Raw genomic sequence first — 83,582 nt, 5'->3', positions numbered from 1 at the left:
CGGCTCCGGAATCCACGTGTCGATCGCGTCGTACAGCTCTTCGAGCTTGGCCACCCACTCCGGCTCGCCAGCAATCGCCTTGGTCGCCGAACCGCGGATCACCGGCGTGTTGTCACCGTCAAATCCGTACTTGTTCAGCAAATCCCGGACTTCCATCTCGACCAGGTCCAGCAGCTCCGCGTCTTCCACCAGGTCGCACTTGTTCAGCCACACCACAATCTTCGGCACGTTCACCTGCTTGGCCAGCAGCACGTGCTCGCGCGTCTGCGGCATCGGCCCGTCCACCGCCGACACCACCAGAATCGCACCGTCCATCTGCGCCGCACCCGTGATCATGTTCTTCACGAAGTCCGCGTGCCCAGGACAGTCCACGTGCGCGTAGTGACGGTTCGCCGTCTCGTACTCCACGTGCGAGGTCGCAATCGTCAGAATCTTCGTCGCGTCACGACGACCCTGCGACTCCGACGCCTTCGCCACCTGATCGTACGGCACGTACGTCCCACCGTACTTGTCTGCCGACACCTTCGTCAGCGCCGCCGTCGTCGTCGTCTTGCCGTGATCCACGTGTCCAATCGTCCCCACGTTCACGTGCGGCTTCTTGCGCTCAAACTTTTCCTTAGACATGTTTACGGCTCCAATCTTCTTGGGTCACGTGGCCTGAACAATGGTGCCCACGATCGGAATCGAACCGATGACCTCACCCTTACCAAGGGTGTGCTCTACCGACTGAGCTACGTGGGCCTCAACGAACCGCCTCACCATCAACGTCTGGAGCGGGTGAAGGGAATCGAACCCTCGTCGTAAGCTTGGAAGGCTTCTGCTCTACCATTGAGCTACACCCGCTTCACGCCGCAACAGCAATACCACATTCGACGGCGCGAGCAAGGAAAACGGCCTTGAGCCCCGTCACGAGTCCAGCGGACCTGCGGCGAGCCTCGACCTCGTCCGCGATGCCGCCGAACCCGCCCTCTCGGCAGCCGCGGATCACGCACCGCCACACCGCCCGAGAACACCCTTACGATCTCGCTACCGCACTTCAATGACTGGTGGAGGGAGGTGGATTCGAACCACCGTAGGCGTAAAGCCAGCAGATTTACAGTCTGCCCTCGTTGGCCACTTGAGTATCCCTCCGCCGGGCCTGCCGAGGCGCGTACGCCCCGAAAGGGCCGCGTATTGTGGTCGGGTCCACCGGGGGCGTCAAGACAAACCTGCTCGGCGGCATCAGCCGCTGCGGGGCTTGGCGCGCCGGGTCGGCACGGCGGCGAGCGGATCCTCCGGCCACGGATGCTTGGGATAGCGGCCACGCAGATCCTTGCGCACGTCCGCATAGCCGCACCGCCAGAATCCGGCGAGATCCTGCGTGACCGCCACCGGCCGCTGCGCCGGCGACAGCAGATGCAGCACCACCGGCATGCGCCTCTCGTTCACCGTCGGTGTCTGCGCACAGCCGAACATCTCCTGCAGCTTGACGGCGAGCACCGGCGGCTCGGGCGGCCGGTAGTCCAGGCGGATGCGCGAGCCGGTGGGCACCGCGAGGTGCGTCGGCGCCAGCCGGTCGAGCCGCTGCTGCTGCCCGTCATCGAGTTGCTGGCGCAGGATCGTCGCCAGATCGAGCCGCGACAGATGATCGCGCCGGGTGATGCCGTCCAGATGCGGCAACAGCCATTCGTCGAGCCGCGCCAGCAGGGCGTCGTCGCCCAGATCGGGCCAGTCCTCGTCGGCCCGCCAGGCGCGCAGTGACATCACCCGCGCCTGTATCTGGCGCGCCGCCTCGGTCCACGGCAGCGCATCGAGGCCGAGCGAGCGTACGCCCTCACACATCGCCGCGGCGACCGCCGCGCCGGCAGGCGCCGCCAGCGGCTTGCGCTCCACGATCAGCGCGCCGAGCCGTGACTGCCGTTCGGCGACGACGGCCTGGGCGCGCGCATCCCAGTGCACACGTGGTTCGATCCGCGGCGGGTGATCGTCCAGGAGCTGGGCGACGTCCGGCACCGCCGCAAAGCGGATGCGGCGCGCCGATGTGCCGCCATCGACGCTCCAGTGCGCGATCGCCAGCCACTCGCTGGCCGCCAGCGCATCGGACGGCGCCAGCGTGGCCTCGCCGCCGTCCGCGCACTGATAGGCCAGCTCGCCGTGCCCGCGCACGCCGGGTCGGCGCCGCGCGATGCGTTCCGGATACGCCCAGGCGACGATGCGCGCGACCTCGGCCGCCGACAGGCGATCGGCCGATACCGCGGCGATCGCATCGATGCCGAGCAGCCGCTGCATCTGCCGCACCGCCTCGCGCACACGCCGCAGCGCCGCCGGCTCGCCGCGCTCGCGCAGATGCTGCTCGACGGCATCGGCCAGATCGAGGCTGCCGGCCTCACGTTCGTCGAGCACTGCGGCGACCCAGCAGGCCAGCGCGCCGAGGCCGTGCGCGTGCGCGCCGAGCAGCATCTGCGCACGCCGCGGCAGCGCCGGCAGCCGCAAGAGTGCGCGGCCGTGTGCGGTGATGCGGGCCTCGCCGTCGATGGCGCCGAGTTCGCGCAGCAACTCGCACGCATAACGCCAGGACGTCTGCGGCGGCGCATCGAGCAGGGCGAGCGTCGCCGGATCGCGCACGCCCCAGGCCGCGAGTTCGAGCGCAAAGCGGGTCAGGTCGGCAACGAGAATCTCCGGGGTGTCATGCGCGGGCAACCGCGCCTGCTGCTCGCGGCTCCACAGCCGGTAGCAGACGCCGGGGCCCAGACGCCCGGCGCGGCCGGCGCGCTGATCGGCGGACGCGCGCGAGACCCGTTCGGTATCGAGGCGGTTGGCACCCGCGCCCAGATCGAAGCGCGCGACGCGCACCAGGCCGCCGTCGACCACGGTGCGCACCCCGTCGACGGTCAGACTGGTCTGCGCGATGTTGGTCGCCAGAATCACCTTGCGCCGGCCGTGGGGGTCGGCGGCGAGCGCCGCGTCCTGCTCGCGCGGGCCGAGTTCGCCGTACAGCGGATACAGACCGATGCGATCGGTGAGTTTCTCGCTCAATAGACGCTGCGCGCCGCGAATCTCGCGGGCACCCGGCAGAAAGGCGAGCACGTCGCCCGTCGTCTCGTGCAAGGCCGTGTACACCGCCTGCGCCACCGCGCCGGCGTGATCGAGATCCGCCCGCGGCGGCGCGTAGCGCAGCTCGACCTCGAACGGGCGCCCGCCGCTCTCGACTACCGGCGCGTCACCGAGCAACCCTGAAACGCGGGCAACGTCCAGCGTCGCCGACATCACCAAGATGCGCAGCTCCGGCCGCAGGTTCGCGCGCACATCCAGCGCCAGCGCCAGCGCAAGATCAGCGTCCAGCGAGCGCTCGTGGAACTCGTCGAAGATCAGCAGGCCAACGCCCGGCAGCTCCGGATCGGCCTGCAGGCGCCGCGCGAGCAGGCCCTCGGTCACGACCTCGATGCGCGTGCGCGCCGACACCTTGCGCTCGAAGCGCACCTGATAGCCGACGGTTTCGCCCACCGCCTCGCCGCAGAGGCTCGCCATGCGCGCGGCGGCCGCGCGCGCCGCGACGCGCCGCGGCTCGAGCATGACGATGCGCTGCCCGGCCAGCCAAGCTTCATCGAGCAGTGCCAGCGGGATCACCGTGGTCTTGCCCGAACCCGGCGGCGCGGACAGCACGGCACAGCCCTGCGCCAGCGCCGTGCGCAGGCGCGGCACCGCTTCAACAACAGGCAGGTCGGGGAGTCGGCGGTTCATGGCTTGCGCGGTCGCGGGTGTAGGCGAGCGCGACCTGCCGGGCATGCGACAAGAACCTGCGGCGATATCCGCGTCGCCGATCGCAGCTTCGGTGGCGCGCCGTCAGAAGCCCGAAGCAGGCACTTCGGTCGAAATGATACGCGGCTGATCGACGCTGACGGCGTTCATCGTCACCGTTGCCGAACCGATCCGGATGCCGAGTGCCTGCAGCAGCGGGTCGATGATGGCATCGGCGATGCCGCCGACGCCGTTGAGCAGCGTACCGAGCAGGGTGACGACCGGGTTGAGTACGACATCGAGGATGGAGTCGACCGGGATCGACAGCGTGCAGTTGCCAAGCACGCGCAGCAGGCAGATGCTGCTGCCGCTCGCGTGGCCGGGCGCCGTCGCCGTGATCTGCAGAGAACTGAACAACGTTGACAGCGTTCCGGACAGCAGGCCGGTCGTGCCAACTGTCTGCGGGTTCAGCGCAGTTTCGGGCGCGGTGTCGGCGATCCAGTAGGGACGCTCCCCTGCAGGCTGATCAGCCTTGGTGAACGCATCGATGGTCTGGAGTGGGACCGGCGTCTGGCTCCCTGCCATCGTCTCGACCGGAGACTGCAGGAACAGATTCACGTTGATCTCGGCGAGCAAGCCGCCAAGAATCCTGATCGTCACCCCCAACAATTGCGACACGCCATCGCTGATGGACGGCGCGTTTGCCGCCGCACCGTCAAAGGTGCCGAGCTTGATTGTCGCCACCGCAGCTCTGGCGCTGAGGTCTGCTTTCAGCGACGGGTCGGCAAAGCGTGGACACTGGATACGGTCGAGCCAGGCGCTGGCCTCGGCCACATTGACGTCGACGCCGAGTTTGATCGGCGGCGCGATGACCTGCCCCAGCAAGCCCCCCAGCGTCAGCAGGTTGAGTGCTTGGGTGATCGAGTTCAGCGCATCGACCTGCAGCCTGACGAGCAGGCGGATCTGTGCCGTGTGCGCCTCGGCAACGCCGGCGCGCTGCATGCCACTGAACTGTGGCGGCTTCAGTATCTGCACGAAGGTGTGCACAGAGGCCAGACCCGGCAGGCTCAGCGCGAGCGGCAGGGCAATCGGCGCGACCGCGCCGCTGTCATCCGCGTTCGCCGCGGCGCCGAGCGCGATCAAAAGGTCGAGCAGATTGACGAAGGGTGCCGTCGCCGCGGTGTCGTCGACTGCGCCGAGCAAGGATGCCAGCGGCACCGGCAGATCGTTGCCGCCGGCGGCGATCGCAGCGAGATCGCCGAGCAAGCCGGTCACCGCGCCGCTCGCGGTGCCCGACAGCGCGCCGGCTAGGCCGTCGATCATGTCGGACAGCAGGGGCGTCTGCGCGCCAAGCGTCACCGGATCGGACAAGTCCTTGGCTTCGAGGCCCAACGCGGTCGCGATGTGCTCAAGGCTTACAGCCACTCCGAGTAAGCCTTCGTAGGTCACCGCGTCAATAGAGACGGTACCGCCGAGCAGTTCACTGAGCAGCGAATTCAGTAGTGCGGACTGCGAGGTATTGATGCGCAACAAACCGCTGCCCAGATAGAAGCTCCCTACCGCCGACTGCTGCGCGGTGGCCGAGGCGACCATGAGTTGGCCGTCGTTGGCTGCGAACAGCGGCAAGATCGGGGTCGGAAACGGCCGCTGTAACGTCACCCGCACCGCATCGGGCGGCTGGTCCATGGCATTGATGAGATGGCGTCGGCCTTGCGCGTCGGTCTGGATCACGCCCACATCGATGCCCCGCGGCGTGCCTTCGGCATCGACGCGCCGGCCGACGGTGCCGCTGACACCGGCCTCGGCGAGGATCTGGTCGACCAGGGTTTCGACCTCGCCCCTGAGCGCCACCGGATCGTTGTTGACCGGCGTATCGGCGTCGATCGAGCAGCCGCTGACCAGGCGCGAAGCATCGAGCGCGGCCAGCACCGCCTGCTTCTGCAGTTCGCGCTTGGCGACGTACATGCGGCCGACGTCGATCGCCAGCATGGTGGCGGTGAGCATCGCGACGAGCGCGATCGCGGCGAACACGGCGACGGCGCCGCGTTGCCGGTGCAATCCCTTGCCGAGTCTGCGCTGCGCCATGGTCTTTGCCTGCTCCAACCTGCAGGAAGCTTCGCAGGCGGCCCAACCGGGCGTAACGTGCGCCCGCCCAGCGGCGCGCGGCGTCCGACGGACTGCCGGCGCCCGACCGCTCGTCGCCGATCAGCGGTCTTCGGCGAGTACGCGCAGGCCTTCGAGCACCAGATCGGGGCGGTGTTCCCAGTCGCCGGACAGGTGCGGCAGCAGCACGCCGGCGTCGCCGCCGGTGATGAGTTGCCGCGCCGGGGCGTCCACGGCCGCGACGGCGCGGTCGATGGCGCCAAGACAGGCGAGCATGGCGCCTTGGCTGACACAGGATTCGGTGTCGCTGCCCAATCCGGCGTGATACGCCGCACCGCGCGCGCGCGTCGCAAAGCGCGTCTGGTCGAGCAGCGCGCGCTGCTGGGTCGACAGGCCGGCGGCGATGATGCCGCCCAGATGGCGGCCGTCGCCGTCGAAGGCGTCGACGGTCAGTGCGGTGCCGGCGTCGACGATGCAGGTCGCGGTGCGCTGCTCGCTCCAGGCGGCGAGCATCACCAGCCAGCGATCGACGCCCAGGCGCGCGGGGTCTTTGTAGCCGTTGCGCAGGCCGCGCCATCGATCACGGCTGCGCGCAAAGTGCGGATCGCAGCCGTAGCGCGCGCGCACCACGGCGGCCAGACGCGCCTCGTGTTCGGCGCCGGTGACGTGGGCGATCCAGACCTCATGCGGCGGCAGCAACGGGCAGCCCGGCAGCGCCGCCGCCGGATCGCCCGCGTGCGCGATGGCCCCGCGCTCGCCGAGGTCGCCGCCGGCCTGCCAGGCCCATTTCAGGCGCGAGTTGCCGATGTCCAGCAGCAGCCGACGCGCGCTCATCGCGCCAGTCTCAGGCTGACTTCGCCGGAATGCAGGCGATGGCGCGTGCCGGCGGCATCGACCAGCAGCGCGCCGTCGTCGTCGACGCCGCGGGCGATACCGTCGATCCGCCGCTCGCCGAGCTGGACCTGCACCGGGCGCTCGTAGCTCACGTCCAGTGCCGGCCAGTGCGCGGCGTGCCCGGCGAAGCCGGTGCGCGGATAGGCGGCGAGCGTGGTCGTCAGGGCATCGAGCAGATCGGCCGCGAGTGCGTTGCGCGCGACCGGCGCCGCGAGCAGCTCGGTGAGGTTGATCCACGGCTGCGTCACCTCGCTGGCGTGTTCCGGGCGCAGTCCGAGATTGAGGCCGACGCCGACGATCACGCGGCAGCCGCCGCCCTCGCCGCGGTGTTCGATGAGGATGCCGGCGAGCTTGCGCCCGTCGGCCACCAGGTCGTTGGGCCACTTGACGCGTACCGCGGCGGCGCCGAGCGCGTGCAGACGGCGCGCGAGCACCACGCCGACCGCCAGCGGCAGGGCGCTGAGCTGCGCCGGGACCGCATCGAAAGACCATGCCACGGAGAACGCGAGCTGGGCCGCGAACGGCGTGACCCAGCCGCGCCCGCGCCGTCCGCGGCCGGCGGTCTGGTACTCCGCGAACAGCGCCTGCGGATCGTCGTTGGCATCGGCCGCGAGCAACTGCGCGTTGGTCGAGTCGGTGACGGCGACGACGCGCACGCGCAGGCGCTCGCCCAGCGCCGCCTGCAGCCGCGCCGCGTCGAGGCGCTCGATCGGCGCGGCCAGCCGATAGCCGAGGCCATGGCGCGCCTCGACCGCGAGCTGCCAGTCCTTGAGCCGCTCGATGCGCTTGGCCAGTGCCGCGCGGCTGATGCCGCAAGCGGCGGCGAGCCGTTCGCCGGAATGCCAGTCGCCGTCGGCGAGCCGGTCCACCAGCGCGAGCAACTCGGCCTCGCTCAGCGATTGCGCCATCGCCGCAGCACCATGGCCTTCTCGAAGCGGTGCTCGCGGCCGGCGGCGAGGCGCTTGAGGTTGTCGCGATGCGTCCAGACGATCAGCACCACCATCGCCAGCGTGAACGCGCCGGCATCGGAGAACAGACCCGGGGCGCTCAGGCAGGTGACGTAGAACAGCGCGAGCAGCGCCGCCACCATCGTCGCCAGACTGACGTAGCCGGTGAGCATCACCACCAGCGCGAAGCCGGCGAGCATCCACGGCAGTGCCGCACCCATCAGCGCCCCGAACGCGCCGGCCAGCGTCGCCACGCCCTTGCCGCCGCGAAAGCCCGCGGTCGGCGGGTAGCAATGTCCCAGGGCCACGGCGACCCCGCACAGGTAGGCCTGCTGCGCGCGCGCCAGCAGCGGCTCGCCCAGCGTCGGCAAGGCCGGGATCAGCACACAGGCGACGACGCCCTTGATCACGTCGATCGCGAGCACCGCGAGCGCAAAGCCCGCGCCCTGCGTGCGCAGCGCATTGGTCGCGCCGAGGTTGCCGCTGCCCTGCGTGCGCAGATCGACGCCGCCGCGCAGGCGGCCGACGATCTGTCCGCCCATGACGGAACCGACGAGGTAGGCCAACAGCGTCTGCAGCAGCGTGTCGATCATGCGCCGATCCAGGCGAGGCGCCGTGCCCGCGTCGCGGCATCGGCATCGGTGAGGCTCAAGGTCCAGGTGTCCAGCGGCGGCGGCGACGGCGTCAGCGTCAGCGCGATCAACAGCTCGTCGCGGAACACGTGCAGGGCATACGGCACATCGGGCTCGCAGCCGGCCAGCAGTTCGTGCCAGCGGGCGGCGCTCACGCGCTGACCATCCAGGGCGACGAGCTGGTCCCCCGGGTGTACACCGGCGCGTGCCGCCGGGCTGCCGCTGAGCACGTGGGCCACGCGCGCTTCGCCGGCGCGCAGGGTCAGTCCGGCCCAGGCACGCACCGCACTGCCGCTCGCGCGGCCACCGCCGTCGTGGGCTCCGTAGGCGGCGCGGCGCTCGGCCTTGACGCCGAAATCGGCGAGCAGCTCGGCCAGCGGCAGCGGCTCGGTCGAACGCAGCGCTAGGTCGAAGAAGTGCCCGAGGTCCGCCGCCGAGAGTTCCTGCGCCAGCGCTTCGAGTCCGCCCTCGGGCACCGGCACGCCGTCGCGACCCCAACGCTGCCAAGCCGCGCGCATCAGCGCGTCGAGGCTGCTGCCGCCGTCGCGGCGTAGCAGCAGGTCCAGGCACAGCGCGACCAGGGCGCCCTTGGCGTAGTAGCTGACCGTCGCGTTGGGCGTGTTCTCGTCGGGCTGGTAGTACTTGATCCAGGCTTCGAAGCTGGCGTCGGCCAGCGTCTGCACGCGCGCGCCGGGTGCGCGCTCGACGCGGGTCGCGTTCTCGGCGACGAGGTCGAGCCAGGTCGAGGCATCGATGATGCCGGCGCGCAGCAGCAGCAGATCGTCGTAGTAGGAGGTGATACCCTCGTAGTGCCACAGATCGCGGGTGTAGGCCTCGGCGCCCAGATCGGACTCGGCGAGACGCTGCGCGCGGATGCGCTTGACGTTCCACAGATGGAAGTACTCGTGGCTGCACAGGCCGAGAAAGCCGCGGTAGTCCTTGCTCGGCTTTTCATCGCCGACCCGTGGCAGATCCTTGCGCGAGCAGATCAAGGCGGTGGAGCTGCGATGCTCCAGTCCGCCGTAACCGTTGCCGACCACATTGGTCAGGAACAGGTAGCGCTCCAGCGGCGGTTCGCCGCCGAACAGCGCGCGCGCCGCCGTGCAGATGCGCGTCAGATCGTGTGCCAGGCGCGCATGGTCGGGATCGCAGCGACCGGCGAGCACCAGCGCGTGCGGGATGCCGTCGACCTCGAAATCGATCCGGCGAAACTCGCCCAACTCGACCGGATGGTCGATCAGCGCCTCGTAGTCGTCGGCGCGGTAGCGGCCGAAGCCGTCGGCGTCGACCTGCACCGTGGGGAGCGTCGTCGCCACGCGCCAGTTGCGGCAGGCGGGGTCTTCGGGCCGCAACAGGTCGACCTCGAACGCGGTGTTTTCGCAACCGGCCGGGCAGTAGAACAGCGAACTGCCGTTGAAGAAGCCGCGCGACAGATCGAGCCAGGCCTTGCGCACCGAAGCGTCGAAGGCAAACACGCGGTAGCGCAGTTCGAGCGCGCCCGCCACCGGCGCGCAGCGCAGGCTGCGCTTGTCGAGGCGCTCGAGCGCCACCGGGGCACCGCCACTGATCGCCGACACGTCGACGACGTGCTTGGCGAAATCGCGCACCAGGTAGCTGCCGCGCAGCCACGACGGCAGGCGGAAGATCTGCCCCTGCGGATCCGGGCGTTCGACGCAACAGACGACCTCGAACAGATGCTCGCGCGGCTGCGCGATGCGCACGGTGTAGCGCACGGGGCACTCGGGCGCGCGGCTGTGGGCGCTCATCGGGCTCAGGACCGGGACGGGGCGCGCATTATGCCGGGGACCGCCGGATTCAGATCGAGCCGAACACCTGGCGCATCCGTTCGGTGCCGCGCGCGCGGGCATCGCGGCGGATGCGGGCCTCCTCGGCCGCCATCAGAAAGAACACGCCGTCGATGGTCTTCTGTGTGATGTAGGCGTCGAGGTCGAGGTGGCGCAGTCCCGAGTCGCGCAGCAGCACACCGTAGTCCGCGAGCAGATCCTTGTAGCGCTGGGTCACGCCGATGCGCGTGGTCGTCGCCTGCACGTAGGGCAAGAGCCGCGCGGTCAGTGCCGCCGCACTGCGCTCGCGCAGCAGCCGGGTCGCCGCGTCGCCACCGCCGTCGAGGACCGCGCGCGCATCGTCCAGCGTCAGCTCGCGGATCGCGCCGATGAACAGCTCGGCGGCGTAGGGCACCGATTGCTCCGCGGCGGTATTCAGCGCGCGGTGGAACGCATCGACCTTCGCGCCCATGCCGAGCTTGCGCATCGCCTCGGCCGGCCGCGCCAGCGCCTCCGGCACCGGCACGCGCACCGCGGCATTGCTCCAGAAGCCGTTGACCCGGCCGAGCTGGCCGACGGCGAGGCTGGCGCCTTGGATCAACGCATCGCGCACCGCCTCGTCGACCGCACCCGGCGGCAGCGGCGCCGGTACCGGGGTTTGCGCAGGTGGCACGACGGCACAGCCCGCCGCCGCCAAACTGAGCACCACCGCCACCACGATTCGGATCATCGCGCGCACTCCGCAGCGAAACCGGCAACGCCCGTCCTGGCCTTCAGGGGGACGCCAGGAAGATGGGGTTGCCCAGCGTGGTCCGCGAGGCCTCGTCGCCGGTCTCGATGCGCCACATGGTACCGAGCCGGCCTTCGCTGCGCAGGTGGCGGGCGATGTCGCGCACCTCGGTGTACGGGTCGGCGTCGATCACGCTCGTCGCCACCAGGCTGCCGTTGCGATACCAGTACAGGCGCTGCCCCTGCGCGCCGCGCACGACGACCTCGGCACGCGCAACGGCGTTCTCGCCGACGCGCAGGGTGTCGCCGAAGATCGCGTGCTGGCCGTCGTCCGTGCGCGCGCGGAATTCGAGTTCCGGGCTGGCGGCGACGCCGCGCGTGCGCACATAGGCGTGGCCGGCGCGGATCGCCGCCGTCAGCGCCGGCCGCGACAGCGCCTGGGCATAGACCGCGGTCACCGACGAGCCGTAACCGCGGCGGCGGCGCTCGGCGTCGTCGGGCTCCGTGCCCTTGGAATCGGAGCCGGAAACCCCGGTGATGCGATGCCCCTGCGCGAGCTTCTCCTCCCACAGGCGGATCGCGGTACGCATGAAAGGATTCTCGATGCGCACGCCGGGGATCGGGATGCCCAGATCGCCCGCTGTCGCCAGCACCGGGCCGTTGAGGATCTCGATCGTGTCGACCCGATCCCAGTCGATGTCGTCACCGAGCGTGAACGCGCAGCCGCGGCAGAAGTTCTCGAACAGCAGGCCCGGAAAGCTGGTCGGGTGATTGACTTGGAACAGTGCGCCGTCGGCTGCCGCCACGCGCTGGATCTCGCCCAGATGTACGTCCTCGAAGCCGTGCCGGTATTCGATGGTCGACGGTGTTTCGCCGTGGGTGTTGGCGTGGCCGAAGTAGGTGATGATCTCGCGCCCGGGCCAGATGACGAGATCCGGGTTCGCGCGCTGCAGCGCGCCGAGCCTGCGCCAGTGCTCGCCGGTGACGTACTCGGTGACCATCACGAAGTCGAGCCGAGCGGCGCGCGCCTGCTCGATGAACTCGGCCCAGTCCGGCGCGTTCGCGTTGGAGTGGTAGGCGTGCATGTGGAAGTCGCCGTGATACCAGCCGGGCTGGTCACGCGCGACGTGGCGCGGATCGACCGGATCGTTTGCGGGCGCCGCGCCCGACGCCGCCTTGCAGTCGATCCACAGCTCCCAGTCGGCGCCCTGCGGCGACACCGCGGCGATGCCCAGCTCGGCATGCCAGACGCCCGGTTCGATCGCGCCCGGCACGTAGCCGCGCTCGGCCTGTGCCGCCTCGACGAACACCGGCGCCTGATCCAGGTCGATGCGACCCTGGCGCGATCCCGACCAGCCGCGGAAGCCCGCCGGCGTGCGGTAACCGTCGGCGTCCCACAAGCCCAGATCGAGCGTCGTCGCCGTCAGCGGCGTGGCGGGCAGGCCGCCCGACTCCGACCAGCCGTAGGCCAGCTCGATGCGGCCGGTGCCGGGCGCGACGCCGAACGGCTGCAGCCGGTAGGTCTTGGCATCGGCGGCGGTGACGCGGCCGCTCAAGCGCAGCGGCTCGGCGTCGGGCGCACACAGCGGCACGCCGTCCGGCAGCGGCGCCGTCGAATCGCTGCCACAGGCGGCCACACCGAGAACCAGCAGGGGGATGAGCCAGCGCATACGGGCAGTGTAGGCCAGCCTGCCGCCGCGCGGATGACAGCCGCAGCGCCGGCTTGGGTATGCTTGGCCGATGAACCACCCGCCGCCACGCCTGTCGCTACGCGCGCACCTGTTCCGCTGGGCCGCGCGTCATCTGATCGCGCCTGCGCTCGATACGCGGCGCCCGGTCGCCGTCCGGCGCGCCGCGCTGGAGCGCGCTGCGCGCTGGTCGCGCCTGCCGCTGCCGCCATGCACGCGCATCGAGCCGGCGACCTTTCGCGGCGTACCCGGCGACTGGGTGCGCAATACGCGCCAGAGCCCGCGGCGCACGCTGCTGTACCTGCACGGCGGCGGCTATCAGGTGGGTTCGCCGCGCATCTACCGCGAGTTCGCGGCCCAGCTCGCGCGCCGCTGGCAGGCGCAGGTCGCGCTGATCGACTACCGGCTCGCGCCTGAGCACCCCTTCCCCGCCGCCACCGACGATGCCTTCGCCGCCTACCGGTCGCTGCTCGAACAGGGTGTCGATCCGAAAACCCTCATCATCGCCGGCGACTCCGCCGGCGGCGGCCTGACCATGGCCTGCGCGCTCGCCGCGCGCGACGCCGGCCTGCCGCTGCCGGCGGCGCTGGTGGTGTTCTCGCCGTGGGTCGACCTGACCGTGAGCGGTGAAACCGCGCAGACGCGCGAACGCGACGACATGCTCGTCACCGAATTCATCCGCGCCGCCGCTGCGGACTATCTGGCCGGCGCATCGCCGCGCACGCCGCTGGCCTCGCCGCTGCATGCCGACCTGCACGGCCTGCCGCCGACGCTGATCCAGGCGACCGACAACGAGATCCTGTGCGACGACGCACGCCGGCTCGCCGACGCCCTGCGCGCATCCGGCGTCGACGCGCAGTTGCAGCTCGCACCGCGGCTGTTCCACGTCTGGCAGTTGTTCTGCGGCAAGCTGCCCGAGGCCGATGCGGCGATCGCGCAGGCGGCGCGCTTCATCGACGCACACGTACCGGCGTGAATCCGCGCACGCCATGAGCTTCAGCCGCTGGCGCGACACCGGCGCGCACTTTCACTTCAACGGCCACGACATCTTCTACCAGCGCCACGGCGCGGGCGAGACGGCGCTCTTGCTGATCCACGGCTTTCCGACCGCGTCCTGGGACTTCGAGCCGGTGTGGAACGGGCTGTGCGAACGCTTCGAGCACGTGCTCGCCCCGGACCTGCTCGGCTTCGGCTTCTCGGCCAAGCCCAAACGGCATCGCTACTCGCTGCTCGAACAGGCCGACCTGTGCGAGCAGCTCCTCGCCCGCTACGAGGTGCGGCGCGTGCACGTGCTCGCCCACGACTACGGCGTGAGCGTGGCGCAGGAGCTGCTCGCGCGCCAGCTCGAACGGCCCGAGCGCGAGGCCACGATCCTGTCGACCGTGCTGCTCAACGGCGGCCTGTTCCCGGAAACGCATCGCCCGACCGGCGCACAGAAGCTCTTGAAAAGCCCGCTCGGTCCGCTGCTCGCCGCGCTGATGAACGAGCGCGCCTTCGGCCGCGCCTTCAGCCGGGTCTTCGGGCCGCGGACACGGCCGACGCCGATCGAGCTGCACGACTTTTGGCGACTGATCACCTTCAACGACGGCCAGCGCGTGATCCCGCGACTGCTGCGCTACATCGACGAGCGCCGCGCGCAGCGCAGCCGCTGGGTCGGCGCGCTGACCCACACGACCGTGCCGTTGCGCCTGATCAACGGCGCCGAGGACCCGGTTTCCGGCGCACACATGGCGCGGCGCTATGCCGAGCTGGTGCCGGACGCCGACATCGTCTCGCTCGAGGGCATCGGCCACTACCCGCAGTTCGAGGCGCCGGACCGCGTGCTGCGGGCCGTGCTCGATTTCCACCGGCGCCGTGTGACATCGGCCCCGAGCGGCGCCTGAGCACACCGGCAGGCGCACTGCCACGGGCGTTGCCGATGGTCGATACCATGTTCAGCCGGGGCTAAGGGCGTCATCCTAGGCTGACGCCATTACCGATCCGGTGGATTCCGACATGCGTCACCAAACGATCCAGCACCCCTTGCGCCGCGCGCTCGCCATCGCCGCCCTCGCCGCGGGGCTTGGCGCCTGCGCGCCGGACGCGGCGCAGGACGCCGCGGCCGAGCCCTCGCCCGAGGCCACCGCGAGCCCGAGCGCCGAGCCCACACCCACGCCCACCCCGCTGCCGACGCAGGCGGCCGCGCCCAAGCCGCGTCCGGCAACACCGCCGCCGCGCCCGACGGTCTGTGCCGACTGCGGTACCGTGGTCGCGATCACGCCGGTCAAGATCAAGGGCGAAGGCAGCGGCGCCGGTGCGGTCGCCGGCGCGGTGGCCGGCGGCGTCGCCGGACACCAGTTCGGCAGCGGCCGCGGCAACGACGCGGCGACTGCGGCCGGTGCGATCCTCGGCGCCATCGCCGGTCACGAGATCGAGAAGCGCGCGCGCTCGACCACCGTCTACGACGTGACCGTGGGCATGGAAACCGGCGGCCAGCGCGTGGTGCGCGTGATGGACGCCTCTAGCCTGAGCATCGGCACGCCGGTGATCGTCGAAGGCAACAACCTGCGCCTGCGCTGAAGGCCAGTCTGTGGCCGCAGCCGACCCCGCGCCCACCGGGCGCGGGGTTTTTCGTTGATGACGCACTACACTAGCGCCCCTTTTTCTCTACGGAGCGCCCCATGTCGCACGCGATCAAGGTCCTGGTCATCGGCGCCGGCGGCCGCGAGCATGCGCTGGCGTGGAAGCTGGCGCAGTCGCCGCGCGTGGCCGAGGTGCTGGTCGCACCGGGCAATGCCGGCACTGCGCGCGAGGCGCGCTGCCGCAACGTCGCGGTGCAGGCCGAGGACATCGACGGCCTGGTCGCGCTGGCCCGGCGCGAGCAGATCGGTTTCACCGTCGTCGGTCCCGAGGCGCCGCTGGCGCTCGGCGTCGTCGATGCCTTCGAGGCCGCCGGTCTGCGTATCTTCGGGCCGCGCCGCGCGGCCGCGCAGCTCGAAGCCTCGAAGGCCTTCACCAAGGCCTTTCTCGAACGCCACCGCATCCCCACCGCGCAATACCGCGTGTTCAACGAGCTCGACCCGGCCCTGGACTACATCGCCGAGCGCGGCGCGCCGATCGTGGTCAAGGCCGACGGTCTTGCCGCCGGCAAGGGCGTGGTCGTGGCGCAGACCGTCGACGAGGCGCAGACCGCGGTGCGCGATATGCTCGGCGGCACCATGCTCGGCCAGGCCGGTGCGCGCGTCGTCGTCGAGGACTTCCTGGAGGGCGAGGAAGCCAGCTTCATCGTCGTCGCCAGCGGCGCCGGCGCCAAACCGCAGTACGTGGCGCTGGCCACCAGCCAGGATCACAAGCGCATCGGCGACGGCGACACCGGGCCGAACACCGGCGGCATGGGCGCCTATTCGCCGGCGCCGGTGGTCACGCCCGAGATTCACGCCCGCATCTGCCGCGAGGTGATCGAGCCGACGCTCAGGGGCATGGCCGCCGAAGGCGCGCCCTTCACCGGCTTTCTCTACGCCGGCCTGATGATCGACGCCCGCGGCGAGCCGCGCGTGCTCGAATTCAACGTGCGCATGGGTGATCCGGAAACCCAGCCGATCCTGTTCCGCCTCGACTCGGACCTGCTCGAGCTGCTCGAAGCCGCGGTCGACGGCCGCCTCGACGCCGTGCAGCCACGCTGGTCGCAGCAGCCCGCGCTCGGCGTGGTCATGGCCGCCGGCGGCTATCCGGGCACGCCGCGCAAGGGCGATGCGATCCGCGGCCTCGACGCCGACCTGGGCGCCGCCAAGGTATTTCACGCCGGCACCGCCGAGCGCGACGGCCAGATCGTCACCAGCGGCGGCCGCGTGCTGTGCGTGGTCGCGCGCGGCGACACCGTGCGCGCGGCGCAGCAGGCCGCCTATGCGGCGGTCCGGCGGATCCGCTGGGACGGTGTGCAGTACCGCAGCGACATCGGCCACCGCGCGATCGCGCGCGAGGATTGACGCTACGCCCCTTGCGGCAAGCGCTTGCCGTGCTTGGCGAGCCAGTGCGCGGTGATGTTCGGCGCCTGCTCGAACGGCGTGACGATCTCGTAGATGCGCTCGTAGGTCGCGCGCTGGATCAGCCAGCGGCCGCCCTGCTTGACGTAGGTGTCGCGGTACAGCGCCGAGCCGTCGGTGACGATCTTGCGCCGCAGGTCGCAGAACCAGTCCTTTAGATACCAGATGCCGGTCGCCTCAAGGGGCGAGGTCACGCTGATCTCCGGGTGGTTCACGTGATGCAACGCGATCGCCTCGGCATGGAAGGCGTATTCGAGCGCCCGCAGGATCTCGTCGCGACCCTGCGCCTCGAACAGATAGCTGCCGCCCTGGTAGCGAACGCTCGCGTCCTCGGTGAACAGCTCGCGCAGCTCTGCGATGTTGGCCGTGTCGATGCAGCGGCAGTAGCGGTACTTGAGCTGGCGGATCAGCTCGATGTCTTCGAGTGGCAGGCTCATTTGCGCGTCCCTTAGATGCCAAATCCACCGGACACGTTGATCTTTTGTCCGGTCACGTAGCCATTGGTGGCGAGGAACACCGCCGCGGCGCCGATCTCCTCGGGCTTGCCCCAGCGCTTGATGCACAGCAGCTTCTGCGTCTCCTCGGTCCACTTCTGGTCGAAGACGCCGCGCTTGAGCAGCTCCAGGAACATGCCGGCCTCGATGACGCCGACCAGCACCGAGTTCGCGCGGATGTTGAAGCGCCCCTCTTCCTTGGCGATGCCCTGAACCAGCGCCTCGTTGGCCGCCTTGGGCACGACCGACAGCCCGTCCTTGGCCGGCCAGAAGACATGGCCCGCGGAGCCGAGGTGCACGTAGGACCCGCCGCCTTTCTCGCGCAGGTGCGGCAGCGTCGCCTGCACCGCGTTGAAAAAGCCGTGGACCTCGATGTCGATGGACTTCTTCCACAACTCGGCCGAGGTCTCGGCAATGTGCACCTGCTCGACCACCGGGCCCGCCGCCCAGACCACGGTATGGATGCGCCCGTGCGCGGCGATCGCGTCGTTGACGGCGGCTTGGACCTGCGCCGCCTCGCGCACGTCGGCGGCATGGATCGTCGCCTTGCGGCCGCCCTCGCCGATCGCGGCCGCGACCTTTTGCGCGACGTCCTGCTTGGAGCGATAGACGATCGCCACGTCCGAGCCGGCCGCGCCGAAGCTCTTGGCCACCTCCTGGCCGATGCCGCCGCTGCCGCCGAACACCAGCGCCGCACCTGCGGGGAATGCCGGCTGGGTCATCTGCTCGCTCTCCTCGGACCGTGTCGTCCGACCGATGATGCGCGCACATCACCCGTCTAACGTCGTCCTTTCGTGTGAGACGGGTCCAAGGTGCCGGTACCGCGGTGGACCACGAGCCGGCTCCGCAGGGGGATGGGCTCGGTCGAGCACGGCGGCATATGCGAGCCCGCGCGCGGCCCCGGTCGTTCATAGCCAGATGACCGCGCTGCGCTCCCAGCACCAGTAGGCGGCGGCGCTGCCGATGACGTAGGCCGTCAGCGGCCGCGCCGCCATCCACACCCCCGGCCGTACACGGGCGCGGCGCAGGACCGCCACCGCGCCCAGCACGAGGGCGACGACCGCGAGTTGCCCGACTTCGATGCCGAGATTGAACGCGACCAGCGCCTGCGGAATCTCATCGAGCGGCAGACCCGTCTGCGCCAGCGCTCCGGCGAAGCCGAGTCCGTGCAACAGACCGAACAGAACCGCCATGATCCACGGCCTGCGCGCCGGCGCCTGCCCCCGGCGCAGGATCGCCGTCGCCAGCCACAGGATGCTCGCGGCGATCGCCAGCTCGGTCAGCACCGGGCTCGCACGCACCAGCCCGAGCGCCGCGAGGCTCAGGGTGATGCTGTGACCGAGCGTGAACGCGGTGAGGGTCCAGACCTGTGCACGCAGGCCGCGCACCAGCAGCATCAGCCCGAGCACGAACAGCAGATGATCCGGACCGAGCAAGAGATGCTCGACGCCGAGCGCGAGATAATGCGTGAACACCGGCGTCGCCGCGCCGCTCGGCGCGATCACGTAGGCGCTGCGAGCGGCGTCGAGCAGCACCTGCTGGGCGGCGCCGTGCAGCGGCTGGATGCGCAGAATCACGTTGATGCCGGCGCGTGCGAGTCCGTCGACGCCGATGCGCCGTCCCTCGATGCCAGCGGGACAGTGCAGCGCCCAGTGCTCGACCCAGGCGGCATCGTCATCGATCGCCGATGCCTCGCGCCGCTCGGCGGCGCAGCCGGTCGGCCATTGCGGTGCGAGGGCGGCGCCGGGCGTGCGCACCAGCGAGCTGCGCCACAGCACCTCGAACCGATCCGGCGCGGTCTGGTGCAGCGACAGCAGTGCCGGCGCCAGCGGGTGTGCACCGGCACCGCCGACCACGAGCACGGCCAGCATCAGCAGCAGCGCGCGCATCAGCCCGGCGCTCCGTCGTGCGCGAACTGCGCCAGCTCGATGCGGTAGCGCGCGCGCAGTGCCTGCAGCGCCGCGTGCCGGCGCGCCGCGCGCTGCTCGACCGCCCAGGCGGCCGCGGCGCGACCGCGCACCGCGTCGAAGTCCGGCGGCTGCGCCGCGCTGCGCTGCTCGACGAACACGAAATGGGTGCCGTAGACGGAGGCCAGCGGCCCGGTCCAGCGCTCCAGTGGCGCCGATTCCACCGCCTGAGCGAATGCCGTGCCAAAGCGCTGCGCGATCTGCTCCGTCGTCGCCGGCGGCTGTCGCGCGCCGAGCAGGAAGGCGTCGCCGGAGTGCGCCGGCACCTCGCCGCGCGCGAGCGCCGCCCGCACCTCGGCGATGCGCGCATCATCGGCACGCGCGAACCAGATCTGGCGAAAGCCGTGGCGCGCCGGCCGTGCGTAACGCGCCGCATTGGCCTGCACGTAAGCGCGCAGCGTCGCCTCGTCGGGCAGTGCCGGCGCTTGCAAGCGCCGCTCCATCACCTGCAGCAGCCGGCGTCGCACGACCGGATCGCTGCGCGGCATGCCCAGCGCGCGCGCCTCGAACAGCAGCGCGTCCTCGCTGGCGCGCCGGCCGGCAAAGGCGAAGCGCATGTTCATCAACAGGCGTTGGCGCGCGACCGGATCGAGCACGTCGAGTTCGAGCCGCAGCGCCTCGGCGAGCAGCAGCTCGGCGTCGATCGCGCGCGCGAGCTGCGCCTGCCATTCGGCGTCGCTGGGCTCGCGTCCGAGTGCCGCGCGCCATTCGGCGCGCAGGCGCGCCTGCGCCGCGGCGTCGAGCTGTACGACCGGCTGGCCTTCCGGCGTGGTGTCTACGCGCCAGCCCTGCTGCACGGCGAACAGCAAGCCACCGATGGCGAGAAAGTGCAGCAACGGCTGACGGATCAGGCCGCGCATGCTCACCGTGGCGCGTACCAGATCGGCGAGGTCCAGGCGCGTTCCTGCACGGTCTTGGGATATCTCGCATCGCAGCAGTCCGCCCACTCCTCGGGCACGGCCTCGGCATCGCTGCAGTCGATGCCCGCGGCCACGCACTGGCGGGTCGCCCAGCGGCAGCTCGGGTTGTCGATCACGCGCGCGTACCAGAACGCCGATTGCGCAGGATCGAAGTCCGGGTCCTCCCAGACCGCGCACAGGCTGGCAAAGCCGGGCCCGTGGGTCTGACAGGTCGCGAGATCGACGCCGGCGCCGTTGGCGGGATCGCCGGCGACCTCGTAGACGCGCTCGTGCGTGCCGCTGTCGTCGACCCAGCCCTTGACGATCTGGATGCGCTGCAGGGGTTCGGCGGGATCGCCGGGCGCGCCCGGATCGCGCAGCGCCGACACCGCGAAGCGCGGCCGTGCAGCCGTCGCGGGCGGCAGGTCGCCCCCCATCGGCACGCCCAGCGCGTAGCCGGTTTCGACGAAGTCGCCGCGGCCGCACAGATCCGCCGGCAGCTCCCAGCCGCCGAAGAAGCGCACCACCGGCCGCTGACCGCTGGTGGCATAGGCCTCGCGCCGGCGCATCGCGTCGAACAGCGCCTCGCGCGTGTTTTCCTCGGCCCAGAGCACCGCGAGACCCCCGGGGCTGTTCTCGATCAGATCGGGCAGTCCCGGCGGGACTTCGTCGCGCGCGCCGCCGCCGGCGCCGCCGTGGCCGGGATAGGCGACTTCCGCCGTCAGTCCCGGCGTGCCCAGATGCGTGTCCGAGCTGGCGACGAAGCCGTATTTGAACGGGTTGGCGCCGAGTTCGCGCTCCAAGCGCAGGCCTTGTGCGAGCGCGTTACGCAGAAAGTCCCGTTCCAGCGGCGCGCCGCTCGCCGCCGGGCTGACCTGGCTGCCGATGAAGTTGCGGTAGGGCAAGAGCTCGAAGCCGCACAGTTCGTCGTTGGCGCCCGCGCCGATCGTGCCCAGACACTCGGACTGGCCCTTGTGCTGGTAGATCTCGGCCAGCGGCTCGTTGGCCTGCCGCGCCTGCGCGAACTCACGGGTGTAGTCGTTGCCGAAACGGTCGCGGGGCTCGAACATCAGGCCGCCGGAGAGGTTGGAGTTGTGCGGGATCGTCAGGTAATCGCAGCCCTCGACCTGCGCGCATTGTTCGTCGAGCGCCTGCCACAAGAGCTCCGGCCGCGGGTATTCCTGATAGGCCGGCGGAATCCGCGGCACGACGTCGCTGCGGAAGATGACGTTGCGGTGCAGGTTGTTGGCCATCGGCGCGCCGGTCCATTCATAGCCGATGAAGGTGGTGAAACGGCAGTCCGCGCTGGTGTCGTCGTAGATCGCGGCGGCGAGCTGGATGTCCTGCCACGGCGTCATCGCCGCGTCGAGACAGAGCTGGCCGCCGAGCCCGCAGTACGGCAGACGCGGAATGCTGCCGTTGGCGCCGACGATCGGCAGATCCGAGATCAGCGGCACGTCCGGCGGCACCGGGAACTGCGGCAGCTCGGGCAGGCCGACCGCGGCGAGGTTGAAGATGATGAACGACTGCTCGGGAAAGCTGCGGTAGAGCACGCACTCGGGCGCGTAGTAGCCGAGATAGTCCGGGTTGGTGCAGATCTCGGTCTCGCCGAACAGCTCGGCGTGGTCGGTGACCGCGGCGAAGTCCAGCGGCCGCGCGAGCTGCGTCGTGCGCAGCGGCGCGCCGTTCTCGTCGTAGGGCTGGATGCCCAGGCGCTCGCCGAGCGCAAAGCGGTAGGCCTCGTGTGGACCGACGATCGTGCCCTGGGTGTTGGCGTCGAGCGAGTAGCGCGTGTGCACGTGCAGATCGCCGAAGTACGGATTGCGTAGCGGGTTGTAGCCGACGCAGCGACCCTCGCCCGATGGCGGCGGCGCGCCACCCGGCGCGGTGCTGCTGTTGCAGGCGAGGAGCAGCGTGCCGGCGAGCAGCACCGTCATGTACCTGATGAGTCTCATCGTCTCCTCCAGTCGGCGACGCCGGCGGTCATGCGCCGCCCGAGAATGCGCCTTGCAACCAGAAGCGGCCCGCACTCATGGCGCGACGCGCCGCAAGAAGGCCTGCACCGCCGAGAGCGTGCGCACGGGATCCTCCTCGTGCGGCACATGGCCCAGATCCTCGAATACGACGAGCTCGCTGCCGGCGATGTCGCGGTGGAAGCGCTCGGCGTCGGTGGGCGGGATCAGCCGGTCCCGTCCGCCCCAGAGGATCAGCGTCGGCAGCGTCAGTTCACGGATGCGCTCGGCGCCGGGACCGGCCGGCGCCTGGGCGAAGCGTTCGCGCAGGGCCTCGCGATTGCCCGCGCGCAGCGTCAGCTCGTAGTAGCGGTCGACCAGCTCCGGCGTGACCTTGGCCGGATCGCCGTAGACCTTGCGCACGCTCGCCTCGATCAGTCCACGCGGCAGCGTCACCCGCATCAGCGGCGCGAGCCACGCGGTTCGCGCGATGCGAAAGCCGATCGGCACGTCCTGCGGTGAGGGCGGATAACCGGCGGCATCGACCAGCACCAGCGCCGCAACGCGTTGCGGATGCGCGAGCCCGGTCTGCCACGCCACCTGTCCGCCGAAGGAGTTGCCGGCGAGAATCGCGCGCTGCACGCCGAGCCGGTCGAGCAGCGCGACCACGGTCTCGACATAGCGCTCGATACGGTAGACGCCGTCCGGTGTCGGCCCGGTGAGGCCGAAGCCGGGCAGGTCGAAGCGGATCACGCGGCGCTCGTCGCGCAAACCCATGACCCAGCCGTCCCAGGTGTGCAGAGAAGCCGAGGTGCCGTGCAGCAGCACGATCGGCGTTGCGCCCTTGCGCGGCCCTTCGTCACGCAAATGCACGCGCATGCCGCCGATGGGCACGAACTCCGACGGCGGACCGGCCCAGCGCGCGGCGAGCGCCTCGACGCTGCGGTCCGGGGCCCAGCTCAGCGCGAACGCGACGCCGAGCGTCAGCACCATCAGCAGCGCGGCGCCGATGAGGAAACGACGCAGCACGGGCATGGTCAGGGCTTGTTGACGTTGGCGGCGTCGAGGAACGCCGGCCGCTCGCCGCCGCCGTGCAGGATCAACTGCGCGCCGGACACGTAAGCTGCCGCAGCGGAGGCCAGCCACACACAGGCCGCGCCGATGTCGGCAGGTTCGGCCAGGCGCTGCAGCGGAATCGTCTTCGCCACCGCGGCGACACCGGCGTCATCGCCGTAGTGCAGCGCAGACAGCTCGGTACGCACCGGCCCGGGCGTGACCGCGACGACGCGCACCTTCGGCGCCCACTCGACTGCGAGCGACTGCACCAGGCTCAGCACCGCAGCCTTGGCCGCGCCGTAAGCCGCGGTGCCGGGCGACGGCCGCAAGGCGCTGACACTGCCGATGAACTCGATGACGCCGCCGCCGTCCTGTCGCTGCATCAGCGCGTTGGCCTTCTGCGCCAGATGCAGCGGCGCGAGCAGATTGAGCGCGAAGATCTTCTCGTGGAAGCGCGGCGAAGCCGTGGCCGCCATCGCGAACGGCGCGCCACCGGCATTGTTCACCAGCACGTCGAGCCCCCCGTAATCGCGCTCGATCTGCGCGAACAGTGCATCGACCGCCGCGGTATCGCGCACGTCGCAGGCGATGAACTCCGCGCCCGACGGCAGCGCCTCGGGGGCGCTGCGCGCGCACACCAGCACCCGCGCACCGGCGCGCAGGAAGGCCTCGGTGATGCCGCGGCCGACACCCTTGGTCCCGCCGGTCACGAGCACACGCTGCGTCATGCGATGTTCCATATGGCGCGCATCCTAGGCGATGCGGCGGCCGTGCCCGTAGTCCAATCGGGTGAAGCCTTGGCCAGCCGCGCTACGGGACCATGCACGCCCGACTGCCGCGGCGGCCGGCGCGGCCGCGCGCCGCACGACTGCACGTCACCTGCCCATGTCCAGCAAGCCCATTCCCGAGCATCAGTACGCGACGCTACCGAACGGCTATCGCATCCACTACCTTGACGAGGGCAAGGGCCCGGTCGTCGTGTTCCTGCACGGTTCGGGCCATGGCGCCAGCGGCTACTCCAACTTCAAGGGCAATTACCCGGCGCTGATCGCGGCCGGCTATCGCGTAATCGTTCCGGACATGATCGGCTTCGGTTATTCCGACAAGCCCGACGATGTCGAGTACCCGCTGAGTTTCTTCATCGAGTGCATGAAGCAGTTGCTGGACGTGATCGGCGTCGATCGCTACACCCTCGTCGGCAACTCGCTCGGCGGCGCCGTCGCGCTCGGTTTTGCGCTCGCGCATCCGGGCAACGTCGAGCGCCTCGTGCTGATGGCACCGGGCGGCCTCAACGATCTGCCGGACTATCTGGCGATGCCGGGCATGGCGATGATGTTCAGCCTGTTCAACTCCGGCGAGCCGGTCACCGAGGCGCGGATGAAGGAGTTCTTCCGCAAGGCCTTCGTCGTCGACCCGGACTGCGTGACCGACGAGCTGGTGCGCGAGCGCTTCGAGATCATGAAGCTGCAGAACCCGCAGGTGATGCGCACGATGAAGGTGCCGAACCTGAGCGCGCGCCTGGGCGAGATCACCTGCCCGGCACTGACGCTGTGGGGCCTCAATGAAAACATGATGCCGGACAGCGGCATCATGCGGCTCGCCAAGGGCCTGAAGAACGGCCGCATGGTGTTGGTGCCCAACTGCGGCCATTGGGTGATGATCGAGCACCGCGAGCTGTTCAATCGCATGGTGCTCGACTTCCTGCGCAACGGCTGACCATGGCGCTCTCCGACGACCGCATTGCCGCCCTCGGCGACGAACTGTTCACCGCGCTGCGCACGCGCTCGGTGGTCGCGCCGCTGACCGAACGCGAAGCCGGCCTCGACATCGAGGATGCCTACCGGATCTCGCTGCGTTTCCTTGAGCGCCGCACCGCCGAGGGCGAGCGCGTCGTCGGCAAGAAGATCGGCGTGACCAGCAAGGCCGTGCAGGACATGCTCGGCGTCCACCAGCCGGACTTCGGCTTTCTGACCGACCGTATGTGGGTTGAGGACGGCGATGTGCTGAGCATCGCCGGCAGCGGCCTGATTCAGCCGCGCGCCGAAGGCGAGATCGCCTTCGTGCTGAAGAAGGACCTCAAGGGTCCCGGCGTCACCGAGGACCAGGTCCTCGATGCGACCGACTATGTGCTGCCGTGCTTCGAGATCGTCGACTCGCGCATCCGCGACTGGAAGATCAAGATCCAGGACACCATCGCCGACAATGCTTCCTGCGGCGTGTTCGTCGTCGGCAAGGATCGCGTCAAGCCGTATGCCCTCGACCTTGCCGCCGTGAAGATGGACATCAGTAAACACGGCGTGCACGTCGCGAGCGGCGTCGGCGCGGCGGTGCAGGGCCATCCGGCCACCGCCGTCGCCTGGCTCGCCAACACGCTCGGCCGCTACGGCATTCCGTTCATGAAGGGCGAGATCATCCTGTCCGGTTCGCTGGCGCCGCTTTTGCCGGCGGCGCCGGGCGACCGTTTCCACATGACGCTCGCCGGCATCGGCGAGGCGTCCATCGGGTTTGAAGCATGAGCAAGAAGATCAAGTGCGCCATCATCGGCCCCGGTAACATCGGCACCGATCTGCTCTACAAACTGCGGCGTTCGAGCGTGCTGGAGCCAGTATGGATGGTCGGCGTCGATCCGAGCTCCGAGGGTCTGGCGCGCGCCCGCGAGATGGGCCTGAAGACCACGGACCAGGGCGTCGACGGCCTGCTGCCGCACGTGAAGGCCGACGGCGTGCAGATCGCCTTCGACGCCACGAGCGCCTACGTACACAAGGACAACTCGGACAAGCTGACCAAGCTCGGCGTGATGATGATCGATCTCACGCCGGCGGCCATCGGGCCATACTGCGTGCCGCCGGTGAACTTGAAGGCGCACGCCGGCAAGCGCGAGATGAACGTCAACATGGTCACCTGCGGCGGCCAGGCGACGATTCCGATGGTCTATGCGGTGTCGCGCGTGCAGAGGGTGAAGTACGCCGAGATCGTCGCGACGGTCGCGAGCAAGTCGGTCGGCCCCGGCACGCGCAAGAACATCGACGAGTTCACCCGCACCACCGCCGGCGCGGTCGCGCGCATCGGCGGCGCCGACGAGGGCAAGGCGATCATCGTCATCAACCCGGCCGATCCGCCGATCATCATGCGCGACACCATCCACTGCCTCACGGTCGAGGAACCCAAGCAGGCGCAAATCGAAGAGTCGGTGCGCGAGATGGTCGCCGAGGTGCAGCAGTACGTGCCCGGCTACCGGCTGGTCAACGGCCCGGTGTTCGACGGCCATCGCGTCACCACCTTCATGGAAGTCGAGGGCCTGGGGGATTTCCTGCCCAAGTACGCCGGCAACCTCGACATCATGACCGCGAGCGCGACGCGCACCGCCGAGATGTTCGCGGAGGAAATCCTGTCCGGCCGGCTGACGCTGGAAGCGGCCTGAGGAGTATCGAGATGAGCCAGAACCTCAAGGGCATCCGCATCAAGGTCCACGACATGTCGCTGCGCGACGGCATGCACCCCAAGCGCCACCAGATCACGGTGGAGCAGATGAAGTCCATCGCCAAGGGCCTGGACGAGGCCGGCGTGCCGTTGATCGAGGTCACCCACGGCGATGGCCTCGGCGGCGCCTCGGTGAACTACGGCTTCCCCGCCGCGAGCGACGAGGAGTACCTGCGCGCGGTGATCCCGCTGCTGAAGAACGCCAAGGTCTCGGCGCTGCTGCTGCCTGGCATCGGCACCGTCGATCACTTGAAGATGGCGGCCGACTGCGGCATCGCCACGATCCGCGTCGCCACGCACTGCACCGAGGCCGACGTCGCCGAGCAGCACATCAGCCTCGGCCGCAAGATGGGCCTGGACACCGTGGGCTTTCTGATGATGGCGCACATGGTCGAGCCCGAGAAGCTCGTCGAACAGGCGCTGCTGATGGAGTCCTACGGTGCCAACTGCCTGTACGTGACCGACTCGGCCGGCTACATGCTGCCCGACGACGTCACCGCGCGCATCGCCCTGCTGCGCGAGAAAGCGAAGCCAGAAACCGAGATCGGCTTCCACGGCCATCACAATCTGTCGATGGGCGTCGCCAACTCCATAGCCGCGGTCGCCGCCGGCGCGCGGCGCATCGACTGCGCCTGCGGTGGCATGGGCGCCGGCGCCGGCAACACGCCGATGGAAGTCTTCGTCGCCGTCTGCAACCGCATGGGCATCGAAACCGGCGTCGACGTGTTCAAGATCAGCGACGTCGCCGAGGATCTGGTGACGCCGATCATGGACTTTCCGGTACGCATCGACCGCAACGCGCTGACGCTCGGCTACGCCGGCGTGTATTCCTCCTTCCTGCTGTTCGCCCAGCGCGCCGAGAAGAAGTACGGGGTGCCGGCGCGCGAGATCCTGCTCGAACTCGGCCGCAAGAAGATGGTCGGCGGCCAGGAAGACATGATCGAGGACACGGCGCTGACCATGGCGCGCGCACGCGGGCTGATCAAGCCGGCGGCCGCCTGAACGCCGACGCGAGGCGCCAGCGCGTCCATGCGCCGGCCTGCGACGTAACGCACGCCATGGACACGACCCACACTTTGCGCATGGCCGTACTCGGCCTGGTGGCGCTCTCGATCAGCGCCTGCGGCAGCCGCCACTTCGGCCAACCCGACACGCCGGCGCCGCCGCCGCTGCGTACCGCGTATACGATCGAGCGCGACCTCGTCTACACGCCGCCGGACTGGCCGCAGCGCCTGCTCGCCGATGTCTACCGGCCCGAGGGCGCGGGGCCGCATCCCGCGGTGCTGCTGATCCACGGCGGCGCCTGGAAGCGCGGCGACCGCGCGCAGGTCGAACGCCTGGCCGAACGCATCGCCGCGCGCGGCTTTGTCGTCGTCAACATCACCTACCGGCTGGTGCCCGCGCACATCTACCCGGCGCAGTTGCACGACGTGCAGCAGGCCCTGCGCTGGATGCGCGACGAGGGCGCCCGCCACGGCATCGACCCGGCGCGCATCGCGACTTTCGGCTATTCCGCCGGCGGCCATCTCGCCGCGCTCGCCGGTCATGTGGCCAACGACGCCGAGCTGGGCGATCCGCGGACGCGCGTGCAAGCCATCGTCGCCGGCGGCACACCGGCGGACCTGACGTTATACCCGGGCGGCAGGCTGGTGCCGGCCTTTCTCGGCGGCACGCGCGATCGGATCCCGGAGCGCTTTCGCGAAGCCTCACCGGCGTTCCACGTCGATGCCGAGGACCCGCCGGTGTTCATCTATCACGCGACGCTGGACCAGCTCGTCCCGCTCGAACAGGCAGAGCGCTACAAGTCCGCGCTCGATGCCGCCGGTGTCGTCAACGAGCTGTTCCTGATCCGCGGCCACGGCCATATCAGCGGATTCTTCGCCGACGGCGCCGCGGTCGAGGCGGCGCTGCGCTTTCTCGACCGTCATCTGCGCTGAAGGGCCCGCGAACCTCGCGGGCGATCGCACGCCGCTGCCGTTTGCGGGAGCACAGCGGCCGTCCGCGCTATGCTGCGACGTGCCGAGCACGGGCCCTGGTCGAGGAGAGCGCATGGACCCAAGCCACGTCGCACCGCCGCAGGCAAAACACGGCCGATGATCCGCTGGCCGTTTCGCCGCGCCGTCGAGGCCGCGTGCCATCACCCGTTCCGCGAGGCAACGGCCGACCGCTTCTACAATCTGATGTTCTGCGATGACCTGGAACTGGCACGCCGCGAGCCGAGCCCGCTGTCCGGTCCATGGCGCCTGCTCATGGAGCCGTCGCCGCGCAGCAGCGCGCTGCGGACCCTGGCCACGGCCGAGCATGCCGACAGCCGTGCCCGCGCACTCGCGGCGGCGCTGCTGCGCGCACGCGGCGCGCCGGTCACACCGGCGAGCACGCTGGGCGTCGTCGTTGAAGTCGCGCTGCCAGAGGGCCCGGAACTGCTCGCCGCCTATGCCGACGGCGCGGTACGCCATCTCGACGCCTTCGGTCGCGCGCTGGCGTTCGAAGGCGCACCGGCCGCGGTGCAGGCCCTGGCCCGCGACATCGTCGCCCGCGGGGCCGCTTTCGGCCGCCGCCGCGCGATCTGGTCCGGCGCACGTCTGCCACCGCCGCGCTGCGGCGATGTGCGCGTGAGTGTGCTCGGCACCGACGGGCTGCGCTTCATCGAAGGCTCGTTCGCCGCCCTGCAGGCCGACGCCGACATCGCCGCCATCATCGGCGGCGCAGTCCGCCTGCTACGCCAGCTGCAGCGGCGCGACCGCTGACACTCGGCCGCGCGGCCGCCACCGGCGCGCGCGCATCAGCGCCATCTCGTCGCCGCGGATCTGCAGCCGCTGGCGTGCGACGATCCGAGGGCGACGGTGCCGATCAGTGACCGCTCGGGTGCTTGGCGCGCGTGATGCTCGCCTGCATGATGCGGTCGGTCCAGGCGATGCCGATCGCCGAAACGATGAAGGCCATGTGGATGAGGGTCTGCCACATGACGCCCTCGGCGGTCGTGTTGGTGCACTTGACCCCGGCGGCGACCTCCGAGCACAGCGGCAGCGCGCCGATGGTACCGGCCTCGATGAAGGTCTTGAGCAGATGGATCGAGGAGATGCCGATGATCGCCATCGCCAGCTTGACCTTGAGCACCGAGGCGTTGACGTGGCTGAGCCACTCGGGCTGGTCCGGGTGCCCCTGCAGACCCAGGCGCGAGACGAAGGTCTCATAGCCGCCGACGATCACCATCACCAGCAGGTTGGAGATCATCACCACGTCGATCAGCGCGAGCACGATCAGCATGATCTGCTGCTCGGTCAGCTCCAGCGACTCGTGGATCAGATGCCAGAGCTCCTTGCCGAACAGGATCACGTAAACGACCTGCGCGAGGATCAGGCCGAGATACAGCGGCAGTTGCAGCCAGCGCGAGGAGAAGATCAGCGCCGGGAGCGGGCCGAGCGATTTTCGGTTCTGTTCGGACATGGCGAACGCGACGCGGCAGCGTCGAGCAACGGAGGTGGGGATGACGACGGCCGCCGATGATAGCAGGGCCGGCGCTCGCGCCGACGTCGCGGCCGCGCGTCCCGCGCAGGCTCACGCGGCGGCTGGCGGCCTGCCCGCCGTCATCACCTTGATCGCCTCGGCATCGAGCTTGAGTACCATCAGCGAAGTACTGAAGAAGTGCGTTTTGACCATCTTCCACTCGCCGTCGATCTTGCGATAGCCGTCCTCGTACCAGCCGGCGAGCTGGGTCAGGGTGTTCTCGCGGGTGTTGATCAGCCCGTACTGCAAGCTCCAGGTGCCACGCGCGCGCTCGGCATCCAGGATCTCGATCTGCGGATTGGCGCCGTGGTGCATCTCGACCATGTGCGGGTGACAGCCCACGTCGACATAGACCTTCACCAGCGCGTCGGCTGTCTCGAAGCGGCCGATCGCGTCGTAGAAGATGTCGACCGCGCCATTGGCGAAGCAGGCGCGCATCGCCGCCGGGTCCTTGCGGTCGCAGGCGAATAGGTAGCGCGCCTTGAGCCGGCGGATCGCCTCGATGTCCTCCAGCGCCTGCAACCGCGCGGCGATGTCCTGAGCGCTCATCGGTATTCTCCAGCGGGGATGCCCCATCTTGAATGCCCGGGCGACGAGCCGGCATCCCCCGATCGGCTGAAGCCGGCCAAACCTACTGCAAACAGATGACGTTCAGCGCATAGCCACCGTCTATGTTGCGCAGTCGGGTACGGAAGCTGTGCGCCGGGGAGCGCGACGACGACACCGGCCGGGCGACACGGGGCGGGGGGGACATGACAGCAAAGGGGATGGCCGATGGCAGCCGATGAAGTGCGTGGGCGCAAGCGCGGCACCGTGCTGCGCAGACTGCTGCTCACCCTCTCGTCGATACTGGCGCTCGCGGCGATCGGCTTGCTCGTCTTTCTCGCGCGCAAGGCGCAGACCGTCGACAACGAGCTGCACTTGCAGCGCCTTTACCACATCCGCGCGGTGGACGCGCTCGATGTCGGTCTCAACCGTGCGGTCACGCAGGTCGGCGTGAGCACCATGGTCAACGTCGCCGACACGCGCGCGGTCACCACCGCGCAGCTCGGCGACGCCCTCGACGCACTGGAGAACGGCGACGCCGGTCTGCGCGGCCTGAGTCCTGCCGTCGACGCCGCGCTCGACGCCTTTCTCGACGCCGTCGAGTCCAAGTTCGAGCTGGCCTTCGACTTCGAGGCCCGCAACATCCGCACCAATCAGTTGCTGATCGCCGGCATGGACGCGGTGCCGGTCGCCGCCGACGCGCTGCTGGCACAGGTCGACGAGGCCACGGCCGCGCGGCTGGCGCCGCTGCTCGCACAGCTCAAGACCGAGGTCACGACCTACGGCGTGGTGCAGACGCCGGTCAACGAGGCCAACATCCGCCGACTGCTGGACGACGTCGCCGCAGCCGTCGACGGCCAGTCCGAGGCCGCGCTCACGGCCGCGCGCCATCTGCGTACCGTGAGCGGCAACGTCATCGCCGACAAACAGGAACTGGTCGGCCGCGTCTCCGACTTCCTCGCCAAACCGACAGCCGAGTTGCTACAGGCCCTTGAACAAGCCTACATGGACTGGCATGCGTCGCAGGTGGCCGTCGCTAACCAGTACCGCCAGTGGCTGGTCGCCTACGCGGCGATCCTGTTGCTGGTCCTGGCCCTGCTCGGCATCCGCCTGGTGCGCAGCCTGCGCGCACTCGACGCCGCCAACGATCGCCTCGAAGAACAGGTGCAAGCGCGCACGCAGGAACTCAGTCGCGCACTCAAGGACCTCAAAGCGTCGCAGGCGCAGCTCATCCAGTCCGAGAAGATGGCCTCGCTCGGCCAGATGGTCGCGGGCGTCGCACACGAGATCAACACGCCACTCGGCTACGCGCGCAGCAACACCGAGATCGTGCGCACCTCCCTCGGCGACCTGCGTGCCCTGGTCGACGCGCAGGCCCGGGCGCTGCACCTGATGACGCACGAGGAAGCCGACGTCACCCAGGTCGCCGACGCGCTGGCGGCGGCGCGCAACATCGGCGAATCGCTCAACGCCGCCGAGCTGATCGGCGAGCTCGACAATCTACTCGGCGACTCCGAGCACGGCCTTGCGCAGATCGCGGAACTCGTAGGCTCGCTCAAGGACTTCTCGCGCGTCGATCGCTCACGCACCGACCTGTTCGACGTCAACGACGGCATCGACGCCGCGCTGAAGATCTGCCAGAACCAGCTCAAACATCGGATCGAGGTGGTCAAGGCCTACGGCAAGCTGCCGCAGATCGAGTGCTCACCCTCGCAGCTCAACCAGGTGTTCCTCAACCTGATCAACAACGCGGCACAGGCGATCGACGGCGAAGGCAAGATCTACATCCACACCATGCCGAGCGCCAAGGGCGTGTCGATCCGCGTACTCGACACCGGCTGCGGCATGACCGAGGAGGTGCGCGCGCGCATCTTCGAGCCATTCTTCACGACCAAGCCGGTCGGCAAAGGGACCGGCCTGGGCCTGTCGATCGTCTACCGCATCATCGAAGACCACGGTGGCACCATCGACGTGCGCTCATCGCCAGGCAAGGGCAGCGAGTTCACCATCGAGCTGCCACTGCGGCAGCGCACGGACAGCACAACGCGCGATGCTGCCGCCGCGGTCGCCGTCACCGCCTGAGCTGGAGCCACCCCGTGAACGAAACCGTCGCCCCCACCGCATCCAAGGCACGCGTGCTGTTCGTCGACGACGAGCCGCGTGTACTGACGACGATGCGCGTGCTGTTTCGTGCTCAGTATCAAGTGTTCACCGCCGAAGGTGGCGCACAGGCGCTGGAACTGCTCAAGACGCAGCCGGTGGACGTCATCGTCAGCGACCAGCGCATGCCGGGCATGACCGGCATCGAGCTGCTGCGCGCGGCGCGCGAGCTCAACCCGAACGCGATGCGTATCCTGCTGACCGGTTACTCTGATCTGAACGCGATCATCGGCTCGATCAACGAAGGCGAGATCTTCCGCTTCGTCAGCAAACCCTGGGCCAACGAGGAGCTGACGACCACGGTCGCGCGCGCGGTCGCCGCCGCACGCTCCAGCGCAGCGGCCGCCGCCGGCGATGCGCCGGCGCCCACCATCGGCCCTGCGCCGGGCGTGCTGGTGCTCGATGACGATCCTACGGTGGCCAGGCGCATCCAGAGCATCCTCGGCAGCGATTTTCGCGTCTTCGGCGCCACCACGATGGACGAGGCCGTGAGCATCATGGAGCGCGAGCGCATCGGCGTGGTGATCTCCGAGACGCGCGTGCAGTCGAACCCGGTGATCGGACTGATCGGCACGCTCAAGCAGCATCACCCGGAACTGGTGTCGGTGATCCTGACCGACCGCGCCGACGCCGGCACCGCAATCGAGCTGATCAATCAGGGCCAGATCTACCGCTTCATCACCAAGCCGATCCAGGACAGCCAGTGCAAGATCACGGTGAGCTCGGCGCTGCGCCAGCATCACCGCCTCGCCCAGAGCCCGGAGCTGCACCAGCGCTACGCCGTCGCTGCGCCGCCGCCGGCGGCGGTCGCGCCCGCCGCCAAGCTGCTGGACCGCATCCGCAGCCTGCGCACGGTGGTCAAACGCTGGGTTTGAGCGCGCACGTCGGTGCGAGTACCGGTGGCACTCGCACTGCGCGTCGACGAATCCGCGACGGCGGGAGCCAAGGGCGAGCAACTGCACGTCGCGCCCGGCCCAGGATGGCCGGGCAACTGCCAAACGGCGCACCGCAACGCCAAAGACGGCCCGACGGCCGACGCGATCGCGCGTCCGCGGCATCTCCTACAAACAGGTGAAGCCCCTGTGTCGGCGCGCGCTTACCGTCTGAGGTTCACGACGATGACGAGGAGACGGGCGCCGTGTCTGCACGAGACGAGGTCATGTCCGGCCGCGTGTGGGAGGAGTTCTGCGACACGCTCAAGCGCGCCGGCCGGCAGATCCTGCGGCCCGAAGCGCCGGCCAGCGAGCTGGACCGTGCCGAAGGCTGGCGTTATCTGACGCGCCTGCTGCGCATCGGCCTGGAGATGCATCTCGAATGCGCAGACCCGGACTTCCCGATGTTCTTCATGCCCTCGCATGAAACCGCCAAGATCGGCGCCGACAATCCGGATAATCTGTATCTGATGGCGCGCATCAACGGTGCCAACGAATACGTGCTGCGCGGCACGCGCGGCACGGTGTCGTATCTTTCGATCGGCACGCAAAAGGGCGGCTACGAGACCGACGGCAAGATGGAGCCGACCGGCTTTCTCGACGCGCGCGACCTACACCTCGACGCCGAGGGCCGCTTCGAGATCATCGTCGCGGCCGAACGTCCACCGCAGGCGAAGAACTGGCTGCGCATCGAGGCCTCGTCCAACGCGGTGCTGGTGCGCCAGACCTTTCTCGATCGCAGGATTGAGCGCCCGGCGACGATCAGCATCACGCGCTGCGGCAGCGACGCGCGGCCGCAGCCGCTGTCGGCCGAGCGCATCGCCCAGGCCCTGCGGCGCGCGGCGGGCTTCGTCGACGGCACGGCGAGCGTATTCGCCGACTGGGCGCAGTCCTATCTCGCCCACCCGAACCAGTTACCGCTCGCCGATCAAAAGGTCTGCCAGGCCGCCGGCGGCGATCCGAACATCGTCTACCACCACTCGTACTGGAAGCTGGCGGATGACGAGGCGCTGGTGATTCATCTGCCGCGCATCCCCGAGTGCCGCTTCTGGAATCTGCAGATCAACAACTACTGGATGGAGTCGCTCGACTACCGCTACCACCGTGCGCACTTCAACGCACACACCGCGCGGCGCGCCGCCGACGGCAGCGTGACGCTGGTGCTCGCGCACCGCGATCCCGGCGTCGCCAACTGGCTCGAAACCGCCGGACACGACCGCGGCACGATGTGCCTGCGCTGGGTCGGCGCGAAGCAGCACGTCGATCCGGAACTGCGCGTGGTGAAATTCACCGAACTGCAGCGGAGCGCAGCATGACGGAACGCATCCGCTTCGCCCCCGAGGCGCTACTCGCCGAGGCGTGCGAGAAGACCGGCCTGTCCGACTTCGGCGAACCCTCGTTCCGCGAGGGCCTGCGCGTGTTCTGCGCCGCGCTGGAACAAGAAGCGAAGCTATCGGATTTCGGTCGCGGCTTGTTGCGACAGAAGATCATGGAACTGCTGACCAATCGACTCGGCATCGAGGACTGGTACCGGCGGCATCCCGAGATCGACGACGAGGTGATCGCCCCGCCGGTGGTCATCGTCGGCCTGCCGCGCACCGGCACCACGCTGCTGCAGCGTCTGCTCGCGCAGGACCCACAGTTCTACTCGATGCCGTGGTGGGAATCGCGCTACCCCGTGCCGTTTCCGGGTGAGTCGCTGACCGCGCCCAGCCAGCGCATCGAGCAGGCGCGCGCCGAGGTCAAGGTCATGGTCAACGCCATGCCCAAGCTGCTGTCCATCCACCCGATGGATGCGGATCAGGCCGACGAGGAAGTGATGCTGATGGAGCATTCCTTCATCGCGGCGATGAACACCTACGCCTGCATCCCGTCCTACATGGACTGGCTGGCTAAGGCCGACGAGCGCCCGGCCTATGCCTACCTCAAGCGCATGCTCAAGTTTCTGCAGTGGCAGAAACGGCAGCGCGGCATCCGCGCCGAACGCTGGGTGCTCAAGGCCCCCCACCATCTGCTGCGCATCCATCTGGTGCTGGAGCTGTTCCCGGGCGCCAAGATCATCCAAACCCACCGCGATCCGCTCGACACCATCCCGTCCATCGCCAGCTTCCTCGACACGCTCTGGCGCATCTACAGCGACGATGTCGATCCCACCGCGGCCGGCCGCGAATGGAGCGCGCTGATGGCACGCGCCTTCCGCCACGTGATGCGCGTGCGCGACGAAAATCCCGCGCCGTTCTTCGACGTGGATTTCCTCGACACGGTGAGAAAACCGCTCGACGTCGTGCGTGCGATCTACGCCTGGGCCGGGCTGATTCTCACGCCGCAGACCGAAGCGGCGATGCGGCGCTGGCTCGACGCCAACGCGCGCGACACTCGCGCCGCACACGAATACGACGCGCGCCAATTCGGCCTGACGCCGCAAGCCTTGCGCGAACAGTTCGCCGAGTACCGCGCGCGGCACATCGCGACTTGACCCGTCCACGATCCAAAGGCTCGCACACTCCCATGCTGCTCAAAGACAAGATCCTCATCATCTCCGGCATCGGCCCGGGCCTGGGCGTCAAGCTCGCGATCGAGGCCGCCCGCGAGGGCGCCAAGGCGCTCGCGATCGGTGCGCGCACGGCCGCAAAGCTCGACGATGCCGAAAAGCGCATCGCCGAGGTCGCGCCGGCGTGCAAGGTGCTCAAGCAGGTCACCGACATCACCAAGCCCGCCGACTGCGCGGCGATGGCAGCGGCCACCACCGAAGCCTTCGGCCGTATCGACGCGCTGGTCAACAGCGCCTTTTTCCACGGCAACATGGACTACGTGTCCAGCGCCAACCTCGACGAGTGGCGCGAGGTCATCGACACCAACCTGATCGGCACGCTGCGGCTCACGCAGGCGGTGCTGCCGCAGATGAAGAAGCAGGGCGGCGGTGCCATCGTGATGATCAACACCATGGCGGCGCGCGTCGTACCGCCGCTGGGCGAGGCCGGCTATGCCGCATCCAAGGCGGCGCTGGCGAATTCGGTGAAATACCTCGCCAAGGAAGTCGGCCCCGACAACATCCGCGTCAACAGCATCCACATGGGCTGGATGTGGGGGGCGCCGGTGCAGGGCTACTTCGAGTGGCAGGCCAAAGAGCAGAACACCACGGTGGACGCGCTCAAACAGAAGATCGCGCGCACCATCCCGCTCAACCGCATCCCCACCGATGACGAATGCGCGCGCGCCGCGCTGTTCCTCGTCTCCGACTACGCTAGCGCGGTCACCGGCGCGGCGCTGGACGCCAACGGCGGCGCCTACATGCCCTGATCCGTCGGCGACCGCAGCGCGCCGGCTCGGCGCTCTCGCGGCGTCGTCACGGACGCCGCGCGGGCTTCTCAGATCCAGCCGCGCTCGGCAAAACTCACCGGCGCGCCGTCGCCGACGACGAGGTGATCGAGCACGCGCACGTCGATCGTGCCCAGCGCCTGACGCAAGCGCTCGGTCAGCGCGCGATCCGCCGCGCTGGGCTCGGCGATGCCGCTGGGATGGTTGTGCGCGAGAATCACGGCGGCGGCGTTGCGGCGCAGCGCCGCCTTGACCACCTCGCGCGGATAGACCGCCGCACCATCCACGGTGCCGCGCGCGAGTTCTTCGTAAGCAAGCACGCGGTGCTGGCTGTCGAGGAACAACACGGCGAACACCTCGTGGTCGCGGTCGCGAAGCTGGGCGCGCAGGTACTCGGACGCCGCCTGCGGGCTCGCCAGCGCATCGCCGCGCGTCAGGGTTTCCGACAAATGCCGGCGCGCCATCTCCATCACCGCCTGCAGTTGCACGTACTTGGCCTCGCCCAGACCCTTGGTCACGCAGAACTCCTCGCGCGAGGCGGCGAGCAGCGCACGCAGGCTGCCGAAGCGGCGTACCAGATCGCGGGCCAGATCGACGGCGGTCATGCCGCGCACGCCGGTGCGCAGGAAGATCGCCAGCAGCTCGGCATCGCTGAGCGCGGAGGGTCCCATGGTCAGCAGCTTTTCGCGCGGCCGCTCGTGCTCGGGCCAGTCGGTGATGGCCATGCCCCTTCCCTTTCGTGATTTTCGTGCGACCGCATGCGCTGCCTGCGGCGTCCCGCGGCTAGAATGATGCGATGCAAAACCCGCTCGCAAGCCTGGACGGACGCCGCGTTGTGCTCGGCGTCACAGGTGGCATCGCCGCCTACAAGGCCGCCGATCTGGTGCGCCGGCTCAAAGAAGCCGGTGCCGAGGTGCAGGTGGTGATGACGGCCGCGGCGCAGCGCTTCGTCGGCGCGCAGACCTTCCAAGCCCTGTCCGGGCGAGCGGTGCGCGACTCGCTGTGGGATGCCGCCGCCGAGGCGGCGATGGGGCATATCGAGCTCGCACGCTGGCCGGATCTGGTGCTGATCGCCCCGGCGAGCGCCGACACCATTGCGCGGCTCGCCCACGGCCGGGCCGATGATCTCTTGACGACGCTTTGTCTGGCCACCGACCGCCCGATCGCGCTCGCCCCGGCGATGAACCGCCTGATGTGGGCCCATCCGGCGACGCAGGACAATCTGCGCGTGCTCAAGGCGCGCGGCGTGCAGGTGCTCGGCCCCGGCAGCGGCAGCCAGGCCTGCGGCGAGACCGGCGACGGCCGCATGTGGGAGCCGCTGCAGATCCGCGACGCGGTGGCGACGCTGCTTCGCGCCGGCGGCGCGCTCCAAGGCGTCAAGGCGGTGGTCACCGCGGGGCCGACACGCGAGCCGATCGATCCGGTGCGCTTCATCACCAACCGCTCGTCCGGCAAGATGGGCTACGCGCTCGCCGCAGCGCTGCGCGCGCTCGGCGCCGAGGTCGTGCTGGTCAGCGGACCGACAGCGCTGGCGACGCCCGCCGGCGTCGCGCGCATCGACGTCGAGACCGCGGCGCAGATGCTGGATGCGACCCAGCGCGCCGCCGCCGATGCGCAGATGCTGGTCGGCACCGCCGCGGTGGCCGACTACCGCGTCGAGGCCGTCGCCGAGCACAAGATCAAGAAGCGCGACGACGCCGTACAGCTCACACTGGTGAAAAACCCGGACATCCTCGCCGAACTGCGCGCAGCGCAACCGCAGCTGTTCATCGTCGGCTTTGCCGCCGAGACCGAAAAGCTCGCCGATCACGCGCGCGAGAAGCTCGCGCGCAAGAAGCTCGACCTGATCGCCGCCAACTGGGTCGGCGACGGCCAGGCCTTCGATCGCGACGACAACGCGCTGCAGGTGTTCTGGCCCGGCGGGGAACGCGCACTGGCGCAGGCACCGAAAACCGAGCTGGCACGCGAACTGGCCGCACTGATCGCCGAGCGCTACCAGTCAAGGACTGCACAGCAACCGTGAAGAAGAACGTCCAGCTGAAGATTCTCGACCCGCGCATCGGCCGTGACCTGCCGCTGCCGGCCTATGCCACCGACGGCGCCGCCGGCCTCGACCTGCGCGCGGTGCTCGACGCGCCGCTGACGCTGGCACCGGGCGCCAGCGCGCTGATCAAGACTGGTCTTGCAATCCACATCGGCGATCCAAATCTGGCCGCGATGATCCTGCCGCGCTCGGGCCTGGGCCATAAGCACGGCATCGTGCTCGGCAATCTCGTCGGCTTGATCGACTCCGACTACCAGGGCGAGCTCATGATCTCTTGCTGGAATCGTGGCCAGGCGGCGTTCACGATCGAGCCCGGCGAGCGCATCGCCCAGCTCGTGCTGGTGCCGGTGGTGCAGGCTGCGTTCGAGATCGTCCAGACCTTCGACGCCAGCGCCCGCGGCGCCGGCGGCTTCGGCAGCACGGGCACGCATTGACCATGACCATCGACCTTGCATCCGCGCAGACCATCGCCCGCGTCCTCACCGAGGCGTTGCCGTACATCCGCCGATTCGCCGGCAAGACCATGGTGATCAAGTACGGCGGCAACGCGATGAAGGACGACGACATGATCGCGTCGTTCGCCCGCGACATCGTGCTGATGAAGCTGGTCGGCATCAATCCGGTGGTCGTCCACGGCGGCGGCCCGCAGATCGGCTCGCATCTCGAACGGCTCGGCAAGAAGTCCGAGTTCATCGAGGGCATGCGCGTGACCGACGAAGAGACGATGGACGTCGTCGAGATGATGCTCGGCGGCCTCGTCAACAAGGCCGTGGTCAGCGCGCTCAACCAGCAGGGCGGGCGTGCCGTCGGCCTCACCGGCAAGGACGGCGGCCTGATCCGTGCGCGCAAGCTGTTGATCAAGGGTCAGGACATCGGCCAGGTGGGGGAGATCCAGAGCATCGATCCACGCGTGGTCAATCACCTCGAAGCCGGCGGCTTCATTCCGGTGATCGCACCGGTCGGCGTCGGCGAACACGGCGAGGCTTTCAACATCAACGCCGACGTCGCCGCCGGCAAGCTCGCCGCGGTGCTGCAGGCCGAGAAGCTGATGCTGCTGACCAACACCCAGGGCGTGCTCGACAAGCAAGGCAAGGTGCTGACCGGGCTGTCGGTGCAGCAGGTCGAGTCACTGATCGATGACGGCACGATTCACGGCGGCATGCTGCCGAAGATCCGCTGCGCGCTCGATGCAGTGAACAGCGGCGTGAAGTCCGCGCACATCATCGACGGCCGCATCACCCACTCGGTGCTGCTGGAGCTGTTCACCGACGAGGGTATCGGCACGCTGATCCGCGGCTGAGAAGCGCCCTTTATTCGGGCGTGCTGCCCGTATCCGCGGATTCGCCGGATGCGTCTGCCGCCGGCGTCTCCAGTCCTTTGAGGATGCGGTAACGCTCGACGTCCTGCTCGAACTTTTGCTGCGCCGCCTCGCGCTCGGCGCGCAGGCTCTCGACCGCGGCAGCGCTGTCGATCACGGCCTTCTCGAAGGTTGCCAGCTCGTTGGTCAGCCTTACCGGCACCTTGCGCCCGGCCGCCTCGAAGTCGGCGATCTGGGCCTTGAGCTGCTCGACGCCGCGGCGGTTCTCGCGCAGTGTTACGCGCGCGCGCTCGAGCCGGCTGTCGAGCTGCTCGAGCTGAGCTCTGCGGCTGCGCTGCAGCTCCTCAAGATCAGTGAACGTGGTCAGCAGGTAGCGGTCGTACGCCGCCTGCTCCTCGGCACGACGCCGCCGCTCTTCGAGCATGGCTGCGCGGCGCTGCTCGGCCTCGATCTCCTCGGGCGTTTTCTGCCTTGGCAGGGTCTCGATCAGCCGACCCGAGGCGTCATAGACCTTGCGTTCCTGGCTCGCATACTGCGGCGGCACGCGATCGCCGCAGGCGCGGCGGCCGTTTTCGTCCGTCCAGCAGACGATGCTGCCCGCAGCCTGTGCCGAAAGCATCGGCATACCGCCGATCAGCACCGCCAGCCCCAGCCGTCGTAAGGACTTTCGGAACATCGCGGACGCTCCGCAGCGTAGACCCGCATTATGCCCAAACGCCGTACCGCGCCTGATATGCGCGCACGGCTTCGACCGTGGCCGCCGGCACCGCGCCGCCGGCGAGGTATTCGAGCATGGCGTCGACCGTGACCAGTGGAATCACGCGGATCCCGGTGTCGTGCTCCATCTCCTGTACCGCCGAGCGCCCGCTCGACCCTTTCTCCTGCCGATCGAGGGCAATGACCGCGGCGACCGGTTCGGCGCCGGCGGCGCGCAGCAGCGCCACGGCCTCGCGCAGCGCGGTGCCGGCGGTGAGCACGTCGTCGACGATGACGACACGCCCTTTGGGCGGCGCACCGACCAGACTGCCGCCCTCGCCGTGGTCCTTGGCCTCCTTGCGGTTGTACGCGAACGGCACGTCGCGAGCGCCGATGGCCGGGTCAGCCAGCGCAGCGGCCACCGCGGTGACCAGCGGGATGCCCTTGTACGCCGGGCCGAACAGCATGTCGTAGGCCACGCCCGATGCATTCAGCGCCTGCGCGTAGGCCTCGCCGAGCCGGCGCATCGCGGCGCCGCTTGAGATGCGGCCGAGATTGAAGAAGTACGGACTCACGCGTCCGGACTTGAGCGTGAACTCGCCGAAGGTGAGCACCTGATGGGCGAGCGCCAGTTCGAGGAAGGCGGACTGGTAGGACTGCATGCGGCATGTGCCCGGTGGGATTCGGGCAGAATTGTCGCCGCAATCGCGCCCACTTGCCTGCCGCTCCCATCCGCATGCGCATCATCTCGCTCAACTGCAACGGCATCCGCTCGGCTGCGCGCAAGGGCCTGTTCGACTGGCTAGCGCAGCAGAACGCCGACGTGCTGTGCCTGCAGGAAACCAAGGCCCAGCGCGGCGATCTGGGTGAGGACGCGCCGTTCTTCCCCGACGGCTGGCACGTACAGATGCGCGATGCGCAAAAAAAAGGCTACGCCGGCGTGGCGATCTACGCGCGGCGCAAGCCGGACGCGGTGCTCGACACGCTCGGCAACGACGAGTTCGACGCCGAGGGGCGCTATCTCGAATTCCGCTTCGGCACGCTGTCGGTGGTCTCGCTGTACGTGCCGTCCGGGTCGGCCGGACCGGAGCGCCAGGCCAGCAAGGACCGCTTCCTTGCGTTCTTCCTGCCCAAGCTGCGCGAGTGGCGCGCCAGCGGCCGCGAATACGTGGTCTGCGGCGACTGGAACATCGCCCATCGCAACATCGACCTGAAGAACTGGCGCTCCAACCAGAAGAACTCCGGCTTTCTGCCGCACGAGCGCGCCTGGCTCGATGTCGTGCTCGGTCCGGCGCCGGCCGGCGGCTGGATCGACGCCTACCGGCACCTCTACCCGGACGCCGAGGGCGAGGCCTACACCTGGTGGTCGAACCGCGGCCAGGCCTGGGCCAACAACGTCGGTTGGCGCATCGACTATCAGATGATCACGCCGGGCATGAAGCCGAGGGCCGCTACGGTCTACAAGGCCGAGCGCTTTTCCGATCACGCACCGCTGACGATCGACTATGCCGACTGAGGCGGCGGCCGCGCGCGGCTGGCTCGCCTCGCTGCGGCTGTACGCGCAGCCCAAGCCGCTGGCGATGCTGTTTCTCGGTTTTTCCGCCGGCCTGCCGTTCCTGCTCGTGTTCAGCACGCTGTCGGCCTGGCTGCGCGAGGCCGGCATCGACCGCACGACGATCGGTCTTTTGTCATGGGTGGGCCTGGCCTACTCGTTTAAGCTGCTGTGGGCGCCGATCGTCGATCGCGCGCCGATTCCGCTTTTGACGCGCTGGCTCGGCCGCCGCCGCAGCTGGATGCTGAGCGCGCAGCTCGCGCTGGTCACGGGCCTGTCGGCGATGGCGCACGGCGATCCGGCGACGCGGCTCGCGGCGCTGGCCTTGCTCGCGGTCTGCGTGGCGTTTGCCAGCGCGACGCAGGATATCGCCATCGACGCCTGGCGCATCGAATCGGCACCGCTGTCGATGCAGGGCACCATGGCCGCGGCCTATCAGCTCGGCTATCGCATCGCCCTGCTCGCGGCGACCGCGGGTGCACTCTGGCTCGCCGGCGAACACGGCTGGCGGACCTCATACACGGTGATGGCGGCGCTGGTCGGCATCGGCATCGTCACGACGCTGCTGGTACCGGAGCCCAAGGTCGAAGTCAGCCGCGACACCGCGCTACGCGAGCAGCGCGTGATCGACTTTCTCGAAGCCCGTGCACACTGGCCGCGGCCGCTGCGCAGCGCCGGCGGCTGGCTCATTGGCGCCGTGGTCTGTCCGTTGGTCGATTTCTTCGCCCGCAACGGCACGACGACGGCACTGCTCATCCTCGCCTTCGTCGGCACCTTCCGCCTGACCGACTACACGATGGGCGTGATGGCCAATCCGTTCTATCTAGACGTCGGCTACACGCTGCAACAGATTGCCATCGTCGCCAAGGGTTACGGCGTGTTCGCGTCGATCATCGGCGTGATCGTCGGCGGTTTCGGCGTGGCCAGGCTCGGCGTCGTGCGCGCGCTGATCGTCGGCGGCGTGCTCGTGATCCTGTCGAATCTCGCGTTCGCGACACTGGCTTTCACCGACGAGCCGAGCCTGCTCGGCCTGGGCCTCGTGGTCAGTGCCGACAACTTTGCCTACAACTTCGCCGGCACCGCATTCATCGCCTATCTGTCCGGACTCACCAACACCGCGTACACGGCGACACAGTACGCGCTGTTCTCGTCGCTGTTCTCGCTGCCGGGCAAGCTGCTGATGGGCGCATCCGGCTGGGTCGTCGACAGCGCCGGCTACGTCGTGTTCTTCCTCTACACCTCGGCGCTGGGCATTCCGTCGCTGTTGCTGCTGGTCTGGCTCACGCGGCGACTGCCTCCACGCGCTGCAGACGCTTGAACACCTCGGCGAAACGCCGCGCGATGTGATTGTCGTCGGGCACGTCCCAGGCTCGGTGATAGACCGGCAGCCGGAGCCGGTCGATGTTGTCGGCACGGCCGGCGTGACGCGCACCGAGCAGTTTCAGGTGGCGGATGATGCGCTCGTTGTCGCTCGCCACGTCGTAATAGAAGGTGCGAATGCCGTTGGCATGCGCGCACAGGTGCAAGCAGGCCTGCAGCACGAAACCGGCGCCGCGCCCCTGGTACTCGTCGGTGATGACGATGGCGACGTCGGCGGCGTCCGGCTCGCCGTTGATGCGGATGTAGCGCGCCACGCCGATGCCGGGCTCCTCCGGCTTTTCGAGGTTCATCGCGCCCCAGGCGACGTGGTTGCGGCCGTCGGCGCCGAGCAGCCGCTGCAGCAGCTCGTCGGACAGCTCGGCCGCGTCGTCGTCGATGCCCGGCAGCCGGCGCCGGCGCGCGAGCCGGGTCATGCGGCGGAAACCCTCGCGTAGACGCGGCGCGTCCTCATTGCGGATCGGACGCACGAAGATCGGCAGACCATCGTCGAGCGTGTACTTGAATGCGGCCGGCAGCCGCGGCGTGCGAAAGGCGCTGAGCATGGGCGATCCTGGCCTACAGCCGGTTGAGGTCGATCCGATCCAACGGATTGTCCCAACGGCCCGGCTGCGGCACGCCATCGTCGCGCTCGAAACCGTAATCCTCGCGCTCGATGTCGAGTGCGCCGCTGTAGTCCTCGGGCGGCGCGCAGGCCTGCGCGGCGAGCTCGATCCAGGTGTCGAAATCGAACTCTTCGAGCGTGCCGTCGTAATGCTGCACCAGCACAATCTCGGCCTTGGGATCGACGCCGACGATCTCGAAAGGCTCGCCGTCGGCCTTGAACCACTGCCCGACGGCCAGATCGCTGAGCCATTCCGCCATCTCACTGACCTCCCGCGCCACCTGTCGAGGCCGGCCGTGCCGCGGCCGACGGGGGATTTGCTCGCGCGGCGCACCGAAGTTCTACGCCCCTTCGGCCCTGGGCATCAAGCCGCGCGCCGACCGTTCGTCGGCAAACCACTGAGGATGCGGACAAATTGTCTCCACTCGGCGGCGATCAGGGACGGGATGGGGCGGGATGGGTGTGATGCGCATGGATCCGCTCGATTTTGCGCAGTATCCCGTCCGACGGTCTCGGCGCGACGCCCCCCAAGCTTGGGCCCGCCGGTGCCGAGCGTCCGTCGCCGCGACCGGGCTCAGGCGGCCGAGCGCGCAGCGTCGCGGCGCGCGAGCAGCTCGGCGATCGCCGGCTTGACGATGAGCTCCAGCGCGCGCTCCTGCTGCAGACCGGGTACGACCACCGTCTGCGCGTTCGACTGGAACGCGCCGGGCAGCTCCGACAGCAAAAGATCGAAATCCGCGCGCACGCGCGAGCGCTCGTTGAAGTGGATCACGACCAGACTCTCCTCGGGGCGCGGAATCTCGCGCACTTCGAGCGGATTGCTGGTATCGACCAGCGGCACGCGCTGGAAGTTGACGTCGGTGCGCGAGTACTGCGGCACGATGTGGTCGACGTAATCGGGCATACGCCGCAGGATCGTGCGGCGCACCTCCTCGGCCTGATAGCCGCGCTCGGACGTGTCGCGGCGGATCTTCTGGATCCATTCGAGATTGATCACCGGCACGACCCCGATCAGCAGGTCCATGTGCCGCGCGATGTTGACGTCCTCGCCGACATAGCCGCCGTGCAGCCCTTCGTAGAACAGCAGGTCCGTGCCCTCGGGCAGTCGCTCCCACGGCGTGAACGTGCCGACCGGCTGGCCGGCCGCCTCGGCTTCGGCGGCGAGGTGCAGGTAGTGACGGATCGTGCCGGTACCGTTGTCGCCGTACTCGCGCAACAGCTGCTCCAGCCGTTCGAGCAGGTTGCCGCTGGGCCCGAACAGCGAGAAGTTCTCGCCGCGGATACGCGCCCGCTCCAGCGTGCGGCGCAACTGTTCACGGTCGTAGGCATGAAAGGCATCGCCCTCCACGAAGGCTGCCTTCACCTGCAACTGCTCGAAGATGCGCCTGAACGCCTTCACCGCCGTGCTGGTGCCGGCGCCGCTCGAACCGGTGATTCCGACGATGGGATGAAGGACGGACATGGGGTCATGGATACCGGGACGACATCCCAGGATGATCGAGGGTAGCGGAGTCTGCGTTGCGGCGGAATGTCCGCGCGGCGTGCCTCAGCGCCGCCGGTAGGCCAGATCGAAGACGGCGTGGCCGAGACGCTCGCCGCGCTGCTCGAACTTGGTGCGCAGCCGTGTCGGTGGACGCGGCACGAAACCGCCATCGGCCGCCTCGTTACGCAGGGCCGGCTCGGCGTTAAGCACCGCGCGCATGTGCTCGGCGTACTCGGCCCAGTCGGTCGAGAGCGACAACAGGCCGCCACGCTTCAAGCGCGAGGCCGCGAGCGAGGCGAACGCCGGCTGGATCAGCCGGCGCTTGTGATGCCGCTTCTTGTGCCAGGGGTCGGGGAACTGGATCACGATCTCGTCCAGACTCTCCGGCGCCAGGGAGTCGCGCAACACCTCGACCGCATCGACGCAGGCCACGCGCAGATTGCGGCAGCCGGCCGCGTGGGCTCGATGCAGCACGCGCCCGACACCGGGGCGGTGGACTTCGACGCCGAAGAAGTCGTGCTGCGGCTCGCTCGTGGCACGGCCGATCAGATAATCGCCCATGCCGAAGCCGATCTCGAACACCACCGGCGCGCGACGCCCGAACAGCGCCGGCAGATCGAGCGCCGCGCCGGTGGGCGTCACCCCGTAGAGCGGCCACAGCTCGTCGAGCGCACGCCGCTGCGCCACCGTCAGCCGGCCCTGGCGGCGAACGAAGGAGCGCACCGGGCGGCGCCCCTGCACCGCTGCGTCCACGCCCGTACCCTCGCGCGCGCCCGGCACCGAATCCACGTCCACGGCGCGGTCGCTCAATACGGCAGGCCGTCGAGCGGCGACGAGGCGCTGGCGTAGCGGCGGCGCGGCATGCGCCCGGCACGAAAGGCCTCGCGCCCGGCCTCGACCGCCTTCTTCATCGCGCTGGCCATCAGCACTGGGTCCTTGGCCTCGGCGATCGCGGTATTCATCAGCACGCCATCGCAGCCCAGCTCCATCGCGATTGCCGCGTCCGACGCGGTGCCGACGCCGGCGTCGACCAGGATCGGTACCTTGGCGTTCTCGACGATGGTCAGGATGTTGTACTTGTTCTGGATGCCCAGGCCCGAACCGATCGGCGCCGCCAAGGGCATCACGGCGACGCAACCGATCTCTTCGAGACGCTTGCACAGGATCGGATCGTCGCTGGTGTAGACCATGACCTTGAAGCCGTCGGCGACCAGGGTCTTCGCCGCTTCGAGCGTGGCCGGCACGTCCGGGTAGAGCGTCTTGGCATCGCCGAGCACTTCGAGCTTGACCAGGTCATGCCCGTCGAGCAGCTCGCGCGCGAGCCGGCAGGTGCGTACCGCGTCCTCGGCCGTGTAGCAGCCGGCGGTGTTCGGCAGGATCGTGTACTTCGACGGCGGGATCACGTCGAGCAGGTTCGGCTCGCCGGCGTTCTGACCGATGTTGGTGCGGCGAACCGCCACGGTGACGATCTCGGCGCCGCTGGCCTCGATCGCGCGGCGGGTCTCGTCGAGGTCTTTGTACTTGCCGGTGCCGACGAGCAGCCGCGACCCGAAGGCGCGGCCGGCGATCGTGAGAGTATCGTTCACGGGTTCTCCGAGGCGTTGCGCGCGATGCTCTGGCACGCAGCGCCGGCGATGTCTGGAGCGGGCGATGGGAATCGAACCCACGCTAGAAGCTTGGGAAGCTCCTGTTCTACCATTAAACTACGCCCGCCGAGCGGACCGGCATTGTAGTCCAAGCCTCGTGTCCGATCACGCCCGCCCCATGCAGATCACGGTCAACGGAGAAGCGCGCGATCTGCCGGTCGCGCAGACGCTCGCCGAGCTCGTCGAAGCGCTGGGCCTCGGTGGCCGGCGCATCGCCGTCGAACGCAACGGCGAGATCGTGCCGCGGTCGCGTTACGCGGCCACCGTGCTCGATGACGGCGACGAGCTGTTGATCGTCCACGCGATCGGCGGCGGGTGAGTCGAAACGCAAGATGCCTTGAACGGCATCTGCGTCTCGGCGAACGCCCGGTAAGAGATGGCCACCGCGCAGCGCTCCGACCCGATTCACCCAGCGGCCAAAATGGCGCCGCTACACTGAGCGGCCGCAATCCACCACGAGCGATCGGGACCATGGCCAAGCCTTTGAAGATCGTGCTGTTCGTCCTCGGCGGACTGCTGCTGCTGCTCGTCGCCGCCGCGGTCGCGCTGCCGCTGCTGTTCGACCCCAACCGTTTCCGCGTCCAGATCTCCGAGGCAGCTCGGGCACAAACCGGGCGCAGCCTCGAGCTCGGCCACATCGAGCTGCGCGTGTTCCCGTGGCTGCGCGTCGCGATCGATGACGCCGTTCTGGGCAATGCACAAGGCTTCGGTGATGCGCCCTTCGCGCAGGTCCGGCAGCTCGGCGTCGGCGTCAAGCTGATGCCGCTGCTGACCGATCGCCGGATCGAGGTCAGCCGCGTGACCCTCGATGGGCTGCGCCTGAATCTGGCGATCGACGAGACCGGCCGGTCGAACTGGCAGGATCTGCTCGAGCGTCGACAGCAGGACACCACCACCGAAGCCGCGGACGCCGACGCGGCGGATGACGGTGGCGCGGCGTTCGAGCTGGTCAACGTCGAAGGCGTGACCATCAGCGACGCCGTCGTCCGCTATCGCGATGCCCGAGCGCAGCAGGGCTATCGCCTGGAACCGTTCAACCTCAAGACCGGCACCTTGGTGCCCGGCGAGCCGGTCGACGTCGAAGCCGACCTGGTCGCCTACGCGGACAAGCCCAAGGCGAAAGTCGAGCTCAGACTCCGCACGACGATGACGCACGACGCGAGCGCGCAGACCATCCTGCTCGATGCGATCGACGCCGCGATCAAGGCGCGCGCCGAGCAGGCGATGGGCGGCGAGGATGTCGACGTCGAGCTCACACTCGGCGGCGGCGTCAGCGCGAACACCGGGGCGATGCTGTTCGAGACACGCGACCTCAAGCTCGACGCCAAAGCCAGCGGCAAAGCCATTGCGGGCGGCGCGCAGCGCCTGCAGCTCAGCGGCAAGGCGCGCTACGACCAAAAGCAAGACACGCTGGTGTTCGACGATGGCCGCATCGAGGCAGCCGGCATCGTCGTGACCACGCAGATTCGCGGCGAGGGCCTCACCGGCGAGCGCCCGCGGCTGTCAGGGCCGATCGCGATCGCGCCGTTCTCGCCACGCGCACTGCTCGGCAAACTCGGCATCGCGCTGCAGACCGCCGACGACAAGGTGCTGCAGAACGCGAGCCTCACGGCGAACTATAGCGGCAGCTTCAACAGCGCCGCGCTCGACGCGCTGACGCTCAAACTCGACGATACGACCGTGCAGGGCCGCATCGCCGTCACCGACTTCGCGCAGCGGGCGCTTGAGCTGGCGCTACGCATCGACGCGATCGACGCCGACCGCTACCTGCCGCCCAAAACCGAGGGCGAGGCCGCCGGCAAGGGCAGCCAAGGCGGCGACATCGACGGCATCGAGCTGCCGACCGAGGCGCTCGAAGCGCTCAATGCCAGCGGCACGGTGGACATCGGCAAGCTGACGATCAAGGGCCTCAAGCTCGACGATGTGCGGCTCACGCTCGCCGGCAGCGGCGATGCACCGAAGACGCAGGCGTTGTCGGCCAAGCTCTATGGCGGCAATCTCGCGCTGAGCAACCGTTACAGCGCCTCACGCACGCCGGAGTTCGCGATCAAGACCCGGCTCGACGCTCTCAACGCCGCACCGTTTCTCAAGGACCTGCTCGGAAAGGACCATGTCAGCGGACTGGGGAACCTCGCGCTGGACCTGACCGGCCGTGGCACGACGGTCGGCGCGCTGCGCCGCAGCCTGAACGGCAGCATCGCGCTCGAAGTGCAGAACGGTGCGGTCAAGGGCTTCAACCTCGGCCAGATCCTGCGCCAGGCCGAGGCGATGCTCGCCGGTCAGGCCGCACCGGCGGACACCGGGCCGCTGGAAACCGACTTCGCGACCCTGCGCGCGACGGCGAACATCGTCGACGGCGTGCTGAAGACCGACGACCTGACGGCGGCGAGCCCGCTGTTTCGCCTCGCCGGCAGCGGCGAGATCGACCTGGTACGGCAGACCATCCGCTTCATCGCCAAACCCACCGTGGTCGAGACCAGCAAGGGACAGGGTGGCAAGGGGCTCGAACAACTGCGCGGCCTGACCATCCCGATCGAGATCAGCGGCAATCTGTTCGCACCGAGCTACAAGCTCGCCCTCGAGGACGCGCTCAAACAACGCGCGCGCGACGCCTTGCAAGAAAAGCTCGCCGAGAAGCTCGACCTGCCCCAGGGCGAAAACACCGAACAGGCGATCAAGCAGCGGCTCAACGAAAAGCTCGGCGACAAGCTGGGCGAGCTGCTCGGCGGCGGCCGATTGCGCGGCGCATCGCCCGCACCCACGCCAACCCCCACTCCGCCCCCCGGCGACGCGGCGCAGGGCGCCGCCGCGGCCGAACCCAGCCCCGCTGCGCCGGCGCAGTGAAGCTCGGGCTGATCCTGCTGCTGACGATCCTCGCTGCGCCCAGCGCGCGCGCCGCGCAGATCGAGACCCTGACGGTCACCCGAGTTGGCGCGCGTTTCGGCATGGTGCTCGACGCCCGCTTGGACGTGCCGCTCGACGACAGTTTCCGCGTGCTCGGCGATTTCGAAAAACTGCCGCAGATCAACGACGCCGTCGAAGCGGTGATACGGCTCGATGGCGCACCGCCCGGCGCGCAGCGCCTGTACACACGCGTGCGCGTCTGCGTCTGGCTGTTCTGCGCGCATCTGGAGCAGGTGCAGGACATCTGGCCGGTCGACGACGGCGCGGTGCGCGGCTACAACGCCGCGGTGCTGCCGGAACTCAGCAACCTGCGCTTCGGCCATGCGCGCTGGCGTCTGCACGACTGCGGCGGGCGCACCTGTCTGCGCTTCGACGCGCAGCTCGAACCCGATTTCTGGGTACCGCCGGTGATCGGACCGTGGGCGATCGAGCGCGCAATGCGGCGCGAGGCGATCGCCACCGCGCTGGGCATCGAGCGCCGCGCGGCGCACCTGGCTGCGGCCGCGGGCACGCCGCCGTGAGCACGGACGGCAGCTTGCCACGCGACTTCGCGGCGCGTCTTTTGGCGTGGTTCGACCTGCACGGCCGCCGCGATCTGCCATGGCAGAAGCCGCGCGAGCCCTACCGCGTGTGGCTGTCCGAGATCATGCTGCAGCAGACACAAGTGACGACCGTCATCCCCTACTTCGAGCGCTTCGTCGCGCGCTTTGCCGACGTGAACGCGCTGGCGTCGGCGTCCATCGACGAGGTGCTCGCGCTGTGGTCGGGCCTGGGCTACTACGCCCGCGCGCGCAACCTGCACCGCTGCGCGCGGCAGATCGTTGCCGAACACGGCGGCGAGTTCCCGCGTTCGGTCGACGCCCTCGCGGCCCTGCCCGGCATCGGCCGTTCGACCGCCGGCGCGATCGCGGCGCAGGCCTGGGGCACGCGCGCCGCGATACTCGACGGCAACGTGCGCCGCGTGCTTGCGCGGCATCGCGCGGTCGACGGCTGGCCCGGCACACCCGCGGTGCACAAGCGCCTGTGGGCGATCGCCGAGGCGCTGCTGCCGGAAACGCGCCTGGCCGATTACACACAGGCACTGATGGACCTCGGTGCGACGGTCTGTCGCGCGCGCCGGCCGGCCTGTGCGCGCTGTCCGCTCGCCGGCGACTGTACCGCGCGCCAGCGTAACGACGTCACCCGCTATCCGGCGGCCAGACCGCGCAAGCCGCGCCCGCTCAGGCGCGCACGCCTGGTGCTGGCGCAAAATCCGCACGGTGAGCTACTGCTGGAACGGCGCGCCCCGCTCGGCATCTGGGGCGGGCTATGGTGCCCGCCCCTGCTCGACGATGCCGCGCTCGGCGGCGACGGCACGCAGGCACTGCTCGACCGGGCGCAGCGCATCGAAACGCTCGGTCTGGTCCGCCACGGCTTCACCCACTTCGATCTCGAACTGCAACCGCTGCGCGTCGAACTGCCGATGCCGTGCGAGCTCGCCGAGCCAGAACGCCGACGCTGGGTTAGTCTTGACGAGCTTGCGACGCTGGGCCTGCCGGCGCCGGTGCGCAAGCTGCTCACCCGCCTCTTCACCACCGCTTCGACATGAGCCGCACCGTCCACTGCATCAAGCTCCGTATAGACGCCGAGGGCCTCGATCGTCCGCCACTGCCGGGGCCGCTGGGCCAGCGCATCTACGAGAATGTCTCGAAACAAGCCTGGCAGGGATGGATCGAACAGCAGACACGCCTGATCAACGAGTACCGCCTGGTGCTGGCCGACGCGCAGGCACGGCGCTTCCTCAGCGAACAGATGGAGCGCTACTTCTTCGGCGACGGCAAGACTTCCGACACCGGATACGTGCCACCGTCACAGTGAAGGCGGCGACGGCGCAGCGAAGTCAACTCCACCGCACGACCGTCAGCGCCGGCCGCGTTTTCTTGACTTGTCATCGAGGCGCCGGTTTAATACCGCGCCTTTCGGCCAGCCCGTTTTCACGGGCGCAAACCCGACATCGGCCAGGTAGCTCAGTTGGTAGAGCAGGGGACTGAAAATCCCCGTGTCGGCGGTTCGATTCCGTCCCTGGCCACCATTATTCAGCGCCCAACCGTTCTCGGTTGGGCGTTTTCCTTTGCGGAATCCGCCCGCCACGCGGGGTTCCGGGCCCTTCTGCGTGTGCCGACGGTCGGCGAACAAGGGGCCGCGACGCGCCCGGTTCGCCCCTGTTCCGCCCTATCTTCTCTCGAAACCTGCGCCAACTTCTTCGCCGTGGCACACGCAGACCGCCTGCCGCGTCCACAAGTTGCGCGTGCGCCATTGCCAGCGGTTGTCCATCGCGCTTGGCTGACCAAAGCATCAGGCTCGACGGCTAGTCGGCGCGTCCGTCGTCCCGGGTCGGCCCGCTCGGTTGCCAGGCGACACCGTGGTGCCGCAGGTAGTCGCGGATCAACTGACGTACGACTTGGGACGGCGTCACGTCCTGTTGCGCGCACAGGTCCTCGAAAGCTTTCTTCTTGGCCGGATCGATCAGCACGGTCAGCCGCGCGGTCTTGAGCTCCATCTAGTTTTCCTCGCTTCAAGACATTATAATTTAATGTATGTTTTATGTTAATGTTCCCGGGCTTCCTGAAACGGTTCGGCGAAGAAGGCTGGTCAAGTCGACACGCAGCTTATTGCGGCCGCTAGAGAGCAGACGGCTGGGGGTAACGTCCGCAGCCGGCGGAAAGTCATCATGATTGCGCTGCTGGAAGCCCGTCGCGCCGGGTTGTACGCGCGCGATCAGTGGATGCCGAACATCGTGGCCGGTGTCATCGTCGGGGTGGTGGCCCTGCCGCTAGCGATGGCCTTCGCGATCGCGTCCGGTGCCCGCCCCGAGCAGGGCCTGTATACCGCGATTGTCGGTGGCGCACTGGTGTCGCTGCTGGGCGGCAGCCGCGTGCAGATCGCCGGCCCCACCGGCGCGTTCATCGCCATCCTGGCCGGAATCACGGCGAAGTACGGCATCGCTGGACTGCAGGTCGCCACGCTGATAGCGGGCGTCATGCTGCTGGCGATGGGTCTGGCGCGCATGGGCGGTGTCATCAAGTTCATCCCGGCACCGGTCATACGGGGCTTCACCGCCGGCATCGGTGTGATCATCTTCGTCGGGCAGTGGCCCGACTTTTTCGGCTTGCCGAAGGTCGGCGGCGAGCACTTCCACGAGAAGCTCTGGCATCTCGTACAGGTGCTACCGAAGGCGCATGTCGGCACCACCGCCCTCGCGATATTGAGCCTGGCGTTGGTGCTGTTCACTCCGCGGATTCCCGGCGTCCGGCGGGTGCCCGGGCCCTTGGTCGCGATGGTGGCGGCCACGGTTCTGCACGCGCTGCTTCAGCCTGCCGGCGTGGCCACGATCGGCAGCGCTTTTGGCGGCATTCCAACCGGGCTGCCGGCGCTGACGCTGCCTGATTTGTCGATCTCGCAGGTCGTATCGCTGGTCGGCCCGGCGTTCACTATCGCGATGCTGGGGGCGATTGAGTCGCTGCTGTCGGCGGTGGTCGCCGACGGCATGTCTGGCACGCGTCACGACTCGAATCAGGAACTAGTCGGCCAGGGCATCGCAAACATCGCCGCACCGTTGTTCGGTGGATTTGCGGCCACCGGAGCGATCGCCCGCACAGCGACAAACATTCGAAACGGGGCCACCAGCCCGCTGGCAGGCTTGATTCACGTGCTGACGCTGGTCGCGGTGCTGATCTTCCTGGCGCCGCTGGCAGCGAGCATTCCGCTGGCTGCGCTGGCGGCGATCCTGTTCGTCGTGGCTTGGAACATGAGCGAGGCCCGCCACTTCGTCCACATGCTCAGGACAGCGCCAAGCGCCGACCGCGTCATCCTGGTGATCACCTTTTTACTCACCGTGTTCGCGGATCTGGTGGTTGCCGTCAACGTCGGCGTGATCCTTGCCATTCTGCATTTCCTGCGCCGAATGACTGAAACGGTGGAGGTGCGACCGGCACACGCGCAGGATCTCCAGGCCGAGTTGAAACAGCACGGTATCGAACGACTGCCACAAAGCCTAATGGTCTACGAGATCGACGGGCCGATGTTCTTCGGCGCGGTGGAGAACTTCGAGCGCGCGCTGCTTCAGATACATGCCGACCCGAAGGTGCTGATCATCCGTCTTCGGCGTGTGCCGTTCATGGACATCACGGGCATTCAGACGCTGGAGGAAGCGATCGGGACGCTGCGCAGACGCGGTGTCGAGGTCTGGCTGTGCGAAGCCAATGCGCGCGTGCTGGGAAAACTCCGCAAAGCCCATCTTGCCGGCAATTCGTCTCCGGACCAGTATGCCAATCGATTCGACGACACGCTGAGGGCTGCTCTGGCGCGCGTGCCGGTGGACCAACCGGCACATCGGCCTCCTTGGTGATCTCGCCTCGCGGTTCCTTGAGACCAACAGCAGATACGGGCACGAGGACTGTTGGCGCTCACCGAAAATTGACCATCACTGCTCGTTGAAAATTGACCAGGGATGGAGGCCGGCGGCGGATGCTGCCGGCGTGGTTTGATTCTATCGCCGGTTGTCAGATCGTCTCGTCGGTTTCCTCCTGTGGCCGGGTCTTGGCCTGCTCCCTGGACTTGATGCGCGCTTTGGCGGTGTGACTGCTGTGACGGAAGCGGTAGGACTCGTTGCCGGTCTGGACGATGTGGCAGTGATGCGTCAGTCGATCCAGCAGCGCCGTGGTCATCTTCGGATCGCCGAAGACGGACGCCCATTCGGCGAAGCCCAGATTGGTCGTGATGATCACGCTGGTGTGCTCGTAGAGCTTCGATAGCAGGTGAAACAGCAGCGCGCCGCCGGCCTGCGAAAACGGCAAGTAGCCCAGCTCATCGAGGATCACGAGATCCAGGTGCATCAGCTGGTGCGCCAGACGGCCGGCCCTGCCAGCGGCCTTCTCCTTCTCCAGCCTGTTAACCAGTTCGATGGTCGAGTAGAAGCGCACCCGCTTGCCATGGCGAGCGACGGCTTCGATCCCCAGCGCCGTGGCCAGATGCGTCTTGCCGGTGCCAGTACCGCCGATCAGCACGATATTCTCGGCCTTCTCGGTGAAGGCGGTCGTGGCAAAGGTCGTGATCTGTCGCCGGTCGACCTTCGACTGCTCGAAGTCGAAGCCGGCCAGATCGCGATGGATCGGAAAGCGTGCGACATGCATCTGGTAGCGGATCGAGCGCATCGCCCGGTCCGTCGATTCAGCCTGTACCAGCTGCGCCAGCAGGGTCTCGTAGCTGGTCAGGCCCGTCGTCGAGCCTTGTTCCAGGCCCTCGGCATAGTAGGCCGCCATGCCGTACAGACGCAGCCGCTTCAGATCATTGATCAGATCAGCCATGGCTCACCTCCGTACGCAGCGTGTCGTATCGCTCGGTATCGGCAATCGGCGCCGCCTTGACGCACAGAGAGGTCTCGACCGATTGCGGTGGTGGTCCTTGCCTGAGTCGTGCGAGGACGTTGAGCACGTGCTCGGCGCTGGGGCGGCCACTGTCGAGCACCAGCTCGACGGCGACCAGCACGGCCATGAGCACCTGTGCCATGACCTTGTCGCCGCCGTCGCGTTTGAGCAGCGCCCGACGCAGCCGTTGCAGCGGGTCCGGCAGATCGGCAAACGGCGCGCCGTTTCGCAGCGCACCGGGCTTGCGCTCGATCAGCGGCAGGTAGTGCTGCCAGTCGTAGATGACGTGGTCGCGATCGACGGCGCGGGCATGCTCGGCCACGACGCTCTGATCGGCGACGATGACGACGCGCTCGGGATACAGCCGCACGCTGACGCGATGCCCCGCAAGCCGACACGGCACCGAGTAACGGTTACGGGAGACCGACACCAGACTCGTGCTCGACACCCGCGCCGGCAGCTCGACGGATCCTTCAAACGGTGTGGGCATCGGCATCAGCTGTGGCTGCTCGTGCTCCCAGGCCTCCCGGATGGTCATGCCGGAGAAGTCCGGGTGCGGCGCTGACCAGGCCTCCATGCACTGGGTCGCCAGCCAGACATTGAGCTCGGCGAAGCTGCCGAATCGCTGCTGCGTGGCGTCGAGCCAGATCCGGCGACGGGCATCCTGCACGCCTTTCTCGACGCGACCCTTCTCCCAGCCGGAGGCGACGTTGCAGAAGTCGGGATCGAACAGATAGTGCGCCGTCATCGCGGTGAAGCGCGCGTTGACGACGCGCCCACGATCCTTGCGCGGGATCTGGTCGACCGCCGTCTTCATGTTGTCGTAGATGCCGCGCCGGGCGACCCCGCCCAGGCCGGTCAGGCAGCGGGTGTGCGCGTCGAAGAGCATCTCGTGGCCCTGACTCGGGTAGGCCACGAGCCAGAAGGCGCGGGAGGCGCACAGCTTCATGTGCGCCAGCTGCACCTTGCGCCAGATCCCGCCGATCACGAGGTGCTCCTCGCTCCAGTCAAACTGGAAGGCCTCGCCCCAGGTAAACGTCAGCGGCACATAGGCCGCTCGGGCGCTGATCGCGCCCAGCTCGGCCGCCACTTACGGACAAACTCGGTGACGCGCGCGTAGCTGCCGGTGAAGCCCTGGTCCTTGAGCTGTGCATGCAGCTTCAGCGCGGTGCGTCGCTCACGCCGTGGCCGACGCGAATCGGCCTCCAGTGCCTAGCGCAGCCACTGCTCGTGGTCCGTGATCTTCTTGGGGCCGGCAGGGCGCCGGTACTTCATCTCGCTGCGGGTCGGCTCCCGCAGCCACGTCTTGATCGTGTTTCTCGACAGGCTCGTGCGGCGTGCGATCTCGCTGATCGATAGCCCGTCCCGCAGCCGCATCCTGCGGACTTTCGCGTATGTCGCCATGGGGTGCACCTCGTCTCCCTGCTGGGCTTTAAACCCCGCAGGCTAGGTCGGAACACCCTGGTCAATTTTCCGCGAGCAGATCCTCGATTTGCTGGTCAGTTTTCAGCGAGCGGCAACAGTCGATCACCGCAGCAACGCCTTCGTCGAAGCCATGAACGGGTTGCTGCAACAGGCCAAGCGCGCCGCGCGCGGCTTCAGGACGAGCCAGAACTTCATCGCCATCGCCTACCTGCGCATGTCCAAGCTCAGGCACCTGCCGGCCAGTCCGTTCGCGCCAGCCATGCCGACATGACGCGAAGCGTTTCCACACAAAACGGCATAGAGCCGCGACGCGAAGCGGCTGCGCGAGCTGGAAGCGGAGAACGCCAGGCTGAAGAAGCTGCTGGCCGAGGCAGCCCTGGACAACGAAGCGCTGAAGGTGGCCTTCGGGGTAAAGTGCTGAGCCCACCGGCCAAGAGACAGGCGGTGGGCAAGATGCTGCAAGAGACCTCGATCAGCGAACGACGGGCGTGCACCTTGGTGGGTCTGTCGCGCGACAGCTGGCGCCACCCGCCTCTGCGAGCCGAGGCGGATCGGCACATGAGCCAGCGCATCACGCAGCTGGCGCACGAGCGCAGGCGCTTCGGCTACCGGTGCATCGGCGACCTGCTGCGAGCCGACGGTACGGCGATCAACGACAAGCGCGTGTACCGGCTGTATCGGTTGGCTGACCTGGCGGTGCGCAAACGCCGGGGCAGTAAGCGGCTGCGGCTCGAACGCGTGCCGCTGCACCGCTGCGAGACGATCAACGAGGTCTGGAGCATGGACTTCGTCAGCGACAGCTTGGCCAGTGGTCGGCGCATCAAGTGCCTGACGATCACCGACGACTTCAGCCACGAGTGCGTGGACATCGCAGTGGATCACGGCATCGGCGGCGAGTACGTAACGCGCGTGCTGGATCAGCGACGAAGGGCTCGACCAGGAATACAACAGCCTGGAGGTCCAACGCGACGCCGGGCTGGCCTACATTGCCAGTCAGCGCCACGAGGGCTGGATCGCCGTCGAAGACGGCTATGACGACGGCGGGTACTCCGGCGGCAACCTCGACCGCCCGGCGCTCAAGCGGCTGCTGGCCGACATCGAGGCCGGCCGCATCGACATTGTGGTCGTCTACAAGATCGACCGCCTCACGCGCAGCCTGGCCGACTTCGCCAAACTGGTGGAGGTGTTCGACCGCAACGGTGTCTCTTTCGTGGCGGTCACGCAGCAGTTCAACACCACGACCTCGATGGGGCGGCTCACGCTCAACATCCTGCTGTCCTTCGCGCAGTTCGAGCGCGAGGTCACCGGCGAGCGCATCCGCGACAAGATCGCCGCCTCCAAGGCGAAGGGCATGTGGATGGGCGGCATGCCGCCGCTGGGCTATGACGTCATCGAGCGCAAGCTCGTCGTCAACGAGCGCGAAGCGGCGCTGGTGCGCGACATCTTCCGGCGCTATGCCGAGCATGGCTCGGGGGCGCGGCTGGTGCGGGAGCTGGCCATCGAAGGCCACAGGACCAAGGCCTGGGTGACTCAGGGCGGACGCCAGCGCACGGGCCGCCCGATCGACCAGCAATACATCTTCGCCTTGTTGCGCAACCGGATCTACCTGGGCGAGATCCGCAACCACGGCACCTGGTATCCCGGCCAGCACGACGCCATCGTGCCCCAAGATCTATGGGACGCCGCGCACGCGTTCATCGAGCGCCGCAAACAGGCGCCGCGCGAACACCGCGCCCAGCATCCGGCCTTGCTCGCCGGGCTGCTGTTCGCGCCCGACGGGCAGCGCATGCTGCACACCTTCGTCAAGAAGAAGAGCGGACGCCTCTATCGCTACTACGTCCCCTATCTGCACAAGCGCCGCAACGCAGGCGCGAGCCTGGCGCCGGGCGCTGTGGACGTCGGTCATCTGCCCGCCGCCGAGATCGAAAACGCGGTCCTCGCGCAGATCCACGCAGCACTGTCGGCACCGGAAGTGCTGATCGGCACCTGGCGGGCGTGCCAGCGCCACCCGGCGGGTGCCGCCCTCGACGAAGCGCAGGTGGTGGTGGCGATGCGCCGCATCGGGGAGGTGTGGTCACAGTTGTTCCCGGCCGAGCAGCAACGCATCGCGCGGCTGCTGATCGAGCGGGTGCAACTGCATGAGCACGGGCTCGACATCCTCTGGCGCGAGGACGGCTGGCTGGGACTGGGGCCCGAGATCGGCGCGCATCCCTTGGTCGAGGAGTGCCGCGCGAGTGCCGAGGAGGCCTTGGCATGACCCAGGCGTCTTCCGATCCCGTGCCGAACTCCCGCCGCCGCGTGATCCGGGTCGAAGTCGGCGCCGATGCCCGCAGCTACGTCAGCGGCAGCCAGCGGGTGACCGTGGTGCCGCTGACGATCAAGCGCCGGCACAACCGCAAGCTCCTGATCCCGCCCACGCCCGGGACCACCGCGCAATCGGTGGGCGGGCTGGATGCGCCGATGATCAAGACGCTGGGCAAGGCCTTCTACTGGAAGCGGCTGCTCGAGGAGGGGCGCTATGCCACGGCGACCGACCTGGCCCTTGCTCTGAAGCTGGAGCCCGGCTGGGTGGCCGAGGTGCTGCGCTTGACCCTGCTGGCCCCCGACATCGTCGAGGCCATCCTGGACGGGCGCCAGCCGCGCCATCTGAATCTGCAAACACTGCGCGGGAGGCATGAGCTGCTGCCACGGGATTGGGCCGAACAGCGCCGGCTGCTGGGGTTTGCGCCGGGTCGGTAGCGCAGGCCTCTACCGCGCGGACCCAGCCTGAGCAGGTGAAGGCTTCACCGGCGCGGCCTTGACACCATACCAACCAATCGGTATGTTTATAGAACACCAACCGGTTGGTATGTTGCAATGGCTGATGCCGAAAGCGCCCGCACCCGTTTGCTCGATGTCGCCCTGCGCACGTTTCGCGAAAAGGGCTACACCGCCACCACGGTCGATGACCTTTGCCGGGCCGCCTGCGTCACCAAGGGCGCGTTCTTCCACCACTTCGACAGCAAGGAAGCCGCGGCGCTGGCGGCCGTCGAGCACTGGAACACACGCACCGGCGCGTTGTTCGAAGCCGCACCGTACTGGCAGGTCGAGGACCCGCGCGCGCGGCTGCTGGCCTACCTGGACTTCCGCGCAGCACGGGTGCGCGGCGAGCTGCCCGAGTTCACCTGCCTGCTCGGCACCCTGGTGCAAGAGACCTTTGCCAGCCACCCGGCCCTGCAGGCCGCCTGCGGCGCGGGCATCGAGGCCCACGCACAAACGCTCGTACCCACCATCGAGGCGGCCCGGGCCCGGTACGCGCCCAAGGCCGACTGGAGTGCCGAGAGCCTGGCCCGCCACATCCAGGCCGTGCTGCAAGGCGGCTTCGTGCTCGCCAAAGCCTTGAACGATCCTCGGGCAGCACTCGAGGCCATCGCGCATCTCAAGCGCTATGTCGAGGGGCTTTTACCGGTTCGCCGCAACGAGGCGCGCAACAACGCGAGTCTTGCGACTCGTTTCCCAACCCGCCATCCGCCATCGAAGAGGAGATGACCATGCCGTATACCCTGACCCAGGTGCGCGTCTTTCGCTGCCCGCCCGAGCGCCTGTGGCGGGCACTGACCGTGTCGGCCGCGATCGTCAAATGGAATCCGCCCGATGGCTTCGTGGCCGAGGTGCACGAACTCGACCTTCGGGTCGGCGGGCGTTACCGCATGAGCTTCATCAACTTGGGCAATGGGCAGCGCCACAGCTTCGGTGGGGCCTACCGCGAGGTCGTGCCGAACGAAAAGCTCGTGGCCACCGATCGCTTCGACGACCCAGGGCTGCCCGGCGAAATGTTGACCACCTATACCTTGCGCGCCGTGTCCTGCGGCACCGAACTGACGGTGGAGCAGGCAGGGCTGCCCGATGCGGTCCCCCCCGAGGCCTGCCGCATGGGTTGGCAGCAGTCCTTCGACCTGCTCACTCGCTTGGTGGAAGCGGAGATCCCCACGCCATGAACGCTGCGGGTGCATCGGCGGCGTCGGGCGACATCGAGGCTGTGATCCGCCGCTGGGAGTGCGCTATCCAGGCGGGCGACCTGGATGGCATCCTTGCGCAGCACACCGAGGACATCGTGATATTCGACGTGCCCGAGCCGCTGCAATCGCTCGGGCTCGACGCCTACCGCCGGACCTGGGATCTGTTCTTCCGCTACGGCGCGCCGCACCCGGATCTCTTCGTCATCGAGGACCTGCGCGTGACCGCCGGGCACGATGTGGCCTTCGCCACGGGACTCTTGCGCATCGGTGGCTCGCCCTCACCCGTTTGCCGATTGACCCTGGGGTTCGTCAAGCGCGATGACCGGTGGCTCATCGCCCACGAGCATCACTCCGCTCCCCACACCCTCGAAAGCCAGGAGGCCCGCTCATGAAGCCCATCGTTCCCTGTCTGGCCTTTGCCGATGCCGAGCAGACCGAGCAAGCGGTCCGCACCTACATCGACCTCTTCCGCACCGTGTTCGGCCACGCGGAAGAACTTGCACGCAGCACGTTCTCGCAGGCCGAGATCGACACCGTGCAGCGCGTGCACGGCCTGTCGCCCGATCAACTGCCCGGGTCAGCCGGCGCGGTCAAAACCATCCGATTTCACCTGAATGGCATGGAGTTGCTGGCGCTCAACGGCGGTGGGTACTTCGGTAAGTTCCACGAGAGCTTCTCGCTCTACGTGAACTGCGAAACCCAGGCCCAGATCGACCGTCTGCACGAAGCCTTGTCCGCGGGCGGCGAGGTCCAGCCCTGCGGCTGGGTCAAGGACCGCTTCGGCGTGTCCTGGCAGATCGTCCCCGAGGTCGTGCTGGCCATTGACGAAGGCACCGACCGTGCCGCCGCCGAGCGGATGAACGTGACGATGCTTGGGATGACCAAGCTCGATCAAGCCCGACTTCAAGAAGCCGCCGGTACGAGCTGACTGCCCTGCGCTCCACCGATAAGGCACGCAAGCGCAGACGTCATGCCAAGGTCGATGAGATGCCATCTACCCCAAGGCGCGCAAGGACCGGGAACCAAAGGAGGATCGCCAATGAACACGCCAGAGCCGGTGATCGTCGAAAAATCCCACTGGATCGAGGCGCCGCCCGATCGATTATGGGCCGTACTGACCCAGCCCCGCCTGATCCGCAGGTGGATGGAGGTCGAGCCGTCACTCGACGATGAGGCGCCCCTGGGCCGGTGCCTCGCCTGGTGTGACGCCTCCGGCACGCCCTACCTGGTTGGGACGGTCATCGTGTGCGAGGCGCGCCGTCGGCTCGTGCTGGAGCTTGCAGACGCATCCTGGCCGCGACCGGCTGCGCCGGGGGAAGTGACCTACGGTTTCACCCTCAGCGAACACCGGAATGGCGTGCGTGTCGATCCTGGACGGCCGCCAGCCGCGGCATCTGAACCTGCAAACCCTGCGCGGCCGGCACGAACCGCTGCCGCGGGACTGGGCCGAACAGCGCAAGGCACTGGGGTTCTCGCCGCCCGAAAGCTGACGCTCAGCCGGCGCAACAGCCCGCCTTGCCCCGTTCTTGAACGGGCGGGCAAGGCACGGTGCCGTAGGAGCAATAGACGCAGCAATCACCGGGCTTGGGCTTGAGCACGGTGTGGCAGGCTTCGCACTCATAGAACCACTGGCAGGCGTCGGTGGGCATGACCTCGGTCTTCGTGTGCCCGCACACCGGACAGCGCAGGGTCGATTCCAGTACGAGTGCGTTCAATTCGCGCTTTCCGTAACGGTCGACGGGTAGCCTGCGTCCTGCGTGGCCCGCATCAGCGCCTCGACGTTGGTCCTCGCGTCGTCGAAGGTCACCGTCGCCTCGCGCTTGTCGAGGTTCACGTCCGTCTTGGCCACGCCCGGCACCTTGCTCAAGGCCTTCTTGACCGTGATCGGACAGGCGGCGCAGTTCATGCCCGGCACCGACAGCGTGACGGTCTTGGTGGCCGCGATGAGCGGCGCGCTCGATGCGAGAGCGAGTGCGACACAGGACCATGCCAGCAGCTTCTTCATGACGACCTCCGTTCCTCAATAGAACCAGGGCGCGACCAGCGGAAAGCCGAGCGCCACGATCACCAAGGCGACCACGATCCCGAACAGCAGCTTGTAGCCGCGCCGTACCGACGGCACTGCGCAGAGCTGTCCCGGCTCACACGCGGGAGCGCTTGCCCAGATGCGCCGCCCGGCGAGAAACAACGCGACGAGGGCCACGCCGATGAAGATCGGGCGGTAGGGTTCGAGGGCCGTCAGGTTGCTGATCCATGCCCCCGAGAAGCCCAGCGTGATCAGCACCAGCGGCCCGAGGCAACAGGTCGAGGCCAGGATCGCGGAGACGAACCCGGTCGCCAGCGCCATTCGACCGCTACCTGTGTCGGCACGCGCGGTTGGGGAATCGGGTTTCATGGCGTAAGCTTACTTCCGTACTTAAGTACGGAGTCAAGGCCATGAACGCTATTTCTGATCGCGAGCCGATGACGATTGGCGCCCTGGCGCGCGCGGCCGGCGTCCATGTCGAAACCATTCGCTTCTACCAGCGCAAGAGGCTGATGCCGGAGCCGGATCGTCCCGTCGGCAGCATCCGCCGCTACGGCGCCGATGCGCTTGGCCGCATCCGCTTCATCAAATCGGCGCAGCGGCTGGGTTTTAGCCTCGAAGAAGTGGCCGATCTGCTCGAACTCGAGGACGGCACGCACTGCCAGCAAGCGCGTGAGCAGGCGCGCAAGAAGCTCGACGACGTGCGCGCGCGCATCGCCGATCTCAAACGCATCGAAACCGCGCTGGCGGAACTGATTTCTCGCTGCTCGACCACACGCGGCCGTGTGCGCTGCCCGCTGATCCAGGCGCTCCACGAAGCGCGGTGAAGCGACGGCGACACGGCAACCGCACCGGGCGTCGGGCACTCGCGCCTAAGCGTCGACGCAGCGCCAGGCTTGGCCAGAGCTGGGCTATCGCTCGCGTTTGCGGCTGCGGCGCCCGCCCCGAACAAGGCCTGTATACCGCGATCATCGCTGGCGCCCTGGTGTCGATGTTCGGTGGCAGCCGTGTGCAGATCGCCGGCCCCACCGGCGCCTTCGTCGCCATCCTGGCCGGCGTAACCGCACAATACGGCGTCGCCGGACTTCAGGTCGCCACGCTGATGGCGGGTGTCATCCTGCTGGCGATGGGCCTTACGCGCATGGGCGGCGTCATCAAGTTTATCCCCTCGCCGGTCAGCAAAGGCTTTACTGCCGGCATCGGCGTGATCATCTTCGTCGGCTAGTGGCCGGACTTCTTCGGCCTGCCGAAAGTCGGTGGCGAGCACTTCCACGAGAAGTTTTGGCATCTCGTACAGGTACTGCCGAAGGTACTGCCGAAGGCACATGTCGGCACCACCGCCCTCGCGATACTGAGCCTCGCGTTGGTGCTATTCACTCCGCGGATTCCCGGCATTCGACGGGTACCCGGGCCCTTGGTCGCGTTGGTCGTGGCCACGGTCTTGCACGCGCTGTTGCGCCCCACTGGCGTGGCCACGATCGGCAGCGCTTTCGGCGGCATTCCAACGGGGCTGCCGGCGCCGGCGCTGCCGGATCTTTCGATCTCACGGCTCGTTACGCTGATCGGTCCGGCATTCACGATCGCGATGCTGGGAGCGATCGAAGCGCTGCGCCGACGCGGTGTCGCGGTCTAGCTGTGCGAGGCCAACGCGCGCGTACTCCGGAAACTGCGCAAAGCCCGTGTCATCCACGATGCGCCCCCGACCGCCTACGCCGAACGCTTCGGGAACGTGCTCAAAGCCTTGCTGCTGCGCGACTCGGGTTGATGCGGCCCGCGGGGCCTTGTGACAGAACCTGACCCGCGGCGTACGGGCCGTACGGTGGGGTGTTCGCGGGGACGCTCGAGCTCGCTCGGCGTCAGTCTTCGACCATCATGAAGTCACCCTTGGACGCGCCGCAGTCAGGGCAGGTCCATGACTCGGGCACGTCCTCCCAGCGAGTGCCTGGGGCGATGCCCTCGTCGGGCAAGCCCTTCTCCTCGTCGTAAACGAAGTCGCAGATCAGGCAGCGCCACTTCTTGAATGCCATGCGATCACCGGTCTGGATGCGAAAACGGCCGCGCATGTTACCCCAGATGCCGGCGCGCTCAAGATCCCGGCGTCGGCGGCGCGTCACCGCCTCGCCGCAGCGCTCAATCCGCCCGCTCGGCGCGCTTTCTTTCGTGTTCCTTCAAAAACTTCTTGCGCACGCGTACCGACTCCGGCGTCAGCTCCACGAGCTCGTCGTCGTTGATGAACTCCAGCGCCTGTTCGAGCGTGTGCTTGATCGCGGGGGTCAGGATCACGTTCTCATCGGAACCGGCAGCGCGGATGTTGGTGAGCTTCTTGCCCTTGAGCACGTTGACGACCAGGTCGTTGTCGCGCGAGTGGATGCCGACGACCTGCCCCTCGTAGACCTCGTCACCGGGCTCGACCATCATGCGGCCGCGTTCCTGCAGGTTGAACAGCGCGTAGGCCAGCGCCTTGCCCTGCTCGTTGGCGATCATCACGCCATTGCGGCGCTGGCCGATGTCGGCGGCCTCGGTCTTGGGGCCGAAGTGGTCGAAGTTGTGGAACAACAGGCCCGTGCCGCTCGTCATGGCCATGAATTGGGTCTGAAAGCCGATCAGCCCGCGCGACGGGATGATGTACTCCAGACGCACGCGGCCGCGGCCGTCCGGCATCATGTTCTGCATCTTGCCGCCACGCTCGGCGAGGCCCTGGATGACGCTGCCTTGGTGGCTTTCCTCGACGTCCGCGACCAGGGTTTCGTAGGGCTCGCAGACTTCGCCGTCGATCTCCTTGAGGATGACCTGCGGACGCGCGACCGCGACTTCGTAACCTTCGCGGCGCATGTTCTCGAGCAGCACGCCCAGGTGCAGCAGGCCGCGACCAAAGACGCGGAACTGGTCCGGCGACTCGCCCGGCTCGACACGCAGCGCGACATTGGTCTTGAGCTCGCGCTGCAGGCGCTCGCCGATCTGGCGGCTGGTGACGAACTTGCCCTCCCGGCCGGCAAAGGGCGACTTGTTGACCTCGAAGATCATGCTCATCGTCGGCTCGTCGACCTGCAGCGTGGGCAGGCCTTCGGGCACCTTGGCGTCGCAGACGGTCTCGGAGATACCAAGGTCCTCGACGCCGGTGATGGCGATGATGTCGCCGGCCTCGGCCTCGGCGGTTTCGTGCTTGTCCAGACCCATGAACGCGAGCACCTGTAGCACGCGCCCCTGGCGCACGCCCCCGTCGCGGCCGACGACGGCCACCGGCATGTTGGGGCGCACGCGCCCGCGCTTGATGCGGCCGGTACCGATCACGCCGACGTAACTCGAATACGCCAGCGAGGTGATCTGCATCTGGAACGGCCCTTCCGGATCGACGTCCGGCGGCGGCACCTTGTCGACGATGGTCTGGAACAGTGGCGTCATGTCGCCTTCGCGGATGTCCGGCGAATGGCCGGCATAGCCGTTGAGACCGGAGGCGTAGATGAACGGAAAATCGAGCTGCTCGTCGGTCGCGCCGAGTTTGTCGAATAGCTCGAACACCTGGTCGACGACCCAGTCGGCACGCGCGCCCGGACGGTCGATCTTGTTGAGCACGACGATGGGCTTGAGCCCCATGTTGAAGGCCTTCTGCGTGACGAAACGCGTCTGCGGCATCGGACCGTCCACGGAATCGACCAGCAGCAGCACGGAGTCGACCATCGACAGCACGCGCTCGACCTCGCCGCCGAAGTCGGCGTGTCCCGGCGTGTCGACGATGTTGATGCGGTATTCGGTGTTGGTGCGCGCGTCGGTCCAGCGGATCGCCGTGTTCTTGGCGAGGATGGTGATGCCACGCTCGCGCTCCAGGTCGTTGGAGTCCAGGATGCGCTCGCCGAGCTGCTCGCGCTGATCCAGCGTCTGCGACTGGCGCAGCAGCTTGTCGACCAGCGTGGTCTTGCCGTGGTCGACGTGCGCGACGATGGCGATGTTGCGGAGGTTCTGGACGCTCAAGGGGACACCACTTCGAAGGACGCGGCACCAAGCAGGCACCGTAGAGCATGTGGCCGACCGGCGTCGGACGCAGCTCGGGGAGGCTAAAAGGGCGCGCATTCTACGGCAGCGCCCTTGCGGCTGCATGACCGTCCGGCGGGACGCCGCCGACGATGCGTTCAGGCCGTCTGCACGCGCGCCTGCCCGGATTCGACGACGAACGCGGCCCGCGTGCCGACGCCGGAGGCCGGGTCCCGCACGTCGTCGATCGCACGGAACGCGACGTCGAGCCGCGCCGGCGTCAGCTCGCAGCGCACGTAGCCGCGTGGGCGCGCATCGAAGAACCGGATGTGCGGGTTCTCCGGCAGCACCGCCGCGAAGCGCTCGTGCGGCGGCGGACGCGAGCTGATCGACGAGCCGACGAACTCGGTGGCCACCGGTGCCGAGGCGCCCTGCGGCGCCAGCTCGCTGGCCCAGAACGAGTGGATGTCGCCGCCGATGACGACCGGATTCGCGGTTCGGCGCGCCGCCAGGTGGCGCAGGATGCGCTCGCGCGCCGCCGGATAGCCGTCCCAGCCGTCGGTCCAGACGCCGACCTCGGGGCCGGGGACCTGATCGAGCGGCGCCATCAGCATCGCCTGCGCGATGAGGTTCCAGCGCGCCGGGCCGCCGGACAGGCCGTGCAGCAGCCAGCGTTCCTGCTGCGCGCCGAGCAGCGTGCGCTGCGGATCGAGCAATTCGGCGCAGGGCTTCACCACCTGGCCGCCGCCGCGCTCGGGCGTCGCGCAGGCCTGATCGTCGCGGTACTGGCGCGTGTCGAGGACGTGGAACATCGCCAGGTCGCCGAAGCCGCGGCGCTGAAACAGCGGGAGCTCGGCGCCGCGCGGGCGCATCGCGTTGCGCAGCGGCATGTGCTCCCAAAAGGCCTGGTAGGCCGCCGCGCGACGCAGCAGGAAGGCTTCGACCGGATCGCGGTCCTGGCTCAGCGGTCCGGCGTAGTCGTTGTCGACCTCGTGGTCGTCCCAGGTCACCAGCCAGGCGCATGCGGCGTGCGCGGCCTGAAGATCCGGATCGAGGCGGTAGCGCGCGTAGCGCTTGCGGTAGTCCGCCAGGGTCTGCGGCTCGGCGCGGGTTTCGTGCCGGCGCACCGGATCGGCCGCCGCGGTCTCATAAATGTAGTCGCCCAGATGCAGGATCAGGTCCGGCGCCTCCGCGGCCAGATGCCGCCAGGCCGCGTAGTAGCCGTGCTCGTAGTGCTGGCACGAGGCATAGGCGAAGCGCAGCCGGTCCAGCGCCGACCACAGCACCGGGGCGGTGCGTGCGCGCCCGACCGCGCTCGTCGCATCGCCGTAACGGAAGCGGTACCAGTACCAGCGATGCGGCCGCAGGCCCTCGACCTCGACATGCAGGCTGTGCGCCCAGGCGGCGTGCGCGACCGCGGTGCCGGTGCGGACGATCGTGCGGAAGGCTTCGTCCTCGGCCACCTCCCAGATGACCTCGAGCGCCGGCGCCTCCAGGTCGCCGTCGCCCAGCGGGTCCGGTGTCAGGCGCGTCCAGATGACGAAGCCGTCGGCCAGCGGATCGCCGGCGGCGACGCCCAGCGAAAACGGATTGCTGTCGACGCGGACCGTAGGCGCCCTCATACAACCGGCCAGCGGCCAGCCAAGCAGACCGGCAAAGGCCAGCAGCAGGCGCCGGCGCTGCGGGTCGATCGGCGCGAGGGTCATGCGCGCAGTCTGCCGACTCACGATGACGCGAGAAAGACGCTAACCGACGGAGACCGCGGCGGCCGCGGCGCGCGCCTTGGCGCGCGCGGCGTCGATCGAATCGGCGCGCGCCAGCGCCACGCCCATGCGCCGGCGGCCGACGATCTCGGGCTTGCCGAACAGGCGTAGCGCGGTGTCCGGTGCGGCGAGTGCGGCGGCGACCCCGCCGAACTGCGGCGCCTTGCGATCCCCTTCAAAGAGGATCGCGCAGGACGCCGCCGGCCCATGCTGACGGATCGCCGGAATCGGCAAACCGAGAATCGCGCGCACGTGCAGCGCAAACTCGGACAGATCCTGCGAGATCAGCGTGACCAGGCCGGTGTCGTGCGGGCGCGGCGAGACTTCGGAGAAGATCGCTTCATCCCCGCGGATGAACAGCTCGACGCCGAAGATGCCGCGGCCGCCGAGCGCGTCGGTGATCTTGCGCGCGATCTCTTGCGACGCCGCGAGCGCAGCGGCACTCATCGGATGCGGCTGCCAGGATTCACGGTAATCGCCGTCGATCTGCAGATGGCCGATGGGCGCGCAGAAGCTCGTGGTCACGGTGCCGTCGCTCGCGGCGTGGCGCACCGTCAGCAGCGTGATCTCGTAATCGAAGTGGACGAAGCCCTCGACGATGACACGGCCGAGATCGAGTTCAGGCTCGCCGTCCCTGGCGCGGCCCTGCACCTGCACGCCACCCCCTGCCCGGCCATCCCTGGCCGGGCGCTCGGGCGCCGTGCGAGCAGCGCTCGGAAAGCCCGGCGCTCCTCGCCCAGCGCGACCGCCGCTCTGCGCATAGTCCCAGGCTTTCTGCACGTCGGCCTCGGTCCTGACCGTAGATTGTCCCTTGCCCGACGAGGACATCACCGGCTTGACCACGCACGGCAGGCCGATCTCGGCGACGGCCGCGCGGTACTCATCGAGCGTGCCGGCGAAGCGGTAGCGCGAGGTCGGCAGGCCGAGTTCCTCGGCCGCGAGGCGGCGGATGCGCTCGCGGTCCATCGTCAGCCTCGCGGCGCGCGCGGTGGGAATGACGGTATACCCTTCGGCCTCCAGTTCGAGCAGCGTCGGCGTGTGGATCGCCTCGATCTCGGGGACGATGAGCTGCGGCTTTTCCTGCTCGATGACGCGCCGCAGCGCGGCGCCGTCGAGCATCGGAATCACGTGGCTGCGGTGCGCGACCTGCATCGCCGGCGCGTTCGCATAGCGATCGACGGCGATGCACTCGATGCCGAGGCGCTGCGCCTCGATGACGACTTCCTTGCCGAGCTCGCCGCTGCCGAGCAGCAGCATGCGGGTGGCGTTCGCGGACAGCGGAGTGCCGATCGTGGTCATTGTTCGGATTCCAGACGAAAGGGCTGTTGTGAGGACCTCTACGCCATCCGGCGCGACGAGGCGCGACATAGAATGATCGGACTCAAGGAACGCCCATGCAACGCCGCACCAAGATCCTCGCCACCCTCGGCCCCGCGACCGACGACCCCGGCACCTTGAAGCGCATGATCGCCGCCGGGGTCGACGTGGTGCGGCTCAACTTCTCGCACGGCAGCGCCGACGATCACCAGCGTCGCGCCGAAGCGGTGCGCAAGACCGCGCAGACGCTGGGCGTCGATGTCGGCATCCTCGCCGACCTGCAGGGCCCCAAGATCCGCATCGAATCCTTCGCCGGCGGCCCGGTCGAGCTGCGCGAGAACGCGCGTTTCACGCTCGACACCGCGCTGGGCGCCAACGCCGGCGACGAGACCGTGGTCGGCTGCGCCTACAAGGATCTGCCGCGCGACGTCACACCCGGCGACACCCTGCTGCTCAACGACGGTGCGATCGCGCTGCGCGTCGAGCGCATCGACGACACGCGTGTCGAGTGCACCGTACTGGTCGGCGGCACGTTGTCGAACCGCAAGGGCATCAACAAGCAGGGCGGCGGGCTGTCGGCCGCCGCGCTCACCGACAAGGACCGTGCCGACATCCGCATCGCCGCGGCCATCGACGTCGACTTCGTCGCCGTGTCGTTCCCGCGCTCGGCGGCCGACATCGAACTCGCGCGCCAGCTGGTGCGCGAAGCCGGCAGCGATGCCGCGCTGGTCGCCAAGATCGAACGCGCCGAGGCACTCGCCGGGCTGCGCGAGCTGGTCGCGGCCAGCGACGCGGTCATGGTCGCGCGTGGCGATCTGGGCGTGGAGATCGGCGACGCCGAGCTGCCGGGCTGGCAGAAGCGGATCATTGCCGAGGCGCGCGAACAGAACAAGCTGGCGATCACGGCGACGCAGATGATGGAGTCGATGATCACCAATCCGATTCCAACCCGCGCCGAGGTGCTCGACGTGGCCAATGCCGTCATGGACGGCACCGACGCGGTGATGCTCTCGGCCGAGACCGCCACCGGCAAATACCCGGTGAAGACCGTGGAGGCGATGGCGCGCGTGTGCCTGGGCGCGGAGTCGAACATACCGCATCTGCCGAGCCGCGACGCGCGCCGCAGCACCCTGCACTTCCAGCGCACCGACGAGGCGATCGCGATGGCCGCGTCCTGGGCCGCGGCGCAGATGCAGGCGCGCGCGATCGTCGCGCTCACCGAATCCGGCGCTACCGCGCAGATGGCCTCGCGCACCGGCACCTCGATCCCGATCTACGCGCTGACGCGGCACGAAAAGACGCGCCGACGCATGGCCCTGTGCCGCGGCGTCTACCCGGTGGCGTTCACGCCCAGCGAGTTCGGCGGCCCGACGCAGGTTCGCGAGGCGATCGAGGTGCTGCGCGCCCGCGGCGCCCTCGACAGCGGCGATCGCGTGCTGCTGACCAAGGGCGACGGCGCCGGCTCGGGCGGCACCAATACGATGAAGATCATCCGGGTCGAGTGAACGGCCAGACGTGAGGCCCGAGGCGAACAGGAGTAGCCTTGTTCTCACTGGCGTCGCGATTGCCGGAGGGGCCATGCGTACACAGTCCGCCCAGAACCGGGATGCTCGTGCGGTGACCGCGTCCCGGCCGTTCACCGTGATCGGTCACCGCGGCGCGCGCGGCCACGCGCCCGAGAACACGCTGCTGTCGATCGACACGGCGATCCGTCTCGGCGCGGACTGGGTCGAGATCGACGTACAGCACCACGACGGCGAGCTGTGGCTCATGCACGACCTGACGCTCGATCGCACCACCAATGGCCGCGGCCTGCTCACCGCGCATCCGGCGGCCGCGCTGCGCCGCCTCGACGCGGGCGACGGTGAAGGCATTCCCACGCTGGCCGAGGCCCTGGACCTGATCGAGCAGCGCGTCGGCGTGAACGTGGAACTCAAATCCTGGAACGGCTGCGCGAACGCGGTCGCCGCCTGCCTGCGTGAATACATCGCCGACGGCTGGCCGGCCGAGCGCTTTTTGGTCTCGTCCTTCCATCTGCCGGAGCTGTGGGAGTTCAAGCAGCTCCTGCCCGAGGTGCCGCTCGGCGCGCTGTACTGCGGCGTGCCGCTGGACTGGGCTGGGCTGGCCGCCGAGCTTGGCGCGCAAACGCTGAACATCTCTGACGAGTTCGTCGATGCGCGCCTGATCGCCGACGCGCACGCGCGCGGCCTTGCGCTGTACGTCTACACGGTGAACGACGAAACCCGATTGCGCACGCTATGGCAGATGGGCGTCGACGGCGTGTTCACCGACTACCCCGACCGCGCGCTCGCAGCCGTCGGAAGCGAGGTCCGCGAATAGACGCAAATCAACGCCAATGGCGGCCTCTCATGGGCGTCCATTAGCGTTCATTTGCGGACTGTTCTGGGTCGCACGACGCTGCGCCGCGCGCTACCGCTCCAGCAACTGCCGCACGCCGGCCTCCATCGCCTTGAGGCCGTGCGCGCGTCCTTCGGCGATCGCCGCGTCCACGGACTTGCCGTCGAGCCAGTGCGCCTTGAGCGCGAACAGCGCACCGACGCGGTTGCTGCTCATGCAGTGCACCAGGACCGGCCCCGGGGCGCTGGCGATGGCATCGGCCAGGCGCTGCGCGTTCTCGCGCGTCAGGTCGGCGCCGCCGGCGACGGGAATGTTCTCGTAGGCCAGCCCCAGCGCAGCGGCGAGCGCCGGTTCGTCGAAGCCCAGGTCCTCGCTGGGCGGGCACAGATTGACGATCTTGGCCACGCCCTGTGCCTGGGCCTGGCGGAGCGCCTCGGGGCTGGTCTTGCCGCCGGTCAACACCTTTTCCGAGGGCGCGGCGAAGAACGGGATGTCGAGTCGAATCGGAGCGGGCATCGTGACCCCCTGCGGATGAACGGAAACGCGATTATGCGCGGCCCTGGGCTCGCGCGGGGTTTCGTGCTGCAATACCACCACTTCACCGAGTATCGAGGACCATGGCCGACACCCTGTTCGGCGCCGCACCCGGCGCTGCCCCCGAGAATGCCCAAATCATCGACGTCCAGGACTTCGCCCGCGAGGTCATCGAGCGCTCGCAGCAGATTCCGGTGCTGGTCGACTTCTGGGCGGACTGGTGCGGGCCGTGCAAGCAGCTCACGCCGTTGATCGAGGCGGCGGTGCGCCGCTTCGCCGGCCGCGTCGTGCTTGCCAAGGTCAACACCGAGCAGCATCCACAGTGGGCGCAGCGCGCCGGCGTGCGCAGCATTCCCAACGTCAAGCTGATCATCGGCGGCCGTGTCGTCGACGAATTCACCGGCGTGCAGCCGCAGGCGGCGATCGAGCAATGGCTGGAGCAACTGTTACCGCCGCCTCCGGTCGATGTCGTCGCCGAGGCCGACGCGCTGCTCGCCGAAGGTCACGTCGACGATGCGCGCCTGCTGCTGATGCAGGCGGCGCAGGACCCGCAGTCGCCGCCCGGCGTACCGCTGCGGCTCGCACGCCTGTTGCTGCTCGAAGACCCGCAGTCCGCGTTGCAACTGCTCGCCCGGATTCCGGCCAACGCGCGCGAATACGATGCGGCAGAGGCGATGCAGCGCGTGCTCGCGTTCATGCAACTCGCGCCCGACGAGCTGGAGGAATCGCCGGCCAAGGCGTTCTACGTCGACGCCGCGCGACAGCTCGCGCAAGGCCACGTCGAGGCGGCGATGGACAAGCTGCTCGAGGCGGTGCGCGCCGATCGCAAGTTCCACCAGGACGCGGCGCGCAAGCGCCTGATCGACCTGTTCGACTGGCTCGGCTCCGCCGACGAGCGCACCCGCGAGTACCGCCTGCGGCTCTACGACGTGCTCTGAGCGAAAGCGCGTCCGCGACGCGCGATTTTCAATACCGGTGGTGGATCGCGCGAAAGCGCGTCAGCGTAGCCTCGACCGGGCCGGCGACGATCACGGTCTGCTGCTCGGGGCCAAAGTCGGTGAGGCGCTCGGCGTCGGGCAGCGCGCCATCACGCCGGAACCGCTGCAGCGCCGCCCAGCTCGCGAACACGTAGATGCGGCCGTCACGATACACCTCACCATAAAAGGACTCGCCGTCACCGGCGAGAAGGCCCTCGAACATGGCCTGCGCGGCACCGCGCCAGGCCACGCGCCGTTCCTGCTCGCGCGCCTCGGCGCGGCTGAGCGCGAACTGCACGGTCTGCCCGTTGGCGCCGGCACCGATCGCCGTGACCGCGTGCTCGATGCGGCCGGACCAGAGAAAGCGCGCATACACGTCGGCGTCGGCGAAGACGTAGATGCGCGCGTCGCGGTGCACCTCGGCGTAGAAGCGGTTGGCGCGTGGCGCGGCGAGCGTACCGCCGCCCAGCGCCTGCTCGTACTGCGCCTCTTCGGCGGCGCCGCGCCAGCGGCCGTCCACAGCGCAGGCGCCGAGCCCCGAGACCAACGCGCCGATCATCCCGATCCACACCATTCGCCACATGAGCCGCTGCGCCCCTGCCGTCCAAGCTGCGGAAGCATGACGCCGGGATGTTGAACGACGGTGACGGTTTGACTACCGCCGTTTGTCGAGCCAGCGCAGCGTGTCGGTCCACAGGCCGTCCTGCATGCGCGGGGACATCAGCGAAGTGGTTGACGCGACCCGCACGCGGCCGTGCGCTTCAACCCAGCACCGGACGTGCATCCGGACGGCTGTCGAGCAGGCCGACGAGCAGATACAGCAGCGGGCCGAACGAGCCGCCGAACACGGTCAGCAGCAGATACGGCCACACCGTGCGGCCGCTGCGGCGGGCGTCGGCGATCATCCACGCCATCGCCAGCAGGCAGACGATGACCAGGTCGGCGAGCACCTGCCAGCCGGCCGGCGTCGCAAGCTGGTAAGCAAACAGGCCGACATAGCCGTGTTCCATCAGCGCATAGACGGTGAGCGCGGCGAAGTCGAGCGTGATCAGGCCGAGGACGACGAGGGCGATGGTGCGATTCATGACGATCTCCGTGGGTGGATGCCTGTACGTGAGGCGCCGCCAAGGTGCCCGGAGCGGGGAATGCGGACAATTACGCGGCAGGTAATCGACTCGCCGCGGGCGTCTGCGACAATGCCGTCCATGCAAAGCCCGACGCCCTCCCATTCCGATGCCGCGCCTTTCGGCCGCATGCTGCGCGACTGCCGGCGCGCGCGCCGCCTGTCGCAGCTCGATCTGGCGCTGCAGGCCGAAGTCTCGCAGCGTCATCTGAGCTTTCTCGAATCGGGGCGCGCGCCCGAGCCGCGAGATGGTGCTGCAACTGGCGATGGCCCTCGACCTGCCGCTGCGCGAGCGCAACCGCCTGCTGCAGAGCGCCGGCTATGCCGGCTTGTATCCGCAGCGGCGGCTCGAAGCCGCCGACATGCAGCCGGTCAACACCGCGCTCGATCTGCTGCTGCGCCATCACGAGCCGTATCCGGCGATCGTCGTCGACCGCGCGTGGAATCTGGTCATGGCGAACGCAGCGATGGAACGCCTGCTCGGCGTCGCCGGCGATGCAAAGGCGCGCTGGCGCGCGGTCTGCGGCGATGGCCCGCGCAACGTGCTCAAGCTGACCTTCCACCCGCAAGGGCTGCGGCCGCTGATCGCCAATCTCGACGAGGTCGCGCCGCCGTTTCTCGCACGCACCGCGCGCGAAGCCCTGGAACATCCGCAGGTACAAGACGTACTCGACGAGGTGCTGCGTTACCCCGACCTGCCGATGAGGCTGCGCCAAATCGACCTCGACGCCAGCCGCTTGCCGGTGCTACCGGTGCATTACCGCATCAACGGCCTCGACCTGCGCCTGTTCACGATGATGACCACCTTCGGCACGCCGCAGGACGTGACCGCCGACGACCTGCGCGTGGAGAGCTTCTTCCCCGCCGACGAGGCCAGCGCGGCGCTGCTGCGGACGCTGGCTGGTAAGCACGAACGGGTCGGTCGCGCGGCGGGATCGGCGAAGCTTCCATGACTTCAGGGGTCATTGGCTGCAAAGCAGACGGGACTAAAGAACCGTGGCGATAAACTTTCGGAGATCCCTGCAATGAACCTGCGCGATCAGTTCTTCAAGAAGCCCTGGTTCTTCAAGCTCTATCTCAATCATTGGGCACCCTTCAAGGGCGCGGGCATCCGCGTGGTCGAGGTCGCACCGGACTTTGGCCGTGTGGTGGTCGAACTGCGCGAAACCCGCAGCAACCGCAACGCGGTCGGTACGCACTTCGGCGGCAGCCTGTACGCGATGTGCGACCCCTTCTACATGCTCATGTTCATCGCCCGGCTGGGCAAGGACTATGTGATCTGGGACAAGGCCGCGACCATCGTTTTCGAGCGTCCCGGCAGAGGCACGGTGCGTGCCACCTTCGCGCTCTCGCCGGAGGACGACGCCAGCGTTCGGCGCGAGACCGCCGACGGTGCCCGGTACACGCCGACCTACCGGGTGGAGGTGATGGACGAGCGGGGTGAACGCGTCGCGACCGTCGAGAAAGTGCTCTACTTCCGCCGCAAGGACGCCGGCGCCGAAAATGACCGCCGCGGTGCGGCCGCCGCACGTGGCGCGGCCCCAGTGCCATCACCCCGATCGGCAGGTCCTTGACCCGGCGCGTCAGCCCTCGCATCGCCGGCGATGCGCAGCGAAAGTTCGAATGCGCTGACGCGCGAGCGCGTCCCCGATGGACGAACGACCTATTCGTCGTCGCCCATTTTCAGTTCCTTGATCTTGCGCGTGAGCGTATTGCGACCCCAGCCCAGGCGCCTTGCGGCTTCCTGACGCTGGCCATGGGTCGCGGCCAGGGCCGTTTCGATCATCGTGCGCTCGAACAGTGGCACGGCGGTATCGAGGAGGTTGCTTTGGCCGGCGGCGAGTTCGGCCGCGGCCCACTCGCGCAGGTGCTCGTACCAGCTCGCGGTGGGGGCCGGCGGCGGCGCCGATGTGGCGGCTGCGGAAGTCGCCGCGGGATCGGCCGCGACGACTGATCCCGCGGCGCTCGGCACCTGCACTTCCGGCGGCAGATCCTGCAGGTGTACGTCCCGCCCCGGCGCCATCACCGTCAGCCAGCGACAGACGTTCTCTAGTTGTCGAACGTTGCCCGGCCAGTCGAAACGCTGCAAGCGTTCGAGCACTTCCGGCAGCAGGCGCTTGGGTTCGGTGCGCAGTTCTTCGGCTGCACGCGCCAGAAAGTGGCGCGCGAGCTGCGGGATATCCTCACGGCGCTCGCGCAGCGATGGAATGCGGATGCGGATGACGTTGAGTCGGTGATACAGGTCCTCGCGGAAGCGGCCATCGCGCACGAGCAGTTCTAAGTCCTGGTGCGTGGCCGCGATCACGCGCACGTCGACCTTGAGCGGCGCGACACCGCCGACGCGGTAGAACTCGCCGGTCGAGAGCACACGCAAAAGACGCGTCTGCAGATCGGCCGGCATGTCGCCGATCTCGTCGAGGAACAAGGTGCCGCCATCGGCCTGCTCGAAGCGTCCTTTGCGTTGCATCGCCGCGCCGGTGAAGGCACCGCGCTCATGGCCGAAGAACTCGCTTTCGAGCAGGTCCTTGGGAATCGCCGCGGTGTTGATCGCGACGAAGGGCTTGTTCGCCCGCGGGCTGTTGGCGTGCAGCGCACGCGCGACCAGCTCCTTGCCGGTGCCGGACTCGCCGGTGATCAGCACGGTGATGTGCGACGGACTCAGCCGGCCGATCGCGCGGAACACGTCCTGCATCGCCGGCGCCTCGCCGATCATCGTCGCGCCGGCATCAAGCGGCGGCTCGTCGACGACCTCGCGCTTCCTGGCGGCACGCCGCACCAAATCGGCGACGCCATTGACGTCGAAGGGCTTGGGCAGGTACTCGAAGGCCCCACCCTTGTACGCCGCCACCGCGGCGTCCAGATCCGAATGTGCAGTCATGATGATGACCGGCAGATCGGGGTGCGCCGCACGCACGCGAGCCATCAGGCTCAGACCGTCGACTCCGGACATACGGATGTCGCTGATCAACACGTCCGGCGGCGTACGCTCGGCGAGCGCGTCGAGTAACTCGGCGGCCCCGGGAAAGCTGACCACACGTATGCCCTCACGCCTGAGCGATTTGTCCAGCACCCAGCGGATCGACTCGTCGTCGTCGACGACCCAGACGGTCAAGATGCTCTGGCTGCCAGACGGTTCTGCCGACGAACGGGTCATGTGCTTTCCAGAGGCATGTAAAGCGTGAAAACGGTGCAGCCCGGGCGGCTCCGGCATTCGATCAGCCCGCCGTGGCTGTGGACCAGATACTGAGCAATCGGCAGGCCAAGTCCTGTGCCTTCGGCGCGCGTGGTCACCATCGGGTAGAAGATCTTCTCGACCATCGATGGCGGGATGCCGGGGCCGTCGTCCTCGATGTCGATCTGCACGACGAGCTTGTGCCGCACCGCGCCGATGGTGAACTGACGGCGCGTGCGTGTACGCAGCACGATGCGACCATCGCCATCGACCGCCTGCAACGCATTGCGCACGATATTGAGCACGGCTTGGATCAGCTGCTCGCGATCGCCCAACAGCTCGGGGATGCTCGGGTCATAGTCGCGCAGCACCGATACGCCGGCCGGCGCCTCGGCCTGCACCAGCTGGCGCACGTGCTCCAGCACCTCGTGCACGTTCAGCGCCGCCTTTTGCGGCAGGCGGTTGGGACCGAGCAGGCGATTGACCAAGTTCTGCAGGCGATCGGCCTCGCGGATGATCACCGCGGTGTATTCGCGGTGGCCGTCGTCCGGATATTCGCGCTCCAGCAGCTGCGCGGCACCGCGGATGCCGCCGAGCGGATTCTTGATCTCGTGGGCAAGGCCGCGGATCAGCTCGCGGCTCGCATCGAAATGCGCCTGCAACTGCTCATCGCGCGAGATGCGTAAGTGGCGATCGAGCGACTGCAGCTCGATCAGCAGGCCTGGCTTGCGCGCGCCGGCGAACGGCGTGACCGTCCAGTCCACGGTGACGCCGGGGTCGCCGTTGCGGCGCAGCTCGGTCTCGCGCTCGATGAAGCCGGTGGTCGAGGCCTGCGCCGTGCGCAGACGGTCCTCATACGGCTTCAGATGCGGAATCGCGTCGGTCAGCGTTGCCCCGAGCGCCATGCGCCGCGAGATACCGAACAGACTCTCGCAGGCGGAGTTGAGCATGGTGATGCGCAGGCCGTCGTCGACGGCGACGACCGCCATGGTCAGGCCGTCGAGTACCTCCTCGGCCGTCACCCGGCTTCTGGGCAAGCGGTTCATGTTTGCGCCGACGCAAGATGCAGGCCACGTGCCTGCATCCGCAGGCTAGATCATTCGCCGGCGACGTGCACCATTTTTGTGCGCACCACCGTGGCGCAGTTGATCCGTTATGGTGCGTCGACGCGGAACACGGTCTCCTCGGACCGCGCCAGCTCCTGTCCGCGCGGATCGAGCACGGCGATGCGCAGGCGGTACTCGCCGGGCGCAAGATCCGGCAGCAGGATGCTCAGCTCGTCGGTCGGCGCCGGGGTGACCGAACGGCCGTCGAGCAGATAGCGCAGGGAGAAGCCCTCGACCAGACCGGGCATCACGCTGGCCGCCGCGACCATGCGCGTGCCGGCGCGCAGCACCTGGCCCGGCGTCGGCGACTCCACACTGACCGCGAAGCGTGCCGCCGCGCGCAGCGCCGCCGGCGAATAGAAGCGCTTGCGGGGCTTGGCGGCCGTCACCGGCCCCGACAGCGGTTCGAGCTGGATCGGCCGCGCATGCGGATCCGGCGGTTTGTCGGTGTAGCGCACGACGCCGTCGAGACCGACGTGGCGATAGACCTCGTCGGCAATGGCGCAGCCGGACCACAGTAGGACGAACGCGAGCAATACCCTCATGCCGCGCAGCATAGAGATTCACGATCCCCGAAAGAAGAAACCCCGCTTTTGCGGGGTTTCTTCAACGACCAGCGGTCTTACATCGAGTAATAAAGATCGAACTCGATCGGATGCGTGGTCATGCGAAAACGCGTGACTTCCTGCATCTTCAGGTCGATGTAAGCGTCGATCAGATCGTCGGTGAACACGCCGCCGGCCTTGAGGAACTCGCGGTCCTTGTCGAGCGCGTCGAGCGCCATGTCGAGGCTGTGGCAGACGCGCGGGATCTTCTTGTCCTCTTCCGGCGGCAGGTGGTAGAGATCCTTGTCCGACGGATCGCCCGGGTGGATCTTGTTCTGGATGCCGTCGAGGCCCGCCATCATCATCGCCGCGAACGCGAAGTACGGGTTGGCCAGCGAATCCGGGAAGCGCACCTCGATGCGCCGGCCCTTCGGGTTGGACACGTAGGGGATACGAATCGACGCCGAACGGTTGCGCGCCGAGTAGGCGAGCATCACCGGCGCCTCGAAGCCCGGCACCAGGCGCTTGTAGCTGTTGGTGCCCGGATTGGTGAAAGCATTGAGCGCCTTGGCGTGCTTGAGGATGCCACCGATGTAGTACAGCGCGGTCTCGGACAGACCACCGTACTTGTCGCCGGCGAACAGGTTCTTGCCGCCGAGCGCCAGCGACTGGTGCACGTGCATGCCGTTGCCGTTGTCGCCGACGATGGGCTTGGGCATGAAGGTGGCGGTCTTGCCGTACTGGTGGGCGACGTTGTGCACCACGTACTTAAGCTTGAGGACCTCGTCGGCCTTCTTCACCAGCGTGCCGAACTTCACGCCGATTTCACACTGGCCGGCGGTGGCGACCTCGTGGTGATGGACTTCGGTCGGCATGCCCACGGCTTCCAGCGTGGTGCACATCGCCGAACGCACGTCCTGCAGCGAATCGACCGGCGGCACCGGGAAGTAGCCGCCCTTGACGCCCGGACGGTGCCCGCTGTTGCCCTCGGCGTAGTCACGGCCGGTGTTCCAGGCCGCCTCGACCGAGTCGATGCTGACGAAGCAGCCCGACATGTCGGCCCCCCAGCGCACCGAGTCGAAGATGAAGAACTCGTTCTCCGGGCCGAAGTAGGCGGTGTCGGCGATGCCGGTGGATTTGAGGTAGGCCTCGGCACGCTTGGCCAGCGAGCGCGGATCGCGCGAATAGCCCTCGCCCGTCGACGGCTCGATGACGTCGCAGGTCAGAACCAGCGTGCTTTCCTCGAAGAACGGGTCGATGAAGGCGGTGCCGGCATCCGGCATCAGGATCATGTCGGACTCGTTGATGCCCTTCCAGCCGGCGATCGACGAGCCATCGAACATCTTGCCGGACGTGAACACGTCTTCGTCGACGACGTGTGAAGGAACGGTCACGTGCTGCTCTTTGCCGCGCGTGTCGCAGAATCGGAAGTCGACGAACTTGACCTCCTTTTCCTTGATCATCTTCAGGACATCATTAGCCGACATGGGGCTCTCCTTGAGAACGTGGTGGGATCGTAAGCGGGCCACCCCCGCCTAGCGTGCGCCAAAATGAAGCATGATCCATGCCATGCTCTGGGGCGCGGACCGCGGCTTCGCCAAGGAGGTGGGCCGGCTATGCTAGCCCAAGCCCGACACTACGGATACGGGCCCAGAATGGCGTCGCAGGCGCGCTGGTGGGCGGCGCGCACATCGTCCGGCGCGGTCATGGTCAGACCGAGGTCGCGCAGACGCCCGTCGTGCAGCCCATACACCCAACCGTGCACCGACAGCGACTGCCCGCGCGCCCAGGCATCCTCGACCACGGTGCTCTGACAGACGTGCAACACCTGCTCGACGACGTTGAGCTCACACAAGCGATCGTGACGCACGCGCTCGTCGGCGATGCGGTCGAGCCGTTCGCGGTGGCGATCGGCGACGTCGCGGATGTGCCGCAGCCAGTTGTCGGCGATGCCGATGCGGGTCGCATGCAACGCGGCGTGCACGCCCGAGCAGCCGTAGTGACCGACGACAAGGATATGCCGGACCTTGAGCACCTCCACCGCGAACTGCATCACCGACAGACAGTTGAAGTCGGAATGGACGACGACGTTGGCGATGTTGCGGTGGACGAAGACCTCGCCCGGCGGCAGGTTGAGGAGCTGGTTCGCCGGCACGCGCGAATCGGCGCAGCCGATCCACAGGTAGGCCGGCTTCTGACCACCGGCCAGACGGCGGAAGAAATCCGGATCCTCGACGACGCGCGCGGCCGCCCAGGCGGCGTTTTGTTCGAGTAGATGATCGAGGCGGTTCATGACGGCCGCACTATAAGGCAAGCGCGCGATAGGGGCACGCGCGCCCCAGTATACTGGCGCGCTCCTTCGGCTGCGTGGTCGCCATGACCTTCCAAGACCTGATTCTCAAGCTCCAGACCTACTGGGCCGGCCACGGCTGCGTGATCGTGCAACCCATGGACATGGAAATGGGGGCCGGCACCTTTCACTGGTCCACCTTCCTGCGCGCCGTTGGCCCCGAGCCCTGGAACACCGCCTACGTCCAGCCCAGCCGCCGGCCCACCGACGGCCGCTATGGCGAGAACCCCAACCGCCTGCAGCACTACTACCAGTTCCAGGTGCTGATGAAGCCCTCGCCAGCGAACCTCCAGCAGCTTTATCTGGACTCGCTCAAGATGCTGGGCTTCGACCCGCTGACCCACGACATCCGTTTCGTCGAGGACAACTGGGAGTCGCCGACGCTCGGCGCCTGGGGCCTGGGTTGGGAGGTCTGGCTCAACGGCATGGAAGTCACCCAGTTCACCTACTTCCAGCAGGTGGGCGGCCTCGAATGTAGGCCGGTGTCGGGCGAGATCACCTACGGCCTCGAACGCCTGGCGATGTATATCCAGAAGAATGCATCGGTCTTTGACCTGGTCTGGTCGGACGCCGGCGGGCGTATCGTGACCTACGGCGATGTCTACCACCAGAACGAGGTCGAACAAAGCGCCTACAACTTCGAACACGCCGACGTGCCGGCGCTGTTCGCGCGCTTTGACCGCGCCGAGGCCGAATGCCGGCAGCTGCTCGCGCTCGACACCCCGCTACCGCTACCGGCCTACGAGCGCACCATCCAGGCCAGCCACGCGTTCAATCTGCTCGATGCGCGCGGCGCGATCGGCGTCACCGAGCGCCAGGCCTACATCCTGCGCGTGCGCGCGCTCGCCCGCGCCTGCGCCGAGGCGTATTACAAGGCGCGCGAGGCGCTTGGCTTTCCGATGCTGCGCGCTGCGGCCTGAGCTACGATCGAGAAGCCTAACAGCTTGCTGAAAAACCGCGCGAAAGATCGCTGCCTACGGCCCGCGAATCGAAATTTGCGTGACGAAAAGAGAGGGGATGCCCCGTTGCGACGCGTATGCGCAGTTTGAGCGCTTGTTTTTTG

83 protein-coding genes, 5 tRNA genes and 5 pseudogenes are annotated in these 83,582 nt (G+C 68.4%); 45 read left to right on the top strand and 48 right to left on the bottom strand.

What is annotated here, in order from left to right; all coding sequences use genetic code 11:
- The 12 genes from ABSH63_RS12380 to ABSH63_RS12325 all read right to left on the bottom strand — a co-directional run.
- A partial coding sequence (locus ABSH63_RS12380; RefSeq protein WP_352890172.1) for a GTP-binding protein occupies positions 1–624 on the bottom strand: 624 nt, incomplete at its 3' end.
- A 41-nt stretch (positions 625–665) separates the two neighbouring features.
- A tRNA-Thr gene (locus tag ABSH63_RS12375) sits at positions 666–741 on the bottom strand.
- A 28-nt stretch (positions 742–769) separates the two neighbouring features.
- Positions 770–843: transfer RNA gene (locus ABSH63_RS12370), tRNA-Gly, on the bottom strand.
- A gap of 201 nt (positions 844–1,044) precedes the next feature.
- Positions 1,045–1,131 (bottom strand) — tRNA-Tyr (locus tag ABSH63_RS12365).
- A gap of 90 nt (positions 1,132–1,221) precedes the next feature.
- The gene (gene hrpB, locus ABSH63_RS12360; protein ID WP_352890171.1) at positions 1,222–3,720 is read right to left on the bottom strand and encodes an ATP-dependent helicase HrpB; all 2,499 of its coding nucleotides are present in this window, start codon (positions 3,718–3,720) and stop codon (positions 1,222–1,224) included.
- 102 nt (positions 3,721–3,822) lie between these two features.
- A complete protein-coding gene (locus ABSH63_RS12355) occupies positions 3,823–5,802 on the bottom strand; it encodes a pilus assembly protein TadG-related protein (protein ID WP_352890170.1) in 1,980 nt (659 codons plus the stop codon).
- A 120-nt stretch (positions 5,803–5,922) separates the two neighbouring features.
- Entirely contained in the window at positions 5,923–6,654 is a 732-nt protein-coding gene (locus tag ABSH63_RS12350; protein ID WP_352890169.1) for a type III pantothenate kinase, read from the bottom strand.
- Complete coding sequence (locus ABSH63_RS12345) at positions 6,651–7,622, bottom strand: biotin--[acetyl-CoA-carboxylase] ligase (RefSeq protein ID WP_352890168.1); 972 nt, start codon at positions 7,620–7,622, stop codon at positions 6,651–6,653. The genes ABSH63_RS12350 and ABSH63_RS12345 overlap by 4 nt, the downstream gene beginning before the upstream one ends.
- Positions 7,607–8,254 (bottom strand): glycerol-3-phosphate 1-O-acyltransferase PlsY, encoded by a 648-nt coding sequence (gene plsY / locus ABSH63_RS12340; RefSeq protein WP_352890167.1) that lies wholly within the window; start codon positions 8,252–8,254, stop codon positions 7,607–7,609. Before plsY ends, ABSH63_RS12345 begins: the two co-directional genes overlap by 16 nt.
- Positions 8,251–10,059 carry a M61 family metallopeptidase gene (locus tag ABSH63_RS12335; RefSeq protein ID WP_352890166.1) on the bottom strand — a complete coding sequence of 603 codons (1,809 nt, stop codon included), beginning with the start codon at positions 10,057–10,059 and terminating at the stop codon, positions 8,251–8,253. Before ABSH63_RS12335 ends, plsY begins: the two co-directional genes overlap by 4 nt.
- 49 nt (positions 10,060–10,108) lie before the next feature.
- Positions 10,109–10,807, bottom strand: coding sequence for a DUF4197 domain-containing protein (locus tag ABSH63_RS12330; RefSeq protein ID WP_352890165.1), 699 nt, complete (start codon positions 10,805–10,807; stop codon positions 10,109–10,111).
- Positions 10,808–10,850: 43 nt separating this feature from the next.
- The gene (locus ABSH63_RS12325; protein ID WP_352890164.1) at positions 10,851–12,476 is read right to left on the bottom strand and encodes a CehA/McbA family metallohydrolase; all 1,626 of its coding nucleotides are present in this window, start codon (positions 12,474–12,476) and stop codon (positions 10,851–10,853) included.
- A gap of 70 nt (positions 12,477–12,546) precedes the next feature.
- Between ABSH63_RS12325 and ABSH63_RS12320 the strand changes: the two genes are divergently transcribed.
- The 4 genes from ABSH63_RS12320 (at position 12,547) to purD (ending at position 16,459) form a co-directional block, all read left to right on the top strand.
- Positions 12,547–13,470 carry an alpha/beta hydrolase gene (locus ABSH63_RS12320; protein ID WP_352890162.1) on the top strand — a complete coding sequence of 308 codons (924 nt, stop codon included), beginning with the start codon at positions 12,547–12,549 and terminating at the stop codon, positions 13,468–13,470.
- A 13-nt stretch (positions 13,471–13,483) separates the two neighbouring features.
- The gene (locus tag ABSH63_RS12315; RefSeq protein WP_352890160.1) at positions 13,484–14,377 is read left to right on the top strand and encodes an alpha/beta fold hydrolase; all 894 of its coding nucleotides are present in this window, start codon (positions 13,484–13,486) and stop codon (positions 14,375–14,377) included.
- A 112-nt stretch (positions 14,378–14,489) separates the two neighbouring features.
- Positions 14,490–15,053, top strand: coding sequence for a glycine zipper 2TM domain-containing protein (locus tag ABSH63_RS12310; RefSeq protein ID WP_352890158.1), 564 nt, complete (start codon positions 14,490–14,492; stop codon positions 15,051–15,053).
- Positions 15,054–15,166: 113 nt separating this feature from the next.
- Positions 15,167–16,459 carry a phosphoribosylamine--glycine ligase gene (purD, locus tag ABSH63_RS12305; RefSeq protein ID WP_352890177.1) on the top strand — a complete coding sequence of 431 codons (1,293 nt, stop codon included), beginning with the start codon at positions 15,167–15,169 and terminating at the stop codon, positions 16,457–16,459.
- Between the two features lie 2 nt (positions 16,460–16,461).
- Here the strand turns inward: purD and ABSH63_RS12300 are convergent, their stop codons facing one another.
- From ABSH63_RS12300 to ABSH63_RS12270, 7 genes are all read right to left on the bottom strand, one after another.
- Positions 16,462–16,953, bottom strand: coding sequence for a nuclear transport factor 2 family protein (locus ABSH63_RS12300; RefSeq protein WP_352890156.1), 492 nt, complete (start codon positions 16,951–16,953; stop codon positions 16,462–16,464).
- An 11-nt stretch (positions 16,954–16,964) separates the two neighbouring features.
- Positions 16,965–17,732 (bottom strand): SDR family NAD(P)-dependent oxidoreductase, encoded by a 768-nt coding sequence (locus ABSH63_RS12295; RefSeq protein ID WP_352890154.1) that lies wholly within the window; start codon positions 17,730–17,732, stop codon positions 16,965–16,967.
- A 186-nt stretch (positions 17,733–17,918) separates the two neighbouring features.
- Positions 17,919–18,899, bottom strand: a complete 981-nt coding sequence (locus ABSH63_RS12290; protein WP_352890152.1) for a HupE/UreJ family protein — start codon at positions 18,897–18,899, stop codon at positions 17,919–17,921.
- A complete protein-coding gene (locus tag ABSH63_RS12285) occupies positions 18,899–19,837 on the bottom strand; it encodes a peptidyl-prolyl cis-trans isomerase (protein ID WP_352890176.1) in 939 nt (312 codons plus the stop codon). Before ABSH63_RS12285 ends, ABSH63_RS12290 begins: the two co-directional genes overlap by 1 nt.
- Positions 19,838–19,839: 2 nt before the next feature.
- A complete protein-coding gene (locus tag ABSH63_RS12280; protein ID WP_352890150.1) occupies positions 19,840–21,831 on the bottom strand; it encodes a DUF3604 domain-containing protein in 1,992 nt (663 codons plus the stop codon).
- A 75-nt stretch (positions 21,832–21,906) separates the two neighbouring features.
- Positions 21,907–22,863 carry an alpha/beta fold hydrolase gene (locus tag ABSH63_RS12275; RefSeq protein WP_352890149.1) on the bottom strand — a complete coding sequence of 319 codons (957 nt, stop codon included), beginning with the start codon at positions 22,861–22,863 and terminating at the stop codon, positions 21,907–21,909.
- Positions 22,864–22,865: 2 nt separating this feature from the next.
- Positions 22,866–23,624, bottom strand: a complete 759-nt coding sequence (locus ABSH63_RS12270; RefSeq protein WP_352890147.1) for an SDR family oxidoreductase — start codon at positions 23,622–23,624, stop codon at positions 22,866–22,868.
- 145 nt (positions 23,625–23,769) lie between these two features.
- On the opposite strand from ABSH63_RS12270, the gene ABSH63_RS12265 reads away from it, so the two are divergent.
- The 6 genes from ABSH63_RS12265 (at position 23,770) to ABSH63_RS12240 (ending at position 29,111) form a co-directional block, all read left to right on the top strand.
- Positions 23,770–24,600 (top strand): alpha/beta fold hydrolase, encoded by an 831-nt coding sequence (locus tag ABSH63_RS12265; RefSeq protein WP_352890145.1) that lies wholly within the window; start codon positions 23,770–23,772, stop codon positions 24,598–24,600.
- A 2-nt stretch (positions 24,601–24,602) separates the two neighbouring features.
- Positions 24,603–25,400, top strand: coding sequence for a fumarylacetoacetate hydrolase family protein (locus tag ABSH63_RS12260; RefSeq protein ID WP_352890144.1), 798 nt, complete (start codon positions 24,603–24,605; stop codon positions 25,398–25,400).
- Complete coding sequence (locus ABSH63_RS12255; protein WP_352890143.1) at positions 25,397–26,305, top strand: acetaldehyde dehydrogenase (acetylating); 909 nt, start codon at positions 25,397–25,399, stop codon at positions 26,303–26,305. The genes ABSH63_RS12260 and ABSH63_RS12255 overlap by 4 nt, the downstream gene beginning before the upstream one ends.
- Before the next feature lie 11 nt (positions 26,306–26,316).
- Complete coding sequence (dmpG, locus tag ABSH63_RS12250) at positions 26,317–27,366, top strand: 4-hydroxy-2-oxovalerate aldolase (RefSeq protein WP_352890141.1); 1,050 nt, start codon at positions 26,317–26,319, stop codon at positions 27,364–27,366.
- A 56-nt stretch (positions 27,367–27,422) separates the two neighbouring features.
- On the top strand, positions 27,423–28,301 hold the full coding sequence (locus ABSH63_RS12245) for an alpha/beta hydrolase fold domain-containing protein (protein WP_352890139.1): 879 nt from the start codon (positions 27,423–27,425) through the stop codon (positions 28,299–28,301).
- Between the two features lie 156 nt (positions 28,302–28,457).
- Positions 28,458–29,111, top strand: a complete 654-nt coding sequence (locus ABSH63_RS12240) for a hypothetical protein (protein ID WP_352890137.1) — start codon at positions 28,458–28,460, stop codon at positions 29,109–29,111.
- A 103-nt stretch (positions 29,112–29,214) separates the two neighbouring features.
- Here ABSH63_RS12240 and ABSH63_RS12235 read toward each other — a convergent pair whose 3' ends face one another.
- Complete coding sequence (locus ABSH63_RS12235; protein WP_352890135.1) at positions 29,215–29,811, bottom strand: TIGR00645 family protein; 597 nt, start codon at positions 29,809–29,811, stop codon at positions 29,215–29,217.
- A gap of 111 nt (positions 29,812–29,922) precedes the next feature.
- Positions 29,923–30,420 carry a nuclear transport factor 2 family protein gene (locus tag ABSH63_RS12230; RefSeq protein ID WP_352890133.1) on the bottom strand — a complete coding sequence of 166 codons (498 nt, stop codon included), beginning with the start codon at positions 30,418–30,420 and terminating at the stop codon, positions 29,923–29,925.
- A gap of 225 nt (positions 30,421–30,645) precedes the next feature.
- Between ABSH63_RS12230 and ABSH63_RS12225 the strand changes: the two genes are divergently transcribed.
- From ABSH63_RS12225 to ABSH63_RS12205, 5 genes are all read left to right on the top strand, one after another.
- Positions 30,646–32,499 carry a DAHL domain-containing protein gene (locus ABSH63_RS12225; RefSeq protein ID WP_352890131.1) on the top strand — a complete coding sequence of 618 codons (1,854 nt, stop codon included), beginning with the start codon at positions 30,646–30,648 and terminating at the stop codon, positions 32,497–32,499.
- 14 nt (positions 32,500–32,513) lie between these two features.
- Positions 32,514–33,452: a response regulator gene (locus ABSH63_RS12220; RefSeq protein WP_352890129.1), complete on the top strand. Its 939-nt coding sequence runs from the start codon at positions 32,514–32,516 to the stop codon at positions 33,450–33,452.
- 284 nt (positions 33,453–33,736) lie between these two features.
- Positions 33,737–34,825 carry a DUF1214 domain-containing protein gene (locus tag ABSH63_RS12215; protein ID WP_352890175.1) on the top strand — a complete coding sequence of 363 codons (1,089 nt, stop codon included), beginning with the start codon at positions 33,737–33,739 and terminating at the stop codon, positions 34,823–34,825.
- Positions 34,822–35,985, top strand: coding sequence for a sulfotransferase family protein (locus ABSH63_RS12210; RefSeq protein ID WP_352890127.1), 1,164 nt, complete (start codon positions 34,822–34,824; stop codon positions 35,983–35,985). Before ABSH63_RS12215 ends, ABSH63_RS12210 begins: the two co-directional genes overlap by 4 nt.
- 32 nt (positions 35,986–36,017) lie before the next feature.
- Positions 36,018–36,809 (top strand): SDR family oxidoreductase, encoded by a 792-nt coding sequence (locus ABSH63_RS12205; protein WP_352890125.1) that lies wholly within the window; start codon positions 36,018–36,020, stop codon positions 36,807–36,809.
- A 68-nt stretch (positions 36,810–36,877) separates the two neighbouring features.
- Here the strand turns inward: ABSH63_RS12205 and radC are convergent, their stop codons facing one another.
- Entirely contained in the window at positions 36,878–37,552 is a 675-nt protein-coding gene (gene radC / locus ABSH63_RS12200) for a RadC family protein (RefSeq protein ID WP_352890123.1), read from the bottom strand.
- 71 nt (positions 37,553–37,623) lie between these two features.
- On the opposite strand from radC, the gene coaBC reads away from it, so the two are divergent.
- Genes coaBC through argB form a run of 3 tightly spaced genes read left to right on the top strand, consistent with a single transcriptional unit; the run spans position 37,624 to position 40,171 of the window.
- Positions 37,624–38,850 (top strand): bifunctional phosphopantothenoylcysteine decarboxylase/phosphopantothenate--cysteine ligase CoaBC, encoded by a 1,227-nt coding sequence (coaBC, locus tag ABSH63_RS12195; RefSeq protein ID WP_352890121.1) that lies wholly within the window; start codon positions 37,624–37,626, stop codon positions 38,848–38,850.
- Positions 38,847–39,305 (top strand): dUTP diphosphatase, encoded by a 459-nt coding sequence (dut, locus tag ABSH63_RS12190; RefSeq protein WP_352890119.1) that lies wholly within the window; start codon positions 38,847–38,849, stop codon positions 39,303–39,305. Before coaBC ends, dut begins: the two co-directional genes overlap by 4 nt.
- A 2-nt stretch (positions 39,306–39,307) precedes the next feature.
- Positions 39,308–40,171, top strand: coding sequence for an acetylglutamate kinase (argB, locus tag ABSH63_RS12185; protein ID WP_352890117.1), 864 nt, complete (start codon positions 39,308–39,310; stop codon positions 40,169–40,171).
- Between the two features lie 10 nt (positions 40,172–40,181).
- Here the strand turns inward: argB and ABSH63_RS12180 are convergent, their stop codons facing one another.
- Positions 40,182–40,865, bottom strand: a complete 684-nt coding sequence (locus ABSH63_RS12180; protein ID WP_352890115.1) for a hypothetical protein — start codon at positions 40,863–40,865, stop codon at positions 40,182–40,184.
- A gap of 28 nt (positions 40,866–40,893) precedes the next feature.
- Positions 40,894–41,547 (bottom strand): orotate phosphoribosyltransferase, encoded by a 654-nt coding sequence (pyrE, locus tag ABSH63_RS12175; RefSeq protein WP_352890113.1) that lies wholly within the window; start codon positions 41,545–41,547, stop codon positions 40,894–40,896.
- Positions 41,548–41,621: 74 nt separating this feature from the next.
- On the opposite strand from pyrE, the gene ABSH63_RS12170 reads away from it, so the two are divergent.
- Complete coding sequence (locus ABSH63_RS12170; protein WP_352890111.1) at positions 41,622–42,401, top strand: exodeoxyribonuclease III; 780 nt, start codon at positions 41,622–41,624, stop codon at positions 42,399–42,401.
- Positions 42,391–43,755, top strand: a complete 1,365-nt coding sequence (locus ABSH63_RS12165) for an AmpG family muropeptide MFS transporter (protein WP_352890109.1) — start codon at positions 42,391–42,393, stop codon at positions 43,753–43,755. The genes ABSH63_RS12170 and ABSH63_RS12165 overlap by 11 nt, the downstream gene beginning before the upstream one ends.
- Here the strand turns inward: ABSH63_RS12165 and ABSH63_RS12160 are convergent.
- From ABSH63_RS12160 to ABSH63_RS12135, 6 genes are all read right to left on the bottom strand, one after another.
- On the bottom strand, positions 43,718–44,359 hold the full coding sequence (locus ABSH63_RS12160; RefSeq protein ID WP_352890107.1) for a GNAT family N-acetyltransferase: 642 nt from the start codon (positions 44,357–44,359) through the stop codon (positions 43,718–43,720). The genes ABSH63_RS12165 and ABSH63_RS12160 overlap by 38 nt on opposite strands.
- A gap of 13 nt (positions 44,360–44,372) precedes the next feature.
- Positions 44,373–44,678 carry a DUF6763 family protein gene (locus ABSH63_RS12155; protein WP_352890105.1) on the bottom strand — a complete coding sequence of 102 codons (306 nt, stop codon included), beginning with the start codon at positions 44,676–44,678 and terminating at the stop codon, positions 44,373–44,375.
- A gap of 314 nt (positions 44,679–44,992) precedes the next feature.
- A complete protein-coding gene (locus ABSH63_RS12150; protein ID WP_352890104.1) occupies positions 44,993–45,880 on the bottom strand; it encodes a phosphoribulokinase in 888 nt (295 codons plus the stop codon).
- 84 nt (positions 45,881–45,964) lie between these two features.
- Positions 45,965–46,690 carry a tRNA (guanosine(46)-N7)-methyltransferase TrmB gene (trmB, locus tag ABSH63_RS12145; RefSeq protein WP_352890174.1) on the bottom strand — a complete coding sequence of 242 codons (726 nt, stop codon included), beginning with the start codon at positions 46,688–46,690 and terminating at the stop codon, positions 45,965–45,967.
- 17 nt (positions 46,691–46,707) lie between these two features.
- Complete coding sequence (locus tag ABSH63_RS12140; protein WP_352890103.1) at positions 46,708–47,487, bottom strand: thiazole synthase; 780 nt, start codon at positions 47,485–47,487, stop codon at positions 46,708–46,710.
- Between the two features lie 53 nt (positions 47,488–47,540).
- Positions 47,541–47,614 (bottom strand) — tRNA-Gly (locus tag ABSH63_RS12135).
- 51 nt (positions 47,615–47,665) lie between these two features.
- Here ABSH63_RS12135 and thiS point away from each other — a divergent pair.
- The 6 genes from thiS to ABSH63_RS12105 all read left to right on the top strand — a co-directional run bounded on the left by thiS (position 47,666) and on the right by ABSH63_RS12105 (position 52,522).
- Positions 47,666–47,866 carry a sulfur carrier protein ThiS gene (gene thiS / locus ABSH63_RS12130; RefSeq protein WP_352890101.1) on the top strand — a complete coding sequence of 67 codons (201 nt, stop codon included), beginning with the start codon at positions 47,666–47,668 and terminating at the stop codon, positions 47,864–47,866.
- Between the two features lie 152 nt (positions 47,867–48,018).
- Positions 48,019–50,391 carry an AsmA family protein gene (locus tag ABSH63_RS12125; protein ID WP_352890100.1) on the top strand — a complete coding sequence of 791 codons (2,373 nt, stop codon included), beginning with the start codon at positions 48,019–48,021 and terminating at the stop codon, positions 50,389–50,391.
- Positions 50,388–50,972, top strand: coding sequence for an SRPBCC family protein (locus ABSH63_RS12120; RefSeq protein WP_352890098.1), 585 nt, complete (start codon positions 50,388–50,390; stop codon positions 50,970–50,972). The genes ABSH63_RS12125 and ABSH63_RS12120 overlap by 4 nt, the downstream gene beginning before the upstream one ends.
- Positions 50,973–50,986: 14 nt before the next feature.
- Positions 50,987–52,039, top strand: a complete 1,053-nt coding sequence (mutY, locus tag ABSH63_RS12115; protein WP_352890096.1) for an A/G-specific adenine glycosylase — start codon at positions 50,987–50,989, stop codon at positions 52,037–52,039.
- On the top strand, positions 52,036–52,308 hold the full coding sequence (locus ABSH63_RS12110; protein ID WP_352890094.1) for an oxidative damage protection protein: 273 nt from the start codon (positions 52,036–52,038) through the stop codon (positions 52,306–52,308). Before mutY ends, ABSH63_RS12110 begins: the two co-directional genes overlap by 4 nt.
- A gap of 138 nt (positions 52,309–52,446) precedes the next feature.
- A tRNA-Phe gene (locus tag ABSH63_RS12105) sits at positions 52,447–52,522 on the top strand.
- 276 nt (positions 52,523–52,798) lie between these two features.
- Here the strand turns inward: ABSH63_RS12105 and ABSH63_RS12100 are convergent.
- The gene (locus ABSH63_RS12100) at positions 52,799–52,990 is read right to left on the bottom strand and encodes a CopG family transcriptional regulator (protein ID WP_352890093.1); all 192 of its coding nucleotides are present in this window, start codon (positions 52,988–52,990) and stop codon (positions 52,799–52,801) included.
- 171 nt (positions 52,991–53,161) lie between these two features.
- Here ABSH63_RS12100 and ABSH63_RS12095 point away from each other — a divergent pair, with 171 nt between their 5' ends.
- Positions 53,162–54,838, top strand: coding sequence for a SulP family inorganic anion transporter (locus ABSH63_RS12095; protein ID WP_352890091.1), 1,677 nt, complete (start codon positions 53,162–53,164; stop codon positions 54,836–54,838).
- 154 nt (positions 54,839–54,992) lie between these two features.
- On the opposite strand, the gene istB is transcribed toward ABSH63_RS12095, so the two are convergent.
- The gene (istB, locus tag ABSH63_RS12090) at positions 54,993–55,796 is read right to left on the bottom strand and encodes an IS21-like element helper ATPase IstB (protein ID WP_352890090.1); all 804 of its coding nucleotides are present in this window, start codon (positions 55,794–55,796) and stop codon (positions 54,993–54,995) included.
- Positions 55,789–57,260: pseudogene (gene istA, locus ABSH63_RS12085) on the bottom strand (IS21 family transposase). The gene istB and the pseudogene istA overlap by 8 nt, the downstream one beginning before the upstream one ends.
- 118 nt (positions 57,261–57,378) lie before the next feature.
- On the opposite strand from istA, the pseudogene ABSH63_RS12080 reads away from it, so the two are divergent.
- From ABSH63_RS12080 to ABSH63_RS12035, 10 genes and pseudogenes are all read left to right on the top strand, one after another.
- Positions 57,379–57,552, top strand: a pseudogene (locus tag ABSH63_RS12080) (transposase); the annotation flags it as partial.
- A gap of 36 nt (positions 57,553–57,588) precedes the next feature.
- A pseudogene (locus tag ABSH63_RS12075) lies at positions 57,589–58,202 on the top strand (IS3 family transposase); the annotation flags it as partial.
- Positions 58,198–59,538, top strand: coding sequence for a recombinase family protein (locus ABSH63_RS12070; RefSeq protein ID WP_352890173.1), 1,341 nt, complete (start codon positions 58,198–58,200; stop codon positions 59,536–59,538). The pseudogene ABSH63_RS12075 and the gene ABSH63_RS12070, both read left to right, overlap by 5 nt.
- Complete coding sequence (locus tag ABSH63_RS12065; RefSeq protein ID WP_352890089.1) at positions 59,535–60,020, top strand: hypothetical protein; 486 nt, start codon at positions 59,535–59,537, stop codon at positions 60,018–60,020. The genes ABSH63_RS12070 and ABSH63_RS12065 overlap by 4 nt, the downstream gene beginning before the upstream one ends.
- A gap of 117 nt (positions 60,021–60,137) precedes the next feature.
- Entirely contained in the window at positions 60,138–60,809 is a 672-nt protein-coding gene (locus ABSH63_RS12060) for a TetR/AcrR family transcriptional regulator (protein WP_352890088.1), read from the top strand.
- Positions 60,810–60,811: 2 nt separating this feature from the next.
- A complete protein-coding gene (locus ABSH63_RS12055; RefSeq protein WP_352890086.1) occupies positions 60,812–61,258 on the top strand; it encodes an SRPBCC family protein in 447 nt (148 codons plus the stop codon).
- Complete coding sequence (locus tag ABSH63_RS12050) at positions 61,255–61,671, top strand: YybH family protein (RefSeq protein ID WP_352890085.1); 417 nt, start codon at positions 61,255–61,257, stop codon at positions 61,669–61,671. The genes ABSH63_RS12055 and ABSH63_RS12050 overlap by 4 nt, the downstream gene beginning before the upstream one ends.
- Positions 61,668–62,207: a VOC family protein gene (locus ABSH63_RS12045; protein ID WP_352890084.1), complete on the top strand. Its 540-nt coding sequence runs from the start codon at positions 61,668–61,670 to the stop codon at positions 62,205–62,207. Before ABSH63_RS12050 ends, ABSH63_RS12045 begins: the two co-directional genes overlap by 4 nt.
- 42 nt (positions 62,208–62,249) lie before the next feature.
- Positions 62,250–62,585: pseudogene (locus ABSH63_RS12040) on the top strand (SRPBCC family protein); the annotation flags it as partial.
- Positions 62,586–62,640: 55 nt separating this feature from the next.
- Positions 62,641–62,769: a hypothetical protein gene (locus tag ABSH63_RS12035; protein ID WP_352890178.1), complete on the top strand. Its 129-nt coding sequence runs from the start codon at positions 62,641–62,643 to the stop codon at positions 62,767–62,769.
- A 3-nt stretch (positions 62,770–62,772) separates the two neighbouring features.
- Here the strand turns inward: ABSH63_RS12035 and ABSH63_RS12030 are convergent, their stop codons facing one another.
- Genes ABSH63_RS12030 through merT form a run of 3 tightly spaced genes read right to left on the bottom strand, consistent with a single transcriptional unit; the run spans position 62,773 to position 63,674 of the window.
- Positions 62,773–62,994 carry a GDCCVxC domain-containing (seleno)protein gene (locus ABSH63_RS12030; RefSeq protein WP_352890082.1) on the bottom strand — a complete coding sequence of 74 codons (222 nt, stop codon included), beginning with the start codon at positions 62,992–62,994 and terminating at the stop codon, positions 62,773–62,775.
- Entirely contained in the window at positions 62,991–63,284 is a 294-nt protein-coding gene (gene merP / locus ABSH63_RS12025; RefSeq protein WP_352890081.1) for a mercury resistance system periplasmic binding protein MerP, read from the bottom strand. The genes ABSH63_RS12030 and merP overlap by 4 nt, the downstream gene beginning before the upstream one ends.
- Positions 63,285–63,299: 15 nt before the next feature.
- Positions 63,300–63,674: a mercuric ion transporter MerT gene (gene merT, locus ABSH63_RS12020; protein WP_352890080.1), complete on the bottom strand. Its 375-nt coding sequence runs from the start codon at positions 63,672–63,674 to the stop codon at positions 63,300–63,302.
- A 41-nt stretch (positions 63,675–63,715) separates the two neighbouring features.
- On the opposite strand from merT, the gene merR reads away from it, so the two are divergent.
- Both merR and ABSH63_RS12010 read left to right on the top strand, forming a co-directional pair.
- Complete coding sequence (gene merR, locus ABSH63_RS12015) at positions 63,716–64,132, top strand: mercury resistance transcriptional regulator MerR (protein WP_352890078.1); 417 nt, start codon at positions 63,716–63,718, stop codon at positions 64,130–64,132.
- 83 nt (positions 64,133–64,215) lie between these two features.
- Positions 64,216–64,932 (top strand): annotated as a pseudogene (locus ABSH63_RS12010) (SulP family inorganic anion transporter); the annotation flags it as partial.
- A 229-nt stretch (positions 64,933–65,161) separates the two neighbouring features.
- On the opposite strand, the gene ABSH63_RS12005 reads toward ABSH63_RS12010, so the two are convergent.
- The 4 genes from ABSH63_RS12005 to ABSH63_RS11990 form a co-directional block, all read right to left on the bottom strand.
- A complete protein-coding gene (locus ABSH63_RS12005; protein WP_352890076.1) occupies positions 65,162–65,332 on the bottom strand; it encodes a rubredoxin in 171 nt (56 codons plus the stop codon).
- Positions 65,333–65,435: 103 nt separating this feature from the next.
- Positions 65,436–67,274 (bottom strand): translational GTPase TypA, encoded by a 1,839-nt coding sequence (gene typA, locus ABSH63_RS12000; protein ID WP_352890075.1) that lies wholly within the window; start codon positions 67,272–67,274, stop codon positions 65,436–65,438.
- A gap of 158 nt (positions 67,275–67,432) precedes the next feature.
- Positions 67,433–68,980, bottom strand: a complete 1,548-nt coding sequence (locus ABSH63_RS11995) for an alkaline phosphatase D family protein (RefSeq protein ID WP_434223271.1) — start codon at positions 68,978–68,980, stop codon at positions 67,433–67,435.
- Positions 68,981–69,019: 39 nt separating this feature from the next.
- The gene (locus ABSH63_RS11990) at positions 69,020–70,336 is read right to left on the bottom strand and encodes a formate-dependent phosphoribosylglycinamide formyltransferase (RefSeq protein ID WP_352890072.1); all 1,317 of its coding nucleotides are present in this window, start codon (positions 70,334–70,336) and stop codon (positions 69,020–69,022) included.
- Between the two features lie 95 nt (positions 70,337–70,431).
- Here ABSH63_RS11990 and pyk point away from each other — a divergent pair, with 95 nt between their 5' ends.
- On the top strand, positions 70,432–71,859 hold the full coding sequence (gene pyk / locus ABSH63_RS11985) for a pyruvate kinase (protein WP_352890070.1): 1,428 nt from the start codon (positions 70,432–70,434) through the stop codon (positions 71,857–71,859).
- Positions 71,860–71,932: 73 nt separating this feature from the next.
- On the top strand, positions 71,933–72,694 hold the full coding sequence (locus ABSH63_RS11980; protein WP_352890068.1) for a glycerophosphodiester phosphodiesterase: 762 nt from the start codon (positions 71,933–71,935) through the stop codon (positions 72,692–72,694).
- 90 nt (positions 72,695–72,784) lie between these two features.
- Here the strand turns inward: ABSH63_RS11980 and ABSH63_RS11975 are convergent, their stop codons facing one another.
- Positions 72,785–73,228: a protein tyrosine phosphatase family protein gene (locus tag ABSH63_RS11975; RefSeq protein WP_352890066.1), complete on the bottom strand. Its 444-nt coding sequence runs from the start codon at positions 73,226–73,228 to the stop codon at positions 72,785–72,787.
- A 101-nt stretch (positions 73,229–73,329) separates the two neighbouring features.
- Between ABSH63_RS11975 and ABSH63_RS11970 the strand changes: the two genes are divergently transcribed.
- Positions 73,330–74,184, top strand: a complete 855-nt coding sequence (locus ABSH63_RS11970; protein ID WP_352890064.1) for a tetratricopeptide repeat protein — start codon at positions 73,330–73,332, stop codon at positions 74,182–74,184.
- A gap of 28 nt (positions 74,185–74,212) precedes the next feature.
- On the opposite strand, the gene ABSH63_RS11965 is transcribed toward ABSH63_RS11970, so the two are convergent.
- Both ABSH63_RS11965 and ABSH63_RS11960 read right to left on the bottom strand, forming a co-directional pair.
- Positions 74,213–74,782: a hypothetical protein gene (locus tag ABSH63_RS11965; protein ID WP_352890062.1), complete on the bottom strand. Its 570-nt coding sequence runs from the start codon at positions 74,780–74,782 to the stop codon at positions 74,213–74,215.
- 202 nt (positions 74,783–74,984) lie between these two features.
- Complete coding sequence (locus ABSH63_RS11960) at positions 74,985–75,308, bottom strand: DUF2834 domain-containing protein (RefSeq protein WP_352890060.1); 324 nt, start codon at positions 75,306–75,308, stop codon at positions 74,985–74,987.
- A 286-nt stretch (positions 75,309–75,594) separates the two neighbouring features.
- Between ABSH63_RS11960 and ABSH63_RS11955 the strand changes: the two genes are divergently transcribed.
- On the top strand, positions 75,595–76,299 hold the full coding sequence (locus tag ABSH63_RS11955) for an MmyB family transcriptional regulator (RefSeq protein ID WP_352890059.1): 705 nt from the start codon (positions 75,595–75,597) through the stop codon (positions 76,297–76,299).
- A gap of 72 nt (positions 76,300–76,371) precedes the next feature.
- On the top strand, positions 76,372–76,920 hold the full coding sequence (locus ABSH63_RS11950) for a DUF4442 domain-containing protein (protein ID WP_352890057.1): 549 nt from the start codon (positions 76,372–76,374) through the stop codon (positions 76,918–76,920).
- Between the two features lie 89 nt (positions 76,921–77,009).
- Here the strand turns inward: ABSH63_RS11950 and ntrC are convergent, their stop codons facing one another.
- The 5 genes from ntrC to can all read right to left on the bottom strand — a co-directional run bounded on the left by ntrC (position 77,010) and on the right by can (position 82,462).
- Positions 77,010–78,500: a nitrogen regulation protein NR(I) gene (gene ntrC, locus ABSH63_RS11945; RefSeq protein WP_352890055.1), complete on the bottom strand. Its 1,491-nt coding sequence runs from the start codon at positions 78,498–78,500 to the stop codon at positions 77,010–77,012.
- Positions 78,497–79,564 (bottom strand): nitrogen regulation protein NR(II), encoded by a 1,068-nt coding sequence (gene glnL, locus ABSH63_RS11940; RefSeq protein ID WP_352890053.1) that lies wholly within the window; start codon positions 79,562–79,564, stop codon positions 78,497–78,499. The genes ntrC and glnL overlap by 4 nt, the downstream gene beginning before the upstream one ends.
- 107 nt (positions 79,565–79,671) lie before the next feature.
- Positions 79,672–80,169 (bottom strand): DUF4124 domain-containing protein, encoded by a 498-nt coding sequence (locus ABSH63_RS11935; RefSeq protein WP_352890051.1) that lies wholly within the window; start codon positions 80,167–80,169, stop codon positions 79,672–79,674.
- Between the two features lie 77 nt (positions 80,170–80,246).
- Positions 80,247–81,656, bottom strand: coding sequence for a glutamate--ammonia ligase (gene glnA, locus ABSH63_RS11930; protein WP_352890049.1), 1,410 nt, complete (start codon positions 81,654–81,656; stop codon positions 80,247–80,249).
- Between the two features lie 149 nt (positions 81,657–81,805).
- Complete coding sequence (gene can / locus ABSH63_RS11925) at positions 81,806–82,462, bottom strand: carbonate dehydratase (RefSeq protein WP_352890047.1); 657 nt, start codon at positions 82,460–82,462, stop codon at positions 81,806–81,808.
- Positions 82,463–82,545: 83 nt separating this feature from the next.
- On the opposite strand from can, the gene glyQ reads away from it, so the two are divergent.
- A complete protein-coding gene (gene glyQ, locus ABSH63_RS11920) occupies positions 82,546–83,439 on the top strand; it encodes a glycine--tRNA ligase subunit alpha (protein WP_352890045.1) in 894 nt (297 codons plus the stop codon).
- The last annotated feature ends 143 nt before the right edge of the window (positions 83,440–83,582 follow it).

The sequence above is a fragment of the Sinimarinibacterium thermocellulolyticum genome (assembly GCF_040327995.1).
GTDB classification, from domain to species: Bacteria; Pseudomonadota; Gammaproteobacteria; order Nevskiales; family Nevskiaceae; genus Solimonas; species Solimonas thermocellulolyticum.
This window is presented reverse-complemented; position numbering and strand designations above follow the sequence as displayed.

Coding starts and splice junctions, on each gene's coding strand:
- hrpB (WP_352890171.1), bottom strand. CDS start 3,720: ATGAACCGCCGACTCCCCGACCTGCCTGTTGTTGAAGCGGTGCCGCGC.
- ABSH63_RS12355 (WP_352890170.1), bottom strand. CDS start 5,802: ATGGCGCAGCGCAGACTCGGCAAGGGATTGCACCGGCAACGCGGCGCC.
- ABSH63_RS12350 (WP_352890169.1), bottom strand. CDS start 6,654: ATGAGCGCGCGTCGGCTGCTGCTGGACATCGGCAACTCGCGCCTGAAA.
- ABSH63_RS12345 (WP_352890168.1), bottom strand. CDS start 7,622: ATGGCGCAATCGCTGAGCGAGGCCGAGTTGCTCGCGCTGGTGGACCGG.
- plsY (WP_352890167.1), bottom strand. CDS start 8,254: ATGATCGACACGCTGCTGCAGACGCTGTTGGCCTACCTCGTCGGTTCC.
- ABSH63_RS12335 (WP_352890166.1), bottom strand. CDS start 10,059: ATGAGCGCCCACAGCCGCGCGCCCGAGTGCCCCGTGCGCTACACCGTG.
- ABSH63_RS12330 (WP_352890165.1), bottom strand. CDS start 10,807: ATGATCCGAATCGTGGTGGCGGTGGTGCTCAGTTTGGCGGCGGCGGGC.
- ABSH63_RS12325 (WP_352890164.1), bottom strand. CDS start 12,476: ATGCGCTGGCTCATCCCCCTGCTGGTTCTCGGTGTGGCCGCCTGTGGC.
- ABSH63_RS12320 (WP_352890162.1), top strand. CDS start 12,547: ATGAACCACCCGCCGCCACGCCTGTCGCTACGCGCGCACCTGTTCCGC.
- ABSH63_RS12315 (WP_352890160.1), top strand. CDS start 13,484: ATGAGCTTCAGCCGCTGGCGCGACACCGGCGCGCACTTTCACTTCAAC.
- ABSH63_RS12310 (WP_352890158.1), top strand. CDS start 14,490: ATGCGTCACCAAACGATCCAGCACCCCTTGCGCCGCGCGCTCGCCATC.
- ABSH63_RS12300 (WP_352890156.1), bottom strand. CDS start 16,953: ATGAGCCTGCCACTCGAAGACATCGAGCTGATCCGCCAGCTCAAGTAC.
- ABSH63_RS12295 (WP_352890154.1), bottom strand. CDS start 17,732: ATGACCCAGCCGGCATTCCCCGCAGGTGCGGCGCTGGTGTTCGGCGGC.
- ABSH63_RS12290 (WP_352890152.1), bottom strand. CDS start 18,899: ATGCGCGCGCTGCTGCTGATGCTGGCCGTGCTCGTGGTCGGCGGTGCC.
- ABSH63_RS12285 (WP_352890176.1), bottom strand. CDS start 19,837: ATGCGCGGCCTGATCCGTCAGCCGTTGCTGCACTTTCTCGCCATCGGT.
- ABSH63_RS12280 (WP_352890150.1), bottom strand. CDS start 21,831: ATGAGACTCATCAGGTACATGACGGTGCTGCTCGCCGGCACGCTGCTC.
- ABSH63_RS12275 (WP_352890149.1), bottom strand. CDS start 22,863: ATGCCCGTGCTGCGTCGTTTCCTCATCGGCGCCGCGCTGCTGATGGTG.
- ABSH63_RS12270 (WP_352890147.1), bottom strand. CDS start 23,624: ATGGAACATCGCATGACGCAGCGTGTGCTCGTGACCGGCGGGACCAAG.
- ABSH63_RS12265 (WP_352890145.1), top strand. CDS start 23,770: ATGTCCAGCAAGCCCATTCCCGAGCATCAGTACGCGACGCTACCGAAC.
- ABSH63_RS12260 (WP_352890144.1), top strand. CDS start 24,603: ATGGCGCTCTCCGACGACCGCATTGCCGCCCTCGGCGACGAACTGTTC.
- ABSH63_RS12255 (WP_352890143.1), top strand. CDS start 25,397: ATGAGCAAGAAGATCAAGTGCGCCATCATCGGCCCCGGTAACATCGGC.
- dmpG (WP_352890141.1), top strand. CDS start 26,317: ATGAGCCAGAACCTCAAGGGCATCCGCATCAAGGTCCACGACATGTCG.
- ABSH63_RS12245 (WP_352890139.1), top strand. CDS start 27,423: ATGGACACGACCCACACTTTGCGCATGGCCGTACTCGGCCTGGTGGCG.
- ABSH63_RS12240 (WP_352890137.1), top strand. CDS start 28,458: ATGATCCGCTGGCCGTTTCGCCGCGCCGTCGAGGCCGCGTGCCATCAC.
- ABSH63_RS12235 (WP_352890135.1), bottom strand. CDS start 29,811: ATGTCCGAACAGAACCGAAAATCGCTCGGCCCGCTCCCGGCGCTGATC.
- ABSH63_RS12230 (WP_352890133.1), bottom strand. CDS start 30,420: ATGAGCGCTCAGGACATCGCCGCGCGGTTGCAGGCGCTGGAGGACATC.
- ABSH63_RS12225 (WP_352890131.1), top strand. CDS start 30,646: ATGGCAGCCGATGAAGTGCGTGGGCGCAAGCGCGGCACCGTGCTGCGC.
- ABSH63_RS12215 (WP_352890175.1), top strand. CDS start 33,737: ATGTCCGGCCGCGTGTGGGAGGAGTTCTGCGACACGCTCAAGCGCGCC.
- ABSH63_RS12210 (WP_352890127.1), top strand. CDS start 34,822: ATGACGGAACGCATCCGCTTCGCCCCCGAGGCGCTACTCGCCGAGGCG.
- ABSH63_RS12205 (WP_352890125.1), top strand. CDS start 36,018: ATGCTGCTCAAAGACAAGATCCTCATCATCTCCGGCATCGGCCCGGGC.
- radC (WP_352890123.1), bottom strand. CDS start 37,552: ATGGCCATCACCGACTGGCCCGAGCACGAGCGGCCGCGCGAAAAGCTG.
- coaBC (WP_352890121.1), top strand. CDS start 37,624: ATGCAAAACCCGCTCGCAAGCCTGGACGGACGCCGCGTTGTGCTCGGC.
- argB (WP_352890117.1), top strand. CDS start 39,308: ATGACCATCGACCTTGCATCCGCGCAGACCATCGCCCGCGTCCTCACC.
- ABSH63_RS12180 (WP_352890115.1), bottom strand. CDS start 40,865: ATGTTCCGAAAGTCCTTACGACGGCTGGGGCTGGCGGTGCTGATCGGC.
- pyrE (WP_352890113.1), bottom strand. CDS start 41,547: ATGCAGTCCTACCAGTCCGCCTTCCTCGAACTGGCGCTCGCCCATCAG.
- ABSH63_RS12170 (WP_352890111.1), top strand. CDS start 41,622: ATGCGCATCATCTCGCTCAACTGCAACGGCATCCGCTCGGCTGCGCGC.
- ABSH63_RS12165 (WP_352890109.1), top strand. CDS start 42,391: ATGCCGACTGAGGCGGCGGCCGCGCGCGGCTGGCTCGCCTCGCTGCGG.
- ABSH63_RS12160 (WP_352890107.1), bottom strand. CDS start 44,359: ATGCTCAGCGCCTTTCGCACGCCGCGGCTGCCGGCCGCATTCAAGTAC.
- ABSH63_RS12155 (WP_352890105.1), bottom strand. CDS start 44,678: ATGGCGGAATGGCTCAGCGATCTGGCCGTCGGGCAGTGGTTCAAGGCC.
- ABSH63_RS12150 (WP_352890104.1), bottom strand. CDS start 45,880: ATGTCCGTCCTTCATCCCATCGTCGGAATCACCGGTTCGAGCGGCGCC.
- thiS (WP_352890101.1), top strand. CDS start 47,666: ATGCAGATCACGGTCAACGGAGAAGCGCGCGATCTGCCGGTCGCGCAG.
- ABSH63_RS12125 (WP_352890100.1), top strand. CDS start 48,019: ATGGCCAAGCCTTTGAAGATCGTGCTGTTCGTCCTCGGCGGACTGCTG.
- ABSH63_RS12110 (WP_352890094.1), top strand. CDS start 52,036: ATGAGCCGCACCGTCCACTGCATCAAGCTCCGTATAGACGCCGAGGGC.
- ABSH63_RS12100 (WP_352890093.1), bottom strand. CDS start 52,990: ATGGAGCTCAAGACCGCGCGGCTGACCGTGCTGATCGATCCGGCCAAG.
- ABSH63_RS12095 (WP_352890091.1), top strand. CDS start 53,162: ATGATTGCGCTGCTGGAAGCCCGTCGCGCCGGGTTGTACGCGCGCGAT.
- istB (WP_352890090.1), bottom strand. CDS start 55,796: ATGGCTGATCTGATCAATGATCTGAAGCGGCTGCGTCTGTACGGCATG.
- ABSH63_RS12065 (WP_352890089.1), top strand. CDS start 59,535: ATGACCCAGGCGTCTTCCGATCCCGTGCCGAACTCCCGCCGCCGCGTG.
- ABSH63_RS12060 (WP_352890088.1), top strand. CDS start 60,138: ATGGCTGATGCCGAAAGCGCCCGCACCCGTTTGCTCGATGTCGCCCTG.
- ABSH63_RS12055 (WP_352890086.1), top strand. CDS start 60,812: ATGCCGTATACCCTGACCCAGGTGCGCGTCTTTCGCTGCCCGCCCGAG.
- ABSH63_RS12050 (WP_352890085.1), top strand. CDS start 61,255: ATGAACGCTGCGGGTGCATCGGCGGCGTCGGGCGACATCGAGGCTGTG.
- ABSH63_RS12045 (WP_352890084.1), top strand. CDS start 61,668: ATGAAGCCCATCGTTCCCTGTCTGGCCTTTGCCGATGCCGAGCAGACC.
- merP (WP_352890081.1), bottom strand. CDS start 63,284: ATGAAGAAGCTGCTGGCATGGTCCTGTGTCGCACTCGCTCTCGCATCG.
- merT (WP_352890080.1), bottom strand. CDS start 63,674: ATGAAACCCGATTCCCCAACCGCGCGTGCCGACACAGGTAGCGGTCGA.
- merR (WP_352890078.1), top strand. CDS start 63,716: ATGAACGCTATTTCTGATCGCGAGCCGATGACGATTGGCGCCCTGGCG.
- ABSH63_RS12005 (WP_352890076.1), bottom strand. CDS start 65,332: ATGGCATTCAAGAAGTGGCGCTGCCTGATCTGCGACTTCGTTTACGAC.
- ABSH63_RS11995 (WP_434223271.1), bottom strand. CDS start 68,980: ATGACCCTCGCGCCGATCGACCCGCAGCGCCGGCGCCTGCTGCTGGCC.
- ABSH63_RS11990 (WP_352890072.1), bottom strand. CDS start 70,336: ATGACCACGATCGGCACTCCGCTGTCCGCGAACGCCACCCGCATGCTG.
- pyk (WP_352890070.1), top strand. CDS start 70,432: ATGCAACGCCGCACCAAGATCCTCGCCACCCTCGGCCCCGCGACCGAC.
- ABSH63_RS11980 (WP_352890068.1), top strand. CDS start 71,933: ATGCGTACACAGTCCGCCCAGAACCGGGATGCTCGTGCGGTGACCGCG.
- ABSH63_RS11975 (WP_352890066.1), bottom strand. CDS start 73,228: ATGCCCGCTCCGATTCGACTCGACATCCCGTTCTTCGCCGCGCCCTCG.
- ABSH63_RS11970 (WP_352890064.1), top strand. CDS start 73,330: ATGGCCGACACCCTGTTCGGCGCCGCACCCGGCGCTGCCCCCGAGAAT.
- ABSH63_RS11965 (WP_352890062.1), bottom strand. CDS start 74,782: ATGATCGGCGCGTTGGTCTCGGGGCTCGGCGCCTGCGCTGTGGACGGC.
- ABSH63_RS11960 (WP_352890060.1), bottom strand. CDS start 75,308: ATGAATCGCACCATCGCCCTCGTCGTCCTCGGCCTGATCACGCTCGAC.
- ABSH63_RS11955 (WP_352890059.1), top strand. CDS start 75,595: ATGGTGCTGCAACTGGCGATGGCCCTCGACCTGCCGCTGCGCGAGCGC.
- ABSH63_RS11950 (WP_352890057.1), top strand. CDS start 76,372: ATGAACCTGCGCGATCAGTTCTTCAAGAAGCCCTGGTTCTTCAAGCTC.
- ntrC (WP_352890055.1), bottom strand. CDS start 78,500: ATGACCCGTTCGTCGGCAGAACCGTCTGGCAGCCAGAGCATCTTGACC.
- glnL (WP_352890053.1), bottom strand. CDS start 79,564: ATGAACCGCTTGCCCAGAAGCCGGGTGACGGCCGAGGAGGTACTCGAC.
- ABSH63_RS11935 (WP_352890051.1), bottom strand. CDS start 80,169: ATGAGGGTATTGCTCGCGTTCGTCCTACTGTGGTCCGGCTGCGCCATT.
- glnA (WP_352890049.1), bottom strand. CDS start 81,656: ATGTCGGCTAATGATGTCCTGAAGATGATCAAGGAAAAGGAGGTCAAG.
- can (WP_352890047.1), bottom strand. CDS start 82,462: ATGAACCGCCTCGATCATCTACTCGAACAAAACGCCGCCTGGGCGGCC.
- glyQ (WP_352890045.1), top strand. CDS start 82,546: ATGACCTTCCAAGACCTGATTCTCAAGCTCCAGACCTACTGGGCCGGC.